Annotated in this window: 97 protein-coding genes and 1 pseudogene (1 of these 98 running past the window's edge); 57 read left to right on the forward strand and 41 right to left on the reverse strand. The window is 44.8% G+C overall.

What is annotated here, in order from left to right; translation table 11 throughout:
- Positions 1–203: 203 nt before the first annotated feature.
- The 5 genes from F0251_RS10550 to F0251_RS10570 form a co-directional block, all read right to left on the reverse strand.
- Positions 204–848, reverse strand: coding sequence for a glutathione S-transferase family protein (locus tag F0251_RS10550; RefSeq protein WP_171730940.1), 645 nt, complete (start codon positions 846–848; stop codon positions 204–206).
- Positions 849–1,223: 375 nt separating this feature from the next.
- Positions 1,224–1,664, reverse strand: a complete 441-nt coding sequence (locus F0251_RS10555; protein ID WP_171730941.1) for an N-acetyltransferase — start codon at positions 1,662–1,664, stop codon at positions 1,224–1,226.
- Between the two features lie 332 nt (positions 1,665–1,996).
- The gene (locus F0251_RS10560; RefSeq protein WP_239931147.1) at positions 1,997–2,788 is read right to left on the reverse strand and encodes an EamA family transporter; all 792 of its coding nucleotides are present in this window, start codon (positions 2,786–2,788) and stop codon (positions 1,997–1,999) included.
- A 103-nt stretch (positions 2,789–2,891) separates the two neighbouring features.
- Positions 2,892–3,452, reverse strand: a complete 561-nt coding sequence (locus F0251_RS10565) for a Crp/Fnr family transcriptional regulator (RefSeq protein WP_171730943.1) — start codon at positions 3,450–3,452, stop codon at positions 2,892–2,894.
- A gap of 124 nt (positions 3,453–3,576) precedes the next feature.
- Positions 3,577–3,921 (reverse strand): multidrug efflux SMR transporter, encoded by a 345-nt coding sequence (locus F0251_RS10570; protein WP_171730944.1) that lies wholly within the window; start codon positions 3,919–3,921, stop codon positions 3,577–3,579.
- A gap of 322 nt (positions 3,922–4,243) precedes the next feature.
- Between F0251_RS10570 and F0251_RS10575 the strand changes: the two are divergent.
- From F0251_RS10575 to F0251_RS10595, 5 genes and pseudogenes are all read left to right on the forward strand, one after another.
- A pseudogene (locus tag F0251_RS10575) lies at positions 4,244–5,306 on the forward strand (S-(hydroxymethyl)glutathione dehydrogenase/class III alcohol dehydrogenase).
- A gap of 166 nt (positions 5,307–5,472) precedes the next feature.
- Complete coding sequence (gene fghA / locus F0251_RS10580; RefSeq protein WP_061033058.1) at positions 5,473–6,312, forward strand: S-formylglutathione hydrolase; 840 nt, start codon at positions 5,473–5,475, stop codon at positions 6,310–6,312.
- Positions 6,313–6,460: 148 nt separating this feature from the next.
- Positions 6,461–6,793: a multidrug efflux SMR transporter gene (locus F0251_RS10585; RefSeq protein ID WP_008218062.1), complete on the forward strand. Its 333-nt coding sequence runs from the start codon at positions 6,461–6,463 to the stop codon at positions 6,791–6,793.
- 186 nt (positions 6,794–6,979) lie between these two features.
- Positions 6,980–7,381: a hypothetical protein gene (locus tag F0251_RS10590; RefSeq protein WP_057622999.1), complete on the forward strand. Its 402-nt coding sequence runs from the start codon at positions 6,980–6,982 to the stop codon at positions 7,379–7,381.
- A 187-nt stretch (positions 7,382–7,568) separates the two neighbouring features.
- Complete coding sequence (locus tag F0251_RS10595; RefSeq protein ID WP_171730945.1) at positions 7,569–8,306, forward strand: NUDIX domain-containing protein; 738 nt, start codon at positions 7,569–7,571, stop codon at positions 8,304–8,306.
- Positions 8,307–8,454: 148 nt separating this feature from the next.
- Here F0251_RS10595 and F0251_RS10600 read toward each other — a convergent pair whose 3' ends face one another.
- Positions 8,455–9,975 carry an aldehyde dehydrogenase family protein gene (locus tag F0251_RS10600; protein ID WP_171730946.1) on the reverse strand — a complete coding sequence of 507 codons (1,521 nt, stop codon included), beginning with the start codon at positions 9,973–9,975 and terminating at the stop codon, positions 8,455–8,457.
- A 327-nt stretch (positions 9,976–10,302) separates the two neighbouring features.
- Between F0251_RS10600 and F0251_RS10605 the strand changes: the two genes are divergently transcribed.
- The 3 genes from F0251_RS10605 to F0251_RS10615 all read left to right on the forward strand — a co-directional run bounded on the left by F0251_RS10605 (position 10,303) and on the right by F0251_RS10615 (position 16,189).
- On the forward strand, positions 10,303–12,090 hold the full coding sequence (locus F0251_RS10605; protein ID WP_171730947.1) for a sigma-54-dependent Fis family transcriptional regulator: 1,788 nt from the start codon (positions 10,303–10,305) through the stop codon (positions 12,088–12,090).
- Between the two features lie 112 nt (positions 12,091–12,202).
- On the forward strand, positions 12,203–13,696 hold the full coding sequence (locus tag F0251_RS10610; RefSeq protein ID WP_171730948.1) for a cryptochrome/deoxyribodipyrimidine photo-lyase family protein: 1,494 nt from the start codon (positions 12,203–12,205) through the stop codon (positions 13,694–13,696).
- Between the two features lie 378 nt (positions 13,697–14,074).
- Positions 14,075–16,189 (forward strand): methyl-accepting chemotaxis protein, encoded by a 2,115-nt coding sequence (locus F0251_RS10615; RefSeq protein WP_171730949.1) that lies wholly within the window; start codon positions 14,075–14,077, stop codon positions 16,187–16,189.
- A 101-nt stretch (positions 16,190–16,290) separates the two neighbouring features.
- Here the strand turns inward: F0251_RS10615 and F0251_RS10620 are convergent, their stop codons facing one another.
- Positions 16,291–17,142 carry a LysR family transcriptional regulator gene (locus F0251_RS10620; RefSeq protein ID WP_105058793.1) on the reverse strand — a complete coding sequence of 284 codons (852 nt, stop codon included), beginning with the start codon at positions 17,140–17,142 and terminating at the stop codon, positions 16,291–16,293.
- Between the two features lie 98 nt (positions 17,143–17,240).
- Between F0251_RS10620 and F0251_RS10625 the strand changes: the two genes are divergently transcribed.
- A complete protein-coding gene (locus tag F0251_RS10625; RefSeq protein ID WP_105058792.1) occupies positions 17,241–17,888 on the forward strand; it encodes a glutathione S-transferase family protein in 648 nt (215 codons plus the stop codon).
- 71 nt (positions 17,889–17,959) lie between these two features.
- Here F0251_RS10625 and F0251_RS10630 read toward each other — a convergent pair whose 3' ends face one another.
- The 5 genes from F0251_RS10630 to F0251_RS10650 all read right to left on the reverse strand — a co-directional run bounded on the left by F0251_RS10630 (position 17,960) and on the right by F0251_RS10650 (position 23,030).
- Positions 17,960–18,193, reverse strand: a complete 234-nt coding sequence (locus tag F0251_RS10630; protein WP_102425503.1) for a helix-turn-helix transcriptional regulator — start codon at positions 18,191–18,193, stop codon at positions 17,960–17,962.
- Positions 18,194–18,203: 10 nt separating this feature from the next.
- Entirely contained in the window at positions 18,204–18,752 is a 549-nt protein-coding gene (locus F0251_RS10635; protein WP_102425502.1) for a DUF2975 domain-containing protein, read from the reverse strand.
- A gap of 130 nt (positions 18,753–18,882) precedes the next feature.
- On the reverse strand, positions 18,883–19,821 hold the full coding sequence (locus tag F0251_RS10640; protein ID WP_105058791.1) for a LysR family transcriptional regulator: 939 nt from the start codon (positions 19,819–19,821) through the stop codon (positions 18,883–18,885).
- 120 nt (positions 19,822–19,941) lie between these two features.
- On the reverse strand, positions 19,942–21,435 hold the full coding sequence (locus F0251_RS10645; protein ID WP_171730950.1) for a DUF1254 domain-containing protein: 1,494 nt from the start codon (positions 21,433–21,435) through the stop codon (positions 19,942–19,944).
- A gap of 116 nt (positions 21,436–21,551) precedes the next feature.
- Complete coding sequence (locus tag F0251_RS10650; RefSeq protein WP_171730951.1) at positions 21,552–23,030, reverse strand: DUF1214 domain-containing protein; 1,479 nt, start codon at positions 23,028–23,030, stop codon at positions 21,552–21,554.
- Positions 23,031–23,307: 277 nt separating this feature from the next.
- Here F0251_RS10650 and F0251_RS10655 point away from each other — a divergent pair, with 277 nt between their 5' ends.
- Positions 23,308–24,750, forward strand: coding sequence for an N-acylglucosamine 2-epimerase (locus tag F0251_RS10655; RefSeq protein WP_171730952.1), 1,443 nt, complete (start codon positions 23,308–23,310; stop codon positions 24,748–24,750).
- A 68-nt stretch (positions 24,751–24,818) separates the two neighbouring features.
- Here F0251_RS10655 and F0251_RS10660 read toward each other — a convergent pair whose 3' ends face one another.
- The gene (locus tag F0251_RS10660) at positions 24,819–25,226 is read right to left on the reverse strand and encodes a hypothetical protein (RefSeq protein ID WP_102425500.1); all 408 of its coding nucleotides are present in this window, start codon (positions 25,224–25,226) and stop codon (positions 24,819–24,821) included.
- Positions 25,227–25,612: 386 nt separating this feature from the next.
- Between F0251_RS10660 and F0251_RS10665 the strand changes: the two genes are divergently transcribed.
- From F0251_RS10665 to F0251_RS10675, 3 genes are all read left to right on the forward strand, one after another.
- Positions 25,613–27,454, forward strand: coding sequence for a carotenoid oxygenase family protein (locus F0251_RS10665; protein WP_171730953.1), 1,842 nt, complete (start codon positions 25,613–25,615; stop codon positions 27,452–27,454).
- Positions 27,455–27,516: 62 nt separating this feature from the next.
- Positions 27,517–29,130 (forward strand): FAD-binding protein, encoded by a 1,614-nt coding sequence (locus tag F0251_RS10670; protein WP_171730954.1) that lies wholly within the window; start codon positions 27,517–27,519, stop codon positions 29,128–29,130.
- An 80-nt stretch (positions 29,131–29,210) separates the two neighbouring features.
- Positions 29,211–30,281 (forward strand): hypothetical protein, encoded by a 1,071-nt coding sequence (locus F0251_RS10675; protein WP_171730955.1) that lies wholly within the window; start codon positions 29,211–29,213, stop codon positions 30,279–30,281.
- A gap of 99 nt (positions 30,282–30,380) precedes the next feature.
- Here the strand turns inward: F0251_RS10675 and F0251_RS10680 are convergent, their stop codons facing one another.
- Positions 30,381–31,712, reverse strand: coding sequence for a ferric reductase-like transmembrane domain-containing protein (locus F0251_RS10680; protein WP_061033033.1), 1,332 nt, complete (start codon positions 31,710–31,712; stop codon positions 30,381–30,383).
- A gap of 261 nt (positions 31,713–31,973) precedes the next feature.
- Between F0251_RS10680 and F0251_RS10685 the strand changes: the two genes are divergently transcribed.
- The 3 genes from F0251_RS10685 to F0251_RS10695 all read left to right on the forward strand — a co-directional run bounded on the left by F0251_RS10685 (position 31,974) and on the right by F0251_RS10695 (position 33,994).
- A complete protein-coding gene (locus F0251_RS10685; RefSeq protein ID WP_171730956.1) occupies positions 31,974–32,639 on the forward strand; it encodes a flavin reductase family protein in 666 nt (221 codons plus the stop codon).
- A 135-nt stretch (positions 32,640–32,774) separates the two neighbouring features.
- Positions 32,775–33,566, forward strand: coding sequence for a CLCA_X family protein (locus tag F0251_RS10690; RefSeq protein ID WP_061033031.1), 792 nt, complete (start codon positions 32,775–32,777; stop codon positions 33,564–33,566).
- 104 nt (positions 33,567–33,670) lie between these two features.
- Entirely contained in the window at positions 33,671–33,994 is a 324-nt protein-coding gene (locus F0251_RS10695; RefSeq protein ID WP_061033030.1) for a DUF4144 domain-containing protein, read from the forward strand.
- Between the two features lie 91 nt (positions 33,995–34,085).
- Here the strand turns inward: F0251_RS10695 and F0251_RS10700 are convergent, their stop codons facing one another.
- Entirely contained in the window at positions 34,086–35,414 is a 1,329-nt protein-coding gene (locus F0251_RS10700; RefSeq protein ID WP_171730957.1) for an anaerobic C4-dicarboxylate transporter, read from the reverse strand.
- 412 nt (positions 35,415–35,826) lie between these two features.
- On the opposite strand from F0251_RS10700, the gene F0251_RS10705 reads away from it, so the two are divergent.
- From F0251_RS10705 to guaD, 9 genes are all read left to right on the forward strand, one after another.
- Complete coding sequence (locus F0251_RS10705; protein ID WP_008221043.1) at positions 35,827–36,486, forward strand: HAD family phosphatase; 660 nt, start codon at positions 35,827–35,829, stop codon at positions 36,484–36,486.
- Between the two features lie 196 nt (positions 36,487–36,682).
- Positions 36,683–37,309, forward strand: coding sequence for an HD domain-containing protein (locus F0251_RS10710; protein WP_171730958.1), 627 nt, complete (start codon positions 36,683–36,685; stop codon positions 37,307–37,309).
- Positions 37,310–37,363: 54 nt separating this feature from the next.
- Entirely contained in the window at positions 37,364–37,879 is a 516-nt protein-coding gene (locus tag F0251_RS10715) for an N-acetyltransferase (RefSeq protein ID WP_171730959.1), read from the forward strand.
- A gap of 125 nt (positions 37,880–38,004) precedes the next feature.
- The gene (locus tag F0251_RS10720) at positions 38,005–38,691 is read left to right on the forward strand and encodes a DNA-3-methyladenine glycosylase I (protein WP_171730960.1); all 687 of its coding nucleotides are present in this window, start codon (positions 38,005–38,007) and stop codon (positions 38,689–38,691) included.
- Between the two features lie 193 nt (positions 38,692–38,884).
- The gene (locus F0251_RS10725; protein ID WP_017630710.1) at positions 38,885–39,619 is read left to right on the forward strand and encodes a GntR family transcriptional regulator; all 735 of its coding nucleotides are present in this window, start codon (positions 38,885–38,887) and stop codon (positions 39,617–39,619) included.
- A 460-nt stretch (positions 39,620–40,079) separates the two neighbouring features.
- Positions 40,080–41,525, forward strand: a complete 1,446-nt coding sequence (xdhA, locus tag F0251_RS10730) for a xanthine dehydrogenase small subunit (RefSeq protein WP_171730961.1) — start codon at positions 40,080–40,082, stop codon at positions 41,523–41,525.
- Positions 41,518–43,908 carry a xanthine dehydrogenase molybdopterin binding subunit gene (gene xdhB, locus F0251_RS10735; RefSeq protein ID WP_116871008.1) on the forward strand — a complete coding sequence of 797 codons (2,391 nt, stop codon included), beginning with the start codon at positions 41,518–41,520 and terminating at the stop codon, positions 43,906–43,908. Before xdhA ends, xdhB begins: the two co-directional genes overlap by 8 nt.
- Before the next feature lie 67 nt (positions 43,909–43,975).
- Positions 43,976–44,857 (forward strand): xanthine dehydrogenase accessory protein XdhC, encoded by an 882-nt coding sequence (gene xdhC / locus F0251_RS10740; RefSeq protein ID WP_116871009.1) that lies wholly within the window; start codon positions 43,976–43,978, stop codon positions 44,855–44,857.
- A 59-nt stretch (positions 44,858–44,916) separates the two neighbouring features.
- On the forward strand, positions 44,917–46,251 hold the full coding sequence (gene guaD, locus F0251_RS10745) for a guanine deaminase (protein WP_171730962.1): 1,335 nt from the start codon (positions 44,917–44,919) through the stop codon (positions 46,249–46,251).
- Between the two features lie 50 nt (positions 46,252–46,301).
- On the opposite strand, the gene F0251_RS10750 is transcribed toward guaD, so the two are convergent.
- Together F0251_RS10750 and F0251_RS10755 are read right to left on the reverse strand one after the other, a co-directional pair.
- Positions 46,302–47,132, reverse strand: coding sequence for a DUF3037 domain-containing protein (locus F0251_RS10750; RefSeq protein WP_171730963.1), 831 nt, complete (start codon positions 47,130–47,132; stop codon positions 46,302–46,304).
- Entirely contained in the window at positions 47,132–47,920 is a 789-nt protein-coding gene (locus F0251_RS10755) for a hypothetical protein (protein WP_171730964.1), read from the reverse strand. Before F0251_RS10755 ends, F0251_RS10750 begins: the two co-directional genes overlap by 1 nt.
- Positions 47,921–48,203: 283 nt before the next feature.
- Between F0251_RS10755 and F0251_RS10760 the strand changes: the two genes are divergently transcribed.
- The 4 genes from F0251_RS10760 (at position 48,204) to F0251_RS10775 (ending at position 52,135) form a co-directional block, all read left to right on the forward strand.
- A complete protein-coding gene (locus F0251_RS10760; RefSeq protein ID WP_171730965.1) occupies positions 48,204–49,085 on the forward strand; it encodes an AEC family transporter in 882 nt (293 codons plus the stop codon).
- 242 nt (positions 49,086–49,327) lie between these two features.
- Entirely contained in the window at positions 49,328–49,855 is a 528-nt protein-coding gene (locus F0251_RS10765; RefSeq protein WP_171730966.1) for a hypothetical protein, read from the forward strand.
- Between the two features lie 159 nt (positions 49,856–50,014).
- Positions 50,015–51,394 (forward strand): amidohydrolase family protein, encoded by a 1,380-nt coding sequence (locus F0251_RS10770; protein ID WP_116871014.1) that lies wholly within the window; start codon positions 50,015–50,017, stop codon positions 51,392–51,394.
- Positions 51,395–51,502: 108 nt separating this feature from the next.
- Positions 51,503–52,135 (forward strand): DUF3299 domain-containing protein, encoded by a 633-nt coding sequence (locus tag F0251_RS10775; protein ID WP_171730967.1) that lies wholly within the window; start codon positions 51,503–51,505, stop codon positions 52,133–52,135.
- A gap of 153 nt (positions 52,136–52,288) precedes the next feature.
- On the opposite strand, the gene F0251_RS10780 is transcribed toward F0251_RS10775, so the two are convergent.
- From F0251_RS10780 to F0251_RS10815, 8 genes are all read right to left on the reverse strand, one after another.
- Positions 52,289–52,723 carry an META domain-containing protein gene (locus F0251_RS10780; protein WP_171730968.1) on the reverse strand — a complete coding sequence of 145 codons (435 nt, stop codon included), beginning with the start codon at positions 52,721–52,723 and terminating at the stop codon, positions 52,289–52,291.
- A gap of 21 nt (positions 52,724–52,744) precedes the next feature.
- Entirely contained in the window at positions 52,745–53,497 is a 753-nt protein-coding gene (locus F0251_RS10785; RefSeq protein WP_171730969.1) for a hypothetical protein, read from the reverse strand.
- A 361-nt stretch (positions 53,498–53,858) separates the two neighbouring features.
- Positions 53,859–54,512, reverse strand: coding sequence for a hypothetical protein (locus F0251_RS10790; RefSeq protein ID WP_102425831.1), 654 nt, complete (start codon positions 54,510–54,512; stop codon positions 53,859–53,861).
- Positions 54,513–54,667: 155 nt separating this feature from the next.
- Entirely contained in the window at positions 54,668–55,141 is a 474-nt protein-coding gene (locus F0251_RS10795) for a GNAT family N-acetyltransferase (RefSeq protein ID WP_061033017.1), read from the reverse strand.
- A gap of 48 nt (positions 55,142–55,189) precedes the next feature.
- Positions 55,190–56,425, reverse strand: a complete 1,236-nt coding sequence (locus tag F0251_RS10800) for an MFS transporter (protein ID WP_171730970.1) — start codon at positions 56,423–56,425, stop codon at positions 55,190–55,192.
- Positions 56,426–56,465: 40 nt separating this feature from the next.
- Positions 56,466–56,969 carry an RDD family protein gene (locus F0251_RS10805; RefSeq protein ID WP_105058773.1) on the reverse strand — a complete coding sequence of 168 codons (504 nt, stop codon included), beginning with the start codon at positions 56,967–56,969 and terminating at the stop codon, positions 56,466–56,468.
- Between the two features lie 346 nt (positions 56,970–57,315).
- Entirely contained in the window at positions 57,316–57,789 is a 474-nt protein-coding gene (locus tag F0251_RS10810) for a GrpB family protein (protein ID WP_105058772.1), read from the reverse strand.
- Positions 57,790–57,820: 31 nt separating this feature from the next.
- Entirely contained in the window at positions 57,821–58,060 is a 240-nt protein-coding gene (locus tag F0251_RS10815) for a hypothetical protein (protein ID WP_105058771.1), read from the reverse strand.
- A gap of 338 nt (positions 58,061–58,398) precedes the next feature.
- On the opposite strand from F0251_RS10815, the gene F0251_RS10820 reads away from it, so the two are divergent.
- Positions 58,399–59,463: an acyltransferase gene (locus F0251_RS10820; RefSeq protein ID WP_171730971.1), complete on the forward strand. Its 1,065-nt coding sequence runs from the start codon at positions 58,399–58,401 to the stop codon at positions 59,461–59,463.
- 201 nt (positions 59,464–59,664) lie between these two features.
- Here the strand turns inward: F0251_RS10820 and F0251_RS10825 are convergent, their stop codons facing one another.
- From F0251_RS10825 to puuE, 5 genes are all read right to left on the reverse strand, one after another.
- The gene (locus tag F0251_RS10825) at positions 59,665–60,981 is read right to left on the reverse strand and encodes a urate hydroxylase PuuD (RefSeq protein WP_061033012.1); all 1,317 of its coding nucleotides are present in this window, start codon (positions 60,979–60,981) and stop codon (positions 59,665–59,667) included.
- A 14-nt stretch (positions 60,982–60,995) separates the two neighbouring features.
- Entirely contained in the window at positions 60,996–61,556 is a 561-nt protein-coding gene (locus F0251_RS10830) for an ureidoglycolate lyase (protein WP_061033011.1), read from the reverse strand.
- A gap of 14 nt (positions 61,557–61,570) precedes the next feature.
- Positions 61,571–62,557 carry an allantoicase gene (gene alc, locus F0251_RS10835; protein ID WP_171730972.1) on the reverse strand — a complete coding sequence of 329 codons (987 nt, stop codon included), beginning with the start codon at positions 62,555–62,557 and terminating at the stop codon, positions 61,571–61,573.
- A 123-nt stretch (positions 62,558–62,680) separates the two neighbouring features.
- A complete protein-coding gene (uraD, locus tag F0251_RS10840; protein WP_171730973.1) occupies positions 62,681–63,196 on the reverse strand; it encodes a 2-oxo-4-hydroxy-4-carboxy-5-ureidoimidazoline decarboxylase in 516 nt (171 codons plus the stop codon).
- A 23-nt stretch (positions 63,197–63,219) separates the two neighbouring features.
- Positions 63,220–64,140: an allantoinase PuuE gene (gene puuE, locus F0251_RS10845; protein WP_004737477.1), complete on the reverse strand. Its 921-nt coding sequence runs from the start codon at positions 64,138–64,140 to the stop codon at positions 63,220–63,222.
- A gap of 411 nt (positions 64,141–64,551) precedes the next feature.
- Here puuE and uraH point away from each other — a divergent pair, with 411 nt between their 5' ends.
- The 6 genes from uraH (at position 64,552) to F0251_RS10875 (ending at position 74,453) form a co-directional block, all read left to right on the forward strand.
- Entirely contained in the window at positions 64,552–64,905 is a 354-nt protein-coding gene (gene uraH / locus F0251_RS10850; RefSeq protein ID WP_061033007.1) for a hydroxyisourate hydrolase, read from the forward strand.
- A gap of 510 nt (positions 64,906–65,415) precedes the next feature.
- Positions 65,416–66,759, forward strand: coding sequence for an NCS2 family permease (locus F0251_RS10855; RefSeq protein ID WP_116871020.1), 1,344 nt, complete (start codon positions 65,416–65,418; stop codon positions 66,757–66,759).
- 225 nt (positions 66,760–66,984) lie between these two features.
- On the forward strand, positions 66,985–68,436 hold the full coding sequence (locus tag F0251_RS10860; RefSeq protein WP_171730974.1) for a nucleobase:cation symporter-2 family protein: 1,452 nt from the start codon (positions 66,985–66,987) through the stop codon (positions 68,434–68,436).
- Between the two features lie 161 nt (positions 68,437–68,597).
- Positions 68,598–69,962: an 8-oxoguanine deaminase gene (locus tag F0251_RS10865; RefSeq protein WP_171730975.1), complete on the forward strand. Its 1,365-nt coding sequence runs from the start codon at positions 68,598–68,600 to the stop codon at positions 69,960–69,962.
- Positions 69,963–70,650: 688 nt separating this feature from the next.
- Positions 70,651–71,889 (forward strand): alpha-xenorhabdolysin family binary toxin subunit A, encoded by a 1,239-nt coding sequence (locus tag F0251_RS10870; protein WP_105058766.1) that lies wholly within the window; start codon positions 70,651–70,653, stop codon positions 71,887–71,889.
- Positions 71,890–72,056: 167 nt separating this feature from the next.
- Positions 72,057–74,453: a hypothetical protein gene (locus F0251_RS10875; RefSeq protein WP_171730976.1), complete on the forward strand. Its 2,397-nt coding sequence runs from the start codon at positions 72,057–72,059 to the stop codon at positions 74,451–74,453.
- A 95-nt stretch (positions 74,454–74,548) separates the two neighbouring features.
- Here F0251_RS10875 and F0251_RS10880 read toward each other — a convergent pair whose 3' ends face one another.
- From F0251_RS10880 to gcl, 6 genes are all read right to left on the reverse strand, one after another.
- Positions 74,549–75,985: an amidohydrolase gene (locus F0251_RS10880; protein ID WP_171730977.1), complete on the reverse strand. Its 1,437-nt coding sequence runs from the start codon at positions 75,983–75,985 to the stop codon at positions 74,549–74,551.
- A gap of 268 nt (positions 75,986–76,253) precedes the next feature.
- Positions 76,254–76,862 carry a TetR/AcrR family transcriptional regulator gene (locus tag F0251_RS10885; protein ID WP_116871025.1) on the reverse strand — a complete coding sequence of 203 codons (609 nt, stop codon included), beginning with the start codon at positions 76,860–76,862 and terminating at the stop codon, positions 76,254–76,256.
- 147 nt (positions 76,863–77,009) lie between these two features.
- Entirely contained in the window at positions 77,010–78,320 is a 1,311-nt protein-coding gene (locus tag F0251_RS10890) for a glycerate kinase (protein ID WP_171730978.1), read from the reverse strand.
- Positions 78,321–78,578: 258 nt separating this feature from the next.
- Positions 78,579–79,475: a 2-hydroxy-3-oxopropionate reductase gene (locus F0251_RS10895; RefSeq protein ID WP_171730979.1), complete on the reverse strand. Its 897-nt coding sequence runs from the start codon at positions 79,473–79,475 to the stop codon at positions 78,579–78,581.
- A gap of 37 nt (positions 79,476–79,512) precedes the next feature.
- Positions 79,513–80,289 carry a hydroxypyruvate isomerase gene (hyi, locus tag F0251_RS10900; protein WP_105058760.1) on the reverse strand — a complete coding sequence of 259 codons (777 nt, stop codon included), beginning with the start codon at positions 80,287–80,289 and terminating at the stop codon, positions 79,513–79,515.
- A gap of 114 nt (positions 80,290–80,403) precedes the next feature.
- Positions 80,404–82,176: a glyoxylate carboligase gene (gene gcl, locus F0251_RS10905; protein WP_061032996.1), complete on the reverse strand. Its 1,773-nt coding sequence runs from the start codon at positions 82,174–82,176 to the stop codon at positions 80,404–80,406.
- Positions 82,177–82,490: 314 nt separating this feature from the next.
- On the opposite strand from gcl, the gene aceB reads away from it, so the two are divergent.
- On the forward strand, positions 82,491–84,116 hold the full coding sequence (gene aceB / locus F0251_RS10910; RefSeq protein WP_171730980.1) for a malate synthase A: 1,626 nt from the start codon (positions 82,491–82,493) through the stop codon (positions 84,114–84,116).
- Positions 84,117–84,201: 85 nt separating this feature from the next.
- Positions 84,202–84,642: a heme-binding protein gene (locus F0251_RS10915; protein ID WP_017631066.1), complete on the forward strand. Its 441-nt coding sequence runs from the start codon at positions 84,202–84,204 to the stop codon at positions 84,640–84,642.
- Between the two features lie 83 nt (positions 84,643–84,725).
- Here F0251_RS10915 and F0251_RS10920 read toward each other — a convergent pair whose 3' ends face one another.
- On the reverse strand, positions 84,726–85,208 hold the full coding sequence (locus F0251_RS10920; RefSeq protein WP_004737459.1) for a MarR family winged helix-turn-helix transcriptional regulator: 483 nt from the start codon (positions 85,206–85,208) through the stop codon (positions 84,726–84,728).
- 123 nt (positions 85,209–85,331) lie between these two features.
- Here F0251_RS10920 and F0251_RS10925 point away from each other — a divergent pair, with 123 nt between their 5' ends.
- Both F0251_RS10925 and F0251_RS10930 read left to right on the forward strand, forming a co-directional pair.
- A complete protein-coding gene (locus tag F0251_RS10925; protein WP_004737458.1) occupies positions 85,332–86,225 on the forward strand; it encodes a DMT family transporter in 894 nt (297 codons plus the stop codon).
- A 216-nt stretch (positions 86,226–86,441) separates the two neighbouring features.
- Complete coding sequence (locus F0251_RS10930; protein WP_105058757.1) at positions 86,442–87,962, forward strand: DUF1254 domain-containing protein; 1,521 nt, start codon at positions 86,442–86,444, stop codon at positions 87,960–87,962.
- An 87-nt stretch (positions 87,963–88,049) separates the two neighbouring features.
- Here F0251_RS10930 and F0251_RS10935 read toward each other — a convergent pair whose 3' ends face one another.
- Together F0251_RS10935 and F0251_RS10940 are read right to left on the reverse strand one after the other, a co-directional pair.
- Positions 88,050–88,958 (reverse strand): LysR family transcriptional regulator, encoded by a 909-nt coding sequence (locus tag F0251_RS10935; RefSeq protein WP_105058756.1) that lies wholly within the window; start codon positions 88,956–88,958, stop codon positions 88,050–88,052.
- 120 nt (positions 88,959–89,078) lie between these two features.
- Positions 89,079–90,344, reverse strand: coding sequence for an MFS transporter (locus F0251_RS10940; RefSeq protein WP_171730981.1), 1,266 nt, complete (start codon positions 90,342–90,344; stop codon positions 89,079–89,081).
- A gap of 91 nt (positions 90,345–90,435) precedes the next feature.
- Between F0251_RS10940 and F0251_RS10945 the strand changes: the two genes are divergently transcribed.
- The 3 genes from F0251_RS10945 to F0251_RS10955 all read left to right on the forward strand — a co-directional run bounded on the left by F0251_RS10945 (position 90,436) and on the right by F0251_RS10955 (position 95,358).
- Positions 90,436–92,172: an SgrR family transcriptional regulator gene (locus F0251_RS10945; protein ID WP_116871033.1), complete on the forward strand. Its 1,737-nt coding sequence runs from the start codon at positions 90,436–90,438 to the stop codon at positions 92,170–92,172.
- Positions 92,173–92,405: 233 nt separating this feature from the next.
- A complete protein-coding gene (locus tag F0251_RS10950; protein WP_171730982.1) occupies positions 92,406–93,323 on the forward strand; it encodes a DMT family transporter in 918 nt (305 codons plus the stop codon).
- Between the two features lie 367 nt (positions 93,324–93,690).
- Positions 93,691–95,358, forward strand: a complete 1,668-nt coding sequence (locus F0251_RS10955; RefSeq protein WP_059018083.1) for a hypothetical protein — start codon at positions 93,691–93,693, stop codon at positions 95,356–95,358.
- An 826-nt stretch (positions 95,359–96,184) separates the two neighbouring features.
- On the opposite strand, the gene F0251_RS10960 is transcribed toward F0251_RS10955, so the two are convergent.
- Complete coding sequence (locus F0251_RS10960; protein ID WP_105058752.1) at positions 96,185–97,366, reverse strand: MFS transporter; 1,182 nt, start codon at positions 97,364–97,366, stop codon at positions 96,185–96,187.
- Positions 97,367–97,694: 328 nt separating this feature from the next.
- On the opposite strand from F0251_RS10960, the gene F0251_RS10965 reads away from it, so the two are divergent.
- Positions 97,695–98,909, forward strand: a complete 1,215-nt coding sequence (locus F0251_RS10965) for a multidrug effflux MFS transporter (protein ID WP_171730983.1) — start codon at positions 97,695–97,697, stop codon at positions 98,907–98,909.
- Between the two features lie 55 nt (positions 98,910–98,964).
- Here F0251_RS10965 and F0251_RS10970 read toward each other — a convergent pair whose 3' ends face one another.
- Positions 98,965–100,977, reverse strand: a complete 2,013-nt coding sequence (locus F0251_RS10970) for a hypothetical protein (protein ID WP_171730995.1) — start codon at positions 100,975–100,977, stop codon at positions 98,965–98,967.
- Between the two features lie 265 nt (positions 100,978–101,242).
- On the opposite strand from F0251_RS10970, the gene F0251_RS10975 reads away from it, so the two are divergent.
- The 13 genes from F0251_RS10975 to F0251_RS11035 all read left to right on the forward strand — a co-directional run.
- A complete protein-coding gene (locus F0251_RS10975; protein ID WP_171730996.1) occupies positions 101,243–106,075 on the forward strand; it encodes a DUF1566 domain-containing protein in 4,833 nt (1,610 codons plus the stop codon).
- Positions 106,076–106,144: 69 nt separating this feature from the next.
- On the forward strand, positions 106,145–106,327 hold the full coding sequence (locus F0251_RS10980; protein WP_060980966.1) for a Flp family type IVb pilin: 183 nt from the start codon (positions 106,145–106,147) through the stop codon (positions 106,325–106,327).
- 30 nt (positions 106,328–106,357) lie between these two features.
- Positions 106,358–107,239 carry a Flp pilus assembly protein CpaB gene (gene cpaB, locus F0251_RS10985; RefSeq protein ID WP_060980965.1) on the forward strand — a complete coding sequence of 294 codons (882 nt, stop codon included), beginning with the start codon at positions 106,358–106,360 and terminating at the stop codon, positions 107,237–107,239.
- A complete protein-coding gene (locus tag F0251_RS10990; RefSeq protein ID WP_171730984.1) occupies positions 107,232–108,626 on the forward strand; it encodes a type II and III secretion system protein family protein in 1,395 nt (464 codons plus the stop codon). Before cpaB ends, F0251_RS10990 begins: the two co-directional genes overlap by 8 nt.
- 7 nt (positions 108,627–108,633) lie before the next feature.
- The gene (locus F0251_RS10995; RefSeq protein ID WP_060980963.1) at positions 108,634–109,257 is read left to right on the forward strand and encodes a CpaD family pilus assembly lipoprotein; all 624 of its coding nucleotides are present in this window, start codon (positions 108,634–108,636) and stop codon (positions 109,255–109,257) included.
- Entirely contained in the window at positions 109,254–110,414 is a 1,161-nt protein-coding gene (locus F0251_RS11000; protein ID WP_060980962.1) for a P-loop NTPase, read from the forward strand. The genes F0251_RS10995 and F0251_RS11000 overlap by 4 nt, the downstream gene beginning before the upstream one ends.
- Positions 110,414–111,760: a CpaF family protein gene (locus tag F0251_RS11005; RefSeq protein WP_171730985.1), complete on the forward strand. Its 1,347-nt coding sequence runs from the start codon at positions 110,414–110,416 to the stop codon at positions 111,758–111,760. The genes F0251_RS11000 and F0251_RS11005 overlap by 1 nt, the downstream gene beginning before the upstream one ends.
- Entirely contained in the window at positions 111,757–112,671 is a 915-nt protein-coding gene (locus F0251_RS11010; protein WP_061032982.1) for a type II secretion system F family protein, read from the forward strand. Before F0251_RS11005 ends, F0251_RS11010 begins: the two co-directional genes overlap by 4 nt.
- On the forward strand, positions 112,668–113,519 hold the full coding sequence (locus tag F0251_RS11015; RefSeq protein WP_061032981.1) for a type II secretion system F family protein: 852 nt from the start codon (positions 112,668–112,670) through the stop codon (positions 113,517–113,519). Before F0251_RS11010 ends, F0251_RS11015 begins: the two co-directional genes overlap by 4 nt.
- On the forward strand, positions 113,516–114,256 hold the full coding sequence (locus F0251_RS11020) for a lipopolysaccharide assembly protein LapB (RefSeq protein ID WP_061032980.1): 741 nt from the start codon (positions 113,516–113,518) through the stop codon (positions 114,254–114,256). The genes F0251_RS11015 and F0251_RS11020 overlap by 4 nt, the downstream gene beginning before the upstream one ends.
- Positions 114,256–114,699: a TadE/TadG family type IV pilus assembly protein gene (locus F0251_RS11025; protein ID WP_171730986.1), complete on the forward strand. Its 444-nt coding sequence runs from the start codon at positions 114,256–114,258 to the stop codon at positions 114,697–114,699. Before F0251_RS11020 ends, F0251_RS11025 begins: the two co-directional genes overlap by 1 nt.
- Positions 114,689–115,249 (forward strand): tight adherence pilus pseudopilin TadF, encoded by a 561-nt coding sequence (tadF, locus tag F0251_RS11030; RefSeq protein ID WP_061032978.1) that lies wholly within the window; start codon positions 114,689–114,691, stop codon positions 115,247–115,249. The genes F0251_RS11025 and tadF overlap by 11 nt, the downstream gene beginning before the upstream one ends.
- Positions 115,242–115,343, forward strand: partial view of a VWA domain-containing protein gene (locus F0251_RS11035; RefSeq protein WP_171730987.1) — the start only. Its footprint extends 1,104 nt past the window's final position; the window shows 102 of its 1,206 coding nt (coding positions 1–102); the start codon lies at positions 115,242–115,244; the stop codon falls past the right edge of the window. The genes tadF and F0251_RS11035 overlap by 8 nt, the downstream gene beginning before the upstream one ends.

Raw genomic sequence — 115,343 nt, forward strand, 5'->3', positions numbered from 1 at the left:
GGTGATTAGGACTTCGTGTTCGACTTCCTCATCTTGGCCAAGGCAATAGCCGCTCAACAGGCCGTATATATGGAAGTTAACCTGCGCTTTTAATCATACTGCTGACTTGCAAAACTGGGGGAGACCATATATGTGAGCAGCGCTTGACTATACTTGAGCGAAGCAAAACTGCCAAGCGTCGCGAATCACTCTTAAATACCTTGTTATGAGTATGACTCAAAGGGGGTGAGATCAATCCCCTCAAAATCACATACTGATCTTATTACTGGATTGCGACAGAGACGTTTCAGATAATCCGATAAGTGCTGACAACTCTCCACATGCGCCTCTTCTGGTAGCCACCCTGCCAACATGAACAGAAAGTAGTCGCATGCAGTTAACTCATTTCCGATTAAGTATTCATGTTGCTTAAGTTGCTCATCAAGAATGGATAACACTTCCATAATGCGAGAGTTTTGAGCCGAGACTATATCTGAAGCCCCTAATTCACTAGTTGTGTGACGCTTTGGGTAATAGCGAATCATTAATTCTGACTGTAGCGTATTGTTAAGAAATGCTAACCATTGAAAGAATAAAGGACGCTTGGCATCACCCAATGCTGGCATTAACCCTGAGTCAGGGTGTAATTCACAAATATGAATACAGATCGCAACACTTTCAAAAACCGCCTGCCCATTGACAATCAGAGTTGGAATACGACCCGCAGGATTCAATCTGAGATAGTCTTTCTTTTTGTGGGATTGAGCATTCTTGTCTACCAACAACAATTCAAAGTCAGCTTTCACATGCTGCAATAGAAAGTGTGGAGCCAAACTCGCGTTATTTGGGTAGTAGTAAAGCTTGAACAAATTAGGCTCCTTGCCTGTAATTCTTGGGGTACTCATAACGCTTATTAGGCAACACATAGTCGTCTTTCATACTTCGATAGTGCAGTCTTTTTAATATCAACTCAACTGATAATCAATAAGTTATACCACATGAAGGGAAGTTAGACTGCAAGATGTCTCCTAATGACGAGAATGAACAATTATCAACTCCATCGAATAACTTTTAGTAGGGTAAACGCACGCCCCCTAAATGTGTAGAGTATTAGCTCTGAACGATTTTGGGCAATTTTGAGTTAGCCATCGTGGCCAACTCAAAAGTGGGCAAAAGTGAGTTAGGGTCGAAGCTCTAACTCATTCCGTGACCATTAGAAAAATATCTTGAGCTTTAAACGTTTGTTAGAGAATTTTTTCCATGAATAACAAGCTCCTACCTTCATAGAGCGCTTCTTTAAATTGCGTATAGCCCAGCTTTTGATAAATATGTATTCCTCTTGAGTTTGATTCGAATACATCTAACCAAACTTTTGAACAATTCAAGTGTTCCGCACAATACTGTTCCATCTCTTTAATTGCGAGTTGACCAAGCCCCTTTCCTTTGGAAGCAACAACAATTCTCCTAAACTCAACGGTATCTTGACTTTCTTGCGACAAAATTATGAAGCCAGACAACTCATTTTCGTCGTATAGAGACAAATAAACAACCTCATTACTCTCTATTAGACTTACATGCTTTTCTACTGAATAAGGAATAACAAAGCCTTTTGTATCAGAGGAACACTCCATTTCAACAAAAGCACTGGCTTCTGATATTACCGACTTTCTTAATTCTAACACCATATTTTCCTAAACTTTCTAACATCTTAATTTAGTAACAATACTTTTTATTATAACTAACGATGATTTCAGATCTACAGCTCTGAACCTACATCACTAAATACTGATTTTTCTGCATAACATGAATTGATACGCTAAATTTTACTAGCCCTCTGCAAAAATAAGTGTTGGACAATTTCCCAACAAGCTGTTGCTAAAATAGTTCTCATGATAACTTCATGCGGTCTAAGCACACTTTGGGGCAATTTTGAGTTAGGCGTTTCAAACATTAAGGATACATCTCAGAGGGATGATATCCGAAAGCTAGAACCAACTCCCTGATAGTTGTCATACGATTAACCGAAAAGTGTAATGGTTAAAGCTGACGCTATTAGCCCAAATATCGATATGCAGAGTCTCTTTGTTACAGTCTCATTGTACTTATACCAACCAATCAAAATTGAAAATACAGTCGAAAATCGTCTTAGTGAAGATACAAAAGCAACGTTTCCTAGCGAAGCAGCTTGATAAAATGTCAGTAAAGTTAGTAGGTGAGCCAGAGCGGGGACAATTAAAGAAGAAAAGTCACTTAAATTTATAATCGATACCCGTATTCTGAGCAGAAAAGGCAAATAATATAAGAACATGACTAAACATATGTGCGCCGTCCAATTAACAGCTCCAATCTGACCAGAACCATCTTTATGAATGATTGAGCTAAGTGACCAAAGCAGAACGACACATATCATGCTGTTTACTGCTTTATCTTTTATTATGCGTATTAGGTTTAAACTCTCACCATAAAATATAAAAAAGATCGCGGAAATTATTCCCATGAATCCAAGCAAGGAAGGGACTTCATTGTAGAAAACAAAGTTTAAAACTAGCTGAAATACAGGAACAAAGCATAAAAGAGGAATTACTTTGGCTAAGGAGCCATTGCGCAAAGCTAAGAGATAAAATGTCATAGCAGCAGCATCAAGCGTGGCAGCCGATAACATCATTATCACTAGATCAACGTCGTAGTTCACCTTTTCGAGAATGAATATGCAGGATAGACAAATAGGACAAAGAATGAGCAACATTACCGCTGTAGATTGTATTGCTGATAATCTAGATGTCGACTGTTTTAATGAGACATCCTTCATGGTTAAAAAAGCAGCGGATAAAAGAGAAAATAAAACCCACAAAATAGAGTTCTCTAAGTAAAGAATAGTGGTTCTATGTTCTATTGAAATTCAATGGTGTTAATTAACAATTGTTAATGCGGCTTTTTATTCTTGATAAACTAACAGGGCTTATCCCCATGTAATTAGCAATATCCACGCTTGTTAAGTGTTTGACCCAATGAGGAAAATCGTTAACTAGATGCTTATATCTTTCTTCGTGTGTATTGAGCAGAAAAAAACTTTCCTTTTTTTCTTTATAAAGCAGTTGCTGTTCTAGAAGCTGAATTTTTGTGTTAACCCATCCTTGAGAATTAAGCATACTCATTGGGATTTTAATGAATTCTACTTTAGTTAATGATTCAATTTGATAGCTAGACTCTCGATGCTCTATCCAACTCGAAAAAAGTATGCAAAGGCTTTGTGGAAAATAAAACTCCTTACATCGCTCTACTCCTGAATCGGAATAATGGCAGGCCTTCAAGATACCAGAGACCAAATAGAATGCATGGGTCTGCTCTTCGCCTTGACGTAGCAATACACAAGATTCATCGACTAATGAAGTTGAAAACGTAGAAAAATAACGTTCAGGATGAGCAATACCTAGCCCTTCAAAAAATGAGCATACGGATTCTATATTTTTCATATTACCTACAATATTCCCTTGAATGGTAGGCTTTGCATTACCCTACACATAAGCCCTTTCATATAGAAACGAAAGTTAACCACAATAATGTCTAACTTGTATAGGGGCAAAAGCGAGTTAGCCCCTAATGACTCACCGAACTCGAAAACAAGTTAATAATCACCACACCTGCCAGAATCAAAGCGATGCCGATGATCGCGAAAATATCGAGCTTTTGCCCGTAGACCAACCAAGACAGTGCTGCGACTAGCACGATCCCTGCCCCACACCAAATCGCATACGCCACACCCAAAGACATGGTTTGCACCGCTAGAGACAATAGATAGAAAGCACAACCGTAGCCAATTAATACTGCGGCAGTGGCGGGTAGAGAAGTAAACTGCTGCGTTTTAGGTAATAGAGAAGTGGCAACAACTTCAAGCACGATGGCGAGTGATAGCATTACAGGAGGTGGGAGAGAAAAAAGCATGTTCAAGCCTACAACTAGAAAAGAGGCGGCAAGCTTATGCTCTATTTATTTCCAATAAATGTCCCTTCTACTTAGTTACTGTTTAGAGTCTCGATAGATTCTCTTAGCAACACCTTTCCTTTCACTAGCCTTTCAAATCCCATTAATTATTACACATGGGTAATAATCATTTTCTATTTAAGGGGATTATCAAAACCTGTGACCGCACATATACTAGCACCAACAAAACGAGAGAGCGGAAACAATTAAGCTCGACTACTCTTAACGAGTTGAACTTAATTGCAAAGTTATCCGCTGTACTGACATATAAAGGAAGCATCCAATGACTATCGAAATCAAACCTGGTCAAACTCATATCCAATCTAAAGCTATGGTCGCTTGGAAAGCGGGTGAGCCTCTAAAACGTGAAACTGTTGACGTTGAACTGCCAAAAGCAGGTGAAGTTCTTGTTCGCATCGTTGCTACTGGTGTTTGTCACACTGACGCATTCACATTATCAGGTGACGATCCAGAAGGTATCTTCCCTTCTATTCTTGGTCACGAAGGTGCCGGTATCGTTGAAATGATCGGCGAAGGCGTTACAAGTGTTGAAGTTGGCGATCACGTTATCCCACTTTACACAGCAGAGTGTGGCGAATGTAAATTCTGTAAATCTGGTAAAACTAACCTATGCCAAGCGGTTCGTGAAACGCAAGGTAAAGGCCTAATGCCAGACGGTACAAGCCGCTTCTCTATCAATGGTGAGACAATCTTCCACTACATGGGTTGTTCGACTTTCTCTGAGTACACAGTACTTCCAGAAATCTCACTAGCGAAAGTAAGTAAAGAAGCACCACTTGAAGAAGTTTGTCTTCTAGGTTGTGGCGTTACAACGGGTATGGGCGCGGTACTAAACACAGCTAAAGTTGAAAAAGGCGACAACGTTGCTGTATTTGGCCTTGGTGGTATCGGTCTTTCTGCAATCATTGGTGCTCGCATGGCTGGTGCTGACCGCATCATCGGTGTTGACATCAACGAGAGCAAATTCGAGCTAGCGAAACAACTTGGCGCGACTGACTGCATCAACCCAATGAACTACGACAAGCCAATCCAAGACGTTATCGTTGAGATGACAGACGGTGGTGTTGAGTACTCTTTCGAATGTATTGGTAACGTAAACGTGATGCGTCAGGCGCTTGAATGTTGTCACAAAGGTTGGGGCGAATCTGTAATCATCGGTGTTGCTGGTGCAGGTCAAGAGATCTCAACTCGTCCGTTCCAACTAGTAACAGGTCGTGTATGGCGTGGTTCTGCTTTCGGTGGTGTTAAAGGCCGCTCTGAGCTTCCAGAAATCGTAAATGCACAAAGGCGAGTCTATCCGTACTGTTTTACACATGGACAGATAATTCTCCTTGGTCTCGGCACCTAGGTGTCGAGACCACAGTTCTGACTTAAAAATCAGAGCGAAACTGTCTTCACCACCTCCTGCCCGGTGGGTGGTGAAACCTCTAGCTTAAGCTATAGAAAACAAATACATAAATTCCGAAACCATCAACCTACGGAGCACAATAAATGACAATCGAAAACATTAGCCAAGCAAAGGTTGCTGGTGGTTGGCACAAACAATACACCCACTTTTCTGCAACGCTTGACTGCGATATGCGTTTCGCGATTTTCTTGCCACCCAATGCAAGCAAAGAAAACCCAGTTCCTGTTTTATATTGGTTATCAGGCCTAACCTGTACCGATGAAAACTTTATGCAAAAAGCCGGCGCATTTAAAGCTGCGGCTGAGCAAGGCATCGCTATTGTTGCACCAGATACAAGCCCACGTGGTGAGAACGTTGCTGACAATGAAAGCTACGACTTAGGCCAAGGTGCAGGCTTCTACGTGAATGCTACTCAAGCGCCATGGGACAGCCATTACCACATGTACGATTACGTGGTAACAGAGCTTCCTGCACTGATTGAGTCTTTCTTCCCTGTGACATCAGTGAAATCAATTTCTGGTCACAGCATGGGCGGACACGGTGCCCTTACGATTGGCATTAAGAACGAAGATAGCTACCGTTCTATCTCTGCGTTCAGCCCAATCAGTAACCCAATGCAATGTCCTTGGGGCCAAAAAGCATTTAACCAATATCTAGGCTTAGATATTGAAGAGTGGAAGCAGTACGACGCCTCTGAGCTTCTAAAAACCAAAGGCACTAAACTGCCAATGTTGGTTGACCAAGGCGAAGCGGATAACTTCCTAATTGAACAACTGAAACCTGAACAGTTAGTTGAAGCCGCTAAAGTAACCAATGCTGATTTAGAGCTACGTATGCAGCCTGGTTACGACCACAGCTACTACTTCATCTCTAGCTTTATTGATGAGCACATTGAGTTCCACGCGGCTTACCTAAACAAGTAGCAACACCTATTTAGCCCACACCTTGCAAAAGCGTGAGGTGTGGGCTTTTTTGTGCCTGCTGTTTGGCTGCAACTATCTTAAACAACGATTAACACTTTTAAACTCCAACGCTATACCAACACAACAATACAAAGATAAAGGTACGAATATGAGCTGGTTTTTCTTGATGATGGGCGTAATGGCTGAAGCACTTTCTCACGTTGCACTTAAAGCCACTGACGGGTTTAGTTTGTCTAAGCCAGTGCCCGCATTGCTGGTGATCTCAGGGCACTTGGCAGCGTTTCTATTTTTGAGCCAAGCGATGAAGGGGATGCCTGTTGGTGTGGTGCACTCTCTATGGGCTGGATTAGCCATTTTGACAGTGAGCTTAATCTCGACCTTCGTTTACAGCCAACACCTGGACACAAAAGTTTGGATTGGCATGGGGCTTGTTGCCGCAGGCGTCATGTTGATCAACCTATCACAAGGCCACGCTCATTAATTGAACTATGAGTTGTCGTAAGGGGCTTACCCGTTCAGATTTACAAGCCACAAATTATGAACAGTGAGTCAATTTGTTCAAATTTCCTAACAGAGTGGTGCCGCCTTCACTTATTCATACTCTTACAATCGACAAATCAAACCTGTTACCATAGCGCCTTCAACATCACCTATTTTGAAGGTTGCTATGAAAGCAATTAAGACTCTTTTCTTCCTAATGGTTTTATTGAGCGGTCTATTTACCGCTTGGCTATTTATTCCGATTCCAGCGACCATGGACAAGCAAACGCTCGACGTTCCATTAACGGAACCATTCAAGCTTGTGGCATATCGCAGCAATCCGAATGATGCGAGCAAGCCGCTGACTTACCACTACTATGTGATTTCAGATGTGGTTGGCGTAGATGACATGGATCCGTTTCTAATTACGACAGACCAGTTCGTAAAACTTGGTGAGTTCGATGAGAACACATTCAGCCTAACTGTTAACGGCAAGATCGAAAGCTACACTAACGATTTGTGGATCAAAAAATCGGACGGCAAGCTTCAGCACTGGTACGTGAGTATTAATGCAAACTATATTCGTTAGAGTCGAACTCAAATAACTCCAACTTTAAAACTGCGCTCTGGTTTCCAAGCGCAGTTTTTGTTTCTTACCTACCGCTTTCTCCAGCAATCTCCATGTCACCGCCTTTTCGGGTGTCATAACCTCTATATCTGTTATAAGCTCGCTCTATAAAAGGCTCTCAATAAATCAAAACAATAAAGGACCACCCGTGGAATTTACGCTCGACAAATTTAACGGCATCATCATCGACCCGCTGACAGCACCACACGGAGCCGACTCATTCCACGCTGAGCTCAGCGAAATCACCGAGTTTTCAAAGCAAAATAACAAAGGCATTATCTGGATCAGTTTACCTATTTCACTGTCGCATCTAATCCCAGTAGCAACTGAACTCGGCTTTGTGTTCCACAACTGTTTAGAAGACGAGATAACGCTGATCCACAAATCCGAAATCGTCGAATTTGTACCTTTCATCCCTACCCATACTTTGGGTGCTGGCGCATTGATTACCAACAAACACAATCAAGTGCTGATGATCAAAGAGCATGGTATGACAGGCTATAAACTACCTGGTGGCCACATTGAACTTGGCGAGGGTATTGAAGAGTCTGTGGTTCGAGAGACAATGGAAGAGACAGGCATAGAAGCCACGTTCGTTTCAGTGGTTGGCATGGCAACGCGCCACCCATATCAATTTGGTAAATCGAACCTCTACTTTGTTTGCCACCTTATAGCTCAAACTCAAGAGATTGAGATTCAAGACACTGATGAAATTGCAGAAGCCAAATGGATTGATGTTGAAGAGTATATTAACAACCCCGACAGCTACCCGTTCAACCGCCAGTTAGTCGGCTCTTTGATAGGCAAACAAGGATTAGAGCTGACTCAACTAGAAGGCAACTATGGCCCGAACCATAAGCCAGAGGTCTTCTTTTCGAAAAGCTAGAATACTTCAAACATAAAAACGCCCAACTCTAATGAATTGGGCGTTTTGGTTTTACTTTCACTTTTTATTTTTCTTGATCAAGCCGACTGCGTTGTTAGTTATTCTTTGTATCCATGATTCATTCTCATACTTTTAGAACGAACCTGTATTAGAAGAAGCCTAACGGATTAGTATCGTAGCTGATCAGCAGGTTCTTGGTGTTTTGGTAGTGATCGAGCATCATCTTATGTGTCTCACGGCCGATGCCCGACTTCTTGTAACCACCAAACGCCGCGTGTGCTGGGTAAGCGTGGTAGCAGTTCACCCAAATACGCCCCGCTTCAATGTTGCGTCCCATGCGGTACGCGAGGTTTGCATCACGAGTCCAAACGCCAGCGCCCAAGCCATATTCGGTATCGTTGGCAATTTCCAACGCTTCGGCTTCGTCTTTAAAGGTGGTTACTGCGATAACAGGGCCGAAGATCTCCTCTTGGAAGACACGCATCTTGTTGTTGCCTTCGAGCATAGTTGGTTGGATATAGTAACCATTACCCAGATCATCCGGTTGCTGCGCGATTTCCCCACCAGTTAGCACTTTCGCGCCTTCTTGGCGGCCAATCTCTAGGTAGCTTAGAATCTTATCGAACTGCTCTTGAGAGGCTTGTGCGCCAACCTGAGTGTCAGTATCTAATGGGTTACCTTGCTTGATGGTTTGAGCGCGCTCGACAACTTTGGTGATGAACTTGTCGTAGACCGATTCGTGGATCAACACACGCGATGGACAGGTACACACCTCACCTTGGTTAAAGAACGCCAGCAGCATGCCTTCTACACACTTATCTAGGTACTCATCTTCATAATCAAAAATGTCTGGGAAGTAGATGTTTGGAGACTTACCGCCAAGCTCAACGGTTGATGGAATCAAGCTTTCAGCCGCACATTTCAAAATATGGTGGCCGACTTCTGTTGAGCCAGTAAACGCCAATTTAGCCAAGCGGTCACTAGTTGCTAACGCTTGACCTGCTTCGCTACCAAAACCATTCACGATGTTGACCACACCTGCAGGCAGGAGATCCGCTATCTTCTCCATCATCACCAAAATCGATGTTGGTGTTTGCTCAGCTGGCTTCATCACCACACAACAGCCTGCTGCCAGTGCGGGGGCCAATTTCCAAGCCGCCATTAAAATCGGGAAATTCCAAGGAATGATCTGCCCTACTACGCCAATTGGCTCTGGGAAGTGGTAGCTTGCAGTGTTTGAATCGAGCTCGGCTGCGCTGCCTTCTTGCGCTCGAATACAACCCGCAAAGTAACGGAAGTGATCGACAACCAACGGAATGTCTGCCGCCAGAGTTTCACGAACTGGTTTGCCGTTTTCCCACGTTTCAGCGACTGCGATCTCTTCTAGGTTCGCTTCAATGCGGTCAGCAATTTTAAGTAGGATATTCGAACGCTCTGTCACACTGGTCGCAGCCCAACTCGCACGAGCTGCATGCGCCGCATCGAGTGCTAAGCTAATGTCCGCCTCGGTTGAGCGCGCCACTTGGCAATACACCTGACCATTCACGGGAGACGTATTATCAAAATACTCGCCGCTGACAGGCTTCACCCACTCGCCACCAATAAAATTATCGTATTGGGCTTTAAAGTTCACTACTGCGTTGTCACTACCCGGCTGTGCGTAAATCATAATTAGATCCTTCTTAGATGTGTTGTTCGTTATTGAGCGAGAGCTGTCTTATTTTTGTGGCTACTTCTCTTGAGAAAAGAACTCATGACAAGACGCCTATGTTTATGCTTTCTGTTTAAAACACTGATAATTCGTGTTTTCTTCACAACAAGAACAACGCAAATCACACGCCACAACCTTAAAACTTGTTGTTAATAAATTGTAAAACTATGATTGCCAAACATTTACAATCCAAAGTGAGTTGGCATTGAACGGCCGTATGGAAACCAATCCAGTGTTCAACTGTTCCAATTTGGTACACTCTCACTGTTACGACATGGAACAGTCATGCACCTTCAACAAGCAAACACCTCAGATTGGCTTTCGTCCTCTTGGCACCGCAGCACCGAAGCGGGGCTGAAACAGAGACGTCTTCCCGAAGATATTCGCCTGCCACAATCAATTCTCAAGCAGCGACGTCATCAATCATCGAGCTTGATTCAAATCGTCGAGCGCAATGCACTGCCTCTGTTTAACCAGATGTTTGCACGTACCGACAGTCGTTTGATCTTGACCGACATTGAAGGGGTGATTCTGGCTAGTTGGGGACAAGAGAGATTCAAGGAAAAGCTGACTTCGATTGCACTCAGCTCTGGAGCGTGTTGGCAGGAACAACTCAAAGGGACCAACGCCATTGGCACGGCGATCGTGGAAGCTAAACCTGTAACCATCATTGGTGAGCAGCACTTCATCCACCAGCATCGATTTATCAGTTGTTCAGCAAGCCCAGTGTTTGATCATCAAGGGCAAATGGTTGGCGTATTGGACATTACCAGTGAGCAGCAGCAACACGATAGTTCGGTGCAACTGCTCGTTCAAAACATGGTTCAGCTTGTTGAGAATCAGTTATTGAGCCATATACCACAAGGCACGACTCGCATTGATCTCGCATGTGAGAAATCGCTACTTCATAGTGGTTGGCAAGGGATTGTGATAGCCAATGAAGCAGGTGAGGTAGTCGCGCATAATCAGGTCGCTTCACAACTTTTAGATCAAACCTCGATCGTCGGTGAGAGTATCGACACCCTCTTCAACCGAACTTCAATAGATGCGCCCTTTGTGTTTGAAAAACAGCACCTAAAACGCCCAACAGCCAAGCGCACACGCTCTATTTCAGCGTCGTGTGATTTACACCATGGTGAACAACAGATAGAGCACGCTTGGCAACAGGCCAATAAGGTTCTCGATAAAGGCATTAGCCTATTAATCCTTGGTGAAACAGGTGTCGGAAAGGGCGAGTTTGTTAAGGCGTTACACAAGCAAAGCCAGCGTAAATCGTCGCCCTTAGTCGCAGTGAATTGTGGTGCACTACCGAAAGATCTTATCGAATCTGAACTGTTTGGCTACGCACCGGGGGCTTTTACTGGCGCGAGCCACAAAGGATTCCAAGGCAAGATCCGCCAAGCAGATAAGGGAATTCTGTTTCTAGATGAGATCGCCGACATGCCATTAGAGGCTCAATGTCGATTGCTGCATGTTCTGCAAGACAAATCCGTGGTGCCTGTAGGTTCCAATCAGAGCTATCAAGTCGATTGTCAGATCATCGCCGCAACACATAAAAACCTTGAGCAGCTAGTCGCAACTGGAGAGTTTCGACAAGATTTGTACTATCGCCTAAATGGCTTGGCGTTTACCTTACCAAGCCTGCAACAGAGACAAGATAAACACGCTTTAATCGAAAACATTCACCGTAAATACGCTGAAGATGAGCAAACAATCTGCCCGCATTTGATGGGGTTGCTATGCTCCTATTCATGGCCGGGTAATATCCGCGAGTTAGACAACCTACTTAAAGTCGCCACTTTACTGGCAAACGACGAACCACAACTCACACTCGAGCATGTGCCCAGCCATCTAGCTCAACACCTCACGTCGTTAGCGCATGATAATCACCACCAATCGACAACCTCTAATGCCATAAAAGGTACAGCGAGTAACGATTTAAGAAGCACCGTTGAAGAAACCTTGTTGCAAACTTATCAAGCCAACCAAGGCAACATCAGTAAGACGTCACGCATACTTGGTATCAGCCGTAATACGATTTATCGAAAACTAAAAAGCTTAGGCATTCTCTAATAATGAAAACAGGAGATCATAACCTGCCCTTTCATTATCGAAAATAAAACTCACTTCCAGTGAGACGTTTTGCCCTCTGATTCGTAATGCTTGAAAACGAAAGAGGGCTCAGATGCAAACAATCAACATAGTGTGGCTAAAGCGTGATTTAAGACTCACCGACCACGCACCTTTACAACACGCTTTATCAGGTCAACCCCCAACGATATTGCTCTACATTTTCGAACCTATGCTGCTAAACAATGCCCACTACTCTGAGCGACATTGGCGGTTTGTTTGGCAGTCGCTGCAATGCATGAACCAGTCATTGAAGGCGTATGGACATCAGGTCTCAATACTTCATGGGAGTGCGATGGACTGCTTCGAAGCGATTCAATCTCGTTACCACATAAAAAACGTCTTCTCTCATCAAGAGATAGGGTTAAATTGCACCTTTGAGCGCGACATACAACTCTCTGCTTGGTTTAAAGAACACGACATCCCATGGCAAGAGTTCGCACAAGGCGCTGTCGTGAGAGGATCGAAAGACAGAATCGATTGGGACAAGCATTGGAACAGTGTCATGCGCGCCTCCATAGAAGAAAGCCAGTTAACGACAGAATCACTGCATACCCTTGATCCTGAAGAGCTTGAACTCGCTATGGAACCTCCACAAGCATGGTTAACCAAAATTAACGGCATACAAACGGGCGGAAGTGCACTGGCATGGGCAACGTTACACGACTTCTTTGAGCGCCGTGGTCGCGATTACTATCGCAGCATCTCAAGCCCAGAAGCTTCACGACATGCCTGTACACGTCTATCCCCATATTTGGCTTGGGGCAATATATCGCTGCGTGAGGTTTATCAACACTTATTGGGGCACTGGCAAGTCGCGGGGTTTCGTCGCAGCTTAATCGCCCTCTCTTCAAGGCTTCATTGGCACTGTCATTTCATGCAGAAGTTTGAATCGGAATGCGCGATGGAATATCGCTGCATCAATCATGCCTACGAAGCACTCTTGCAAAAAGAGACGGTAAAAGATCCGACACATCTTCAGGCATGGAAGATGGGGATGACAGGTGTGCCATTGGTCGATGCCTGTATGCGCTGCCTACATCATACGGGGTACATTAATTTCCGCATGCGCTCAATGCTGGTGAGCTTTCTCACTCACCATATGAACATGGACTGGCGTGATGGTGTCACACACTTAGCGCAGCTGTTCCTCGATTTTGAACCCGGAATTCATTACCCACAGTTTCAAATGCAAGCCGGGGTAACAGGCATCAACACCATCCGAATTTACAACCCAACAAAGCAAGCCCAAGAGCATGACTCTGATGGGGACTTCATCCGTAAATGGGTTCCAGAGCTCTCAGATATCCCCACTCCACTTCTATTTGAGCCTTGGAAGATGACACCTATGGAAGTCATGATGCACGAGCTTGAACCAGATTCCCCTTACCTCAATCCAGTCGTCGATCTCGAAGTTAGCGCCAAAGAAGCGAGAGTGCGTTTATGGTCATGGAGAAAGCTGACGGAAGTGAAACAAGAACGAAGTCGTATTTTGTCACGCCACGTTAGGCCACCGAAGAAACAAAGCAAAACCACACGGGCAAGCTAATACAACGCATTCCCTCTTCAAATTACTTATAAAAAGAGTGGTAATTCATTGAGTTAAATAAAATTAATTGTGACCGCCGTCATATAATGAGTAATAGACTCGCGGTCACAAACTAGATAGGAAAAATCGCTGCCTTACTAAAACATCAAACTCTCCTAACTATCATTAAAACTAATAAATACAGAAAGTTAGCGATTGCTAAGTGATGATTTTCATCTTCCTCTAAGCCTTGCGATCAAAACCAAAACTGAGCACTATGCAATCTTGTTTATATTTTTGATCTCACTATTCTTTTTGTGTTCATTTTTTTGCATTTTCCGTTCACTTATCTTGTTTAAAATCTCTGCAAAACTACCACTATTTAGCTAGAGAGATCATATGTTTAACAGTATACGAACGCGAATTGCGGTAAGTGCAGGCGGGGCGATGGCTTTCACCCTGTTGATCGCAATGGGCATGACCACTAGCGCTTTTACTGATGTGAACAAACAAGTCACAGAGAAAGTAAAACTACAGTTAACCGATGCTACGACAACCGATTTACAAAATACGGCACTTCAACAAGGGTTGAACATTTCCAACCAACTTAACCCAGTACTAGCCAACTTAAAGCAAGCACGTTCAATCATTGAGTTGAGTTCAGAAACGGACGCTAGCGCAGACCTTATCGTTAAACAGTTTACTGCCGCGCTAGAAGCACAAAACAAAGCCGTATTTGCCGGCTACATGGTCTGGGAAAACAAGACTTGGCCACAACAAACCGATCTCAATGGCGAGCTCAGCTTGGACAGCGAATTAGGCTTTAATAGTCAGGGCTACCTTGCCCCTTTCTTCTCTCCCAATGACCAAAACAGCTTTGACGCAGTCGCAATGGAGAGCTTCAGCAATACTGAACTGAACAGCAATGGCGAACGCAAAGACGACTGGCACTTAATGCCTTACCAAACCGGTAAAACATTCGTAATGGAGCCGTACTTCTATCCGGTTCGTGGTAAGCAAGAACTCATTACGACAATCAGCCAGCCGATCAAACAGAACGGTAAGATCATTGGCTCACTTGGCTTCGATTTGTCACTTCATGAACTGCAAAGCCAGAGTGAAGGTCTTGCTCGTCACCTGTTCGATGGACAAGGTAGAATCCTCATCACTTCATGGAAAGGTATCACCCTAGCCAACAGCAGCGCTGGAAACATGGTGGGTAAGAAAGTCTCGCCAGAGCTAGAAAAAGAATGGTCGCGAGTTCAGTCTATCGCTAAACAGTCTGGGGCTGGGTTGGTTACATTTGGCGGAGAGGAATACGCCATAACTGCAATCGAAACTAGCGACGCACCGTGGGTAGTCATGGTGTCGGTTCCCAGTAGTCACCTTGCAAAAAGTGTCGACGAATACACCCAGTGGAGTGATGAACAGAATTCGAAAGCGCTTGAAAAAGGTGTGTGGGCGGGGATCGTCGCCGTTCTTCTAGGCATCATCTCTATGGCATTGATTGCCAACTCTCTGGGCAAAGTTCTCAATAACTTGGTCGAGCGCTTTAAAGATGCCGCACAAGGTGAAGGTGATTTAACCTATCGCATCGAAGTAAAAGGGAAAGATGAGACCGCGCAACTTGCTCACTGGTTCAATACCTTCCTATCTCGCATACAAGAGATGCTGCTTACTGTAATGGCGACAGCAGACCAAGTCGATAAAAACGCGACTGAGGGTCAAGCGCGTGCAGAGGTATCCCGTGACCAGTTGAACGCTCAAGTAAACGAAGTGAACTCACTCGCCACTGCAATCAATGAGATGAGTGCCACTGCACAAGAAGTAGCGAACTCAGCCGTTCAAGCCGCTGCGGCCGCTAGCCAGGTACAAAGTAATAGCCTTAACGGCATGACACGCATGGACAATGCCGCCAGCGCAGTTGATAGCTTAGCCATTCAAGTGAATGATGCGCAGCAACAAACGCAAAATTTGGTCGATTCGAGCACCGCTATTCAAGGTATTTTGAGCGAAATTGGGGGGATTGCAGAGCAAACGAACCTACTGGCTCTGAACGCTGCCATTGAGGCTGCTCGCGCGGGTTCAGCAGGGCGAGGATTTGCTGTGGTTGCCGATGAAGTGCGTAACCTAGCAAACCGTACTCAAGGTTCGACCGAAGAGATCCGTTCAATGCTAGCGCGCCTAGAACAAGAGACCCAATCTATCGTGGTATTGATGGAACAAAGTCAAAAGCAAGCGAATGATACCAAAGGCGAGACTCAAGCCGCTCATTTAGCGCTGTCTGAGATTAACCAAGCCATTGAAGTCATCAACGATATGAACAATCAAATCGCTTCTGCAGCTGAAGAGCAAAGTTCAGTATCTGAAGAGATTAACCGTAACGTAGTCATCATTAACGACACCGCTGTGGAAGTGATGGACACCATGACATCCTCGGTAGAAATCAGTAATGAGCTGACAGTAAAAGCCGGAGATTTACACGGAGAGTTGAGCAAATTTAAGCTCTCGTAATTCACCCTCTCTTCCATAAAAACAAGGCCGAGAAACGCAATGTTCTCGGCCTTTCTATTTATTGATCACTCGCAGCATCAATGCCTCTCACCGAGCAAAATCTAATTGGAATCTAATTCAATCAGCTGATTGAGCACCTCTTTGTCCAACACAGGGTGGTGCTTACTCGCGAGCAACAGTACGATATCCACCGCAGGTAACGGCGGCATATCATCGAGAATCTTCAAATCAGGTGTGACACTGAGCTTGCCCATCGCACCAATTGCCAACCCAGCTTTGACAATTGCACGCTGCGCTGAAGCCGTATTACTACACGCCAAAAGCTGATATGGCGTGTCTTGTTTGGTTAAACCATTCACCGCAGCAGCATGGTATTTACAGTCAGTCTGGAACAGAGCGAGTAGGACAGGTTTAGAATCATCAAACACAAAATCAGGGCTACTTATCCAAACGCCCACATCATTGGTTAACCAATACCCCTCTTCGCTATCGGGAGCACGGGTCACGATCGCAGCATCAAGCCTACCATCATCAAGCCACTCTCTAAGCGTAATGCTCGGCAAGCTAAATACTTGAATGGAACACGTAGGTTCTGCGTTTTGCAACAGCTTAATCACTTTCGGCAAGATGCTGTCGTTATAGTCTTCAGGGCAACCTAATCGTAGAGGCTGTTTGTCCTCATAACGTTTTACTTGTTTCAATGCCGTATTGTGGAGTGCTACGAGCTGCTCCGCATGAGAACGCAATGCCAAGCCCGCCTCAGTCAATACTAGGTTGCGTCCTTCCTTTTGAAACAGAGTAACGTTAAGTTCTTCCTCTAACTTACGCATCTGAGCGCTAAAGGCCGACTGGGTGCGATTAATCTGCTTTGCAGCACGTGTAAAACTGCTGGTCTCCACAAACGCAAGAAAGCCTCGCAACGCATCAATATCCATATTGAAATCACCACCCATCGTTTTTATTAATGTATTGCATCAAAATTATCCGTTAGTACGCCGTAATACAATCCCTTAAGCTCAAATGCATACCCACCAGACGCAAGGAAGCATTTATGCAGCTTTATATCGCTAATCAGAACTACTCAACTTGGTCACTACGCGCATGGCTAATATTCGATCACTACAACCTCGCCGCAGACGTCATCAAACTTAAGCTATTCACTCCAGATTTTTATGACACGTTAGCGAAAGTTACGCCCACCGCAAAAGTGCCGACTCTAGTTGATGGTGACGTTGCAGTGTGGGATTCACTCGCAATTCTCGAATACGTTAATGATGCCTACCTAAACGGCGCTGCCTGGCCAACATCCGTTGCAGAGCGCGCCTTAGCCCGAGCTATCTCGGCAGAAATGCATTCTGGTTTTTTCAACATCAGAAATGAATTACCAATGAATTGCCGAGCCAAAAGAAAACTGGTTTTGAGTGAAGGTGCACTAAAAGACATCGCTCGCATCGATGCCATTTGGTCAGAACAAATGGAGCAATACCCAGAGGGCTGGCTATTTGGTGAATGGTCGATTGCTGATGCTATGTTTGCACCAGTAGCACTACGCGCAGAAACCTACGGCATTCAGCTTTCGGAAAAAGCCCAACAGTATCAACAACGTGTGTTGAATAGTCCGTCGATAAAGAAATGGTTGGCAGAGGCGAGTTTAGAAAAAGATATCGTTGAAGAAGACGAGGCAGGAGAGCCTGTTTAACATGTAGCGAATGAGTCTCGAATAACTTCGAGACTCATTGTTTTCATAAGGGAATACGATTTACTGACTCGCTATTCAGCAGTAACGCTCTCTTGGTGAACGTTCGCTTCAAATTCCAATATGTCACCCGGTTGGCACTCTAACACTTCACACAACTTGTCTAGTGTCGATAGCCTTACCGCTTTGGCCTTGCCATTCTTTAACACCGACAAGTTGGCTTCGGTTATCCCAACCTCTTGTGCCAATGTCTTTAATCGCATTTTTCGCTTGGCCATCATAATGTCTAAATTAATGCGGATAGTCATGACAAGTCCTTTAAATCGTTTGGCTGTGCTCATCAGCCAGAATATAACCTTCTTTCATCACCCATGAGATGATCAAAATTATTATACCTAATATAAGTGTCAAAAAGTCCATCCCCACAAAACTAATCTCAAAGATACGCTCACCTGGTGGATTATTGAACGACAAAATCACTGACATCAATGAACCATAGATAACCGACCCCAAAACCCAATAAAACAAGCTATACCCGAGCTTCTGGTAAGACAGTGCATTTTCTAGAGAGAAGATTTCGCCTCGCTCATAGTTGCGGAATAAACGTATCAGAACGAGTAGTGCGTATATCAGGATGCTAGACATCGCTAAGCTTGTGAACGCAGCAACCATTCTTGTTGTCATAGTAAGTGGCAACATCGTGTAACTCCCGATGTCATAAGTGAGGTAAAAAATACCAGTCGAACTTATAAAGTCATAAGGAGTCTCAACGGTTAACCAGAAGTAGCACACCATGATAGGAGTAAGCACAAGAAAAGACTGCAATAGCATGCGGACACGTCGGCTTTGTTTTTGGATGTTAGACATAGTTAATGTTCCTGTTAAGTTGACAGGAGGATACTAAGATCAAAACAAATGATGATCAACAATAAATTATCGTTTTGCGATAACTTATTGTTGACTAGGATTATCAAAAGAAGCTGTTTATTATTTATATTCAGAGTGTGTTATTCAACAATTCACTAAATCTAGACGCTATCCACTGATGCGAAGCAGATGTAAATGTACGTTGATGCTGTAATAAATAGAGATCTACGTGATATTGTTTACTGTCTACAAAATCGTAAATGTCCACAAACCGACGGTCGAAATCCGGTAGTGAACTCAACGCATTCATACCAAAAATCACCGCATCTGAGCGAGATGCGATCTCCATTAACACATGAGTTTGAGTACTTCTAAGTTTTGGTCGCTTATCGCTCTCAAGCTCTAACAATATTTGCTGAAGAGGCGTGTTAAATGCTTGTTTGTGGTCTTCTTCTACATTCATAGCGAGCACCGGGTATCGCATGATTTCATCTAACGTAGTGTTACTTCCCACTAGAGGATGGTCTCTCCGAACAAAAAGCTTGGGGTAAATGGTTCCTAACTTTGTCGCTTGGTATTTTTGATCTAACGAGCTTGCATAATGAATAGCAAAGTCGAGTTTCCCTTTGTCTAATAAGTCATAAGGGTTACTTTTCGCAGCCATCTCTATCAAGTTCACATCCGGAGCTTCTTCAAATAAATCCAAGGCTAGATTGGGAAGAATGGTACTTCCTAGAAAAGTAGGCAATGAAATCGAAAACGTATCACTGCATTTTCGAGCATCAAATTGATTACGGTGAAACAACGCGCTTAACTGAGGAAGAATGTGTTGCAGTTCTTGACCTAATTCTAGTGACTTTGATGTAGGTGTCAGGCCGGTAGATGTTCGAATAAACAAGGGATCATCGAAGGTCTCTCTCAAACGTTTTAAACTGCGGCTCATCGCTGACTGTGAAACAAATAACGCTTTTGCAGCATTGGTTACGTTACGTTCTCTCAATAAGCAATCAAAAGCCACCAGCAGATTTAAGTCGACTCGATTCAATTGATATGAAATATCCTTTTGCATAAATCTCCTAGTAATATGGGCAATAACGTCGTTTAGATCGAGATAACCATAACACGAAAAGATACACCCTCTAAAAGGGTGTATCCTATCTTGATTATCTTCTATTTCACTTTGATAAAATCACTTGTTTACTTTAACAAAATCACTCGGTTTCCATGAATTATCAAACCATTTTTCTGTCGGTGAATACATACGGAAGATGATGTTAAAACCTTTACCTTCGGTCGTTTGAACCCAGTTATTTTCCATTCCTTTTGGTGCATTTGGAGAAAAGTGTATAGTGATTGAACCATCACTGTTTTTCTTAATTCCTTCGCTCAAACCATCGATACCCGCAGATTTTTGGTCGGTTTCTAACATCGAACGCGTCTGATTATCGTAGATCATAAACGACCAGAACTTCTCTACAGGCGCATTCGGCGGCAGTGTCACCGTATAGTGCTGACTACCATCTAACACTTCTTTATTGGCATCACGCGTCGCCAATAAATAATCTGACCCTTTACCTACGGTTTTCGTCACCATATCCGGGGTAATACCCGTAGCCATAAAGTGGAAAGTTGCTCGCATGTCAGAGTCAATCACGCCATTGGTGTCTTTAAACTCATGGCCTGAGACCAACGGAGTAAACCATTGCCTATCATCGTAGCGGAACATTTCCTCTTTAGGATGGAAGTAGGTTGAACGCGCTTCAGCCGTTGCTATTTTTGCCGCTTCCGACAGTATTCGTTGCATGCGTTTATTAGGAGAAAAATCCTGACCCTTTTCGATTCCGATATCTTTGGCTAGCGACAACCATTCAGCATCAAAAATAGCCGTAGGCTCATATTGAATGAGTGCATTCACCTCATCGTAAAATGTCGCATCCATGGCATGAATGGTGTTGTAGTCGACACCTGAAATATTCATGAACTCTGTTTTGTCTTTCTCTCCATACGGGTAAAGCTTAGTGGTCTCTTTCAGTGTCGCAATGCTCGCTTGCATTTCATCTGGCGAGCTTACAAGGCGCAGCAATAGCCAGTGCTGGTAACCTTCACTGACAACCTCAATGTATCCTTCAGGCACCTCTCCTTTCCACAAAGAGTGACGGATAAAGTACTTACCTGATTTTTCGACGTTGTCAGGGTGGGTAACACCAATTCGGTCTACATATTTAAACGCCGCATTGTCGAGTAAGCCAAGTACAGGAGTAGGTATTTCCAGAACAACCGGGCCATTTTTCACATCAATTTCAGAAGTGATATACGGCGTTGTTGTATTGGCGGTTAACCACAGGCTATTGGCATCTAAGTTGCCTTCAGAAACCGCAATGGTTTGGTTCGGCTTCATGCCAATACTTTCGTGCCCAAGCAATAACCCTTGTATCGAAGCAACAGGAATACCGGATAGAAAGACACGAACCGCATTGGAGACTTGCACAAAGTCTTGCACCTTAGCGTGCGTTTCTTCAGTAGGTGCGCCATCGGTATAGTTCAACTCACCTAGATAGGCTGACTCAACCTTATTTGGTGTAATGATGCTCTCTGGCACTTGCGCACTATATTGAGGCTCAGCAAAGGCGAAAGATGAACAGCCTAAAGTAATCAGTAACGTAGCAATAATCGATTTTTTCATGATAGTTTCTCTTGTCTAAAGTGACTCACATAACCTAGGCAGCACCAATGTTTTCTATATTGAGTGGGACGCACTAGGTTATTTATTTCCAGAGACGGTCGAGTCTCTATCGCTGGCTAGTCACTGATTTTCTCCATGTCTTCTAGCATCCAGTTCTTAAAGAATGTTTTCGAGGTTGGTCGGTAAAGTCGGAACAATAAGAAGTAATCTTCACCACCTGTAGGAACCCAGTTTTCCTCTTGCCCTTTTGGTGCTTCTGGGCCGAAGTACAGGTCGTAAGAGCCGTCTGGATTCTTTTTCATCGTGTCAGCGTTTCGAGAAGATAGTCCTACTCGGTCGACACCTTTAACGAAGTTCTTGGTTTCCATGTTGTAAACAATCGCAGACCAGAAATCTTCGACTGGAGTATCGGCGGGTACATTGAGCTTGTACGTCGCTTTGCCATCTAACATCTCACCTTCTGAGTCTCGTAGGCCCGTAAGGTAAAAAGTTGAACCACCCAACTGTTTCGGCAAGTAAGTTACGTAGAAGTAAGATGCAGCACGCTTATCCACCAATACCTCATCTTCATCAACGAAAGGGAAGCCAAGCTGAGCTTGAGGGCCAAAATTCCAGAAAGACCATTGTGAAAGTGGTTTGCCATTTTCATCTTTCCATAGTGCGCTAACCGTTTGATCAGGCTCTACGAATTTCGACTGCATGTGTGCATATGCCATTAGAACCCCTTCACGCATGGCTTTTTTCTGCTCTTCTGACGGGTCGAACTTTTTGCCTTTCTCGATACCAAGATCTTTTAGTAACGAAACCATCGCTTTGTCTTGCGTTCTTACCGGGTTCTCCTGAATGACATCATCGATGTCTTGGAAGAACGTCTCGTTGTAATATGGGAGGCTGTCATAAGCGACATCCGTTGCATCCAAGTAATCTGTCTTAGGTGGGTTTTCTGCATCGGCTAAGTTGTAAATTTTGATTTGCTTCGCGTAGTTACCCGCATCCAAATCTGTAGCCCCATTGGTTAACGACGGTCTGAATGAAAAGCCATACAGGTACGTATCCGTTTCAAATACAAGGTAACCCTTACTTTCGAGATCCTGCTTCGTACCTAATTTATTGTCGTAACCTGGTGGCAGGAATAGATACTTCCCTCCTTTGCCTTCGTCGGCACCTTTGTAACCCACATCTGTAATTGGAACTTCCCATTGGTTCACAACCGAGCCAAAGTAATTCACTTTGTCGGTCGCGGCAGGCACTTCAATAACGACAGGACCATTTTTAGAGGTTGTGGTCGCCCATGCATAAGCCGTGGTGTCGTTAGCAGTAAGGAAGCCTTTCTCTGAGCCAAAAGGTTCATTAACGTAAACCACATCATTGAAATCACCATTCAGGTCACGGCGAGTCGCTTTTAAGAAATCAATTTGAGTTACCGCAGGCATATAGTGAATCGCCGTTTGAGTAGCGCGCTGCACCATCATTTTGTATTCAAGATTTTCAATCTGTGATGCGCGGTTAAGGATGTCATCGGTATCATCAAATGATTGTGAATAGACAGGCACTGTGCTGATAGCGAGTAGCGAAGCTAATAGTAGTTTTTTCATGTTGAGCATATCTCTTCGTAAAGGTGAAACATTCAATTGTTTAAAAAACATCCTTTGTTTGAATCCAGTATACGAATGAGACCAAAATTCATCCAATGACTTATAGTCATTACTAATTATTCTAATTTTGGATAATGCTAAATGAAATTCGATTGACTCATGACCTTGAATCTTTCTCTCTAAACCGCTCTAATTTGATCGATTGTGATCGCCTAATCACAATGTGCAGACCTGATTGTTTATATTCAAGCAAATTCAATTCATTAAGATAAACATCATGTTACGAGCCTCTATCGCATTACTCAGTGTCACAAGCTTGGCTGTATCTGCCAATATATCCCTACCCTCAGGTGAGGAGTGGATTGTTCATGCCAGCGAAGGATTAGCGCCTTATTGGATGATGCCGAATGCTCAAGGAGAACCGATAGGCAACTTCCCGACTTTCCGTTGTGATGATGGGATATTGCTTGATGTGACCAACGTTTGTCCTGAATTAGATCGAGGCTGGATCACGCCGCACTTTGGCAAAGAGTTCACTCGGATGAAGTCACGCCAAACCTATGCTTATGGCGTGCTCTACCACCTGACTGGCGATAAGCAGGCATTAGCGCTCGCTAAGCAAGGGGCTTACTACCTCATTGAACACTTAGAAGATCAGCAAAATGGTGGTTTCATCAGCTTCACCAAAGACGACAAAGCAGGGCTTGAGTGGCAACAGCGAACGGCTCAAGATCAAGCGTATGCACTGGTTGGATTGGCAATGTACTACTACTTAACCCAAGACAAACAGGTAGAGGAAGCGCTCATTGCCCAACAAGCATTTATCTTTAATAAATATCGACTTAACGACAACGGCGGCCTAGCGTGGGTACTTGCCGACGGTGAAGATGGCAAAGTCACTCAGCGGGAATTAGTTGCACAGCTTGACCAGATTAACGGCTACATGCTGTTAATAGCTCCCCTACTGAAAGAGCCTACCAAGACAAAATGGCTTGATGATCTGAATTGGCTGACACAAACCATGATCGAGCACTACCACTACGAAGATGAACAACGCTTCTACGGTGCCATTCACAGCAAAGCAGCCATGATGCCGAACGCCAATCACAATGATTTTGGTCACACCATCAAAGCATATTGGATGACTTACCTTACCGGCCAAACTCTGGATAACTCCGAATGGAAAGAGTTCGGTATGCAAGGGATGAAGCACACTTTAGCCCAAGCGCAGTACCAGAAAGACTTCACCGATGTATCCCAATACTTTGGCGACAAGCTTCAAAAGGCATGGCAAGGACGAGAGATTACTGGCTGGCAAAGCAGACCAAACACACATTGGGCTTCGTCATGGGAATGGGCTGAGCTCGACCAAGCGGCAATGACGGTATCGCTTGTCGATGGTTCGATGAAAGAAACCCTACAATACACGTTGCCGACTTTTCACGATGTGTGGGTCGACCACAAATATGGTGGTGTAGGGCTTGAACCTAAGCGCACTAAGGCTTTTCATTGGGGCAACGGCTACCATCAATTTGAACATGCGTTGATTGGTTACTTATATGCCAGACAAGTGGAAGGCAAACCTGCAGTGCTTCACTACGCGAGACCAGCTAACAGCGAGATACCAATGGAACCGTATTACTATCAAGGCGATGTGGTTAAGTTGGAGATGCTTGAGGGGGGAATGCAGAAGGTCAGCTTCAATAACATCCGGCCTTAGCAGGTTTTCTTAAGCGCACAACGAAAATGAGCCCGTTCAAAGGGCTCATTTTGCTATCTTTTTTTTTACTATCTTCTTTTGTTCTGCTCTACCAGCTTTTCATTCCATGCGGTATTGCCATCACGCTTAGAGACATCGTACTCCGCACAGAACTGAGATATGGTCATATTGTTATCGCCAGTGGCAAGCTTGAGAGCCAACTGAACTTGTTGAAGCTTGCTTTGCAGTCGCAAGATTTGACCAGCATTTGGGCTTTTCTCTTTGGCGTATTTTAAAGCCGCATGCTTACGTTCTGCCGCGCCAGCTCTACGATCCGCTTCTGATAACAGATACTTTAACTGCGCAACACTCTTGCCCTTCTTAAAAGCAGGATCAAGCAGCTCAACGCACTCATCAAACGATGGGTTGATAACGTATGGGTCTACTTTATGTGCCTGTTGGCGCATCCACTCTAGTGCGAGTTTTTCATCTGACATAATCGAATCTTTTCCAAAGAAATAGCCCTATATGGTATCGCTCAATAGCGAATGGCTGCAATAGCAAATTAACTTATCTCACGCCTTTAAATACAACGCTACAGAAAGTATTGGTGCCACGCATCAAGAAGCACCCTCTCTTCAAATATTGGCGTTAGAAACGAAATAAAGAGCTAACCACACCGTTAAAACTCGCCAAACCAAACACAAGCAAAACGAAATTAAAAACATTTAAATCAATAGTTTATTGATATTAATCCGTGTAATTCACCCGTCAAATTACACGACTTCTTTGCACTCTTTCATAGTTTTGTACATTACTCATTCTAGCCAATAAAACTCACCTACTTTGTTTATATGCATATATAAACATATAAGTCAGAGCAATGAAAAGACGTACATTTTTGAAAAGCGTAGCTGGGGCTGCCTTTGTACCAACCCAACTTTTGGCTTCGCAAGGCAACAATCCTTCCTTATTTCCGGTCTCAATTATGCAGGCTGGGCGCAGCGCAACCTCGGGAGAATTACACCTTCTTAGTGGAGAATTGCCAGCTGATATCCATGGCCATGTGTTTTTTTCTGAAGGGATACCATTGGAGCCAGACCACCTGAGTCCGAACGGCCGCGGCGCTCTAACCCGTCTTGACTTTTCGCCAAGCAAAGTTTCTTTCTTGCGTAAGATGATTGATACCCCGTCAGCCATCATGCAACAGCATATCTCCTATGGCTATGACAGCTTTAAATTACTTGGTGGTATGGCTTATTACAGCCCGACGATGGGATTCGTCAATTATTGTAATACCGCGCCCAACTACCTGGGTGACAACCGATTCGCGCTCAGCTACGAAGGTGGGGTTCCCTACGAATTTGATGCGCTGAGCTTAGACCTGGTCACACCGATTGGTCACTATGATGAGTGGCAGAGCAGTCTTCCACCATGGATGAGCCCTTTTATTCCTGACAAATGGCTGTTTCCACAAGTACGCACCACAGGCCATCCGTATTTTGATCTCGAGTCGGATGAATGTTTCACCATTAACTACGGTGGAAACATTTCCAACACGGGTACTAAAAATGGATTTATACGGCTTCTGAAATGGGATAAGCACAGCCCTTTACAAGGCTGGAACATTATTGGCCGCAACGGTAAGCCCGCCTTTATCGCCGCAACCGCTCACTCGCTGGGTGTAACGCGCCACCACATCCTCGTATTTGAAACTGCAGCGCAAGTCGAGCCATTACGTATGCTCGGTATATCATCAGTTTATGCTCAGCAACATCGAACTCCAACTTGGATAATTCGCAAGAAAGATCTCAATCCCGGGCGCGATTATGTGGTTGCCGACTACCTAGAACTGGATTTCGATACCTCAGACATCATGTGTAACTACGATGACCATGAAAACGAAATCACCCTATATGGCCAATACCTAGGAGCGATGGACAAATCGGAGCCCCAATACACACGCGATAAGCGATTATTTGGTGGAAGAACTCCAAGCCAATTGGCAGGTTACCCAGCAGCACCCATTGATGTCGGCGGCTTAGTACGTGCAAGGATCCAAGTTCAGTCACAATCCATTCGACAGATAAATGAAGACTTCAGGCTAATACGAGACGACCAACTTTTTTGGGATATGAATGATCCCGCGTACCGTGGACACTTCCAGTTCCCAGAGCAATTTGAACATATTTATTGGGCTGCCGTTGGCTATCGCAAAGACCATGTCATTAAGCGTGTCGCAGACGCGTATGAGAACTACCCCAATAGAAGATTCACCAACGATTCATTACCTCAAACCGACCAACCGTCGGCTCTCGTGCACATGGACTGCCTTTCGATGAATCTCGCCGATGCGTATCAGTTTCCCTCAGATTGTGTGATGCGAACGCCTCAGTTTATGGCTCGCCCTAACAGCACCTCTCAAGACGACGGCTACATATTTACAGTCGTGGTTCGTAGTCACCCTACTCATGGCATTGGAAATGGCAAAGAGATCTGGATCTTTGATGCACAAAACTTAGCACAAGGCCCAATAGCGATCTTAGGACATCCACAGCTCAACTTTGCTACTACGAATCATGCGCTCTGGGTGGCAGAGATAGGCCCTAGACCTGCCGATGCCTATAAAGCCAACGTCGGAGACTTTTTCCGTTCACGTTTATCAAGTCATCGCAGCGCTGTTCAAGAAGTCATTCAACAACACATTCTGCCTCGATTTGGCTAATCCATTCGATAAAGAAAACCACCGTTAAAAATCAATCTCGACTAAACCACAAGGAAGTCTTAATGAAAATAAAAACCATGGTACTTGGTAACGCTTTGCTTGCTGCGGTAATGGGGACAGCTTTCTCTCTTCATTCCTATGAACCGGAAAGAGAGATTTCTAACTACCAAGGAACATACACCTGCCACCCTGAAGCGATTTACGACCCACGTTCTATTGATGAAGTGCAGAACATCGTCCAAGACGCTCTGATACGCGGTAAGAAAGTGATGACGGGAAATCGCAAGTTCGCCAGCCAAATCGATGCCGCCTGCGCCGGTGACGACCAAGTTCAAATCACTCTGAAGAATATGAATAAGATCGTTCACTTCGATGCAACAAATAAGACCGTCACTGTTGAAGCCGGTATGCGGTTCAACGATCTCAATGACTTCTTACGCGGGCAAGGTTACGCGATCAACATGGTGACTGAGTTAGCTATCTTTACCGTTGGTGGCATGCTGGGCAGTGGCACACACGGCTCTACGTTAGATAGACCAAGCAACATGCTCGCTGACTACGTTACCCAGCTAAAAATTGTTGATGGGCAAGGCGAGGTCAGAGTACTTGAGGGCGATTTACTGGACGCCGCAAGAGTGAACCTTGGTGTACTTGGCGTAGTGGTTGAAGCGACCTTAAAACTTGAAGATGCCTTTAAAGTGAAAGCAGAAGTCACCGGTTATCGAGATGATTCCGACCTTGAAGACGTGGTACTGGATATTGCACACAACAACTACTCTGCGAACATCGCATGGTTCCCCGGTCTAGGGCGTTACACCACCACACTTTACAACCCAGTACCAATCGAGACAGAAGGCCAAGCCTACAATGCACAAGCCGATGTCACAGATGCGGAAGAGTTTTTCTTCGGGCTACTGTTTAATGCCGCACACGAATTCCCGGGGACTGGTTTGCAATGTCTTGCTGCCGTCGCTCGTTACAATGGCCGAGCAAAGTCCTACTTCAGAGACAGTGTCACAGGTAAGACAGTTGATGAGCCTATCGGCTATTCAGACCAAATGCAGTACTTCGAATGCAAAGACCCGAACAAATGTATCTGGGATCGTCTGCCTATCGCGCTTCAAGAAGTTGCTATCGACATTGAGCGCCTACCAAACTGGATCAATGATGTCCGCCAGATCGTCGACGCACACCCACGTACTTGCTTCCCACTCAATGGTATTTACTTCCGATTTGGTAAAGCTTCTGACAGTTATTTAGGAATGAGCGCAGGACGAGATACCGCTTTCGTCGGCATTGAATACACACTGCGTAAAGAGGGTAAGAAAGAACCTAAAAACTACTTCGTGAACCTAGAAATAGAGCAAATGTCGCTGCGAAAATATGATGCGCGACCTCACTGGGGTAAAAACTCAGTCGCTATTTTTGAGGACATGCCCTCTCGCTTCCCGATGTGGCCTGAGTTCTTGCAAGCCAAAGCGGAGCTGGACCCTTTCGATACCTTCACCAACCCATTCTGGGAGCGTGTGAGTGGTGAAACGCCATTAGAAGATTATCTAAAACCAGGATGTAACGTGCGTGGCGAATGTTACTGTCAAGAAGATGCCCACTGTCAATCAGGGACGACTTGTCAATCAGGGCTCTACTTCACTGACGCTCGTATCTGCCGAAAATAAACGGCTCGTCAGGCATATAGCACTGCGCTCTATGCCTGATACTCGCTTTTCCAAAGGATCCCAAAAAGGACATCACTTCAATGAACCTCTGCCAACTACTGCGTTTAGGGCTAGCATGTTGCTGCCTGTTCGTAGCACAAGGATTTGCTACCACACTCGAGGATATACGCCCTCATACTCCATCATCTCAACAAACTTGGGCTGAACAATGGTTCTACAATATCGCCGTACCAGAGGTCGGCTACTTTAAAGTCAGCCTACAAACCTACATCGCTCCTGACTTTACTGACCCAACGCCTAAGTCATACGTGCACCTCGCGTTTACACCGGTAAACGGCAAGACAGTGAAATACGACATCTTTCGTGATGAGTTAATACTCCGTGGTTTTAACGACTCGGAACAGTTCCACTACGAAATACCGGGGATTGTCGTCGCCAATAAAGACACACTGAATGTAACTTTCGAAGACTTTCAATTCTCGATGCGTTGGGATGGCGAACATGCTCATTATTGGCGTGGCAGAAATCCGGGACAAACGCCTTTCGGTATTATTCCTGAACTACCGGGAGTCGGAGGTAAATGGTTTCTTTATACCGTCGGCACGCCGATTCAGTACAGTTTCTACGATGGTGAGCAATCTCTATTTGGAAGCGGATACGCTCAGCTTGATAAAGGGTGGTACGACAAAGAGTCTAGCGCAGGAATGATCTACACCATGGGACTTTCTGATGAACTCTACTACATGTTTACAGGTGCAAAAGTTGGAAATTCTAATATTGAACTGTGGGCTGGCCGCTATATCTCTCCTAATTATGACCTGATCTTCTACCCGGCGATTGGCAATATTTCACTGAAAAGAGAGGTAGATTCCTGCGCAGGGTACTTAAAACTCGAAATGAACAAAATTAAGTACAAGATGGTCATGGAAGTAAAATCCGAACTGGAAGGCTTTTACCCGTTGGCCTTCCCTTCTGTGATTATCTTTGGCGGAGAGCAGAAGTACATGAAATCGATGAAGGCTGCGGTTAATGTCTCTTTATATGAGCACAACGTTTTGGCGGAAACCATAGAGATGCCGCAAGCCTTATTGGAGTTTAGTGGCCCTTTCTATTGCGATGCCTTGGATGATATTCAAAATGCAGCACTTTAGATCGGTTTAAACATATCGTTACTGCTCCTAGAAACATAACAGCGGAGTAGCACTGTTATAGTGCTACTCCGCGCAATTATCACGAATCTATTTCAAGCTTTAGCGCATCACAAACAACTCTTCGTGATAGTGCTTTTCGATATCAAATTGATAAGCGTCTAACTCTTTCTTCAATGATGTTGAGAACAACTCAGGTCCACAAAAATAGAGTTCATAATCATTCAGGTCACCACATTGGTTTGCGATTAGTCCGGCGTTTAACCTTGGAGAATGCAAAGTATCAATAACGTTCAGCTTTACTCCCACCTCATGAGCTAAGCCTAGTAGCTCATCAACCAAATGCTCGTCGATACCACGAGTACAGTAAAACAACTCGATTCGAGGGTGATCTGGTTCACTCTTGAGCGCTTCAAGTGTGGCAAAGAACGAAGCAATCCCGACACCACCAGCAACCCAAATTTGTGGCTTGCTCAAATCAAATTCAAGACGGCCATAAGGCCCTTCAACTCTTACGGTATCACCCGCTTTGACTCGCTCGTACAAGCCATTAGTAAAATCACCCAACTCTTTGATCAAGAAACGTAACTCTGAATCTTCACTGCCAGAAACAATGGTAAACGGATGCGGGTCTTCATTACCGAAACGCAAGTAAGCAAACTGCCCGGCTTTGTGACCTTGCCAAGATGCATCCGGCTTTAACACCAGTTCCATCACTTCAGCCTGTGGAAAATAGCGAGTCGAAGCGATAGTTGCTGAGTGACGATTACGACGCCCAACCAAACCCAACAAGCTGTAAATCGCGGCGATAGATCCAACCAAAGCAAATGCCACCGTTAGGTAATAAATAGGCTCTCCCCAATACGCTCGTTTAAGCAGTATTACCGAGTGAAAAGCGATAAACAGATACGCGACCGACATCAGACGGTGCGACAATTTGAACGGTTTATACTTCACTGCCGCCCATAGTGATGCCACAAATAGAACAAGTAATAAGTAAAAACCCCATTCACCGATACTTTGAGCAATATCGCGCAGTTCGTTGACCCACATTTCCCAACCAGTCAAGACCGCTTGTGGCCCTGAACCATCATGTCGAACAGGCTTAGCCAAGATGCCAAAAGTCACCAGTGACTTAGGAATTTGGTACCACAACCAGTGTGTGACACCCAATGCCACACCACCGATACCAAGCCATTTATGGACTCGATACGCTTTATCCATACCTTTGAGCCAATTCTCGACTATAGGCAAACGCATTGCCAGAACCATGGTGATGGACATTAACATCAGAGACAAAATACCTGAGTACTGAATCATGGCTGAGCGCCATTCAAAGACATTGCTTGAAGCGAATAATTGCGGTTCCATCGCAAACCAAAAGGCTGACATTGTGGCAATCATTGCCCAAATGATATTGCGGACTGTTTTCATTTTTTAACACTCTTAAAGACGACACTCTTACTTTAGCTTGCGTCATGTAAAGCGACGTCAACATGCGTAAATCTATGCAAAGACGACTAACTACCATGTGCTAGCTGAACCACAGTTCCCGATTCGCGATTGAACTACATAACCGATCGCACCAAGTGGGCTCTCTGGGTTCGTGATTTCTTTGATCGATAAAAAGCCCATGTTCGTACATATAGGCTCATAAAAACACAGGTTCATTTAATCAAGTAGGAAGAGAAAGGTATGAAGGACATCACTCTGTCAAAGAACGATCTTCAAGCCATGGAGCAGCGAGGGCGCACTCGTCTAGTCAACTCATTATCAGGATTCAAGAGTGCGAATTTGATTGGTAGCTGTGACAGTCAAGGGGCAGCAAACTTGGCCGTGATAAGCTCGGTGGTACATTTAGGCTCTCACCCTCCACTATTTGGTTTTATTGTCCGCCCATGTAAAAGACGCCGCCACACCTTGGACAACATTCTCGAGACCAAACACTTCACCATCAACAGTATTGGCGCTGACTTTTTCAAGAAAGCTCACCAAACCTCTGCGCGATATCCTAAAGAAGTATCCGAGTTCGAGTCGGTCGGCCTGACACCTTATTATGACGATGACTTCTTCGCACCGTTTGTATTAGAAAGCGCTTTGAAAATTGGGTTGGAGTTGAAAGAACATATTCAGATAGAGAGCAATCACACCCAAATGCTGATTGGCGAAGTCGTCACGCTTCACGCCCCAAAAAGTGCCTTCATGCCCGATGGGTACTTGGATCTGGAGGCTTTAGACACAGTCACCATATCAGGCCTAGACAGCTATCACGTGACACAAAGGCTGCACCGACTAAGCTACGCTAAACCCGATGAACCATTGTTTCCGCTCACACGCGAAGGCGATCCCACCTCATGGTAGGTCCTTCAACCTAACTCAAAGTCATTTTGTTCAGAAATTGGATACGAAAAGTGGTAACTTCCTCGGCTTAGGTTTGTAAGGCACTGAGCCGTACCTGATAGTATTTACGTTATACACTCATTTCTAAGGACTCCTTTGAAGTTAACCCACTTTAAGTACAAAACCCGTAAAGGCCCTGACTACCGACACGGCGAGCAGGTGTCTTTCATGGATATTAAACAGACCTTCGGTATGGGAAGCATTCGTGTGGGCGCTTGGGTAACCAAAGAAGAAAAGGACTTAGCTGCGAACTTAATATTCGATTCATTAGCAGACCTGGCTTATATTTTGGCTCTGCCACCTGAAACGATAGGCCTTCGTGGCACACTTGGGTTGGCATTTGGCAGTGGTGGCAGAAAAGGCGTACAAGCACATTACGCGCCCAACCAGCGTGAATTGGCACTCGCGAAAAACGCAGGTGCAGGTGCGCTCGCTCACGAGTTTTGGCATGCATTTGACCACTACATCGCTGAAAAGGCGTTTGAGATTGGCGATACTTCAGGACCTCGCAAACACATCTTGTTTGCCAGCGATTGTTGGTTACACGATAGAAAGGTGCGACCTCATCCATTAAACGAGAGTCTGATGTCGCTGTTCGATGCCACGCTACTCAGCGAGAATAACTTGGATAAACACGATTACGTCGCCCGAAGTGTCATAGCCGACAAAGCGACATCTGCCCGTTACTTCTCATTACCAACAGAGATGATGGCTCGCGCTTTTGAGTCTGCCATTGAATCTTGCTCAGATATCGAAAACTCGTACCTAGTCGATGGCACAACAAAGCCGGATATGTTCCCCCTCTATCCAGACCTCGCGCATAGAAAGGAAATCTACAACGCGATACAAGGCTATTTTGCACCGCTAGGCCGCTCTTTGAGCAAGTAGCTCTTTAAGTAAGTAACGTTTTGGACAGCTAGATCAATAGATGATCCAAGGCTCAAAACTGTTTATAGTCGATACACTTCAACATATATGATTCAGAGGCTGTAATGATCCATTGGCCATCTTTAGTAAAACTCGACGGCGATGATGAGCTGATTTACGTCGCATCCGAAAGTGACTTTCAAGCAGAATGCTCAGACATGATCTTGGGCGAAGATGATTACCTCATTGATTCTGAAGGTAACAGCTATTCACTTCAATCCAGCTCAAACCAACTGAACCTAGCGAAACGACCGGAACAATATTCGGTTGAAAACGTGACCAAACTGATTCGCAATCATGAGTTCCAAAAAGCCGAAGTGTGCCTAATGAAAATTCACTTCCCAACTATTGAAGAAGCGATTCAGTCTTTGGCTTTTGAAGCCCGTTAATATCGACTCACAAAACCAGAGCTTCAAATCTCCCAAACAAAAACAGCGCCAATTCAGGCGCTGTTTTGCGTTTCTTACTTAGCTAATTACATTAAGCGATAAAAATCTGAGCCAGTGCGTAGCCTAAACAACATGCGCCGACGACACCGATTAAACCCACTGACATGAATGAGTGGTTGAAGTACCACTTACCAATCTTGGTGGTACCAGAGACATCGAAGTTCACCGTTGCGATGTCAGATGGGTAGTTCGGGATGAAGAAGTAGCCGTAAACCGCTGGCATCAAGCCGATTAGCAAGGCTGGGTCTAATCCTAACCCAAGGCCAACAGGTAGCATCATACGTGCCGTTGCTGCTTGCGAGTTAACCACAACCGATACGATGAATAGCGCTAGTGCGAACGTCCATGGGTAGTTGGTTACCATTTCCACGATGCCCGATTTGAACTGAGGCATTGCGTATTGGAAGTAAGTATCCGACATCCAAGCGATACCGAAGATAGCAATTGCTGCCACCATACCCGATTTAAATACCACACCATTTGGCACATCACGCGGGTCAGTTTTGGTTGCCAGCAAAATGATACCGCCGAAGCAGAGCATCATCATTTGGATGATGACCGACATCTTGATTGGCTTGTCGCCGTCTACAATGGTTCTGATTTCTGGCACCATCGCCACAATTACGATCACGACAATAGAAAGTAGGAAAATTAATACCGCGTTACGAGCCGAGCTAGGTAGCACTTCATCTAGAGATGTTGCTGTGGTGCTCTCAATGCGCTTTTTCCACTCAGGATCTTTCAAACGTTCTTGGTAATCAGGATCGTCGTTCAGTTCTTTACCGCGTTTCAAGCTGTACAGAGAAAGTAACAACGTACCGAACAAGGTTGCAGGCACCGTCACCAATAGAATCGAAAGCAAAGTGATAGAGTGTTGAATATCCGATAGCTGCGCTAAGTAATAAACGACGGCTGCCGAGATTGGCGATGCGGTAATCGCAAGTTGAGATGCAACAGAAGCTGCCGCCATTGGGCGCTCAGGGCGAATCCCGTTCTTCAATGCCACATCGCCAATGATAGGCATGATCGAATAAACCGCGTGGCCAGTACCCAACAGGAACGTCATAGAATAGGTAACAAATGGGGCTATTAGGGTGACACGTTTCGGGTTCTTTCTTAGCACCCTTTCCGCCACTTGCAGCATGTATTTTAAGCCACCAGCCGCTTCCAAGATCGAGGCACAGGTTACCACCGCGAAAATGATCAGCATTACGGTGACAGGTGGTGACGTTGGTGGCATCTTGAAGATAAAGACTTCAATTACCAAACCAATACCAGAAACAACCCCTAAACCAATACCGCCATACCGAGAACCGATATAGAGAACGACAAGTAAAAATAGAAACTCAAAATACAACATAAGCAACCCTGCTAAAAATGTGGACTAGGGTTATTTTGTCTTTATGTTCAATGCGTTACTTATTGGTAGATCACACAATCATTGAGCGTTTTAATGGATTGTTTTTTATAAGATTAGGGTCACGATAACAGGCGATTAAGTATCTAAAATGTAATTTTTCACTCAAGTGAAACTCTAGGATTGTTATGCATTCTGATGTTCATTGTTTCTTTTAGAACGCCTCAATCTATAAAATTTAAATATCATAACTAAACGTTATCACCCATTCAGAAACCCATAACGGACTCCCCCGATTCTCCTCAATTTTTGTAATACAATTCTTGCCATTTTGACTTAACTCTAACTCGCCTATCCCCATACACTGTGTCAAAATACCCGCCCTTACGATGACAATACAGAAAGAACCACGAATATGAATTTTCAAGCTGCTATTTTTGATATGGATGGACTGCTGCTCGACACCGAGCGACTTTGTATGCAGGTTTTTGAAGAAGCATGTCACGCGCAAGGTGTTCCGTTTTTGCAAGATGTTTACCTAGGCATCATTGGTTGTAACGCAAAAACCATCGAACAGATTTTTCGAAATGGCTACGGTGAAAACCTAGACTACCCAGCACTGAATAATGAATGGCGCACCCGCTATAGTGCGATAGTTAAAAACCAAGCCATCCCAGTAAAAGATGGCGTGATTGAGCTGCTTGAATGGCTAAAGTCGAATGACATTCCAATCGCGGTGGCAACCTCAACTCAGCTAGATATCGCAAAGAAGAAGCTCGAGCTAGCAGGCCTAGATTCTTACTTCACTTCACTAAGCACAGGCTGCGAAGTGACTCACGGTAAGCCTCACCCAGAGATCTACTTATTGGCGGCAGAACGCCTAGGTGTTGCGCCTGAAACTTGCTTGGCGTTTGAAGATTCAAACAACGGTATTCGCGCTTCTATGGCAGCCAACATGATCAGTTTCCAGATCCCTGATTTAGTAGAGCCATGTGACGAAGTAAAAGCGCTTGGACACACCATAAGCCCTTCTCTACATGATGTGCTAGCACAGCTTCAACAAGCTGCAGCTTAGGCTCTCACTGCCGTTGATAATGCTTTTATCAACGTAGACAAGCCTCTCTATTAAGCCGACTCACAGAGTCGGTTTTTTTGTTGGTATAGTTTTTATAAAAGATAAAAACTCGCGCTTGAAACTGTTAAAGTCGATTTGAGATAAATGCTAAGTAATCAGCAAGATTGCTAACGTCTAAATATGGAGACAGAGACGCGTGAAGGAAAAGTTTGAAGACCAACTGCTTGAGTTTGCACAGCAAGAAATGACACAAGATGCAGCACACGACATCAGCCATATTAAGCGTGTCGTCAAAACCGCAAAAGCTTTGTGCGATCAAGAACAAGCTAAGCTTGAAGTCGTGTTACCCGCAGCTTATCTTCATGATTGCTTCACCTTTCCTAAGAACCACCCAGACAGAGCCCAAAGCTCAACAATAGCAGCAGATAAGGCGATCTCTTTCCTCAAATCTATCGACTATCCCACGTCCTATCTTGATGAGATCCATCATGCCATTGTCACGCACAGCTACAGCGCCAACATCACACCTGAAACCTTAGAAGCTCAGATCGTCCAAGATGCCGATCGCCTTGATTCTCTCGGTGCAATTGGTATCGCTCGATGTTTGTACGTGGGTCAGAGCTTTAACGCTGAACTGTATAACCACGAAGACCCGTTCGCTGAACATCGTGACTTGGATGACAAGCATTACAGCGTCGACCACTTCTACGTGAAGCTATTTAAGCTCGCTGAAACCATGAATACAGAGTCCGCCAAGTTAGAAGCCAACAAGCGCACCGATTACATGCGTGGCTTTCTTGAGCAGTTGGGTGCGGAAGTTTAGCCGCTTAGAATTAGCAGCTTAGAAAAAGAGACACACGACAAGGAGAAAAAGGATATGGAAATAAACCGCTTTAAAGCATCCGACGCCGACGAGATCGTCACTTGGTTTACATCCCTCGAAGACTACGTACTGTGGGGAGGGCGAACCTTTGGTTGGCCGTTAGAGGCCTCTTCCATCATCGAACGTTCTCAAGAGTCCCATGTCGAGCTCTATACCTTCTCTGAATCTAGTGCTCTCTCTGAACTGAGTTCGAACGGCAATAACTCAGAACTGATCGGGTTTATGGAGTTTCAACGTATGTCAGACAGTGAACTTCGATTCTGCCGAGTGGCCATTCACCCAAGTCAGCGTGGTAAAGGGTTTGGGCAGTCCATGATAGAAAGTGCATTAGAAGCCGCAAAACAAATCCCTGATGTCACCACCATCAGCTTAGCTGTATTCCAACAGAATCACGGTGCGAAACGTTGCTACGACAAAGCGGGCTTTCAAGTGGTAGACAAAGAACCAAAATTCAAAGAATTCAATGGCAATACCTGGCCCTTGTATCAGATGGAATTAAAGCTCAGCTAGCGTGTTTTACTCGGCTTGATCGTTTTAATTAACAGACTTACTTTCGTTAACAGAATCGTTTTAATTGCCAGATTTGACCCCATATCATTAAGCATTGGCTACACAGATGTAATTTGGAACCTTCAATGACCCAAGAAAAATTCGACACCATTTACCAACGTGCCGCTCACCGTAAAGGTGGCGCAGCAGAGCTCGAAAAGATTGTTCGTGCGCCTCTTTCACAGACCGAGTTATCACAAATTACCGACGACCGTTGGCTAGCCGCTTTTACCGAGAAGGTATTCCAGTGTGGTATTTCGTGGAATGTGGTGAGAAAGAAATGGCCGCAATTTGAAGAAGTGTTCTTTGAATTCAATATCGAAAAAATGCTGATGCTGCCGAATGAGATGTGGGAACAAAAAGCGCAAGATCCACGCATTATTCGCCACCTCACCAAGGTGATGACCATCCCTGCCAACGCAATGATGATCCACAATGCCAAGCGTGAAGCGGATTCGTTCTCACAAATGGTTGCCGACTGGCCATCAGAACAAATTACAGAACTTTGGGATTATCTGAAGAAACACGGCAAGCGATTAGGTGGTAACACAGGTGCTTACACCTTGCGCCAAATGGGAAAAGACACGTTTATCTTATCTTCTGACGTTGAAGCGCACCTGCGCAGCACAGATGTGATTGATAGCGGTCGTAACACCAAACGAGCACAAGTCGCGGCAAGTAAGGCTTTCAACGAGTGGCAGCAGCAATCAGGTCGTACCCTGAGTGAAATAAGCCAGATCGTCGCCTACAGCTGTGGCGATAATCGCGTCTAGTTCAATAAGAATGGCTTAAAGCTTTAGATTGCACACAGTTCCCTGCAAACTAAATGTTATAAGTCATTAACAAATAAGCGTGCATCGCACTTTCATCCGGTGGCATTGTATAGATAAATGTATACAATATAGAGTAACACTCATGAATTATTCTCGACCAACCCAACTCGACTAAACAAGGGCCCTTATCTCTATGACAGCTCTCAAAAATTCTGTCTCCAAAGGTGTAAAAACAAAAGTAACAGGCCAGACTCAAGACGATGTTGTTTACTGCCATATCTTCGACGCGATACTAGAACAAAGGCTGCCACCAGCCACCAAATTAAGCGAAGAAGCGTTAGCAGAAATCTTTGGCGTTAGCCGCACTATCATTCGCCGTGCCTTGTTACGTCTCTCTTTAGAACAGGTTGTGGTGATCCGTCCAAACCGAGGAGCCATGATTGCAGCACCAACGGTAGACGAAGCCAAACAGATATTTAAAGCACGTGAAGTGATGGAGCTTGCAATCACAGAGCTTGCCGTAAAAAACGCAACCAAAGCTCAAATCGAAGAGTGCAGAAAGTTGGTAGCGAAAGAGAACTGTGCCTTTGACCAAGGTGACTACGGTTCTGGCTTACGTTTATCTGGTGAGTTCCACATCAAACTGGCTGAAATGGCAGAAAATGCACCCCTGCTCGCTTTCCAACGCAGCCTAGTATCACAAACCTCACTGCTTATCGCTCAATACGAGACAGGTAATCACTCGAACTGTTCTTTGGATGAGCATGAAGGATTACTTGATGCCATTGAGTCTGGTGATGAAGAACAAGCCGTCGAATTGATGAAAGAGCATTTGAGCCACATTCGTTCTAAGCTCAACCTAGACAGCAGCACCGCATCGAGCGACCTGCATGTTGTGTTCTCAGATTTACTTAAGAACAAATCATAACGAGCTAACTATTCCAATCTAGCTCTAACAACTTTTTGTTAATAACTTTTTATTAACAAGACGGGAGAGAAGTAATCCTCTGTGTTTACTTCTCTTTTTTTATGCCTTTCCCATAATGACAGACGCGAAGATCGACTCATTTCACCTCAAACACTCTCTATCCTGCCCTAAATAGCGCTCTTAGCTTCTACAGTATTTGATCCATCAATGCCAAAAACCTTGTCTTTATTTTGTATACATAGCTATTAATTCATTCACACCACAAAACTCAGCACTTCCAATTTAAAGCCAAATAAAACAAACAACTACAGACAAAAACAAATTGTATACAATCCAACAATGCGCAATGTTGTTGCATTTTTGTAAATAAATAGTTGACCACAGGGTCAGGATGGATAATTATTGACCTAGAAGTCAAAAAGAATACACATGGAACAATGTCGATTTACAAGGAGGTCTCTTGATTACTTTTTTGCTCAATCAGGAAATAAGACGTGAAGACAATCTGTCGCCGAATATGACAGTGCTCAATTACCTTCGTACCAAGGTTAATAAAACCGGTACCAAAGAAGGTTGTGGGTCAGGTGACTGTGGCGCATGTACCGTCGTTCTCGGTGAAGTAGTTGATGGACAACTGCAATACCGTTCGGTGAACTCTTGCCTTACATTTGTGTCAGCGTTACACGGTAAGCAGCTGATCACAGTAGAAGATCTGCAAAACCGAGATCGCTCATTGCACCCAGTGCAGAAGGCGGTGGTTGATTTTCACGGTTCACAATGTGGTTACTGCACGCCGGGTTTCATCATGTCGATGTTTGCGCTTGGTAAAAATAAACCCGATGCGAGTAAAGAAGACGTCATGGAATCATTGGCTGGTAACCTATGTCGTTGTACTGGCTACCGCCCTATTGTTGATGCAGCAATGTCACTTTCAACAGACCAACCTTTGATTGACCAATTTACTGAACTCGAGCGCAAAACCATCGAGAAACTAGAAGATATTCAAGACACCGAAGCCAACTTACGCCTTGGTCACCTCACCGCTTTTTCCCCGAAAAGCACCGATGAGTTGGCCAAGCTTTTTCAAGCGCACCCGAACGCTAAGCTGGTTGCTGGCGGTACGGATTTAGCACTGGAAGTGACACAATTCCATCGCGAGATAGAAACGCTGATCAGCGTCAACCTTGTTGAAGACATGAAGGTATGTGAAGAGACAGACACCGACTTAATCATTGGTGCTAACCTTCCAATCAGTGACTCTTACTCACTACTGAAAAAACACTACCCAGATTTTGGCGAACTGTTACACCGCTTTGCTTCGCTGCAAGTACGTAATCAAGGCACCATCGGCGGTAATGTAGCCAATGCTTCGCCTATCGGTGATACGCCTCCCTTGCTGATTGCGCTTAATGCGAAGATCAAACTACGCTGTGGTGATGAGTCTCGCATTATGCCGATCGAAGATTACTTCATCAGCTACAAAGTGACGGCGCAGAAAGAGAGTGAGTTCATTGAACAAATCATCATTCCTAAACCAACCAACGACAGCTTCCGCGCTTACAAACTATCTAAACGTTTAGACGATGACATCTCTGCAGTATGTGGTGCGTTCGATATTCAAGTCGAAGAAGGCAAGGTAACACACGCTCGTATCGCCTTTGGTGGTATGGCTGCAACGCCTAAGCGCGCAACCCGTTGTGAAAATACGTTATTAGGCAAACCATGGACAGACGCTAATATTAAGTTAGCGATGCAAGAACTGTATAACGACTTTGAACCGCTATCTGATTTCCGTGCAAGCCAAGAATACCGTTCATTGTCGGCGGCCAACATGCTGCGTCGCTACTTCATTGAACAACAGAATAAAAACAACCAAATCGAAACAAGGGTAACGTCTTATGTCTAAATCACACGAGCATGCGATGACCCACGAAGAGATGGTTACCATTGCAAAACAAGACCTAAAAACTGGCGTGGGTAAGAGCGTTAAACACGACAGTGCAGCCAAACAAGTAACGGGCGAAGCGGTATACATTGATGACCGCCTAGAGTTTCCCAACCAACTGCACGTGTACGCACGCCTGAGTACTCAAGCACATGCGAAGATCACTAAGGTCGACGTTTCACCGTGTTACGAATTCGAAGGCGTGGCAATTGCCATTCAAGCGAAAGACGTACCGGGTGAATTGGATATTGGTGCAATCTTACCGGGCGATCCACTGCTTGCTGACGGCAAAGTAGAATATTACGGCCAACCCGTGATTGCTGTAGCAGCGAACGATCTAGAAACGGCACGCAAAGCCGCACACGCAGCGATTATTGAATACGAAGAGCTACCTGCCATTCTTGATGTCAAAGAAGCGCTAGAGAAAGAACACTTCGTAACAGAAAGCCACACTCAACAGCGTGGTGACTCGAAAGCAGCACTGAAAAAAGCGAAACACGTGATCTCTGGTGACCTAGAGATCGGCGGTCAAGAGCACTTCTACCTAGAAACTCAAATCAGTAGTGTGATGCCAACCGAAGATGGCGGCATGATCGTCTACACCTCAACACAAAACCCGACCGAAGTTCAAAAGCTGGTCGCAGAAGTGATTGGCGTACCGATGCACAAAGTCGTGATCGATATGCGTCGTATGGGTGGTGGTTTCGGTGGCAAAGAGACTCAAGCAGCCTCTCCTGCCTGTATGGCAGCGGTGATTGCCCACCTTACAGGTCGACCGACCAAAATGCGCCTGCTGCGTAACGAAGACATGCAACAAACCGGTAAACGACACCCGTTTTACAACCAATACACCGTCGGTTTTGACGACAATGGTGTGATTCAAGGTGCTGATATTACGGTTGCAGGTAACTGTGGTTACTCACCAGACTTATCAAGCTCTATCGTCGACCGTGCAATGTTCCACTCAGACAACGCTTACTACCTAGGCGATGCAACTGTGGTTGGTCATCGATGCAAAACCAACACAGCGTCGAACACCGCTTACCGTGGCTTTGGTGGCCCGCAAGGCATGATGACCATTGAACACATCATGGACGAGATTGCGCGTTACCTGAAAAAAGATCCTTTGGAAGTACGCAAGGCGAACTACTACGGCGAAGAAGGCCGTAACGTAACCCATTACTACCAAACCGTTGAAGACAACTTTTTACCTGAGATAACCGAACAGCTTGAACGCAGCAGTGACTATCACGCACGTCGTAAAGAAATCGCTGAGTTCAACAAGCAGAGCCCTATCTTGAAGAAAGGTCTTGCTATCACACCGGTGAAATTCGGCATCTCGTTTACTGCGACTTTCTTGAACCAAGCAGGTGCGCTTATCCATATCTACACCGATGGCAGTATTCATTTGAATCACGGTGGTACGGAAATGGGGCAAGGCTTGAACATCAAAGTGGCACAAATCGTTGCACAGGAGTTCCAAGTCGATGTCGAACGTATACAGATCACCGCTACAAACACAGACAAAGTTCCGAACACATCACCAACCGCAGCCTCATCGGGCGCCGACCTCAACGGTAAGGCCGCGCAAAACGCCGCAATAACCATTAAGCAACGCCTGATAGACTTCGCTTCTTCGCACTTCAAAGTGTCCCCAGAAGAAGTGGTGTTCAAGAACGGCATGGTGCAGATCCGCGATGAGATCATGACCTTCAACTCATTTGTTGAACTGGCTTGGTTTAATCAAATTTCACTATCGAGCACTGGCTTCTATCGCACTCCGAAGATCTATTATGATCACGAGAAGGCACGCGGTCGTCCGTTCTACTACTACGCCTATGGTGCTTCTTGTTCAGAAGTCATCATCGATACCCTAACCGGTGAAAACAAGATTCTGCGTGTTGATATTCTGCATGACGTGGGCGCTTCATTGAACCCGGCGATTGATATCGGCCAAGTCGAAGGTGGCTTTGTGCAAGGTGTCGGTTGGTTAACAACGGAAGAGTTGGTGTGGAACCAGCAAGGCCGCTTAATGACCAACGGCCCTGCAAGCTACAAAATCCCTGCGATTGCTGATATGCCAATTGATTTCAGAACGCACCTTTTGGAAAACCGCAGCAACCCAGAAGACACAGTATTCAACTCGAAAGCCGTGGGTGAGCCACCTTTCATGTTAGGTATGTCGGTATGGAGCGCACTAAAAGATGCGATTAGCTATGTCGCTGTCGATGGCGCGATTCCTAAGCTCAACACACCTGCAACGCCAGAGCGTATTCTGATGGCGATTCAGGAAGTCTCTGAAACAGCCCCGACCTCGGTCGATGCTCAATCAGAAACGGCTTAGAGCTGATAGGTACGGCTTAGGACGTAATAAACAGCTTAGGAAGCATAGAAGGGATTTAGGAGGACATATGTTTAAGGATAATTGGATTCACGAACTGGCAAAACTGGAAGAGAACTACGAACCATGTGTCATGGTGACAGTGCTTGAAGACAGAGGCTCAGTGCCACGTGATGCGGGTACCAAGATGCTTGTCACTCGTGACCGAATCATCGCTACGATTGGTGGTGGTCACCTTGAACATGTGGCCACTAAAATGGCGCGCGAAATGCTGATTGCCAGTGAAAAATCGCTCAAAGTAGAACGCTTCAATCTAGGTGCTCGTTTAGGCCAATGTTGTGGCGGAATGGCAACATTAAGCTTTGAACCGATTGGTACTCAACAGAACCATCTCGTGCTGTTTGGCGCTGGCCATGTGGCCAAGGCGCTGCTGCACATTGTCGCGACCCTACCCTTCCGTGTGACCTGGATTGATGAACGTGAAGAAGTGTTCCCTGACACACTTCCTCACAGTGTCAAAAAGCTAGTCACCGACGATCCGGTTGGCGAAGTGAAACACATGCCACCGAACAGCTACTACCTAGTAATGACCCACAACCACCAGCTTGATTTCGATTTAACGAAAGCCATTATCGACCGTGAAGACAGCCGTTACTTCGGCATGATCGGCTCGCTGACCAAGCGTAAGAAGTTTGACTTCCGCCTAGAGCAGCGTGGCTATAGCCAAGAGCAAATTGAAACTATGATTTGCCCGATTGGCATCAGCGCTGTGAATGGCAAACATCCCGCTGAAATCGCGGTATCGGTTGCGGGTGAACTGATCGCACACTATCAAGGCCAAGCGCTTGAACAAAAGCGCCCGACCAAACAATATCGAAATCAGGATTTGACCGAGCAACACAGTCAACCAAGCGATGTAGGCGAACCACCTTTGGAAGAGAAGATCGCCTAGTACAAGTCGCAAAGCTTCGGTAGCCATAACGTTACTGAAGTCATTAAAAGGAAGTAAACATGACAACGCAACGCAAAGCTTATCGCGCCAGTATTTTACACAGCGTAGCCGACCCAAAAGACGTCGGTATCGATGAGTCTTACGACTATTTTGAAGACGGTGTTTTAGTGGTTGAAAACGGCCACATCGTCGACTTAGGCCATGCCGATGACGTATTGGCGCGTCAACCTAAAACACTCGAAGTAAAAGAATACAAAGACAAATTGATCACCTCTGGTTTTATTGATACGCACATCCACTACCCTCAAACGGGGATGATCGCGTCTTACGGTGAGCAGCTTCTTGATTGGTTAGAGAACTACACCTTCCCAGAAGAAAAACGTTTCAAAAACCCAGTCTACGCACACAAAGTGGCAAAGCTATTTCTAGACGAACTGGCGAGCAACGGTACCACAACAGCTCTTGTATTCGGCACCGTACACAAAGAGTCAGTGAACGTGTTCTTTGAAGAAGCTGAGAAACGTAACCTACGTATGATCGCAGGTAAGGTTTTAATGGATCGCAATGCACCCGATTACCTCACCGACACTCCAGAATCTGGCTATGAAGATTCAAAAGAACTCATCGAGAAATGGCATAACCGAGGTCGCCTACACTACGCAGTAACACCACGTTTTGCACCAACCAGTACGCCAGAACAGTTGGCGACGGTTGGGAAATTACTCGAAGAGTATCCAGACGTATACATGCACACCCACCTTTCTGAAAACAAGAAAGAGATCGACTGGGTTCTAGAATTGTTCCCAGAACGCGACAGCTATTTAGATGTGTATGACCACTATGGTTTGCTGCATAAACGATCTGTATTCGCACACGGTATTCACCTATCAGACTGCGAATGCAAACGCCTAGCGGATACCGATTCTGCAATCGCCTTCTGCCCTACTTCCAACCTGTTTTTAGGCTCTGGCTTATTCAAGCTACCAAAAATGGAAGAGCACGGTATTCGTGTTGGTATGGGTACCGATGTGGGCGCAGGTACTAGCTTCTCTATTCTGCAGACCATGAGTGAAGCCTATAAGATCATGCAGCTTCAACATAAGAAATTGCACCCAGCTAAGTCGCTATTCTTAGCAACTTTAGGTGGCGCACGTTCTCTGCATTTAGAAGATAAAATCGGTAACTTAGAAGTAGGCAAAGAAGCGGATTTCGTGATACTCGACTTACACGCGACCCAACTGATGCGCTTTAGAATGGAACAAGCGACCAAGCTTGAAGAAAAACTGTTTGTACTGATGAGCTTGGGTGACGACAGAACTGTCAGCGAGACTTACATCTACGGTGAGAAAGCCTACGACGTGAATTTCAAAGATTACAAAAAACTCGTTAGCTAGACGTAACTAAAAAATAAATAAGCGCTCTAATCATGTTAGAGCGCTTTTGTTTATTGACGAAGATTCAAACTATCGTGATTCGTTAACTGCAACATCAGGTCGTAATAAGAGCTAGAATCTTCATCACTATTCATGTTAAACATCCTATGACAGTTACCGTCAACCAAAGCTAGGTGACCTGATATTTGAGATTCTGTATTAATATCTGCTGCGTAAACAAAATATTTTTGAATATTATCAGATATATTTTTCTCACCTTCATGGAAACTTAATACTTTAAGAGCAGTTTCCTTAAACTTGTTCGCTGTATCTGACACATTAAAGTCGACAACACTACTCATATGATAGCGACCATTTTTGAGCATAAAATCAGCAGTTATTCCTGACTTTTCATTTAATACAAAAGAAGGTATAACCTTGTGATGGTATAGATCATCAGCATTATTTGAGATCAAACTCTGTCGATTTAGCCTTCTCTTAATATCAGAAACTAATCTACAAGATGCTCTCTTTTTTCGAGGCTCTAGCGCAGAGAATGGTTTAATTAAATCATCATAAAGCTGTTGAATTTTTTGATTATATGTTTCATATGGTCTTAGCTGAAAAGTTGAAGATGTACTGATATTTATCCCGATCATACTCTCGTTAATAATTTCAATAGCATTGCTTTGATCAGAGATAAACAGGTCATTGAGACTATTAGACAGGCGATTTAGAGAGTTCTGATTAGACTCTCCATCCAGCATCCTAATCTTCGCGTAACTATCTAGAAGACGAATATCCCATCCATTAGGGCCATTAACAACCAGACCAATATTAATGACCTCTCCCCTTTTGAGGTTTGGAATATACTTTATAATTGAAAAATCATACCAATCCATTAAATCCCCTCCAGCTTAAGCTTTTCTACTCTTGCAAAGAAACTCTCACTTCCCCACCAACTTAGGAATGTAGCTTTGTTTCCATCAAGCATCCATTCTTCAGGCATCATATGCAAAATAGACCGAATAGTATCAACTTTGATATTTTTAATTTCTTCAAGCGTTGCGACAACTATTCCTTTTTTTAGTAACCTTTTATCATGGATATTCCACTTAGTTTCTTGCGTATTAGTTCCCCCCTGAAGAGCATCAAAGCAATCGTAACCGGTCTCATACCAAGACTTATCAAAGTCATACGCTACACCTATCTTGCCACTGAATACCTTACGCACAAAGAAGTTCCCACGATGTCTATCAATATTATTGACAAAAATATCTAAGGCATACACTTTGCTAAAGAATTCAGCTCCGTTTTTAATTGCATCTTTACCCGATAGTATTCGTAGGAAATCAGTCATATTTTCTAGATAACCAGCGTTGGCGTCCCATTCAGAGCCAAAAGCATAAGATCCATCTTTCATACGAATAATTTGGTACTCGGGTACATTAACTTTTATAGCTCTCGCAAGTTCATAGCAAAACAACTCACATGCCGGTATGTAGCCTTTTTGACTGTTGATAACTTCTTTAACAGCGTAATCACGGTGATTATCTGCACTTACGATTCGCCTCAAGTTGCAAGATGTAACCAAGTCACCCGATAGTTCGTGTATCTCTATAGCCTCTAAAGGTACGATCGATTGCTGGTAGGAAAACGTTTGATTTTGTATAGCCTCTAACACTGACATTTATAAACTACTAATTTAAATGGAATTTCTCGGTGCATCTTACTATAAAGAGCTTGTGAGCAACAAAATAAATATACATATCCTTAAGGCTGTAGTTTATACGGTAGATTGAAACTGCACTAACAAATCCCCCCTGCTTTTCCTCTGTTTAATTCAAAGAAATACAAATTATTACTCGTGGTGTGCTCAACACCCATGACGCAGCCAAGTTATGTTGGTACGTTAGACGGTGGTAGACCAAATATTGTCCGTTTAAAATAACACACGCTTAGAAAGGAATTCTATGTTCGAACAGGTCTTTAGCATTCTGTTTCCCGTTTTTGCACTCGCTAGTGCTGGCTTTGCAGTTGGTCGTTGGCTTAAGCCCGATTTCAAGCCAATCAATCGCATTAACATGGATGTCTGCATTCCTGCTTTGGTGTTTGCATCGCTGACTACCATGCCACTCGACACCGAACAACTGCCGCTGATTTCTGCCTCTTTGGTTGCGGTGTTAGTGCCCGCACTATTGATGGTTCCGATCTGTAAGCTCTTTAAGCTCAATTTCAAAGCTTGGGCTCCGCCGCACATGTTCCGCAATAGTGGCAACCTGGCGATTCCCCTATTCACCTATACCTTTGGTGAAAGTGCATTAGCCCCAGCGGTACTGCTGTTTGTGGTATCGGCGTGTGTTCATATCAGTGTAGGCTTAGCGTTATTAAGCGAAGGTAACCCGATTAAGCAGATCTTCAAGATGCCAATATTCTTGGCTGCTTTATTAGCAATGACACTAAATTTGTCCGGCATTGCAGTGTGGAATCCAATCTACGAAGCCACATCGCTGCTTGGGCAAGCTGCTGTTCCTATCATGCTGTTATCACTGGGCTCACAAATGGTCAACTTGCGGCTGAGCGGTCTGAAAGTCGGCTTGTTATGTACAGCGCAATCTCTGTTCACTGGCGCCATCGCTTTTACGATCATCTACATCTTCATTCCTCTACCCACTCTACACTTGCAGATGATGGTGCTGTTCACCATGCTGCCACCTGCAGTAATGAATTACCTGTTTGCAGAAAGGTTCAACGTAGAGCCACCCAAGGTCGCCTCTATGGTGCTATTCGGCAACTTCTTAAGTGTGGTAACGCTGCCAATATTACTGTCTTTTGCCCTATCGATATCAAGTTGAAATCCAGGATTTATCTTACGATCAAAGCAAAAAAGTGGGAGCACGCCTCTCTAAAAGTGGATGACAAAAATCGAACTCTACCGTTCAGTTTTCCATTCAAGGCCTTACTCCCCTGAACAAAGCAGCGAAAGTGTGCAACGAAAAAATATTCTTACTTTGACTTTATTCCCATCGAACTTCATCTTCCTGAGATAACAATATATCTACGCATCACTCCACTGCTCTTAGTCTTTATAAGTCATATGAAAATTAAAAATTTAATACCTCTACTGCTATGTACCTTCTCTCACCAAGCATTGTCTGCTGCAAATTTCACTACCGATTTTGTAGAGCTTGGGATTCAAACAAAGCCAAATGGTATTAGTTTGGAAGGGGGGAGAGATATCAATGACAGCCTTGCGCTTCTGGGTGGGGTAAGCTCAAATGCCGATCTCGATGAAGACAACTATGACGTTTATATCGGGCCTCAAGTTTACGGGCCTATCAACCAAGCCATCGATCTCAATACTCAACTATTGCTTCACTACAACAAAGGATCTTACGCTCCAGGGAAAAGCAAAACCTTTATTGAATTCAACGCTGGGCTTCGAGCCTGGATTACCCAACGAGTAGAGGCAAATGTCATGGTAGGTGCAAATGGAGAGCATTCGATCTTTACGTTTGGCGCGAGATTCCATGCAACGGATAAAGCCGCATTCTCGATATCTTCTAAGAGTAACGGGATTTATGGGCCTCAATTACAACTTGGTGTTAGATACAACTTTAATTAAGTAGCTGTAAGCAAGGGTTCTTAAAAGCAAAGTGACCATTTGATGACACATCTCGTAATCAACATATTTATCACAGCAAAATCCCAATACACATCCTATATTTAACAGTGGCTTAAATTCAATAAGTACCGTTCTACGTTAATTATAAGGATATAAAAAATGAAGAAGACTTTGCTTGCCTCTTCACTCGCATTGGTAGCGTCGTTTGCCTATGCCGAACAAGAGGCTCAACTACCACAAACGTTATTTCAAAATGTCGATGTCTTCAACGGCACTGAAAACAAGTTGTACGAAGACCATTTTGTACTGGTCGAAGGCAACATCATTACCTCCATTTCAGCGAAGGCAATTGATGTTCGCGACGATGCCGTTGTAATAGACGGTACAGGCAAAACCTTAACCCCAGGCTTTATCGAAAACCATGCGCACTTGATGCTAATGGGCCCAAGCTTGCCAACGATGGAATCGAACACCACATGGGAAGATTTCGCCATACACGGAACGCGTATGGCGGAGATGTACCTGATGCAAGGTTTCACCACAGTTCGTGACGCCGGTGGTGCCAACGGCGGCCTAAGAAGAGCCATCGATGCAGGGCAAATTATTGGTCCTCGTTATTACCCATCCGGTGCATTTTTAAGTACTCGCGGCGGACACGCTGACTTTGCTAACTACACCGCTCCTGTCGGTGAAGAAACCAACTTTAGCCGTTTGAATATGGCACAAGAAGTCGATAGCGTTGCCGAAGTGAAGAAGTACGCTCGTAACAACTTCCGCATGGGTGCAACTCAGTTGAAATACATGCAATCCGGTGGTGTGGTATCTGCCTTTGACCCGTGGCAATTACTGGCAGGTTCACCAGAAGAAGTCGGTGCAGCGGTTGAGGTAGCCGATACTTACGGCAGCTACGTAATGGCGCACTCCTATCGTAAAGAGGCGATCATTGGTGCACTAAACGCAGGCGTTAAATCGATCGAGCACGGCTTTATGTTCGACTGTGAGATTTCGGAGCTCATGGAAGAAAAAGGAGCGTACATCACCACTAACCTTACCGCGTTCGACCCTAACCTTCTTGAGATTCCTGCAGTTAAAAACGTTGCATCAAGTTTAGCCAAAGCCAAATCGGCTTCTGCAGCGTTTAAAGACTACATCCCGAATATGAAGAAGTGTCCAGCACCTCGTGGCTTCCAAACTGACTGTGTAGGCTCTGTTGATGCTTGTAACATTCAAATCGCTTACGAGAAAAAGCTAAACAACGACTTCTTTGGTCCTTACGAATCATTGAAAACTCTTACGTCTGTCGGTGGTGAAATTGCCACACTATCAGGTGACTTCATGAACCCATATCCGGATGCGAAACTGGGTGTGATTGAGAAAGGCGCATACGCAGATATTCTGCTGCTTGATGGTAACCCATTCGAAGACTTTTCTGTGGTAGGTACCGGTGACCAATGGTTTGGTGCCGATAAGCGACCAGACTCACCAGAAAGCATTAAGCTCATTATGAAAGATGGCGTTGTCTACAAAAACACACTTTAGACATCAAGTTTCAAAGTCATAGCTCATAGATAGAGCATGGTTCATCGGCTTTTACCGGCCGATGAATCACTTGAAACGACCTAACACCAACCAATAGCGAGCCAAACATTGAATAGATTTATCACCCTATTTGTATCCATAGTTTCGTTTGGTAGCCTAGCAAGTGAACCAACAGAACTCGATTGGAAAGACCTGAGACCAGTACATGCACAGAACCAAATCGTGTTGCCTGAGATCAGCTATCAACAAAAACTGACACTTCAAAAAATATTCACCTTAAGCCAGTACAACGATCCAAAGACTAATGATGAGTTAGTCACCCTCAAAGAAACATTGAAATCGGAAGGGCTAGACGCCGATGAATTACTGAAACTGCGTTCAGAGTACATCGCGAATCAACAGCGAGCATCAGAAACCGTGACTCAAGACTTTGACGGTAAGAAGGTGCGTATACCTGGATTCCTGGTTCCAATTGCTTTCTCAGCGCCCCTCGTTGCTACCGAATTCTTGTTAGTTCCTACTGCTGGAGCGTGTATACACATGCCACCACCACCAGCGAACCAAATTGTCAGAGTCTCTTACCCTGAAGGCTACAAAGTAGAAACCGTTCAGTATCCAGTTTGGGTCGAAGGTGTGATTTCATCAAAACTGACCACAGACAATGTGTATCTTGTCGATGGCGATACCGATGTGACCATGGGGTACGATATGAATGCTTCGTTGGTTGTGAATTACCACTAACTAAAACGGCGTAAACCACGAAGTGCCAATGCGAGCTTTGGTTTGACCGACAACTCATAACCTACAACAAAAGAGCCTCATCGAGGCTCTTTTTAACATCCAATCAATTCCAAACCACACTGTGGTTCTCCGCCAAATTAGACACAATCCAAACTAGCTTGATGGTTCGAAGACCAACGTATTGTCATGTCCGATGATCGTCAACTGTTCACCCGCATCGTCGTAAGCCACAGTAACGCTCTCTTCGAACGTATCAAAAATCAGATTCTCTTGAATCGCTTGAGTTCCACTACAGCCCATTCTTGTGCTGGCAATTGGTGTGAACGCCAAATAGCCTTGTTCAAATGTCGTCACTTGGGTAACGAAGTGGTTACAGCCCGTACGACCATAAATATTGTCTCGTGCTATTTGTATTGATGCTTGGTGCGTCGGTTGCTCACCATTAACACGAATAAGATTCCAAGGCCCCATAACAGCCTGATGCATGGACGATAACTCACGAGATGTTTCTATTTCTTGCGCTTGAACGACTGTTCCTAACACTCCAGAAAATAACAACACACCAAGCGATAAAATTACTTTTTTCATTATTCTTTCCATTACTTATAATTACCAACGCGTGAATTTAATTGAGACTGCTTCACCCATTCCTAGCCCTAGTCCGCCAGCTTTAAGGTCAAAAATCTCGCCAGCTTCTCGGTCCCAAATTTTCACCTCATGGTAAAACAAGCCGCTGAAGTAGTGCCCCTTATTATCGAGTAATTCGATCTGTTCTCCCTTCTCAAGCTTATCGAAGAATCGCTCATCAATATAAGATGAACCAGAGAAAACAGGGATTGTTGTAATACCAGCGAAGCGCATCACTAGCTCACCATAATCACCAACAGCACAGGCAATCACAATACCTGCACCGCCACAGGTCGTGACACGATATTGCCAGCCAGAATCGGTAGTAAAAGCACGCTTGATCGTTCCTCGCCCTAATACACCATCTATTTGAATATGCACTTCTTCCGGCAATGTCGTGCCTTTAATTTCAAACATATGAGGTTGAGAGTTACGGAAGTAAGGTATCGACATACCTTGACTAACAAATCGCTTAGTTGGTGTGATAACTTTGATTCTTAACCTATCACCATCAGTGTAACCAATGAGATTAGACAGGGAGCTCGGGTCATTCATATCAAGCTGTTCAATATCAATCCAAGCACCTTTATTAATTGAATAAAAGGCTTTCATCTCTTCGCTGCCACTTTCTCCAGACATGTCCAAGCTATTCTTGATAAATAGCGTTGAACTTAGCACCGAGTTAGAAAACAGCAAGGTTAATAATAGAAATGTAATTTTAATTTTCTCCAGCATATACTGACCTTAATATTTAATAAGTATTTTAGCTGGCAGAATATTATGTATAAAAAACAAACAAAACAACACATGATAAAATAATATATTAGAATCAAGTTGGGGCGCATACTTTTTTACGGTTTATAATAATATAACTATCATACTTTAGAACTAGAAATATAACATTTAACAAGTTCAGTAAGAAAAAAACCAATGAACACAAAAGTCTATAAATTAGGGGACGGTAATATTAGCCACATAATAATTTAAACTGAGTTACGTATGGTTATTTATCAAATAATAAAATGACTAACACGGAAAAGAAAACGAGAGGCTTCCTCGTCAAAGAAAGCCATACCCACTGAATCTAAACGGTAGTTTACCCAAGCTTGTCTAGTTTAAGCTCCGCCGTCACCTTAGTAAGGCGCAGGGCTATCGCAAAGCAAACTAAATAGGGGCTTACATACCAAAAGAGACTTTCTAGTGGCTGCTTCACCTGTGCCTCTCTGGTCTTAATATACTGGTTTTTCTGTTTTTCATACTGGTTCAGCATACCACTCACCCACACAGCATCACTTTCTACTAATGAAACACTAGGCGCAGGAACCGTAAAATCAGCCGCATTTGGCAATAGAGTGAAATCCACATCTTTAAACGTCATCGCGGTGTTCAAATACCACAAACACGCTTCATGGTGCTGCCCATAATTGTCTAATGATGGTTGTCCATTGCAGACATCACTTCTTAACTTATCCAAAGAAAACTGCTGTACCGACTCCAAAATCGCCACCGCTCTGGTTTGTTCTGTCTCGACCCAATCACCTGCGACTTTGGCACGAATTTCAGACACAGCACCGAGCATTCCAATACCCGCCAGTAGCGGCCACAAATAGTCCATCCGTTTCCATTTTCGTCGGCTCAAGTTGAACCCACACCAAAGAGGAAGGTGTAAAAGGAGCGTTAGCCCCAGTGATAGCAAAACGAAATTCAAAGAGCTAGAGAGCATGAGTTCGCTATCAAAGAAGTTCTTCATAATGAGTTACTTGCTGTTAAACAAGGAGTGATTTGATACTAAGAGTGATATTAGAAAAGAGTGTAAGAGGAAAGTAAAAACAGCACAGAGAATTGGAGTTAGTGCTGTTTATTTGAACATATCAGGCATTAGCAGCATATCTGAGGAATCAAGCTTTAGCTTTTAATTAAATGCTTTTCCATCGGGATACAGTCGAGGCTGATACCTCTAGGAGAATGATAAGTGGAAAGCTCATCACCAATAAAGCCACACGAACGATAAAACGCTGCTGCATTCAGAGTCGATTCTAGTTTCATTAGAGGCAAGTTGTGTTGATTCGCTAGCCCCTCTAAGAATTGCAACATCATTTTAGCTGCACCTTTACCGTAAAAATCAGGGTCTACGAAAATCGCATCAACCATACCCGTTTGGGTATTGATCTTACCGCTACCAATCACTTGGCCATCCACTTCGGAAACGTAAAAGGTTGCTCCCACGTCAGCAATAAATGCCTCTGACATCTCGCCCGGCGTCCATAGTGAAAGCTGTTCTTCCGAGTAATAAGCGGAACACTGGTCAAGGATGGCACGACTGCGAATATCAAAAATATCCTTGGCATCAGATATAGCTGCTTTCCTTATATTAATCATAATTAACCTCCAAAAATTAATAGATAGTGTTTGCTAACTGATAAAAAACTAGTCGATAGCTAATGTAGGAGAACGTTGCGCTTTAGCTGACATAAAATAGAAGCCAACCGCACTAGCAAGGGAAGTTAAAACCACACTTAGCCAAGTAAAGGTGTAACCATAATCATCAATAAAATAGCCAATGACAACAAAGCTCGGCATAACAAAAAGCATTCTTAATGTAATCAACACACCTTGAATACGCCCGCGATGGCTCGACGGTGAGTTGTTTGCTAGGTATACCCCTTCTTTTGTTAAAAGGAGAACCTCGCCTGCAGAAAGAAATAACCAAGCAAAGAAATGAACAGGAATGGTTGGATATAACATCACCAGCATGTAACCAAATGCAAACATCAAACCAGCATAAGCAAGGCTAACTGTCTCTAGTTTCTTTGAGGTTAACCTCATTAAAATGGGTGTGATCAGCACCACTAAAACACAAGCGTAAGTCATTAGTTGCCCAAAAATGACAGGACCTTGCTCTCCGAACACGTGGCTCAAGTACAGTGGGCTAGCCATTGTCATTTGATTCAATGAGTACCACAGCAATCCGCATAGAAAAGTGAATAGTAAAAGCCTTGGCCTTGATCGTAGAACGGACCAAACAGAGCCTGAGACCGGCTGTTCAAGCTCGCTATCGTTGTCCGATTCTAATCCAGGTTGCACTTTCACAAACGTAGCAACAATAACAACACAGCAAAGAGCAGCCAATCCGTTACCAAAGAATATCCACTCGGTATGATTCCAAAACAGGTAACCAGCCATGATAGGACCGAGAGCTGAACCAAAATTGTACGCTAAATAACTGAGCGAAATAACTGCATCACGATTTTTAGGTGTGGAAAGATCAGCAACTAAAGCATTGCTCGCGGGCAGAGCTAAACCACCAAAGAAATAGGCCGACAACAACAGCGTAGGTACGATGACAGGATCATCAGCGAAAAAACCACAAACAATCAACAAGACTGCAGACGTAAACTCACCAAAAACCATGATTCCTTTATGTCCCAACCTATCCGATAGCCTCCCACCTAAAAAGCTCCCGAAGAGGTATCCGCCCGTTCCCGCCATTGCTAAGGTGCCAGCTACCGTTGCAGAGTATCCCAACTTGTCAGTAAAAAGTAAGACAAGGAATGGCAGAATGAAGTTACCCATCCCTAAAATCATTCTAGCCACAGCTAAATAATAAATATTGTTTGGTAAGTTCCTGTACATTGCAGTGGCAGAGAATAGCTGATTGATCATAATATCCTTAAAGTAACATCAAGTTTTTGGTAACTGTGTTTTATTCGATGGTGCTGAAATCGAGGTTTCTAGGCACGGCAACACTCACCACCTGAGTGCCTGCAATTAAGTCATGCAAACAGCGTCTGTCTTTACGTAAAGCAAACAGGTAATCAAGAGTCGATATATACTGACCAACAACAGGAATATAGACAAAGATACTCATCGGTAAGATTCGTTTGATCACTATGTTGAATAAACCTAGTTGTTTGCCATCCATATCAACAATTGCAATTTCCATTACATTTTTACCGATCGTTTGTCCCTTATTTTGCAGTAAGTAGCCGTGACACAAGAGAAACATCACCCAGCCATAAACAAACACCATGATTTGTTCGTGTAGATCTATCGTTCCGTTAGAAGCAGCTCGATCGAACAAGTCGGTATACAAAACAACTGGAATCATAGCAGCCGCGTAAATGAGGCCATCAATAAAAAGCGCCCAAAAGCGAGACCATCGAGATGCGAGAACTACTGTGGGTGTATTTTCTATGACTTCAGACATGCCCTTTCCTAAGGTAGTGTTGATTATTGATGTAGAGAGTGCGATTTCAGATAACTAAAGCTTCATTTATTGATAAAAAACGTAGAAATAGGTATGAAAAACACTTTGTTTTCAATAAATAAAGCCGCTTTATAAAATCAAATGAAACATATCATGCACAAATGTCACAATAGGTATTCAATGCAGTTTATGTGAGTTTCATTGCATAAAATAAAGATAGAGATGTAATGATAAATTGGAAGGACGCTTACGAAGGTAAAACTTGGAAGTAAGAGGTGGAGACTTAACACGCTGTATAAATGCATTTTTCACTAAGTAGTGATACCAAAAATGAAGACTATCGCGTCTACTCTCGCCCCAACACAGACTCAATAAAAGCTGACTTCTTTTTACGATATTTGTCTTGTGGCCAACCTTCACAAGACATTTTGAGTGTATTGTATTTTTCGACTAAATCGGCGCTTGCCCTCAGCCTGTCGCGAAACGTTAGAAAGCACTCAAACTCAGAACCATTGGCGACCAGTTGCAATGCCACATCATCAGAGGATATGGATTCCAGCATGCACAGTTCTGTTGTTCTTAGCGTATCGAGCTTCTCTTTGAAGCCGAGTGCTGTGAGTCGCTCTGCGGCATCCTCAAGCTCGTTGAGCTCAACACCCACGAAGATATCTAAATCGCCCTTAGATAAAGCTAACGGAATGGATGATGCACCTACATGCTCTACTCTCGCGGTAGGGAGTAGCTTCTTGATATCACGCTCGTATCGTTCAAACATCTCACGGCAAGCAGCTTGGTATTGTTCTGCTGGGTAAAATTGCATGCATCCTCACTATTCAATTAGCACTAGTACATTAAAGGCTGTTAAACACACCAATTGCCAAAAGAAACAACAATAGAATGATAGCCCCGATATTGGACACTCGATCCCGCTCTTTTTCGTCAGGCGTAAACGAAGGAAAACGCCCTAAAGTGAACACCTTAGATACAACCCATCCCACGCCGAAGCATATGATGTCCATAATGAAGAACTGGAAAAGCATGCGAAAGAACGCACCAACGAACCTAAAGAATGTGAGTACTATATCTTCCATTTTCTTTCCTAACGAACGTCAATTTTGAATAAAAATGCCATGGGTATAGGTTCAGATCAAGTCGCTTATACGGAATTATCTACGAAATAGCGATTGAAAGAAGGCTTCATTCGACCTTCGATTGAGAAAGAGCGGTAAAAAGTTCAATCGGATATGAAGCCTAAAGTATTGTACCCACTTAAATTGACTCGCAATTTGAAAGTAAAAAATTGATTTAAAATATAAGTTCAATATAACAACAAGATAAGCTCAATAATAAATGGCACTCTCTTTGCAAACCATATTGTGATGACCGAAACACTCTGAGAAAAACAACGAGCAAAAAGGGGAAAAGTCACATGGAGAATAGAATTCCATCTCTCGATGGGTTGCGTGCTGCATCTATATTGCTAGTCTGTTTAGGGCACTTGTGCGGTACAGTTAACTTTCCCCAAATATTTATGCCACTCAATAGCTTGGGTAACTTCGGCGTAAAAGTATTTTTTGTTATATCAGGGTTCCTAATTACAACGCTATTGTTTAGTGAACTTAAGCTAACCAATAAGATAAATCTTCCCCAATTCTTCATCCGGCGCATGTTCCGTTTATTCCCTGCTTTTTATTTCTACATTCTTTGTATCGCAATCGCAGAATACGTTGGCATCATCTCTTTGCTACCGGGCGACCTATTCCACGCTGTCACCTACACAATGAATTATCACCACGAGCGCGAATGGTGGCTCAATCACACCTGGTCACTTGCGGTCGAAGAGCAATTCTACCTACTGTGGCCACTTTTACTCACGACATTGGGACGACAACACGCTAAGTCATTGCTCCTATTAGCGGTTTTATTTATCCCCTGTATTCGCTATTGGATGTGGTTTGAAGCCGGTAGTTCCCCCTCAGCGATGACCCGAGAGTTTCAGGCAATTGCAGATGCACTAGCCATGGGCTGTATTATTGCCTACATGAAAGAGGCTGGGTTCACACTCCCCAGTTGTTTTAGTTCTAGGTGGTTCATAGTCGTGCCTGTGGCGATGATTTTAGTTCCCAGCGCACTCTATAAATTGAGCCCAGCTTGGTTCTACGTACTTGGCCAAACATTAATCAACGTTTGTGCTGCACTTATGATTCTTCGCTATAGCCAGTTTAATCACGGCCTGAGCTTCACTATCCTAAATAGTAAACTTGCTGTGTGGCTAGGTGTATTAAGTTACTCGCTGTATCTGTGGCAAGAACCTTTCTTAAATTCTTGGACTCGTGAGTGGTATGCCACTTGGCCTATCAACATTGTTCTCGTATTCATATGCGCGCTCATTTCATACTTCTTGATTGAACGACCTGGACTTAAATTAAGGAAGAAACTCGCAGCAAGACGTAAGAAGGTGGAGACGGTAAACGGACGTAAATCCAAGGTGTAAGATCTAATCCCCTTCGCAACAACTATAGCTTCTCGAAGCGCCTGTCAGATATCCAAAATCAAAAAGCCCCGGTTATAGGTACCGGGGAAACAGGGTGGGATGAGTTTGGCGCGTGCCCGTAAGACCAAACTCTCCCCAAGCCTCACCTAAGACTCATGCTCTTAGGTAAAGGATTCTGAGTACTGTTATTGAAAAGTACGGTTATTGAATCGTAGCACCTTGTTCTACCCAAGTGCCGATGAGTGCTCGCTCTTCGTCGGTCATTTGAGTCATGTTACCAAGAGGCATCACCTGAGTTGTTACGGTTTGAGCAACGATCCTAGGTACATTAGCTTTGATCTCTTCTGGCGTATCAAGCATGACACCTGCTGGCGCGGCAGCAAAAGCGGCATGGCTAGGCGTTGCAGAGTGACACACTGAACAGCGCTCTTGAATGACCTTGTTGATGGTTTCAAAGCTGACACCTGCACTCGCAGGTTGCGTTGCGTGTGCTGGAGCTTGTTGAGCATCAGTCGTTGCAGAAGGCGTACTATTCACAGCAAGTTCTTCTGGAGACGATTCGGTCGTACTAACTTGCACTTCTTGTACCACTGGTGCTTGCACTACCGGGGTCATCTGTTTTTTCGCGTAAGGTGAGGTAACAAACGCGAGAGTAATCATACCCAATGCCGCTACTGGCACTGTCCATGCGAACTTCTGACTGCCATGACGGGTATTGAAGTAGTGACGTACCAATATACTGAAGATTGCCAGGCCAGCAAGGATCAACCAGTTGTATTCAGAGCCGTAAGTGCTTGGGAAGTGGTTACTGATCATGATGAACAGCACTGGCAGTGTCATGTAGTTATTGTGACGAGAGCGCAGTAGACCTTTCGCAGGTAGTGCCGGATCCGGTTCGCGTTTCTCTTCAATCGCTTTCACCAAGTTACGCTGCGCAGGCATGATAACGCGGAATACGTTACCCACCATGATGGTACCGATAATGGCACCCACGTGGATATAAGCACCACGGCCACTGAACACTTGGGTTAGGCCATAGGTCGCAGCAACGAGCAGCACAAACAGCACAACGCCAAGCAACACCGGGGTTTTTCCTAATGGCGAGTCACACAGTAAGTCGTAGATAAACCAGCCGGCAACGAATGAACCAATACCAATCGCGATTGCCGTTGTTGAATCAAGGCCAGAGCCCGGTGCAATCAGGTAGATTTCTGCGTTGAGGTAATAAACGACACCCAGTAGACACACGCCTGTGATCCATGTGAAGTAAGCTTCCCACTTGAACCAGTGTAGGTGCTCTGGCATTTCTGGTGGCGCAAGTTTGTACTTCTCTAGGTGATAAATACCACCGCCGTGAATCGCCCATAAGTCGCCTGAAAGGCCAGTTTTAGGGTTAACTCGGTTAAGGTTGTTCTCTAACCAAACAAAGTAAAATGATGCGCCTATCCACGCAACACCAACAATCATGTGAATCCAGCGAATCGCTAAATTCAACCACTCTGTAATATGCGGATCCATAATAAACTCCTGTATCACAACGCTTTAGCTAAGCGTTGCTCTTCCTTGTTGTCTTCCGTTGGCATATCTTCCAAATGCAATGCCACCAGGTCGTTCTCAAAATAAACTTCATCACAGTTATGTCCTTCTCCACCTCTATCGACGATCAAGAACTGGTCTTGATCCGTGAGTGCAAGAACAGGGTGATGCCACACCCCTTTGTGATAGTTCACTCCTTGACGGCCGTTGCTTAAGAAAGCTCGGCAATTGGCTAACGATGGGTTACCGCCTTTTGGGGCAACAACAATTAAATAGGGTTGACCAAGTAATGGAATGAATGCCTGAGAGCCAAGTGGATGACGCTCTAGCATTTTGATGGTCAGTGGGTAGCTCAACGGCGTAGCTTGGAAGATGCTGATGATCGCTTCTCCGCCCTGGTCTTGCACGTCCGTTGTCGCTAGCTTGTGGTAGCGACGTGTTGAGCCACTGTTGATCATGAAGAAATCACTATTATCAGACTCGATAACATCACCAAACTCAGTAAAAGCTTGCTTAGTTAACGGTTCGATAGTTAAACGACGTATTCCATTACTCATACTGATTTCCTTACCTATTTCGCTTTCGTACCAAATAGACGCAAACGGCTAATACCACCATCTGGGAATATGTTTGCACGTACATGGGTAATCGCACCAAGGTCGTTTACCTCAGAAATGAATTCGTGAATCTCGTGCGCTTGCAGCTTTTGTGCTGGCAAGAGTTCACGCCAGAATAGGCTTTGTGTTTCCACTTGATCGTCGGTACCGCCTTTCACATAAGCCGCTTGGATTGAGCAGCTGTCTGGGTAGTTACCTTTGAAGTGTGCCGTATCCACAACGATACGTTCGATATTACCTGGGTGGCCTAATGCCACGATTACCCAATCATTACCCGGCGTACGACGACGCGCTGTTTCCCAGCCATCACCCATGTTTTCACCGCGGCCTGGGCCTAAGATGTTGGCTTTATTACCGTAGTGCTCATCACTACATGCCAGTGCTCGGCCACCGTGCTCAACGGCTGCTAGGTCGACTTGTTGCTGAGAATCTATTGCGTCCCAATCAACGCTTGGTCGGCCGTAAACACGAAGGCGTGCAACACCACCGTCTGGATAGATGTTCAAACGCAGGTGCGTAAATACTTGGTCGCTTTCGATGTCTTCAAAATGATGATGATCACCCTGTAGTGCCATTGAAGGTAGAATTTCTTGCCACTCTGTTGAGTCTGTTGGCTCACCCTGTGGTGAATAGCATGCGTCGATTGATGCCGAAGGTGGGAAGTTACCTGTGAAGAATGAGGTATCAATATCAACGCCAGCGATAGTGCCAGCTAAGCCAAGGCGAACGACACAGTAGTCGTAACCTTCGCCGCGTTTACGTCTGCTTTCCCAGCCGTCCATCCACTTGCCGTTATCGTCGTATAAGTCGTCTTTCCACTCTGGTGCTGCGTGGCTGAGGAGACGGCTTTTATCGGCGAAAAAATCGTCTGTTGCGAAGATAGCTTCTGCGCCGAGTTTTTCGTCTGCAAGGTTTATGTACTGTTCAAATTTATGGGTCATGTCCGTGTAATCCTATGAAATTAATCAAGTAATAATAAAATGAGAACTTAGTGGCTTATCTTTTTACAAATCAAATCTTTAGCACACTAAGACTGGGCTGAGATAGCTGTTAACTCCGTTAACTTACATATCCCAGAGACGAAACATCGCGATCTTATTGATCTCTTGAATCGCCGTAGCAAACTCAGTTTCACTATCATTTCCTAATCGCATCTCGAACGACTCAAGAATTTGGTAACGATTGGCTCCCTTCACCGCCATGATAAAAGGGAAATTGAAGCGACTTTTGTAGCTGTTGTTATAAGAAGTGAATTTTTCAAATTCTTCGGCGCTGCATTGGTCAATGCCCGCCCCCGCTTGTTCTTTGGTCGACGACTCGGTGAGTTCGCCGTTTACTGCTGCTCTGCCCGCTAAATCTGGGTGAGCGTTGATCAAAGCCAACTGTTTGCCTTGGTCGGCATTCAACAAGGTCGATGCCATTTTTAGATGAAGATTCTCAATGTAGTCGTCTTCGGCATTCAAACCTTGGTCATATACCGCCTCAGCAACCCATGGGCTGTGCTCGTAAACATCAGCAAAGTGCGCGACAAAAGTGTCACGGTCCATGGTTGTTGGTTGGCAAGATCGAAATTCAGTCACGTTAAGCCTCCTTGCTGTTCGTTCTAATTTTGTTGTCCGTTGTATGGATGATGTTTGTGCCAGTGGTTGGCAATATCGATTCGACGACATAGCCACACGCTGTCATGCTGTTTTACGTAATCTAAGAAGCGTCTCAATGCAGCAATACGACCGGGACGACCAATAAGACGACAATGCAGTCCTACCGACATCATTTTCGGTGCGGTTTCGCCTTCCATATAAAGGGTGTCAAAAGTGTCTTTTAAATATTGGAAGAACTGCTCACCCGAGTTGAATCCTTGCGCCGTTGAAAAACGCATATCGTTCACATCAAGTGTGTAAGGGATCACCAGTTGTGGATGACCGGTTTCGGTGTGCCAATAAGGCAGGTCATCGTCGTAGGCATCTGAGTCGTAAAGGAAGCCACCTTCTTCTGCAACTAAACGACGAGTATTCGGCCCTGTGCGACCGGTATACCAACCTTGCGGGCGTTGACCCGTTACCTGTTGGATGATCTCAATCGCTTTGGTCATGTGGTCGCGCTCTTCTGACTCATCAATGTATTGATAGTCTATCCAGCGATAACCGTGGCTACAGATTTCGTGACCTGCTTCTACCATGGCTTCAGCTACGTCTGGGTGACGCTCAATTGCCATAGCGACCGCAAATACAGTCAGTGGAATTTCATATTCATCGAACAAGCGAAGAACACGCCACACACCCGCTCGGCTACCATACTCATAGATGGACTCCATGCTGATGTGACGCTCGCCTTTGATCGGCTGTGCTGACGGGATCTCTGAAAGAAAGGCTTCAGACTCGTCGTCTCCATGTAACAAACAACGCTCACCGCCCTCTTCATAGTTCAATACAAAAGAAACCGCGACGCGCGCATTACCTGGCCATTGAGGGTTGGGAGGATTAGCTCCGTAACCGATCAAATTTCTTGAATAATCCTTATTCATCCAAGTACTCCTAACATAAGTGGTTGGTTTAGCCGCTCTTCAACTGACCCATCGAAATGATTCAGCTATTGGTTATTTCAAAACCGAGCAACCTTACCCCTGTACATTTATTGTATACAATTATTTATCTCAATGTAAAGATTTTGTTATTCAAGTTAAATTTGAACTATTTACCGACTTTAAAACAACAACTTAACAAAACTCAACCTCACCAAAAAACGATAATAAAGATCTATAAAGTCAGAAAAAAAGATACAATGGTTAACATTTTTCCAACAATTCGCTTTACTAATTGTGTACAGTTCGTACATAGTTAGTGATAACAAAGTGACCAGCTGAACTCTTTTGCAAGGTCGAAATGGATACATAAACCACGGAACAGAGGAGCGCCAAAAGCGCTATTAAAGGACTATGGGAAGATTAACAACACACGTATTAGACACCACACACGGCTTGCCTGGCGCAGAGATCAAGGTAGAGCTTTATAAGGTAAACGAAGACTCAACAGAAAAGCTGGCGACCGTGCTCACCAACTCCGATGGCCGTACCGATGCGCCGATTCTGGCAGGAAATGATTTCCGCCCGGGGAAATATCAATTGGTGTTCTATGTAGCCGATTACTACAAAAGCAAAGGTGTCGAATTAGATGGCGTGCCTTTCCTAGACGATGTGGTTATTCGTTTCGGCTTGGATGATCCCGATGCGCACTACCACGTTCCGCTTTTAGTCTCGCCATACAGTTTCTCGACTTATCGGGGCAGTTAGTCCCGATGCTTAGAATCCCGATCTAGGCTCAATCAACCAGTAATAAACAGATTCATGCGTGCATCTAAAAAGATGCATGCTCAGTAGGGTCTGTTGACCTTTCGAGCTGATTTTTGCAGCGCTTTGTGGAAAATTTCTACAAAGCAGAGGCTTTGATGTGTAGCTAGCCTACATGAGAAGCCGATAACGCAGTAGAAATGAACCACAAAGGCAGCCCGAAGGGTTCGGTTAGAATCGTTTTATGCTTTGTTAAGAAGTATTTACTTAGAGTGACTAGGCTACATACTCCTTGCCGCGCCTAAAACGATTCTATCTCGAACAAAATTTAACCGCGAAAGGTCAACAGACCCTCAACACGCTCACATAAAAATACTAACAACGTTAACAGTTAGAAAATGAGTCGCGAGAAACTCGTCAATAGAGACTTAGCGCTAGGAAAAACCTTAAAACTTCATATTGAAATTTCGCTGTATTCAATAAATGGATCACAACATAAAAGGACTTGCAGACATGAGTGAGAGTAAAACAGAAATACTCAACCAAGATGCGAATAACGGAATTTTAGAGAAATTCTTTAAAATTAAGGCCCACGGAAGCAGTGTGAAAAATGAGTTAGTCGGCGGTGTCACTACCTTCGCGACGATGGCTTACATTATCTTCGTTAACCCCCAAATCATGGCCGCTTCAGGTATGGATGCTGGCGCAGTATTCGTTGCAACCTGTATCGGTGCCGCTATCGGTTGTTTGTTAATGGGCTTATTTGCGAACTGGCCTGTTGGCCTAGCACCGGGCATGGGTCTGAATGCGTTCTTCTCCTTTACGGTTGTGAGTGAGATGGGCTATAGCTGGGAAGTCGCACTGGGTGCGGTGTTTATCTCTGGTATCTTGTTTGTCGGGATGAGTTTCTACAAAGTCCGTCAATGGATCATCGAGAGTATTCCTGAGAGCTTACGCTATTCCATGACTGCGGGTGTTGGTCTGTTCTTAGGTCTAATTGGCTTAAAAACAGCAGGCATCGTCGTCGAAAACCCAGCAACTTTGGTTTCACTGGGTGACTTTACCAAACCAGAAGCTCTGCTTGCTGCGATTGCATTCTTGATCATTGCAGTTCTAAGTGAGCGTAAAGTATTTGGCGCGGTACTTATCGGTATTTTGAGTGTAACGCTAGTCGGCATGATGCTTGGCCTAGTTCACTACGATGGCTTCTTCGCTGCACCACCAAGCCTAGCTCCTACCTTTATGGCAATGGATATCGCAGGCGCACTGAACGTATCGATGATCAGCGTTATCTTGGCTTTCCTTTTTGTAAACATGTTCGATACCGCAGGCACATTAATGGGCGTGGCTGAGCGTGCAAATCTGACCAATCCTGAAACGGGCAAAATTGAAGGCCTGAGCAAAGCACTGAAAGCCGACAGTATTTCAAGCGTGGCAGGTGCGTGTGTGGGTTGTCCGCCAGTAACCAGTTATGTCGAAAGTGCAGCCGGTGTTGCTGCAGGCGCACGAACAGGTCTTTCTGCAATAGTGGTTGGTGTATTGTTCTTAGCGGCAATTTTCCTATCACCGTTAGCCGGTATGATCCCCGCTTACGCAACGTCTGGTGCTCTTATTTACGTCGCATTCGTGATGATGAGCAGTATGCAGCACGTCGATTGGAAAGACTTCACTAACGGCGCACCTGCTGCAATCACAGCACTGATGATGCCACTGACCTTCTCTATCGCGAACGGTATCGCACTGGGTTTCATTACCTACACAGTGCTTAAACTGGCGACAGGTAAAACCAAAGATGTGTCTATCTCGATGTACTTCCTAGCGGCTATCTTCATCGCCAAGCTAGTGTTCATCGGTTAACCCTATAGCTCCTGAGCAGTTGTTTCTTGATTGCTCACAACGTTGCTTGGCTCGTTCGCAAGCCAAGCAACAACATGATTTTTAAGAAAGCTAATTGCATTGATGACGAGAGAGCAGAAACCCTACCGATTCAGTGCACCTTTTTTATGACCCTACGCAGTTTGTAGAAGTCATTATTTGACCGCCAATCGCCTGTAAACGGAAACGCAGGCAGAGGAATATCAAATGAAACTTCTGTACACCCTTAATGAAAGACCGCCTCATGGGCTAACCCTTCTACTTGCTTTACAGCATATGCTCGCCTCGATTGGTGGCATCGTCGCTGTCCCTCTTATTGTCGGTGCCTCTATCGGCCTACCTAACACAGAGATCGTCTCACTGATCAATGCGGCGCTATTAGCGTCTGGTATTGTGACTGTCGCGCAATGTCTCGGCTTTGGCCCTGTTGGAATTCGATTGCCCGTTGTTATGGGTTCGAGCTTTGCCTTTTTAGGTGTCGCTATTTCCATCGGTAACGAAGGTGGTGTCGCCGCCATCATGGGCTCGGCGCTGATCGGCTCGTTTGTGGTTATTGGTGCCAGCTTCTATATGGACAAGGTTCGCAAGCTGTTCCCAACCGTGGTAAGTGGTGTTGTGGTTACCTTAATCGGCTTAACCATTTTACCGGTTGCCATGAACTGGGTTGGCGACTCTCCTGCCAACACGGAACAATTCGCCACGCTACCTAAACTGTTTCTCGCACTGGTCTCTTTGGGGATCGTGATTGGCGTATCGGTTTACTGTAAAGGCGCGGTTGCAGCCTCCGCTATCGTGATTGGCCTAGCAGGCGGTTACATTGTGGCGCTATCACTCGGGATGGTCGATCTTGAGCAGATCAGCTCTGCTGCTTGGGTCGGTGGCCCAGAACCATTCAAGTATGGCTTTACATTTTCTGCTAGTGCCATCATCAGCATGAGCTTGGTGTACATCGTGGTTATCGCTGAAGCAACCGGTGACTTCATGGCGCTTGGCAACAACTGCCAAACCCAAGTTAGCGGCAAAGATCTAAAACGTGGGCTGCTAGGCGATGGCCTTGGTAGTACCTTATCTTCGATTTTAACAGCGATGCCACTAGCATCATTCAGTCAAAATGTCGGTATTGTAGGTATCACAGGCGTAGCAAGTCGCTATGTAGTGGCTGCAACAGGTGGCTTGCTGATTTTAGGTGGTTTATTCCCGAAATTAGCCGCAATTGCCGTCACGATTCCTAAACCCGTTTTAGGTGGTGTAGGTTTTGTGATGTTCGGAATGATTGCCTACGCGGGTATCCGTATGTTGATCAAAGCAGCAGACACCAAGCGAAATGCCTTGGTAATCTGTGTAGGTTTGGCATCTGGTTTGGCCGTTACCTTCGAACCAAGATTGCTGCAACACTTGCCACACGATTTGGCGAACTTTCTGCACTCTGGCATTACGACTGGCACCATCATGACGGTTGTTCTTAACCTTGTATTGCCTAAATCTTCACGCGCAGAAGAACAAGAAGCGTTAGCCGAAAGCCAAGCGCAAGTTGAGCTAGAAATGAAAGAACAAGCTGAAGAAGAACTACACTCAAACGAGCAGCTAGAGATTCAACAAGCAACAACAGAAACTGACGTTCAAACGGCATCAGAAACCCCTGAGCCAAAAACGAACTAGATGAATCGCTAACGAGCGTAAAACCGATTTCCGTAGAATCACGGGCGTAATGGGAACAATGAATATTTCATCGCCCTTGATTCGAATTTATCTTTCAACAACAAATACCAAATAAAGACCCTCTTCCCTGAAAAGGCTGAGATGGCTAAGGACTACTATGAATGGAAACCATCTGGATTAAGAATCCTCTCGCAATCTACACTGGCTCGCTGGCTGATGCAGAAGGCGGCATTGTCATAAAAGGTAATAAAATCATTGAACTGGTTGGCAAACACAAAGAGCCGACCTCCCCCGTAGATTACAGCGTCGACGCCTCTCGTCATGTTGTGACTCCTGGGCTTATCAATGCGCACCACCACTTCTATCAAACCCTAACGCGAGCCTACCCCGGCGCACTCAATAAAGAACTCTTCCATTGGCTACAAAGCCTCTACCCGGTTTGGGCGAACCTCGATTCTGAGATGATGAGCCTTGCTACTGAGCTGGCGCTTGTCGAGTTAATGATGTCGGGCTGTACTACAGCGTCGGACCATCATTACTTGCTGCCAAACGGGCTTGAACACGCCATTGATTTACAAGTCGAGGCGGCAGAGGAATTGGGCGTAAGGGCGATATTCACTCGCGGTTCCATGAGCCTTGGGGAAGATGAAGGTGGACTACCTCCACGACACACCATTCAAACCGAACAAACCATCATTGATGACAGCCAACGCTTGATTCGTGATTACCACCAGCGTGATGAAGGGGCGATGATTCAAATCGCACTCGCGCCTTGTTCGCCATTCTCGGTCACCACAGATCTGATGAAAGAGACCGCCAAGATCAGTGAGCGTGAGAACGTAATGATGCACACCCACCTGTGCGAAACCTTAGACGAAGAAGACTTCTGTATTGAGAAGTTTGGCCTGCGCCCTGTCGATTACCTAGAAGATGTCGGCTGGCTCAATGAACGCACTTGGCTTGCTCATGGTATTCACTTCAACCCAGAAGAGATTAAGCGTTTGGGTAAAGCAGGAATAGGTATCAGCCACTGCCCAACTTCCAACATGATGTTGGCTTCCGGTATTTGTAAGAATAATGACCTCGAGGCCGCGGGTGTAAAGGTCGGGCTGGGTGTGGACGGTTCTGCTTCAAACGACGGCTCCAATATGATTGCCGAAGTTCGCATGGCGATGTATCTACAACGTCTGCAATATGGCTCAGCAAACGTATCTCACTTCGACGCACTGCGCTGGGCAACATCAGGCTCTGCTGCGGCAATGGGCAGAACCGACATTGGTACGCTAGAGGTCGGCAAACAAGCCGACATCGCGATGTTCAAGCTTGATGACATTCGTTTCTCTGGCAGCCACGATCCACTTGCAGCACTACTACTCTGCGGCGCTCAACAAGCAGATAAAGTGATGGTTGCAGGTAAGTGGCGAGTTAACGATGGCGCTGTGATTGGGGTAGACATGGAGCAGCTAATGCACCGTCACCACACCGCTGCGATGAAACTCGGAAAACTGGCAATGAATAATAACTAACGCCAATGCTTGTCCATCAAACAGTGTGTACCTCACTATGATGGGCAAGCTTCCTTACTACTAATAAAAATTCAATTCTGACTGTTAAATACGCCATCCTATTGGTTGTTCTCCCCCTAAATATTCAACCAAAATCCACTCTATAATTAACATATCTAATTTAATAATTACTAATTTAAATTCAGCTAATTTAATTAAAGCTAAATATTAAACCTATTATTTATTTGGCACAGGTCAAATTTAAAACGCTCGTTCTAATTATATAAACATCAATTCAATCAACAGATTTAGTAATAATCACAACAATTATGATAATTACATTTCTATCACTTAACTCATTGGTGAATAGAATAAAAACCTCCGACGCCTTTCTAGATATAGCCTGAAGAAAGAATAGAAACTAATGATTTAAATATCACTAAATTCAATAGATCAACAATCAAACAATATGGATTCAAATATGTGATCTAAATAGAACTTTTCATTATAAATTTGCTATAGATTGACCAAATCTTATAAAAACAAAAAACATATTAATGGAGAGTATATTTAAAACCCACAAAATAATTACAAGAATAGCAATATAAACAATTCAATAAACCCGCATAAATATATAGGAATACCATTTCATGGTAGGGGATTTTATTGTCTCTAGAAAAGCTAATAACAAATCTAACAGGGATAAAACATGAAAAAAATCACACGAACGCTGGTATTATCTTCGATCTCGATTGGACTGCTTTCCTCTTTTGCTTTCACTTCTCAAGCAGCGCCAATTCAAGTCAATCAAGCGTCAGCCGAACAGAACATACCTCAAATCACCTACGATACGATCACCGGTGAAAATGGCGTTTTTATCGATCTAGAAACCGACAATTTCATCCTCAAACAGCAAGAGTGGTATCAGATTCAAGCGTATGTCGAGGGAGCACTGGCACTGCCCGTCACAGAAGCCAGCATGAAATCGGCTTTTAGCATTCCTAACGACATCCCTTTTTCTAACTTCCAAGCTTTAGTTCAGCAATATTCCAATATCCATGACACCGCTTTCTACTGGAAAAAGGACCTGTATCCAAGCATCGTGAACCTCTCATTGAGCCTAGCGAACTACGTACAAATCAAAGACTACATGCTCAACCCTTTGAGCGACGCCCTTAATGAGATGTTGGCAAAAGCATTTTCACCCTTACCGGAAGATATCGAGGCTGTTGAACGCAACCGAAAAATGGCGATTGCTTATCTGAAAAGCCTGCAAAACTTTTCATTGAGATACCAGCAAGAGGTGTCCGATGTGGGTGACAACTTGTTGGACTTTTCTGCGCAACTAGACACGCAAAAGCTACAACTTGAAGTGTTGGAAGGGACCCATAACGGGTATCTAACGGATGATGGCAGCGTACTTCAACAGCAAGTGAACGATATCAATGCCCGAATCGCACAACTCAACAAAGACTACACGCACTATGTCACGGTTGCCTCTACTGCCGTCACCTACGCGTGGTTCCCTTTAGTAGCCGTACCAATTATGGGTGTCTACGGAGATAAAGCAGAGAAAGCGCGTAAGCTTCGCAACGAACTGCAAAATGAAGTTAAAGATTTAGAAGAACAATTGTCTTACACACAAAAGGTATATAACTCTTACCATCGCTCTTCAGAAAGCATTGATCTTATATCTCAGCAAATTGAAGATGCTATCCCACATATTAATAAGCTGAAGTTAAATTGGCAGAAAATGAATACCGACTTCACATCACTGCTTGCAGCATTGGATGAAGCTCAAAACAATGCCGATATCATGAAAGACGACGCAATGCTTGGTGCTATCGGTGCATTAGCCAATACATCGGTTGCAGAAATGAACTGGAATAACATCAGCGAGAAAGCCAAGGCATTTGCAAATAATGCTTATATTCAAGAAATGGAGTAGTCCATACCCATCGACAAATAGCTCGGCAAAGCGACGCCTCGCTATAAGTTAAACCAGCAAGACCAATAAAAACAAAATAACAACAGAACACCACGCCTTATGAAAAATAAGGTGTTGGTTTCTGCTACCCAAAATTTGGCTAATACTCATTTCGACAGGACATTAATATGAGAATTCTACCGATTATTATTTCTCTTTCATTATCTCCACAAGCTTTTGCTAGTGACTGGTTAGAACTTAATAACTTGCCTAATTCCACCGAATACCCAACTTGGGTTCAATCTGCCTATTCAGATGTCGATGTTCTCTCTCGCTCTACATCTGATCTCCACATCAACCTCAGTGACTGGATTGCGGAGCAGAACCTTTACGTGACTAAACCCTCAAAAATCGTCGTTTTTGCCGATACCATCGAGGTTCCAGAAAACTTCAACTTGGTGGTGAATAACCAAAACATTCTCATTTTTGCCCGTAAAATTGTCGGACAAGGCGCCCCAACTTTCGTTCTCGGGCAACAAGGTGCTGCGGCATCAGTGACTGTGATTGCAGGAGAGATCGACACTCCGATTAATGTCCTCGCTTTCCAAAACGATGGCAGCATTACACGAGATGCCCTTTCAGCAGAAGATGGCGATGGAACCTCTGTGGTATTAGCAGGAGAACACTACCGCAGAACCACCATCGACTCGAACATTACTGGGCAAATGAAACTGGCGACCACACCTTTTACCGACATTGTTAACCGCTCTTTTGATATGGCAGCCAGCTTATTCGACACCAACCCAGAACTTAGTCTCGAACTGATTAATTGGATTGAGCAGAGTTTGCGTCACGCAGGCTCAGTGGTGGAAGATGACCCTATCCTTTCAGACCTGTACCTCCAAACCGTTGCTTTTAAACAGTTCATTAGTTTCAGCACTAAAGAGAGCAACTATGTGCCTTATCTCGACAAGGTGCTCTACCAAGGCAAATACGAAGCGTACCTGAACGCAATGATCGCGTATCAAGCGCAGTGGGATGTCATTCAAGACAGAAGTACGGTGATCGAAGACAAGATTGAAGCTGCGAAGTTAGCACTCGCTAACGTTGAAGACGTTCTTAGAGCGCAAAACTCGATCATCACTCAAACTCAATCCAATATAGACAAAATAGGCGACAGCCTGACCGAAATCGACAGCCAATACAAAGCTCAGGAGCTTGTGACACTGAGTGCAAGAACCACTTACTTGGTCGGCGTGGAAAACTGGAAAACTCAGCAAGAGCTCAATGCAGCCTTGGCTATCTTCAAAGCCATCGCAGAGATTGGCAGTGCCGTCAGTGGTGTGTTCACAGGGAATCTCTCTGGTGTGAACGACCTCACCGAGCAGTTGGCTAAAACGCCAGAAGCACTGGATAAAGCGAAAAACTTAGTCACCAATATCAAATCAGTCACGGGGATCATTGATAGCGTTACCAAGACCATTTCGGGCATCGCACAGCTCACCGCCGATGTGAAATCGACCATCAAACTTCATAAAATCTCCGAAGCGATGGATGGCTTTGACTTTAATATTCCGACTTTGAATGAGAGCAATCTAGCTTGGGATCTGATGATCACCGAGATCCGCAGTAATTTAAGGCTTGCTGATAGCTTGGGAATTAAAGGCGCAAGACAATATCTAGTCGAACTCGAAAAACAGGTGCTGTTAGGCAAAGCCATTAACACCACTCAACTTAACTTTGCGCAAGAGCAAGCTAAACTCGTCGACCTATTATTGACCAAAAACGTCACCGCTAATCAACAGCAAAGATTGAGTGATGCCATTGAGGGTTATCAGGTAGACAGTGGAAGTTTCGACTCCATCGAGCGTGAGCTTTCGCGAGTGCTAATGCACTTCAAACGTCCAATGTATGTGGCTTTGTCTAACTATGTTCAGGCATACGAATACTGGGCGTTAAAACCAAGTGAGATCACGCCTTCACTGAATAAAAGTTACTTGGACTACCAGTTTGACCTCGCGTCCATCGAAAGTGAGTATGTGAATGCGCTCTCTTCATTCCAGCCAGCACCACAAGATTTCACTATCGACAACTACACCATCTCTAGCCCAGAGCAACTCGATAGCTTCGCAACCACTGGTGAGTTGAACTTCACTATTCCATTGGAACAGGCACAACTATGTTCATTCGACCGAGTCAGACTCTCTACAGTACGCGTGTTCTTAGAGGGGGAAAACTTACCTTTTGGCAAGCAGCTCAACCTGAGAGTATCTAGCTCAGGTAACTATGCTGACCGATACCAGAATCAAGATTACCAATTCAGTTCTAACCCAGTCTCACGTGCGTTTTACTACCGCTTGGATGATCCTACCACCAATGACGTTAGCATCATCACCGATGGTGCAGTGGCGAATAAGTTCGAATACGCTTACTTCCAACCAACTCCATTCTCGTCGTGGAATGTCACCCTCAACAACTTCGATGAGGCAGACCAAGCCAACAACCAATATCTAAAAGATATCGAACAAATTAGGGTTGAGTTCTTAGGCAGTGGTATCCCGAATGGCAACAGTTGTTCTAACTGAAGTGAGAAATAACCAAGCTATCTAATAGCCATAAAAAGGCCGACATCTTGTCGGCCTTTTTGGTTTTATTCGATTAACTACTTAGCGTTTGGAGTCTAATCCATCAAACTCTTAGACTTAATCGCCTTCTTAGACAGTTCTTTGGCAAACTCGGTAATGTCGGCTTCAAACTCATCGACACTTTGGCGAATCTCATCCAGTTGAACAGTTTGCATCACGCGGTTTTCCATCACGATTTGGCCGTTCACAATCGTCGTGTCGATGTTGCTCGGGTTCGCTTGATAAACCAAGGTTGCGTATGGGTCGTAGCTTGGCATCATGTTCGCTGATTGTGTTTCGACAATCACGATGTCCGCTTTCTTACCGACTTCCAGAGAACCAATTTGGTCTTCCATGTGTAAGGCTTTAGCGCCACCTAAAGTCGCCATCTCGATCACTTGCTCAGGAATCATGATGGTGCGATCTGAGTGCTTCAAACGTTGCATGTTCGCTGCGTAGCTTAGGGTACGCATAATATCGACTTGGTTTGAGCTCATAGGGCCGTCTGTTCCCAAACCGATTCGCATGTCAGCATGGTACATATCCCATGCTGGTGCGATGCCAGTTGCGCCTTTAGCGTTCGCCATTGGGTTGTATGAGATCCCTGCGTCAGCTTGCTTGAGAAGCTTTTGATCGTTCTCTGAAAGGTGGATACCGTGAGCAATGACTACACGCTCATCCAGCACACCAATTTCATCCATGTATTCGACTGGCGACGTGGCCTTAGTTTCATCTTTGATGCGCTTTTCTTCATTTGGGAATTCAGCAACGTGAATTAATACCGGCACATCGTATTGAGCAGACAGTTTGTTGATTTCTTGAAGCTTGTCTTTGCTCACTGTGTAGACCGCATGTGGTGCATAAGCAGGTGTAATCAGCTCGTCGTTTTGGTACTGCTCAATAAAGCCTTTGGCATAATCAATACCGCCATAAGGTTCTTTAGCGTCTACCACAGGGAACTTAATCACGGTTTCGCCGAGTACCGCACGCAGGCCAACTTCTTTAGTCGCTTTTGCCATTTCATCCATGTGGTAATACATATCGGCGTAAGTCGTGACACCACTCTGTGCCAGCTCGATACTGCCCAGCTTGGTCGCGTTATAAATCAGTTCACGGCTTAGCTTTTCGGCTTCAAGCGGAAAGAAGTAAGCGAATAATCGGTTGGAAATCCCCTCTTCACCTAAACCGCGAAACGCAATCATAGGAAGGTGGTTATGAGCATTGACCATGCCAGGCATAACAATGCCATCTTGAGCATCAATCACCTTTTCAGCTCGGTATTGAGTCATCAAGTTCTCATTACCCACCGCGATGATCTGGTCGTTTTTCACAACAACAACGCCATCTTCAATCACATCCATTTCAGAGTTGATCGTCAGGACTTGTCCATTAGTGATAATCAGATCGGCGTTGTATGTTTGAGTTGCCACTGTCGAACCACAGCCAGCCAGTAAAACGGCGCTGATGGTACATGCCAAGCTTTTAAGCGTCATTGCTAAACCTATATGTTGTGCGTGTAATATTGTTAGAAGCTTCACTTTGTTGTTCTTAGCTATTCGTGCTTGAGAACAACAATGCCGCAAATTTTCGCGACACTATACCCTTATCTTTAAATAAAATGGCATACCAAATCGAGCCAAACTCAAGAGAAATAAGTAATTGCACAACAGGTCACAAAAAGTGGCTTTACACTAGTCGTCACTCCTGTACAAAAACAAAAAAGGCCCGCAATCACAGACCTAAATAAACCTTCAAATACCGTTAGCTTTTCACACCGCAACCTTTAATCACTAACTGGGTGATAAACTCAGCGGCTTCTTCGTAGTCTTTATCATCGAGCTTATCTTTCTGCATAACGCTGCAAATCTGCCAACCAAAGTCGGCATAGGTTTGCGTCGCCGCCCAAATGGTAAACATCAGGTGATGCGCAGGTACGTCGTCCATCAGCCCTTTTGCCGACCAAGTTGAGAACTTATCGAGGATCATCTGCGATTGGTTATACAGCTCATCGCCGATCTCTTTCGGAAGCACTTTAGCGCCCGACATCACTTCATTGGCAAACACTTTAGAAGCGTGTGGATGGTCGCGTGAGATGATTAACTTAGTTTGAATATATTGAGATAAAGCTTCAACGGGATCGTTCAGCTCTTCAATAGGGCGAGAGGCTTCAAGTAAAGGCTGCGTGACGGTTTCTAGAACGGCATTGTAGAGCTTGTCTTTCGAGCTGAAGTAATAGAATACGTTGGGTTTGGGAATGTCGGCCGCCTTCGCGATATCCGCCATTTTGGTTGCGGCATAACCATGAGTAGCGAATTGTTCACACGCCACTTCGATGATTAAATCTTGATTCTTTTGTCTGATCCTAGACATATGACTTCCTTTACAGCTCATTACTTAAACCATAGTAATCAACGTGCTTCATTAGTCCAGAAGATAATTCAAGAACTCAAGGTCACCGCATTGATAACAAAAAATGGTCGCCCCAATGCACTGAGGAGCGACCCTTTTATCCGGCTGCTAAAGAATCAATATTGCACGGAAGTCATTGACGTTAGTCAGCGTAGGCCCTGTCGTCAGCAGAACGCCCGTTTGCTTGAAAAAGTCATAACTATTATTCGCCTCTAGATAATCATCGGCTTTGAGTGTTAAGCGAGTACCTTCTTGCCAAGTTTCTGGTGTTATCCATGCCCCAGCATTGTCTTCCACACCGTCAATACCATCCGTATCAGCGGCCAACGCGAATATGTTGCCCTGCCCTTTCAGTTCGTTGTACAAACTTAAAAGGAACTCACAATTGCGCCCACCACGACCGTTTCCTTTAACCGTTACTGTTGTTTCACCACCTGAAAGCAATACACAAGGAGTCTCGAATGGGTGCTTATTATTAGCGACTTGTTTAGCTAATGCTGCGTGCACCTTCGCTACTTCTCTCGCCTCTCCCTCGATACAATCACTCAACACATACGCAGGAATACCCAAACCTTCAGCCTCTGCCGCCGCAGACTCAAGTGCAGACATTGGAGTCGCGATAATATGGTGCTCGGCGTTCTTCCAACAAATGTCATCTGGCTTGACGGTTTCAGATTGTGGGTTATTCAGCCACTCAAATGCCGAGCCTGGTATTTCTATTTGGTAGCGTTCCAATATGGCGAGCGCATCGAAACGCGTGGTGGTGTCCGGTACGGTTGGTCCAGACGCAATCACACTGATGTCATCACCCGGCACATCTGAAATCGCCAATGACACCACTCTTGCTGGATACGCTGCTTTGGCTAATCGCCCGCCCTTTATCGAAGATAGATGCTTACGAACACAGTTCATCTCATCAATGGCTGCACCAGATTTAAGCAGTGCTTTGTTGATTTGTTGCTTCTCTGCCAAGCTAATATCGCCACCAGGCAGACTCAGTAATGCGGAGCCACCTCCCGACAAGAGACATATCACTGTATCGTCTTCGCTGAGGTCGCTCACCAACTCCAACATCCGGTGACTGACTTCAAGACCCATCGCATCCGGAACGGGGTGCGCCGCTTCGATCACCTCAATGTGCTCACAAGACGCGAGGTGTTCATAGCGAGTCACCACCAAGCCTTCTAAATCACGTAGTGCAAGGTCTTGATGTTTCTTGGCTTGCCATACGGCTTCCAATTCAGCGGCCATCGATGCTGCCGCTTTCCCTGCCCCGATAACGACAGTTCGCCCAGCTTGATTTGCCGAGCGATAAAATATGTCTTGAGGAAGAAAAGGTTCGATGTGATTTTTGGGTAGTGCCTGGTTTACAGCACTCGAGAAAAGGGTTTGCAGAAACTGCTTAGCATCAATGTCCATCAGCCACTCCTTAGTTGACGGAGGAAAAAAGAACCCCAATACAAGGCGAAAGGGTGCCTGCTAAGATTAAGTTGGAAAGGAACAACTTCAACCTTTGCCTCGTATCGGGAACGCGTATAAAAGGAGACGAAACTACGCGATTTATAAACAAACTGTTTGAAACTGGGGGCTAACTTATCGAAGCTAGCCCGGATTCATTGGTTTTCATTTCAGTAGAAACGACAAAACCAATTATTTAGACGGATTACTCGTTAAGGATTAGCGAATTGAGTGATCAGAACGCTTCTCTATCGCTTGAATCAGCGCAGAGTGATCCCAGCCTTCACCGCCCATTTCAGCACATTCGCCAAATAGCTCTTGCGCGATAGCTGTGTTTGGCAGCGCAACGCCTAACTCTTGAGCGCCAGTGAGCGCAAGGTTTAGATCTTTCTGGTGAAGCGAAATTCTAAAGCCAGGGTCAAATGTGCCTTCCACCATTCGTTCACCATGAACTTCAAGGATCTTAGAATTAGCAAAGCCGCCCAGTAGCGCCTGACGAACTCGTGCTGGGTCAGCGCCGGCTTTTGATGCAAACACTAGCGCTTCAGAGACCGCTTCAATGTTCAATGCAACGATGATCTGGTTGGCAACCTTACAAGTTTGCCCAGCACCGTTATCCCCCACCAGCGTGATGTTTTTGCCCATCACTTCAAATAGAGGTCGAGCTTTATCAAAAGAGTCTTGCTCACCACCCACCATAATAGTCAGTGCAGCATTGATCGCGCCTACTTCACCACCAGAAACCGGGGCATCTAGGTATGACGCACCACCTTCGTTGATACGCGCTGCAATGGCTTTCGTCGCGATAGGTGAGATAGAACTCATATCGATGACTAACTTGCCCGTCGCACCACCAGCAGTAAGACCTTGCTCGACACCGTTATCACCAAACAGCACCTCTTCTACTTGAGGGGTGTTCGGCACCATAAGAATAATGACATCTGCCTGTTCCGCGGCTTCGGCTGGGGAATGACAAACCGTTGCGCCTGCTGCAACCAACTCGGCAGGAGCAGCGTTGAAATGATCCGACAGAATCAAATCGTGACCCGCTTTTTGAAGGTTACTCGCCATAGGTTTACCCATGATGCCAGTTCCGATAAATGCAATTTTAGACATGTTGTTCTCCTTAACGTTTGAGGGTTACCAGGCGCAATTAACGGTACTGGTTCAGCCAACCAAGGCCTTCTGTCGTTGTCGTTTTCGGTTTATATTCGCAGCCAACCCAGCCCTGATAGCCAAGCTCATCAAGGTAGTTAAGTACGAATGGATAATTGATTTCTCCGGTACCCGGCTCGTGTCGACCAGGGTTATCAGCCAGCTGCACGTGAGCGATTTGACCAATATTCTGCTGCATGGTCGGCGTAAGATCGCCTTCCATAATCTGCATGTGATAAATATCGTATTGGATAGAAAGATTATCGCTCGCCACCTCTTTAATGATGGCCTTCGCTTGCTCTGTGGTGTTCAGGAAAAAGCCCGGAATATCGCGCGTGTTAATCGCTTCAATCACTAGGCTAATGCCTTCGGCAGCCAGAGCATTTGCGGCATAGTGAAGGTTAATCACAAAAGTTGCCTGAGCGTCTTGCGCAGTCACTCCCTGTGGGACAATGCCCGCCAAGCAGTTCACCTGTTTACAGCCCAGTTTCTTCGCATAAGCTATCGCTTTAGGCACGCCTGCTTGAAACTCTTCAATGCGCGTAGGGTCAACTGCAATACCACGATCGCCTGCATCCCAATCACCAGCAGGCAAGTTAAATAGCACTTGCTCTAGATTATTAGCATCAAGCTTTTGTTTAATCTCATCCGCATCAAAGGCATATGGGAAAAGGTATTCGACGCCTTGAAAACCGGCCTCTGCGGCGGCTTCAAAACGGTCCATAAAATCAACTTCCGTGAATAACATTGACAAGTTTGCTGCAAATTTTGCCATGATTCTGTCCTTACTCTTTGTTTGATGAAGTTAATGTGGTTTGGAGAAGCCTCGCTTTATTGGAGGCTTTCCGTAGAGCTCAATCTCGCTCTACGGACACACATTACTTCGTGATTACTTGTACGCTAGCGCGGTTGGTGCATCGCTGCTGCTTTCTGCAAGCGGTTCAAATTCGTTGATGGCGTTGATCTCTACGCCCATAGAAATATTGGTCACGCGCTCCAAAATCAGCTCAACAACCACAGGCACTTTGTGCTTGTTCATTAGCTCTTTAGCTTGCTCAAACGCAGCTGCAATTTGGTCTGGTTCACGAACTCGAATCGCCTTACAACCAAGGCCTTCAACAACAGCAACATGGTCAACACCGTAGCCCTCAAGCTCTGGCGCATTCTGGTTATCAAATGCCAGTTGCACACAGTAATCGATATCAAACTGACGCTGCGCTTGACGAATCAAGCCTAGGTAAGAGTTGTTCACCAGTACATGGATGTATGGCAGATTGAATTGAGCACCTACCGCCAGCTCTTCAATCATGAATTGGAAGTCGTAGTCACCGGAGATAGCGACGATATCGCGATCCGGGTCCGCAGCTCGAACGCCCAGTGCAGCAGGTGTTGTCCAACCAAGCGGGCCAGCCTGACCACAGTTGATCCAATGTCGAGGCTTGTACACATGAAGGAACTGCGCTGCGGCAATCTGCGACAAGCCGATAGTGCTGACGTAGCAAGTATCACGACCAAATGCTTTGTTCATCTCTTCATAAACGCGCATCGGTTTCATCGGTGCTTCATCGAAATTGGTTTTACGTAGCATGGTCGACTTGCGCTCCTGACACTCGCCAACCCAGCCACTTCGGTTTGGTAATTTACCTGCATCGCGCCACTCTTTAGCGACCTCAACCATGAGCTCAAGTGCCGATTTTGCATCTGAAACAATGCCTAAATCAGGGCAGAACACACGACCAATTTGGGTGGGTTCAATATCGACATGAACAAACTTGCGACCTTCCGTGTAAACATCAACAGAGCCGGTATGGCGGTTAGCCCAACGGTTACCAACGCCAAATACAAAATCAGAGTTCAGCATGGTTTCATTACCGTAACGGTGAGAGGTTTGTAGACCCACCATGCCCGCCATTAACTCGTGGTCATCTGGGATAGAACCCCACCCCATCAAGGTTGGGATCACTGGTACACCTGTGATCTCAGCAAATTGCTGCAGCAACTCAGATGCGCCTGCATTGATAACACCACCACCTGAGACAATCAGAGGTTTTTCAGCTTGTGCCATCATGGTGAGTGCTTTCTCAACCTGTTCGCGAGTCGCTTTTGGTTTGTATGGTTCAAGCGGCTCGTAGGTATCAATATCGAACTCAATTTCGGCTAACTGTACATCTAGAGGTAGGTCAATCAGTACAGGGCCAGGACGTCCTGAACGCATCAAATGAAAGGCTTTTTGAAAAGCGCGTGGCACTTGCGCGGGCTCCAGTACCGTGGTTGCCCACTTAGTAACAGGCTTGGCAATGGATTCGATGTCGACCGCTTGAAAGTCTTCTTTATGAAGGCGAGCACGTGGAGCCTGACCAGTAATACATAGGATAGGGATCGAGTCAGCCGATGCCGAATAAAGGCCTGTGATCATATCCGTCCCTGCTGGACCTGAAGTACCAATACACACACCAATATTATCTTGATTCGTACGTGTGTAGCCTTCAGCCATGTGTGAGGCACCCTCTACATGTCGAGCTAAGACGTGATCGATCCCTCCGAGTTTTTTCATTGCTGCGTACATTGGGTTTATTGCTGCGCCGGGAACACCAAATGCGATGTCTACTCCTTCACGTTTAAGCACTTCAACCGCCGCTTCAATCGCTTTCATAATTGCCATTCGAACCTCCAGTTCAGATTGTATACAATTAAATTAACTTTTGTGTACTATGAATCATCCTCAGCATTTATCAAGTCCAATTTGAAACAATTTTGTTACATCAAGCTATCCTATTGAACAGCAATTAAGCCTGAAAAGCTTACAATTCATTGCTTTACATAAAATATCTTTACGTAAAAATAAATTCCAAAAAGATCAAATGATAAATAAATGTTAAATAGCATTTGCTTGTTTACAATTTCTACAATATAAATACCGTTAAAAAGAACATTTTGTATACAAAATGACATCGTATTGTGTAAAGGAGACAAGCAATGATGAATGACGTGAAAGAAAGAGAAGAAACACTGTGTATGCAGGTGCTTGGGAATATGGACAACCCCGAGTACAAAGAGATCTTGTCTAAAGATGCATTGAAGTTCTTAGAAGCTATCGTTAACAAGTTTGGAGATCGCCGTCATGCCCTGCTAAATGATCGCGACATAAAACAAGCGCAATATGATGACGGTGAGCTACCTAATTTTAGAAAAGACACTATATCTATTCGTCAGAATAAAGAGTGGAAAGTCGCAACACCGCCACCAGAGTTACTGGATCGTCGCGTAGAGATCACAGGCCCTGTCGAGAGAAAGATGGTGATTAACGCATTAAACTCAGGTGCGAAGGTCTTCATGTGCTGTTTTGAGGATGCGTCTTCCCCAACTTGGGTCAACATGGTCGAAGGGCAAATTAACTTAAGAGATGCCAATTTAGGCACCATCAGCTATTTCGATGAGAAGAAACAAAAGAACTACCAGCTAAACAGCGACCCTGCGTTGTTAATCGCTCGCCCTCGTGGAATCCATCTCCCTGAACAATCGATTCAATTCAACAATCAGCCTATCGCGGGTTGTCTGATGGACTTTGCGTTGTACTTTTTCCACAACTATCAATCACGTGCACAGCAAGGCTTGGGCGTTTACTACTACATACCAAAGCTTGAGAGCATGGAAGAAGCACAATGGTGGGACGACATTTTCAGTTTCACCGAGAATTACTTCAACGTAGCAAAAGGCACCATCCGTGCGACCGTATTGATTGAAACGCTGCCGGCCGTTTTCCAAATGGAAGAGATCTTGTACGCCATGCGCGATCACATCGTTGCGATGAACTGCGGCCGTTGGGATTACATCTTCAGCTACATAAAAACACTGAAAAATCATAAAGATCGTATCTTGCCAGACCGTCACGGGATCGGAATGGATCAAGAATTCCTGAACGCTTACAGCCAACTGTTGGTGCGTACTTGTCACGCTCGTGGGGCACTGGCGATGGGGGGCATGTCAGCCTTCATTCCAGCAAAAGATCCGCAAGAGATGGAGCGTGTTACCGCTAAGGTTATTGAAGACAAACAAAGAGAATCGCAAAACGGCCACGATGGCACATGGGTCGCGCACCCTGCCTTAGTTGATTTAGCGATGTCGATCTTCGACAAGCACCTTGATGGCAAAGTCAATCAAATGGATTTCCAAAGCCCTGAACACACCATCAATGCCGACACCTTACTTAAACCATGTGAAGGCAGCCGCGACGAAGCCGGTGTGCGCAAGAATATCCGTATTGCGCTGTATTACATCGAGGCTTGGATCCAAGGCTACGGCTGTGTACCTATCTACGGACTAATGGAAGATGCCGCCACCGCGGAGATCTCAAGAGCCAACATTTGGCAATGGATCCATCATGGCGTCACACTAGATGACGGCCAAACCTTTACCAAACAACTGTTCCACTCTTGGCTTTACCAAGAGTTAAACACAATAAAACACGAAGTCGGTGACTCGCGCTACGCAGCAGGTCGATTTGAAGAGACAGCCGATCTTTTCTATCAACTTTCTACAGCCGAAGAGTTCGCTGCCTTCCTAACTTTACCCAGCTATGGGCTTTTGCAAGAATCCAGCTAGGCGTCTTGCGGCGATTCAAACAGACCACTAGCACTGATTAGTGCTCTGTTTGAAATAGCCAAGCCCCTGAAAATTAGGAGATAACATGGGAAGTTTGACTCTACAACAAGCGTTAACCATCATAGATGGCACCTTTAAAGCAGGCAAAAAGATTCACACAGAGCCCCTCACTGTTGCTGTGTTAGACAGCGGTGGCAAACTGATTTCTCTGCAACGTCAAGATGGCTCCAGCATGATGCGACCTGACATCGCCATTGCTAAAGCCTGGGGTGCACTCGCACTAGGGTGTTCCTCAAGAAAACTCGCCCAAGATGCTGACAACAGGCCAGCATTTATCTCCGCCGTGAACGTACTCGCACACGGAAACATGGTACCAGTACCAGGGGGCTTACTGATTCGAGACAAAGATAAAACGGTACTCGGTGCCATTGGTGTCAGCGGCGACATATCAGACATCGATGAAAGCTGCGCCATCAACGGAATTGGCTGCGCAGAACTGTTTAGCGACGAGATGCTTCAAGCTTAATTCAGAAATAGAGATAACTTAAAAAAGAAAACCGAAGCATAAGGCTTCGGTTTTTTAATGAATCTAAAAAGAGATAAGTGAACCTACTCGTAGGCACTCAACCAAGTTTTTAAAAGTTGGTTAGTGTTTTTCTTCTGGCTAGCCGATAAAGACTTAACGAGCTTTTTCTGCATTTCGACATGCTCAGTCATCATCTCATCAATCAGAACTAAACCATCTTTGGTCAATTTCACGCTGACGCTGCGTCGATCTTCTTTACTGTGCTCACGGCTGATTAACCCTTTAGCTTCCAGTTTATCAAGACGATTAGTCATCGCACCTGATGTCAGCATCATTGACCCAATAAGCTCAGAAGGCGTTAGTCGGTATGGCTTTCCAGAGCGTCGCAAGGTCGCCAATACATCAAACTCACCCAATTTCATGTCGTATTTTTTATGAAGGTCGGCAACTTGCGTCTCCATATACTTGGCAATACGCATAATCCGGCCCATCATTGCCATAGGCTCAGTTTCTAATTCGGGCTTTTCCTTTGCCCATTGCTCTACAACGCGGTCGATAGCATCCATTTGCAATCTAGCTCCGTTATTAGTCTGATTACTTTAAACTAGTTTAACATAAAGATACTTTACAACCACTAGTTCTCAGTATACAGTTCACACAATAGTTATCTTAACGTAAAGATATTTTAGATGAACATATTATTAGCAATGATTCCCGCATTCTTTTGGGGAACAACTTATGCAGTGACGCAATTTACGCTACAGGAGTGGCCACCACTATTACTAGGTGCTTTGCGTGCATTACCTGCTGGTTTGTTATTGCTAGCGGTAAAACCGACACTGCCGAAAAAAGGCGAGTGGCAAATCATTTTCACTCTAGGCCTGATCAACATCGCGACCTTCTTTGGTTTGATCTTCGTGATGGCACTGACGCTGCCTTCAGCGATTTCGGGCGTAGGTATGATCTCTGTGCCTGTGTTCGCAATGATCTTCCATTGGGTAGTGAAAAAGCAGCGCCCACATTTGATTCAAGCTTTGTCAGGTATCGGACTGGTCACCTTGGCGTGGATTCTATTCAACCCAAGCCAAATCGCATTGAACCCTATCGGTTTAGGTGCCATGTTTGCCGCGATCATGTGTATCGTTATTGGCAGCAGCATTACCAAATCACTGGGTAATCGTATGCACTGGTGGAAGGTACTGACATGGCAGCTGATCTTGGGCGGTGCAATCTTGTCTGTCGCGTCTGGCGTTCATGCCTTCATCGACCCGCAGCCTTATGTGAATGCTGTAACTCATTTCGATACTCGCAACGCAATGGGCTTGGTTTGGGTGATTGGGCTAAACACAGCGCTGGGTTACGGCATGTATGTTTGGCTACTACAACGTATGACTGTGGTTGATTTTACCTTTGGTGGTATCGCCAACCCAGTAGCGGGCATCGTGACAGGTATGGTGTTAATGGGCGAATCCTTTACTGCGGTACAATACTCACTCATGACAGGCATGATCATCATGTCACTGCTACCACAACTGATTCTTGCAATCCGACAGTCCAAGACAGTCAAACCCGTTACTCAGTAAAAATCTAGATTACGACTCATAAGCCCGCCAAGTGCGGGCTTTGTTTTGTCTATAGAACTGTTTATTACAGCGTATTCACACCGTTCTGCGAACGTCTTCTAACCCTTGCACATTACCCCTCACTTTAAAGCTCATTTTTGAGCCTATCGCGTATCAGATATGTTTTGTCGACTCGCTTAAAGTAAGTGCATCGAAACGAAACTGAAAGGTGACATCATGATTAAGTCGAAGCTAAAAGCACTTGTATTGGCGAGCAGTATCTTTATCTCACATCAAGTACTGGCGACGGAAAACTACAATACCGATATCCCGCCGAGCATTATGACGGCAGATACAGTACAAACCAGCATCGGTGAGCTGAACTTTAAAGATGGTGCACCAACGGCTGAAACTGCACAAAAGCTGTATGACAACTTAGATACACTTCGCTCAACAGAAGTGTTCCTCAATGCAATTCCAATGGCTTCGGTTGAAGCACTGCGTGTAGGCCATGCCGAGATTGGTTCAACATCGTCAAACCAAGTGGTGGTATTCGATAACCTGATGGATTCGAATCCGCTATTTCTAACCGGTAACACCGACACGGTTTACGCTTCTGTTTTCCTAGACTTGGAGAAAGATGGCCCAACCGTCATTGAAGTACCTGAGGGTATGGGGCCAACTACGGTGAACGATGCGTTCTTCCGCTTTGTGACTGACCTAGGCATCGTAGGACCAGATAAAGGCAAAGGCGGTAAATACCTGATTTTACCTCCAGGTTATGAAGGCGAAGTGCCTGAAGGTTATTTTGTTTCACAATCCACCAGCTATACCAACTGGTTTATCGCTCGCGGATTTCTGAAAGATGGTAAAACCGATGCTGCAGTGAAGGCATATAAAGAGAAACTAAAAATCTACCCATTAGCGAAGAAAGATGACCAGCCAGAAATGGAGTTCATCTCGGGGAGTGGCAAATCGTTCAACACCATTCATGCGAACGATGAGCACTTCTACTCAGAAATTAAAACCGTGTTAGACAAAGAACCGGTGTCATTCATCGACCCTGAACTGCGTGGGCTAATGTCGAGCATTGGTATTCAAAAGAACAAACCTTTTGCACCCGATGAGCGCATGCAGAAGCTGATGAAAGACGGCGTCGCGATTGGTAACGCAACGGCAAGATCTCTGTACTTCCAGCCAAGAGACAAGAAGGCTTACATTTATGAAGATCGTTTATGGAAGACTGCATTTATTGGTGACGATTACCAATGGCTTGTTGACCAAGGTGAAGGCGGACGCAACCTAGATGCTCGTTCTTACTTCTTCTATGTTGCAACGGTGAATACCCCAGCAATGTCGCTCAAGCTGATAGAAAAAGGCTCTAAATACGCATTACTTGATCAAGCAAAAGACGGTGAATATTTTGATGGCGGTAAGCACTATAAATTGAATATCCCAGCGAATGTTCCGGCTAAGAACTTCTGGTCTATTGTAGCTTACGACACACAAACGCGTTCAGAGCTACAAACCAGTCAGCCGCTGCCAAGCAAGAACAACCAGCGTGATGATTTTATTGAAAATGAAGATGGCTCGGTTGATTTGTACTTTGGCCCAACAGCGCCAAAAGGCAAAGAAGCGAACTGGATTGAGACGGTTCCGGGCAAAGGCTGGTTCACGATTCTAAGACTCTACGGCCCTCAAGAAGCTTGGTATGACCAAACATGGAAGCCAAGTGACATTGAAGAAGTTGAGCTGTAACGCTCTGTAGTGTTCAATTAGACACCTGCAGACAGTAACTAAAACGCGCCTTAATCGGCGCGTTTTTTGTTGTTGTCATCCATAAAATCAATAGCTTTCTAAGCTCTCACTTAAGATCTGTTCAATACGCTTCACTATAGGGTGCTGATAACAAGCGCGGTGATACTGAATACCTACATCAAAAGTCACCGCTTCTCCATTGAATAAAACAGGTCGTTTGCTCAGTCCACTTGGGATTGAAGCCAAATCCATATCAAAGCCAACGTAGACATACTGGCTGACTTGAACACATTCCAATGCGGAGGATACCGATGCAACAGTCAGTTTCTGTTGCAATACCAAGCCGGTGCGTTTTTTTAGGCGTTCGTAGTAGGAGTTAGCATCCAATGACCCCATCGAAACGCGCACTGTATCAAAGCTCTCTAGTTGGTTAAGGTCAATGGCTTCGTTTTTTGCTAAAGGGTGGGTATCCGCCACATAAGCAAACAATTCCAACGAACCCACTTTACGCTCAACAATGCGGTCATTGAGTTCATTAGGATAACCCGACACACCAATCGCTAACGTGCCTGCTTTAGGGAATTCAACGCCATCTAAAGACCAATCCATCATCGATATCTTGGGCTTTGACTGCTCATTAGTCAGCCCTTGTAACAAAGGGACCGTAAACAGTGTGCTCAGCGGGTTGGCTGCGTGAAAAACATATTCGATGTTCGAATCGTTACCGATAAACGACTGCGATATTTGCTGCGCTTGCTCTAGCTTTTCCAGCGGTTCTTTTACCACTAGCATCAATTGCGTAGTGAACAAAGTCGGCGTATAAACACCTTTGGTTGCAATGAACAACTCATTAGCAAACAAGTCTCGACAATCGGAAAGATGACGATTAAACGTTGCGCGGCTGATATCCAGAATATGGCATACCTTCGCCTGAGATTGTTGCTCATAAAGCAGGTCCAAAAATCGATACAGATTTAAGTCGATTGTGTTTTTCAAATGCCCTACCTCATTTCCATACTATGTCGGTCTTTATTCAGTATGAACGTGAACCAAATAAATTTTAAACACTTAATACGATAACTTTGCTGCTGATAACGGTTTACCCAGAATGAAGCGTTAAGGAATCTTGCGAACCTTGGTCATCATCAACCCAAGGGCAGCCAACACTTGAGCCACGAAACAGCTGACAAAGAGTACCGGCAAACCAAACATTGTCACCAAGTATCCAGAAGCAGCCAGACCAAATGGCATCAAGAGTTTAAACAAAGACCCTGTAATTCCAGCAACACGACCAAGGTGCTTTTCCTCGAACGCTTCTTGACGATAGCTCCAAATACAAATGCTGCTGTAGACGCCAATCGCACTCACCCATAAGAACGACATCATCAATACGCCTTTTTCAATGACAACCATGTGCGCTGAAGTCATACCTTGCAGTAAATAGCTTTGACTCAGCAATGCAGGGAACAAGAATCCAAACGCCTCTAATACAATAGACAAAATAAGTAGCACGCCAAGCCCAATACGCTTTCGAACCTTATCCGCGGTAAAAGAACCTAATAAACCACCGACACCGGACGCCGCGATCAAGTAACCCACCTCGATATGACTGAGCGCTAATTCAGCTTTGGCAAAATAGATAGCTTGAATCCAGAAAATTGCACCCGTGGTATTGATCACCATCACGACCAAGGTGATGTGCCACATGTTTTTGTTCGCATATAAGATCAACCATCCCTCTTTAAGCGCGCTCAGCACCGACTGCGGAGCGACGGGGGCTGATGGTTTGAATTCCAGTTTATTGAGCTGCCAAAACGCTAGCACATACATCCCCGCAATAAGCAAAAACACGTTATGTAACGCAGACAATAAAAGCAGCCCCCCAGACAAAACCGGGCCAACAGTTTCTAACAAACTGTATAAAGAACTCATTCTCGCGGTGGCGGTATTTTGCATGTGCTGAGGTAAAACATTTTTCATCATCCCAATACGCGCATTGTGGTAACCATAGTTAAACGCCATCATCAGGAATGCGCACGGAAACAGTGCGTACAAAGGGTTCGGCAACCATCTCACTGCAATATAAGAGACGACCAATACTGCTGCTTGCCCGATCAACATGCATTGTGACCACTGCTTTTTATTAAACCTATCAACCCAAACACCGATGAACAGAGCTAATAGTAGGTTGGGTAAAAACTCGACGGCTCTCATCCAACCCATCATCTCTGAAGACTCTGTCAACTCGTAAACCAACAAGGGCAAAGCAAGGTCATAAATCTTGGTACCAAAGGCAACAAAGAACGCTGTTGAGAACAAAACAATAAAGCTTGAGCTTTTCCAAATAGAGGGGGATACCTCTGCACCTTTTATACTTTCCATTTCTCATTCCTTTTAAAAACAATCGAATAACTCTATTATCGAGATTAAAAGATGAAGAAAAATAGAAAGATTAAACAAGGATTTCACCTTTATGCATTACTGGAAGGCTCTAGCATTTTTACGTTCTCGGGTACTCGTTAACCAACCGACTTCACTCTCTTTAACTGAAGTAACCAATGCGCTAGGTTGTACCAAACGTAACGCTCAATTGGTGATCAAAAAGCTAGTCAGCGAAGGTTGGGTTGACTGGAAGTCGGGAGTTGGCAGAGGCAACCTACCCACACTCACACTATTAAAAAGCTTGGACAGTGAGCTTGAGGTACGAATAGATGAATTGCTCTCTGAGAATAAAGTTGACCAAGCATTGGATCTGGTTGATGAATCACAACGGGATCAGTTTCTACTGGGTTATATCAGCCGCTATCAAAGCTTGCCTACTGAACTAGATATTCTGCAAATCCCTTTTTATCGAGGGACACACAGTCTGGACCCGATTGAAGTCACACGACGCACTGAAGCTCACATCACTAGCTACCTTTTTAGTAACTTACTACGTTTCAACAAGTCAACTCACTCGTTTGATGGTGATCTTGCCATTGATTGGTATCAAACAGAGCACCGTTGGCACTTCACGTTACGCAAAGGCTTAGTCTTTCATGACGGTTCACCGATTCTAGCGCAAGACGTCAAAGCACACTTTCAACGTCTGATAGGCAGCAGTCACCACAATAGTCAGCAATTTAAATGCATCTCCGCTATTACTGTTATCGATCCGCTCCACCTCTGTTTCGATATCAATGCCAACACAGGCTACCTTCCATCACTGCTATCGTGCTCCGCTGCGGGTGTTGCCAAAGAAGTAGGAGGGAAAATCATTGGTAGCGGCAGCTTTAAATTGGTAGAACAGTCCGAATGGCTAACCAGACTCGAGGTTTTCAGCTCCTACCATGGGCACCGACCTTGGGTAGACGGTATAGAAATTTGGAATGTTGGTGATAAAGCCAAAGACTATGAAATGCACTGCGATATTGTTCACTCACACCCACATTACCAACACTCATCCATCTCAAACGAGCTTGCCGAGATAGAACAGTGGGAAAAGGGGTGCGAGTACGCTGTGATAAACCCACATCGACACACTTGGCTATCAAACCCACAACACCTTAAATCACTGAGTGAATTACTACGTTTGCTAGGGATCGCGAAAGACATACCTCTGGACACCGTCGGCTACGCCGAGGGGATGCTATCGACGTCCAATCAATCAACACAGCCAAAGATAGAAACGGCAAATAACCAAAGCCCATTACAAATGGCTCGACAATTCGCTGACCAGCATAGCAAGCCTAAACAACCGCTAAAGATCCTAACCTATCAGCTTTTTGACCACATAAAAATGGCTCGCCACTATTGTGATCGGTTAAATGAACTTGGTTTTATCTGCGAATATCAAGTGCTCGAGTTCCCTGAATTTTGTCAGCCAGATAACCTAAAAGATGCAGACATATTAATTAGCGGCGAAGTGTTTTCAGATAACCTCGATAGCAGTTGGATGGGGTGGCTACAAAGTTCTATCGCGTTAGAAGTGTGCCTCACTGATGAGCAAAAACAGTGGCGAGATGAAAGCCTTGAACGGCTTTGGAAAATTACCGATTACCAGCAACGACAACCTGTCTTCCTACACATAGAAGCGCAATTGATCACATTCGGAATCTATCGACCAATTTTCCACGTTAAACAGCAGCTCAATTATGCCAAAACCGTGAACCCTGTGGAGCAGTTGGCGAACGGTTGGATTGATTTTAACCAAATCACTATGCGCCGCTAAATAGCTTAATTCTCAACCTAAATTAAACCTCATAAAGAACAATGTCTTTATGTGACAATCAATTGATAAAAATATTTACTTTTCAATGGTTATATTAGAGATTTAATTTCTACATCTCATGCCAATTAGAGACAAAAAGACAATTTTTTTCTCCGACGACCTCCTTATACTGTGCCACGTCATTAAGGCGCTACAAGCCTATGATTTAAAATAATTATTAATGAGTAGTCACCATGAATTCGAAGTCGCTAACTATCTTGCTTTTTGTCTCTGTTTGCTTAATTTGGGGAACCACTTGGTTCGCTATGGAAGTGGCATTGCATTCTATCCCACCAATTTTTGCTACTGGACTGCGCTTTTTACTTGCAGCCCCTTTGCTTGCAGTATTAGCAAAAGCCTTCAATCAACCTTTGCTGTTCCCTAAAGGCAAGCGTCAATGGCTGCTTATTGTGGCACTGATGTATTTCGCGATTCCGTTCACTTTGATGATCTATGGTGAGCAATACATCTCTTCTGGTTTGGCTTCGATCATCTTCGCTAACATGCCTGTTGCTGTGATGCTGATGTCGGGTTTGTTCCTTGGTCTACGCTTAGCGAAGCATCAAATATTCGGCCTAGTTACTGCAGTTATCAGCCTGTGCTTAATTCTTGGTAACGAAATGCAAATGGGTGGTGATGACTACTTTATTGGTACGGTTTGCCTGGGGCTTGCGGTTGCGATTCACGCGGTGATGTACGTGTTAGTTCAAAAACACTGTAAAGGCATCGAGGTACTGACTTACAACGCTGTACCAAGTTTCATTGCTGCGATTTTCTTGTTTGCAGTATCGGCTGTTGGCGAGAACGTGAACGTAGAATCTTTCACTTGGGATTCTATCTCAGCGGTCGTGTATCTAGGTTTTGTAGCGAGTGTTGGCGGCATTGTGGCTTACTTTAAATTAGGACAGGTTTCGACGCCGTTCCAAGCGTCTATCTGCTTCTTAATCTTCCCAGTGGTTGCGCTACTGATCTCTTGCTATATCAATGGTGAGGTTCTATCTGAACAATCTCTGCTTATGATGATCCCTCTACTTTGTGGCATCTTGCTGACCAAGGCACCTAAGGGAATCTTCAAGCTACGCTCTTCTTTGAAAACAGTAAGTAGCAACTAGGCTAAGCTAGACTAATAATCTGTATATATAACCCTAGGGCTCACAATGAGTCTCTAGGGTTTTATTTAGTTACCACTCCGACTTAAACCTCTCTCTCACTTCCAGCCGCATATAAACTCTGTTTACTCTACTTTCCGAAATTACGTGCATTAAAGCTAGCGTAACTGATTCGATTGTAGGTTGAATAATTAGAAAACTAAAGCCTTTGTAAAGTGCTAAACATCACGTTTATTGAAAAGTAATGTTGACAATTTAAATTTAGAATTAACGGGGATTAGTAATTATCCTACGGCTCAACTAATCAATAAACAGAGTTTCAGGTACTCATCAACACTTCGAGTTAATTTTCTACTTATGGAGGGTCACAATGACCAAAAAGTACATTTTTCTTATATTCACCGCCTTAAACTTATCTGCATGTGGAAGTGGTTCATCTCCATCATCAGACACTCACCAAGACAACTCTTCTCTGACCGTATCCCAATCAATTCAAGCTAAAAGCATACTTTTGGAATGGAATAAAATTGAAGGCATTAAACATTATAAGTTGATACGTTATAGACCCTCGACTCAAGGTTTAATTAGCGAAGTAGTTGACCCCTCTATCACTGGTACTTCATATAAACTAAAGATCGACCTCGTCGATTTTGATGCCGCTTCTTCTGATTATGAACTGTTAGCCTGCAAAGATAATGATTATTGTCTTGTTCAATCCCCACAATTTCAATTAAAGAATCTAGAACAAACTGTCATCCGCGTTAAAACATATCTTGACCATTCTGAGTGGAACAACGTTCGATTTGGCGAAGCTATAACTTGGCAAAATGACCATTTAATTGTCAATTCAGGTAAAGATACAACTCGCGTAGTTGATATTTATACAAAGCAGAAAAGTGGCAATTATGGTTATGATGAATACATAGCTAATAGTACGAGCTATAACACTGACGGACAAAAAACAACGAATAGTCTGGTGGGCATAGGTAACACTTTCGAAGACATGATGCTTGCAACATCTACGTGTTCGACGAAAAAAGAAGCGCTAGTTCATATTAACAAAATGCACCACGATAATAATGGGCGTCCAAAACTTTCGCTTAAAAATTACAGCGATTCAAGTGGGCAAGCTTTAGCTAGTTCAGGTGAAAATGGCGGTATCATCATCATGGGAGACCCCGAAAAAAATGATGCAGGGGAAGTCTCATTCTTCATCAATAAAGACCTCAACTTTCCAGCAGCTCCTGAATCGGGCATAAAAACTTTACGTCACCCTAATGAGTTGAAACTAAAGCGCCCAGATGACCTAGCTGTAGATGCAAGGTTCGGTGCTAGTGTCGCTATTGCACAAGACAACGTTTTAGTTGTTGGTGCTCCTATGGATTCAATGCGAAAAGGGACAGGAAGCGAAGTCCAACACGGTGGTGCTGTCTATGTATACCGTCTTAATCCCTCTCCAAACGAATACAATGATATTTGGCACTTAGAAACCATACTGAAATTACCTATTCCAACTGAGAACAGTGGTTATGGGTCTTCAGTGACTATAAATAAAGACGCAGATCTCATTCTTGTTGGAGCTCCGGGGATCGATCAAGTTTTGAGTTATAGATACGATTCACAAAAAGGGTTTTGGTCAAACGTCGATACAATAGATCCAGTAAAAGCGTTTAAGGGGCAAAAGTTTGGTACTGGTATTTCGCTTAGTGACAATGGTTATCTAGCGGTATCCGCCCCGCTTGCCCCATGGCGTGGATTTGGTTTTCATCACAGCTCTGATACCTTAGAAGTTGGTGGCGACCCAGATGGTGCTGTTTATATTTACCACCTAACTAGCTATGGTGATCGAGACTATGCATGGGAAGGGGTTTTTACGGGTGATAGTGTCAGTGGTGTAAAAGAAGAGTTCGGAAAATCAATGATGTTTAAACCCGGCACTGACGAGCTTGCTATCGGAGCACCTGGACATCCTTCTGATCCTCTTCTCGATTGGAGTGACAATTCTTGGAAAGACGCTGGAGCCGTGTACATTTTCTAAATCAGTAAAGTAACTGTACATCAGCTGAAAAGGTATGAGGAACCAAACTACAACCCTCACTTGAGAAAAGTAATTAATGGAATCAATAACGTAGATATTCACATCTAGGGTTTTATTGTGATTTATTAATTAGTTTACGTTAGCGGATTATTTTACTGTTAATAAACTCGGTGACTTTACTTATACCCGTATCCATTGTTGATGGTATCAACCACTCTATAATTAATCAGAGCCAAGGTAAGTTATTATAAAGTTATATTTAAAATACTATTAGTCACTAAAAAGTAGGAACATTGGAATGAGATCAGGTTATGAAAGTGAACTATCACTTATTTTTGGTGGTGAAGATATAAAAATGGATCGTATATTATTTCTGTTGGAAAGAATTCATCAGTATGAGAGAAGTCTATATTGGATGAAAATGAAATTTATGGTCTTCGGAATGATAATTCCCACAATACTATCAATAGCTGCACTCTTTTTCTCAGTTATTAAATAAACCATTCACGTGTATTAACTTAGTCGTAAGGTCGAGTTTTCACTCGACCTATCACACTATACTCAATTCAAAAATCGTGATTCGAACCCAACATACGAGACTTGTCCATTTAGGCCGCTATACACATTCCTTTGAACAAGAGAACTGAAGCGAAAACTGCTTATTTTGTCTCGCGTTGATAAGGTATATCACACCTTACCTTACTGTTCGTAAATCCGAGTCTTCAAGTTCATCCGTTTAAAGCATATCGTTTCTCGACCATAAACTAGCACATAAAAAAAAGCTCCAATAGCGATATTGGAGCTTTTTATTTGTCTCTACCTAGCGTTAACGCCAGCTAAACATTCGCACTTCATTACCTTCTTCAGGTGTCTTAGGAATGTTTAAAGACAGCGCCAAAGAAACCGCCGCCATTGCTGCACCAATGTAGAACACAGTCGCAGGCGAAGAGAGCCAAATCACACCGAATACAACAGGAATAACAACTGCCGCAATATGATTGATAGTGAAAGACACACCCGCAGTGGAAGCCATATCAGCAGGGTCGGCAATTTTCTGGAAGTAGGTTTTGATTGCTAGAGCGAGAGCAAAGAATAGATGATCGATCACGTACAATGCTGCCGCCCATTCTGCACTTTGTACCAAGCCGTAACCGACAAACACACCAATCAAACCCACATACTCGAAGATAAGCGCTTTACGCTCACCCACTACACCAATGAACTTACCGATACGCTTAGCAAACAAGAAGTTAAACAGGTAATTAATTAAGAACAGTAGAGTAACGTCTGCCGCCGAGTAACCGAACTTCTCTACCATCAAAAAGCCTGCAAATACCGTGAATATCTGTCTTCTGGCACCACTCATAAATGTCAGCGCGTAGTAAAGCCAGTAACGCTTTCTCAGCACCAACTTCTTATTTTGCTGGGTCTTCGTTTGAAATTCAGGGAAGCCAAAAGTCATCACCAGTACCAGAACAAAACCTATGCCGCCAGTAATGCCATATACCCAAACGAAATCGAGCTTTAACTGCTCCAACATCACCCAGATAGAGCCGTAAGTAAGCAGAGATGCTAACGCACCAACCGAGATCATTTTACCTAGCATCTCTGGCGCTTCTTCTTTACTCAGCCATTGTAGGGATAAAGATTGCTTGAGGGTTTCAAAATAATGAAAGCCCGTCGACATCAAAATGGTGGTAAACAAAAGGCCAGTAAGTGAAGGGAACAAGCCAGTAATCGCCGTCCCGATAGTGAGCATAGCCAGCGATACCAACATGAAGCGCTGCTCGCGGATGAAAGCCAGCACAAACACCACAGTAAAAGCTAAAAAGCCCGGAATTTCACGAACACTTTGTAGTAAGCCGATATCGGCACCGTCAAAGTTCGCTTTCTCTATCACAAAGTTGTTCAACAGAGCCATCCAGCTCGAAAACGCGATAGGTACAACAATCGAAATCAATAATAAAAAGTTTTGCGGCGTTTTCCAGCTCGCCTTCGATGCACTCATAGCAGCCAAATCCTAAATAGTAATCCAGTATCATACTCCGGTTTTATGCCGAGTAACAAATGATTAACTTATTAGGATAAAAGCAACATTACATGACTTTCATCGTTTGCATAGGGGAGCCTGAAAACAGCAATCGACACCTTGAAATGATGAAACATTATGTTACATTTACATCCTACTTGATCACAACCAAGTGACGGGAATGACAACCCTGCGTAACACTCCTCTCTACTACGCGCATCCCAATATCAAAATTTCATTCTAAGCCTACCTGCACTTGCAGCGTCTGCGCTTCTGACTTTTATAATAATAACTCATTGGATTAACTATGTTTCCCATCTCTCATGAGGGGAAGTGGTTTCGATTTTTAATGGTATTCATATTCCTTGGTGCTGCCATGGAGACGGATATCTATCTACCCACATTTCCCGATATATTGAAGGACTTCAACACTGACGCGGTTATGGTGCAGCGCATTCTGAGCTATAACTTTATCGGCATCTGTATTGGTTCCTTACTCTATGGACCACTATCGGATCATTTTGGTCGCCGAAAGATACTAATGTTTGGTTTTAGTGTCTTCCTTGCTGCAAGTATCGGCTGCATTTTTGCTTTAAGTATCGAGCAATTATTAGCGTTTCGACTGCTCCAAGGCTTCGGTAGTTCAGCGTGCGTAATCGTTGGTACCGCAATGATCTTTGATCTGTTCGATGAAGAACCCGCCGCCAAACTGATTGCCGACCTCAACACGTTAGTGGTCAGCTTGATGGCTTTTGCACCTCTTATTGGCGGCTGGATAAGCCTCCATATGGGGTATAAAGCAAACTTTGTCTTTATCGCCATTTTAGTACTGCTGTCTGCGACCAAATGCTTCTTCTTCTTACCTGAATCTTTGAGTAGAGATAAACGGAAAAAGGTCGCGCCAAAGCGAATAGCAAGCGACTACAAAACCGTATTGTCTTCGTCTGCCTTTTGGTACAACACGCTAGTGACGAGCTTAATTCTTGCCGCCTATATGATTTATGTTTCCAACATGTCGTTATTGTATATAGAGCAATTAGACGTCAGCCCCGATCGCTTCCCGTTTTTCCAAATGGCAACACTGGGCACATTCGTCTTGGTGAGTCTGAACAACGCACGCTTAATCGACAGGTTTGGTATCGATAAGTTAAAAAGTACTGGGCTTGGCTTAATATTTACCACCACGCTCATCTTTTTCTTATTACCGTCTGAGCAACTCAACTCACCATTCATCCTAACAGGGACGATGTGCTTATTTTCAATAGGTGCAGGGTTATCGATTGGATTGTTCTTTGCTAAATCGATGCAAGTTTTTCCAGATCTAACAGGAATCACAGCATCACTGGTGACGGCTATTCGCCTATTTTTTGTTTCTGCAGCGATTGATTTAGGCAGTAATGCGTACGAAGGGACATCGGAGTCAGTCATACATGTGATGACCGCCGTCGTTATCTTTTTAGCGGCTATCTCCTCGCTCAATTACTGGCGTCAAAGCCGATTGAAACAGGCTGAGAATATGTAGCAAGTACCTGAGTAAAGAAGGGAGTTAGCCTCCCTTCTTTATTGATTAAATGCCTTTAAAGGGCTTTATAAAAGGTTAACCACTCGCCTCGTTCTAAGCCGCTAACGTTCACTCCTGTGATGCCACTCGAGGTTGTTGCGTTAGAAGGAGAGAATGAAAGGTTAACATTTTTGAATTTATCAGCGATGCTACTTTCCGTTCCTGTTTGAGAAAGAATGTAGCCCAAGTTAGTAGAGTTCCAGCTTGAGTTTCCACTGTCTTCCCATTTTTTGAGGAGTTCTTTTGTTACCAGTTGGCTACCAACTTTAAGAGCCGGACCACTAATATTTCGGAATTGATAGTAATCCACCCCTGAAGAAGTCAGCGCAATCACTTTTTCAGCCAATACATACAAAGAGTTGATTGCCGAACTGCTCAACACCTCTTTCACTACCAAGGTTCTATTCGTGTTATCAACGATATAGAGAATGTTCGCTGTAGCAACCGCACTTATTTTGCCATCCTTCGATGTTGCTATCTTACTGATGGTGGAATCGACATCCAACTCCCCAAGTACCGTTTGCTGAATCGAGTTTGAAACCCATTCAAGCTTGTTACTGTCTAGCCCCAACAAAATTTGCTGGTTCGCTACAATATTGGCTGTTTTCAGGTTCAACTTATCAATCGTCATCTTGGTGGATAAGTTAGTTGTGTTAATAACCTCAGCCGCTAAATTGGCGCTCGAAAAATAATTCTTATAAACAATCAAAGCTTCACTTTGGTCGTAAGATGGCATGATCTGAGGCGAAGAGGACTTGAGTGCGTGGCGCCAATTATTCATCGCTAACTTGTCAGCACTTAGTAATCTAACCTCTTGCTGCGAGTAAATCGAACTACCAGTATTTTTAACTGCCAATAACGAGCCGCTTTGCAGCAGTGGAATCACTTTTGTAAAGTTATCGTTGATACATGATTGACTAGAATCAGGAGTTTCAGCAGGTTTAGGTTTCGGCGTAGGAATTGGCGGCAGCGTTCCTCCGCTTCGGCTACTGTAGCTATCAATCTTAAACGCCTTTGCACCACTATTATTGGTACTCGTTAGACTCGATAAGAAGATGCCATTGGCACCTTTACTATTACAAATATCACTCTCCGTCGGTGAGGCGTAAGACGTAGGCTTATAAACTTTATAGGCTTGGCTACCATTCAATGTAGGTACTAACTGAATGATTTCATTAGACTCTACCGGTATCTCTACGCCACCAGTTCCGCCTCCATGGTGGTCATCATCGTCGTCATCGTCATCGTCATCGTCATCGTCATCGTCATCATCGTAATCGTCGTCATGAGAACGAATACTAATCAAGCCAGAATTAGCTTGGGACGCCAAACCATTATCAAGAGTCACTGGCTTATTACGTGAAGAGCTATCGATTTGCATCACGACATCATTCGCCGTTAGAAACACTATCTGACTACTCGCTGGATTCAGAGCGATAGATTTGGCACCAGAGAATTCTGGCACCGATTGAGAACCGCGAACAACCAGAGCATCCTCTATTTGCAAGTGCCTCGAAGCAGTTCCCGCGACATCGACGCCTGAAAGGTCCAACGTTTTATGCTCGATCATGAGGTCGAGAGCATGGGCAATATTTGTGTATGCAGCTTGCTTTCCGTCAGTTTGTGCCTTTTTCAGCGATTTTAGCAACACATTAGACTTATCTTTAGGTCCATACGTTGTGTCTAGTGAGGCAAAATTCACACCGACATGATCACCTAATTTACTTTGAAGCGATGCTTTAGCCTGTTCTATATCGTTGCTAATCGTTGGATTAAACATCATCTCGCTATGAATCAAAGTAGTGAAAGGCGTCACCAGCTCCATACCAGGAGAAGCGGTTAAAATTGCACCATCATATTGCCTCTGTTGTGCATACCCGGAAACGTCTGTAATGAGTTTTTCTTGCTCACTGCATACACCATTCAGATCTGCATCAGCACATACTAATGAACTTTGAAAAGCATGGCCTGAAGTGGTCGCTCCAACTGGATTCTCTCCATCAGAACTCCCCCCACACCCTGCGACCATTAGGGCACTAGATATAGCTAGTGATAATTTGCATACTAAAAATTTATTGCGCATTTTTTCGACCGATTCACCTAGTTTATTGCTGTATGAGTAGTATTTTATTTTGCTATTAAATCACTTAACCAAATAAAAGATCAAATGATATTGATAACTACTATCATTTAAATTAGTATTCTCAATCTTTCTAGCGGGTAATTTATAAATCTTTGGAGTTCAAGTGGTAAGGAATCCATACAAATTGGCGGGTGTTTCACTCGTTTCTACAATGCTTGTTGCTTGTGGTGGTGCAGACTCAGATCCCAAGCTTAGCCAGTCACAAACTCAGCCAAAATCCTCGAATATTTCTGGTATAGCGTTAGATGGTTATTTGCACAAAGCCAAGGTCTGTTTAGACAAAAATGGCAATGCGATGTGTGATTCTGCCGATGGAGACATTGCGACAACGGACGCCAAAGGACAATTCCAACTTGATGTCGACGATGATCTGGCTCAATACAAAGTGCTGGTTGAAGCCGTAGCAGGCATAACCGTAGATATGGACTCCCCCAACCAAGCAATTGAGTCTGGGTTTACCTTAGAAGTACCAAGCAACAACTCGGACGTCGTAAGCCCGGTTACCTCACTGATTGCCAGTGTGTCAAAGACCAGCGGTATCAGCTTCGATGATGCGACTGAGCTTGTTGCCAACGACCTAGGGATCGACAAAAGCCTAGCATTGGGTGATTACTCTTCTTCAAATTCAGCAAAAAGCCGTGAAGTGCATATGTTTGCGCGCGGTGTGACTCGCGTACTGCAAGAAGCCCAAAAAGCTTCGGTAGACGCAGGTGTCGACCAAGTTAACGCCCGTAAAGGTGCAATGTATAAACTTGCTGATCTTGATTTGGTCGAGTTCAAAGCCAAAACAGATCGACTTTCACATGGTGCGTCTGGGACAGACAGTGCTCTAGAGCAACTCGGCAAGGAGTACCGAGAGCAGCTCAAAGTCTCGCAAGAAGATATCGACGGCAGTGAAATCGTGGTTAAGCCACCAGCGCCCAAGCACGGTAAAGTCAATGATGCATCAGATACTTTCAACTGGCAGTTTGTGCGTGGATTCAACCAAAACACAGATTACGAATATTCCTTAGATTCCGGTAGCACCTGGTCGACTGTCATTCGCAAACCGATTGTGGTTGGAGAACAGGCATTCGATAAAGGCGCTATTCAGGTTCGAGTCGCAGCCTCTAGTGCACGTAATACCCCGGCAGGTAAACCGCTTCTTTCAAACAAAGCATTTACGCTTACGACAGTCCCAGCAGCACCCGCTTGGGTCACCGTGGACAATGCGGGCAACGAATTCGATTGGGCGCTGGTCGATTCTTTTAATGAATTATCTCTTTACGAGTACTCTCTAGATAACGGTGCTAACTGGGTAAAAGCAACCGAAAAACCTCAACGCATTCAAGACTTAGATATTCCAGTTGGGCATCTAAAAGTACGTATCGCGAAGGACGACTCCCTAGGTCACCCGACTGGTTTAAGTGCTATGTCAGACAAACCGATGACAGTAACCCCGGCGCAACCAGTAAAACCTGTACTGGACTTTGCAAACGACAGCACTAATCAGATCAACTGGCTTTGGGTCTCTGGATATGATGCGCCATCTTTCTACGAGATTAATCTAGGTAACGGTTGGAATACTGTCACTGAACTTCCCTATGTGGTTGGCAACGTTTCACTTCCGGCTAACAGCATCTCTATCCGTGTAAAATCCAATGTGCAAGATGCTCGCCCCGCAGGCAATCCACTAGTGATTGGTACGGCTTTCACTCGCTCAGAAAACCAGCCTGTTGCGCCAACCCTGCCGATTATTGATGATGCTGAAAACACGTTTGCGTGGACAGAAGTTACAGAGTTTGCAGGCAAAGACTTCTACGAATACTCACTAGACAGAGGTCTTACATTTAGCCCGGTAACTAGCAACCCACAAGCAATCCCAGATGAGACGTTTGCTAAGGGACAAGTCTGTGTGAGAGTGAAAGCAGGAACAGACCCTCAACATGATCCTGGTGAAACGCTGTGCTCAGATAAGCCATATTCGGTAACACCTGACAAGCCATCGGCACCAACATCTCCAATCACTCACGATGGGTTAGACACATTTGATTGGACATTCGTAACAGGCTTCTCAGAAGTTGCGGATTACGAGATCAATGTACTCAACACAGGTTGGGCAACGGTTACTCAGAAACCTTATCAATTAAACGATCAAGCTTACGCTATTGACTCAATTCAAGTGCGAGTCAAACGAGATCCAATTACCGGTCGTCCTAGTGGATCAGAGCTGACAAATGATGCTGCGTTTACCGTTCGTCCATCAGCACCCACTGCTCCAACGGGCCTAGTGGTGAACGATATAGACAACACGCTAGATTGGACATACTTTGGCGAATTCACACAACCAGAGCATTTCGAAATCACGCTCGACTCAGGTTCTACTTGGACTAAAGTCACCGCAAAACCGGTTGTGATCGGTAACGTCGACAAGAGTATCGGTGAGGTTCAATTGCGCGTCGCTCAAAACCCGACGAATGGCATGCCTCATGGCGTAGCAGCATTAACCACACAAGCCTTCACCAAAGTGTTTGAGATTCCAGCACCAACATCGCCTGAGATAACCAACACTTTTACTGGCTCAAACCCAATCAAGACCAATGGTTTTGAATGGGACTACTTAACGGCTAACGTTGATGGTCAATCTGTTCGCTTTGATGAAGCCGAATACTATGAATTCACCAACGACAAAGGCCTGACTTGGCAACCTGCTGTTTCAAACCCACAGTTCATTGGCCCTGAAGCATATGACAAGGCTAATGTCGGTATCCGACTAAAAGCACATGCGAAAGAAGGTGTCGCAAACTCGACCAGTGACACGCTTTGGGCAACAGCAGCAAGCAGTCGCTTTACCGCCCTAAAATTCGTACCAATGAAAACCCGTTCACAAGCTGCTGATTTTGGTTACGGTGGATCATGGAATACGTACTCGCTCAATTGTATTGCTGAATACGATGATAAAGGGCAAGGGGAGCCGACGTTTTGGGCGGAGCGATTCTCTTCAGAAACCGATACCGCCTTCGATAAAGTCGCTCGACTGATTGCTTGTGATATCACTGGTTGGACGCTTCCAGATACTAGTGAAGTGATCACGTTATCGCAGAGAGATCCTGCAACACTGCCATCAAATCTAAGAAGTGGTTACTTGGTATCGAATCAGTCAGTGAATGTGCTAGCGGATAAAAATGGCGTCGCTGTCACTATCAACAAAGGCCAAGAATCTGTTGAGCAGTATTACTCCAAATACGCATACGCTAAATGGCAATTGCCATCAGGTGCAGAGTTACTCACTGGTGTAGATAGCGCTACGACTGAAATAGCCGCCTTTCTGAGTACACAAGATACGAAGATTAACGCTACGGAGCTTTATTTAGAAACCTGGCTAACCGCCAACCAATCTAAGAGCAAAGGTTACGCTGCATTAGAAACGGAAGCTAAAGCTAAAGTAGCAGAACTGCAGGCTTTGACCCAACCATGGTCAGATGATCTTAAGAACACAAAGCTAAAGCTAAAAGCTCTTGAGTTTCAGGCCTCTGTTGCTCAAAGCCGAACTGATGCTGAGAGCCTTGAATTCATTAACAAGGTAAAAGCGTACAAGGAGCAAGTCGCTAAATTAGAGCAAAACACCGTTGTACTAAGCGCACTAGTCTCTGGTTCTGAGTTTGCTCAAAAATTAGCGTTCATGCAGCAAAAGTCCGTAAGTCTGTCCAGCTCGACCAACGCACTAAGCTCAGCGTCATTGGCTAAGGACATTCACCAGGCAAGTTTAGACCTGTACAAGACTATCTCAGACCTAGAGTATCAATATGGCATGGTTAATTCGTTCGCAAGTGAGCTGAATACATCAATAAAATCGCTGGGCTCGGAGTTTGCCACCCTAACTACATTGTTCCAGAAGTTTATCAGTGAGATGAACACGACGGCCAAAATCCACAACCTAGTACAATCAAAAGTGCTAGCAAAAGATGGACTGAAACAGGCGAAAGACAATGGCTTTAGCGTTTCTCAAGCTGACGCAATGGTAAGCAGCCGCTTCGCTAAATTGGACGAGTTAGGCAACTACCTACCAAAAAACACCACCTACCAACAAGGCTGGCGTTGTGTTGAAGACACTAACATCACAGGCAAACGCCGAGTGTGGACACTACTCAAAGACGGTCGACCAAAAGGTGCTGACGATCTTGCTTATGACGCTTCGGCCTCTGGTGTAGCGAGTGTATTAGGCAGTAACGGCCTGCTAGAAAGTACTAATGATGTGAACTTATGTGGCTTCAATGATTGGAAAGTACCAGCGCTGTCTCAGCTACTTTCACTACAAACTAAAGCAATCTCTAGCTCAAACTCGACCATCACAATCGATACCGATGCATTCCCTCATCACCGAGGGCTGGATCCTGAGTATGACAAATCTAGCTATTACGGTGGCGTGATTTTTTACTACTGGTCGAATCAAACAAAGGGCACCAAACAATACATCACAAACTACAGCTCTGAGCGCAACTACCAAGATGTCCGTCGTTCGGAAGTTGGTGGTACTGAAGATGCCGTCATCTTAGGACGTCTGGTTAGAGAAAAAGCGACAACATACCAGTACCTAGATATGCAAGGGAACGTAGTAGCCGATCGCCAAAATGCAATTTGCGCACAAGACACGGACAGTAAGCTCGTTTGGCAACTGTTTACCAACGGAGACAGCAGCCGTTTCAAGAAATACGTAGAGGTAACACCTTTAATTTCAACACGAAATACACAAAAGGTGTGTGGCAAAGCGAACTGGCGCTACCCATCGAAAGCAGAGCTGTATGGATTACTTCCTATCAATGCGAATGTCTTTAAGTTTAACGAAGTCACTGGTGGAGGTTATTCCAACCATAGTTCCTATATCACCAGCGATCCTGCTCCTTATGGTCGTGTCCTCGGATTGAATATGACAACCATGGATGAAAGCCAAGTTGGTACTCAAAGTTACGACGGCCGTTACCTATACCGACTCGTTGCCAAATAGGCACTCAAAATCTCTTATTAATTACTACAACAGCCTCTGCTGGGGCTGTTTTCATCTAGGAAATCAGAAATGTTGAACAAGAAAAAGCAACGCGGTGCAGCCGCAATCGAATACGCCATTCTCGCAGCAGCAATGGCAGTTGTACTACTCAATTTTGTTGGCGGTGAGAACGGTGAGCTAACAGAAGCTATCAGTGACGCCTACGGTACTGTAGTCGAAAAACTAAAAGACGCACAACAAGCCTCAGAGTAAGCCCGTTTATTGCAAATTAAAGGAATAGTTATGACTGCCAAGCGACTCATGTTGCTGTCGTTATTTTGCTCGGTGCTCGGAATATCCGTTTTACTGTTGAGCCAAACCAATAGCGAGTCTGCGACCACTTCTTCTAAACAAGCCGTTAAGCAAACGGTCAAAGTGTTGGTTCCAACTCGCACGATAGAGATAGGTCAAGCCTACACACCAAACTCGTTCCGATGGAAAGAGGTTCCACAACAAGAGTTGGAAAACTACATCGACCATGTGACACCAGAAGATATTTCTGCTGATCACTCTATGTCGGGGCTTGCGCGTACCAAGCTTGTCAAAGACTCGATATTGTCGAAAGCGGATATTACCGAGCCAGAAGGCGGCTACTCGCTTTCATTAAAGCTACAACCAGGTTATCGCGCTATCTCAGTGCCTGTTGATCAGGTGACATCAAATTCGGGCTTTATTGAGCCGGGCGACCGCGTAGATATTCTCCTGCTCGGTTCACAAGATGGTGAGCTGCTTCGTTATGGCAATTCATCGCAGGGTTTGTATGTCACAACGATCGCTCATGATGTGAGAGTCTTGGCATTTAATGACAAGCAAACGGCTGAATCTTATCAAAAGGCCCGCGAATCTAATCATTATGAAAACGGTATCCCTGACGACAGCAGTGTCTCTTTAGAGGTAACACCCGAGCAAGCAAACCAAGTTGTTTTGGCTAAGCAATTGGGCAAGTTAACGCTTGTCTTACGCGGACAAAACGAAGACCCAAATCAAACTCAGCACGCAAATTCAGCGACGCTGAAAGCCATCTCACCAGACACAACTCAGGTATTGCCTGACGTTGGTTTGGTGGAATTTAGAGCCGACAACAAAACGATCAACAATAAAACCGGAGCTGATAACAATGGCTAGTACCTGTCGTTGGTGGGGGATTCTCCTGCTATCAAGCCTGTGCCTCTCTTTTGCGTCAGCAGCATCTGCGCTTGATGTGACAATCAATGAGGCAAAAATGATTCGCTTACCAGAAAAAGCGAAGTCGATTTTCATCTCTAGCACCCATATTGCGGATTACCAGACCTTAACCAACACCAAGGTGATGGTATTTGGTAAGCGAGCTGGCACTGCCACTATCACTGTTTTGAACGAGCAAGAACGCGTCATCTATACCAATAAGATTCGCGTGACTCACAACAGCCGCGAGTTCAATGAACTGGTCAAAAACAAGTTCCCAGAAGCGTCCGTAAACGCGGAATCTCTGGGTGGCAAGCTATGGCTAAAAGGGCAAGTGCCTTCACCTATGATGGCGCATAATATCGTGTCTTTAGCGAAAGGCTACCTGTCTCCTATTTTTGACCAAACCCAGCAACAAGAAAGCTCAAACACTCAAAACGGTGCAGGTAGTAGCAATACGACCACTAAAGATCAGCCAATGCAATCCAATGAAGATGAGCTGATCAATCAATTGGTTGTCACCATGCCAAACCAGGTCAACATTCGAGTGAAAATCGCTGAAGTATCGAGAAATGTTTCGAACAAATTGGGGATCAAGTGGGGCTCTATCGCAGGTGGTGTTGGACAGTTTTCATTCTCTAAACTGCCGAATGTCAGCAGCTGGGGTAAACCAAGCATTACCGCACTGATTGATGCATTAGCGACAAACGGCATGATGTCTGTACTGGCTGAGCCTAACTTGACGGCGATGTCCGGCGAAGACGCTGAGTTTCTGGTGGGTGGTCAGGTTCCATTGCCTTTGATCACTGCTGATACGACTCAAATCGAGTACAAAGACTTCGGGGTAAAACTCAACTTTACGCCAACGGTGCTCAGCCAAAATCGCATCAGTCTAAAGGTGAACCCAGAGGTCAGTAACGTCTCTATCGAAAACCAACAAGTGGTAAACGGAACTAACTTCCCCTCTTTTACTACCCGTAGTGCAGCGACCACCATCGAATTAGCCAGTGGACAGAGCTTTGCCTTGGGCGGCTTATTGAAGTCAGAAGACATTGAACAACTGCAAAAAGTGCCGCTTATCGCGGAGATACCTGTACTAGGAAGTCTGTTCCGCTCAACTGAATTCACTCGCCGAGAAACAGAGTTGATCATCATTGTCACGGCTTACCTAGTGCAACCAACTCGTTCAGATTCAATGCAGCTACCAACCGACGGTCTCATTCCACTAAGCGATGTAGAACGCCTTCTAGCGTGGCCAAGAATTCAACGTAAAAGAACACACGACCAAGACACATACACCGACAACCACAAGCCTCGCTTGCTGGGTGACAACGGGTTCTATTACTGAGGACATCATGAATAAATTATCCTTATTGCTCCCTGCCCTATTTGTGTTTGCGGGATGCGCACCTACGCCAACCACTCAGCAACCATCGGTCGATGTGGTGTCTGTGACTAACAAATTCTCTCTGACGCTTGCCGGGAAAACGCTGTCGGCTCAGGAAAAGGCGGATATTTCTGACTTTATCGCTCGTCGAGGCAGCTCGAGTGGCTTGATGGTCAAAATCGAAAAAACGACTCAGAAAGGTGAACGTCAGCTAGAGAAAGTAAGGCTTCACCTTATCGAATCAGGCCTCTATCCATCACAAATTTGGGTATCAGGCGAAGCAACAGAAGGTAAAGGCGACATCACTATTTTAGTCGAATCTTACCGCGCTAAAGTCACAGCCTGTGACGCGGGTAAAACGCCAAGAACCACGCTCAACGCCTACCGCACTCAGCGCAATTTTGGGTGTGCAAATGCCAACGCGCTTGCACAAATGGTCGCCAACCCTAAAGACCTTATCGTCGGTCAACCGATCAGTGGCGCTCAAGGGCAGAAAGCTGTCTCTAGTATCGATAACTACTTTGCTCCACCAGCCCAAAACCAACAGCCAAATAATGGTTCTTCGACGACCACGCAAGGAGGTTCGCTATGAATCAAGTACACCAGTTAACGGTACTGATCGCAGCGTCTGAGCAACTCGATACCCTAGCGCTTACGCACACACTGAATGACTTTGGTATCCACAACATCACAGTCTCTTCAAATCAAGAAGACGACGTAGTGCGACACGTGTTGAAGCATGGTATTAAGACAGTATTTCTCGATGTGTTGAATTGTGAGCTGGCTGAGTCGAAACAAGCAGTACAGCGCTTAATTAAGCGTACAGGTTGTCAAGTTATCGCTATTGGCCACTCAGATGAAATTTTCATCTACCGTGGCATGCTGGCATCAGGCGCGAGTGATTACCTAGTGCCTCCTGTGACTCCACAAGATCTGGAACACGTTTCTTTCGCGGCTTTACAAAACAACAGCGAAAAACGAAATGAAAAAGTCATCTCGGTTGTCAGTGCGAAAGGCGGTTCAGGCAGCAGTACCATTACTGCAACTCTTGCTCAACAACTCGCAGAGCTCGATAAGAAAGTGGCTTGTCTAGACCTAGACTTTTCAATGGGCGATTTGGATCTGCTACTCAATGTTGAAGGGAACTCAGCATTGATCGAGCTTTTACAATACCCAGAGAGACTAGACCCGTTAGTATTCGAACGTAGTGGGATCAGCGTATCTGCAAAGCACACTCTCTTTACTGGCTATCTACCTTTAGATGCCACACCATTCTGGCCACAAAAGAGTGCTTTGGACCAATTTACTAAGTTTTGCCTACAAAACTCAGACTACCTATTAGTGGATATCCCAACTTACTCTTTGCGTGATCAAGTTGGCTTTGACGCACTGAAAAGTGCCGATATCCGAGTGATTGTCGTTGAGCCTACACTCGGCTCTATCCGCAATGCCGGCCAGATCATCAAACGACTTCAGAATCAAACCAACTCCCAAACGCTTGTTGTGCTCAATCATACCAAGTCCGATTCAGGCTCAATGATTTCAGTTAACGATGTGAAAAAGTCGTTAGGTGTACCGGTAGACGTTGTCATTCCATTCTCCCCGAACCACTTTTTAAGCAAGTCATCACTTGGTCAACCTGCCCACAAAGGCAACAGAAAAGTGAAAGTGGCGTTCAACGCTTTAGTTGAATTAATCACAGGTGAATCGCAGCAAAGCAGCCGCCGTTTTTGGAAGCGAGGTGCATAATGTTTGGTCAAAAATCAAACACGGTTGATCCTATTGAAGTCAGCCAAGCTCGGTTGCATGAAACGTTAACATCCGCTCCTTCGCTACGTGACCATTATCATGTGATTCATGAAGAGATCATCAAGGCAATCGATCCATCAGCGGTTGTGAGTTTAAGTGCGTCCGATCTTGAAGCTCGAATTTCAGAAATGGTATCGGAAATTGTGGTCTCTAAGCAGCTACCACTCGGCCATCAGGATGTAACTTATTCTGTAGAGCAGCTATTACATGAATTTTTAGGTTTGGGGCCACTTCAGCCTCTGATTGAAGACCAAACGGTCACTGACATCATGGTCAATGGTTACCGTGAAGTTTACGTCGAGCGTTCAGGCAAACTGCAAAAAACCACGGTCCAATTTCGTAATGAAGAGCAGCTTCTCAACTTAGCGCGACGCATCGTGAGCAAAGTAGGTCGACGAATCGATGAATCGAATCCATTAGTTGATGCAAGACTAGACGACGGCAGCCGTGTCAATGTCATGATCCCGCCGCTCGCCCTTGATGGAACTTACATCTCTATCCGTAAGTTCAATGAAAAGAAGCTGACACTGAGCCAATTGGCACAGTTTGGTGCGATGTCGAATTCGATGATTAAGCTTATTGATATTATCGTTCGCTCTCGTCTCAATGTTCTTGTCGCGGGTGGTACCGGTGCAGGTAAAACCACCCTGCTTAATGCGATGTCTTTCAGCATCTCGCCTCAAGAGCGAATCATCACCATTGAAGACACAGCTGAACTGCGCCTTCAACAACCCCATGTGGTGCGTGCAGAAACTCGCCCAGCCAATGCAGAAGGTTTAACGCCGATTACTCAAAGAGAGTTAGTACGAAATGCCCTACGTATGCGACCAGATCGCATCATTTTAGGCGAAGTTCGTGGCGATGAAGCCTTTGAGATGATGCAAGCAATGAACACTGGCCACGATGGTTCGCTGTGTACACTTCACGCCAACTCTGCAACGGATGCACTGGTGCGAATGGAGAACATGCTAATGATGAGCCAAGCGACGCTGCCTCTATTTTCACTACGTCGCCAAATCGCCGACACCATTGATGTAGTTATCCAAGTAGAGCGAATGCGTGATGGCAAAAGGCGCATTGTTTCAATAACCGAGGTACAAGGATTAGAGGGCGAGCAATACGTCACTCAAGAACTGTTCGCCTTTAAAACGCTATCGGAAGACCAGCAAGGCAACCTAATTGGTGAATATAAGAGTGCCAAGTGCGTACCAAGCTTCAACGAAAAAGCGAAATATCACCAGTTAGACGCTCAACTCAGGGTGGCAATGGAGCTTGAAGCCGGATGATTCTTGTTCTTACTATTTCTGCGCTGCTGGCTACGGTTTGGTTAATCAAGCTCAACTCAAAACAAGCCATTGTTAATAAGCGACTGTCCTTGGTATCTGGTTCATACAAAGCAAGCCCTGCAGACGTTTCTATCAAAAAGTCGAGCCATCAGCGCACCAACAAACTGCATGCGTTCTTCCTGCGAATCAATGCCTTGCTGCCTGTTTGGGATAAGTATTTCATCGCCTCAATGATTGTTGGCTTTCCAGTTGCTGGTTACCTGTTAGTACCAGAGCTTCCAGTACATCTTCGATTGATTGCAGCAGTTGGGCTGTGGCTCATATGTACCTGTGCCATAGTGTTTTATCGCAGAAAGAGACAAGTAGAAGAGTTTGAAAAAGACATCATCAACGTCCTTGGATTGATTTCTAGAGCGGTTTCAGCAGGGTTATCTATCCCACAAGCGATTGATCAAGTGGCACAAACGCAACCTGGTTTGTTAGGGCGCGAGTTCTCTTACCTTCGCGATAATCTCGCGCTTGGCCTTAGTCTTCGCCAGAGTCTCGATGATGCGTGCATTCGTCTTCCTTACAGCAGCTTTCGTTATTTCTCTGTTGCACTGATCCTTAACCAATCGAATGGTGGTCAACTGCGCGACATTCTTCATAGCTTAAGCCGAACCATGCATGACAACCGAGCGATGAGAAAGAAGGTGAAGAGCTTAACCTCAGAGCCTCGTATCACAGCGTTATTTCTCTCTGTCTTACCCATAGGGTTGCTAGGTGGCATCTATTTAATTGAGCCCTACATGATTAAGCAGCTGTTTAACACTGAACTGGGCCAACGAGTGCTGACCTATGCACTAATCAGCATCAGTATCGGCACCTTAATTTTGAATGCTCTGACTCGCAATAAGAGGTTCTCATCATGATGTATGTTGCCATGTTGCTGTTGGGATTCGCTCTGCTTCTCACGCTGATCGCACACCTATCTTCGTTCAAACGAGACGTGGTAGCTGAGCGACTGAATCACGTATCAAGCTATTCCTCAAAGTATAAAAACACGTCGAGTAAGTGGCGTTTCCAAGGTGAGAAATCTCGACGTCAAAAGCTAGTTCTGATTGGTTGGCTTAACCCAAATGCAGAGATGTACTTTTTAGGGCTTAGATTAATCACCATGACCGTAGGTGCTGTTACTTGGTACGCCACTCGCATTCCAGTGCTAACGATGAATTCGGCGGCAGAGTGTATTGCTATCGGCATCGTGGTCGGCATTCTATTCGATCGCATTCTTGAATGGCGAGTGAACCAAGTTCGAATGCAGATCAGCCGAGTAATACCCGATGCCGTCGACCTAATGGTGGTGTGTGTTGCATCTGGCTTAACACTCGAAGCGGTATTTCGCTGCGTTGGTGAAGAGATGCGTTCGATCTCCCCTGCCTTGTCACGAGAATGGCTGTTAACCGCAACTGAGATCTCTGTTCTCGATTCACCACAAACGGCACTCAACAACTTAGACAAACGTGTCCAACTGTCTGACATCAACAACGTTGTCACTACCATGAACCAAGCGCTGCAATACGGTACGCCTATCGCTGATGCCCTCAAACTGATCGCTTCAGATAGCCGTCAATACCACTTCTTAGAACTGGAAGAGTGGGTGGGGAAAATACCAGCCAAAATGTCATTCCCTTTGGTGGTTTTCATCATGCTACCTGTGGTGGGCATCATCGTCGTGCCAATCATGTTGTCTCTTACACAAACTCTGGGGGGCTTATGAGAACCATCCCGTTATTCTTTTTGTCGCTGATATTGTTCGGCTGTCAATCAACCAACCACGTTGAAAAAGATACCGCCGAAAACATGAAGGTGGCAGAAGTTGCGTTAATGAATGGTAAGCCAGAGAGCGCCATGGATCTCTACCGAAAAATGTTGGTATCGAAGCCCAATGACCCGCAGTTACTGCTGTTGATGGGCTCCGCAGCTAATCAAGCCAGTCGTTATGACGAAGCACTGCATTACTTAAAGCGTGGTATCGAGCTTAATCAATCCAATGCGATTTACCGTGAGTTAGGCCGTTCATGGTTAGCTTTAGGTGAGCTTGAACAAGCGACCTCGGCTCTTGAAGAGTCTGTTCGACTAGAAGCTTCCGATGACGTTGCTCAAAATAGCTTAGGAGTCAGTTACTCGCTCAATAAGCAGTATTCCAAAGCCAGAGAGTGTTACTCAAATGCGCTTAGCTTAATGCCTTCAAGCAACGAATACCGAAACAACCTCGCTATGGCTTGGATACTCGATGGTAAACCAGATCAAGGGATTCGTATTCTGCACCCGATCTTTGTCAGAGGTGAAGCTAGCGTAAAACTCCAGCTTAACCTTGCTTTGGCTTACGCACTTTCTGGTGACAGCGAGTCTGCAAAAGCAATCGCTCGTGAACACTTATCGCAACCGGAATACGCTAACAATAGCTTGTATTACCAAGCCCTAGCCGCTCACGCTGATCGAGGAGAACAATAATGCTCTCTCGTCAGAAAGGTGCGAATAGCGTTGAGTTTCTAATGATCACCCTACCGTTTCTATTGCTGATACTTGGGTTCTTTGAGATCTGCCGCTTGCTGCTAGTCAACATCATCTTCGATGTCGCCGTTCATGCAGGTGCTCGAGAAGTCAAAACTCAACCATTTGGTCCCATATCAAACCAAGTTTTCATCGACGCTATCGACAGTTTCCCACTGATCGAACGCAGCAAGATCAAGTTGTCTCAACCTTTGTACGTTGAAAACCTACCGGACTTAGTTAACAGAAAAGCGGCACCGATAAGCAAAGCAGTATTGGGGGAATACACGGTGTCTTACGCATTTTCATTCGCTCTACTGCCTAGCCTTTCAACTCGTTTTTTAGAACGTACCGGCCAAATGACAACCTTGGAAAGAAAGGTATTGGTGAGTTATGACGGTTAATAACACACACACCAAAAAACAAGCGGGATCAGCAGCCGTGGAATTCCCATTTGTCGTACTCGCGATGATGATCATTCTGTGGGGGTTCGTTGCTGTCTACCGCTTATTCAGCCTGCAGACTCAGTTAGACAATGTTACCTACAACCTAGTGAATGCGATTTCTTCAACTCAACTCAAACCTGAGCAAGGTAAGAATGGTTTACCCGAGACTCTAAAAGGTCCATTGATCGTACTCGCTGAAAATTACCTGCCGAGTAGCATTGTCCGTGGCGATATTGGACTTTTACTTGAAAGTCGTGTCTTTGATATTGCTACTTCAACGTGGGAATACAAACATCTGTATGCGGGAAGCGACTGCCAAAGTGATCGATCGATTGAACAGCTTACGGACATGCTCATTGTGGGCAGCGGCGATCCTGCGTTGGATGGAAGACCGTCCACCTTGGTTCAGCTGACCTTATGCGTGGAGACACCATTTAGCTACGAACGGCTCACTCTTCCAAAAAGCTTAAAAAGCTCATCAGTAGTTGTAGGTAAGCACTATGGTTAACTCAATGTTTATCGGCCTGCCCCGTCAGCAAAAAGGTTCGATCACCCTTTCCTTCTTGGCACTGCTGACCCCTGCACTATTTATCGCCGTCGGC

The sequence above is a fragment of the Vibrio sp. 070316B genome, from assembly GCF_013114115.1.
GTDB classification, from domain to species: Bacteria; Pseudomonadota; Gammaproteobacteria; order Enterobacterales; family Vibrionaceae; genus Vibrio; species Vibrio chagasii_B.

Excerpts from the sequence above, each read along its gene's own strand:
- F0251_RS10555 (WP_171730941.1), bottom strand. The coding sequence starts at position 1,664 with ATGGTGTTAGAATTAAGAAAGTCGGTAATATCAGAAGCCAGTGCTTTT.
- F0251_RS10560 (WP_239931147.1), bottom strand. The coding sequence starts at position 2,788 with ATGAAGGATGTCTCATTAAAACAGTCGACATCTAGATTATCAGCAATA.
- F0251_RS10565 (WP_171730943.1), bottom strand. The coding sequence starts at position 3,452 with ATGAAAAATATAGAATCCGTATGCTCATTTTTTGAAGGGCTAGGTATT.
- F0251_RS10570 (WP_171730944.1), bottom strand. The coding sequence starts at position 3,921 with ATGCTTTTTTCTCTCCCACCTCCTGTAATGCTATCACTCGCCATCGTG.
- fghA (WP_061033058.1), top strand. The coding sequence starts at position 5,473 with ATGACAATCGAAAACATTAGCCAAGCAAAGGTTGCTGGTGGTTGGCAC.
- F0251_RS10585 (WP_008218062.1), top strand. The coding sequence starts at position 6,461 with ATGAGCTGGTTTTTCTTGATGATGGGCGTAATGGCTGAAGCACTTTCT.
- F0251_RS10590 (WP_057622999.1), top strand. The coding sequence starts at position 6,980 with ATGAAAGCAATTAAGACTCTTTTCTTCCTAATGGTTTTATTGAGCGGT.
- F0251_RS10600 (WP_171730946.1), bottom strand. The coding sequence starts at position 9,975 with ATGATTTACGCACAGCCGGGTAGTGACAACGCAGTAGTGAACTTTAAA.
- F0251_RS10605 (WP_171730947.1), top strand. The coding sequence starts at position 10,303 with ATGCACCTTCAACAAGCAAACACCTCAGATTGGCTTTCGTCCTCTTGG.
- F0251_RS10610 (WP_171730948.1), top strand. The coding sequence starts at position 12,203 with ATGCAAACAATCAACATAGTGTGGCTAAAGCGTGATTTAAGACTCACC.
- F0251_RS10615 (WP_171730949.1), top strand. The coding sequence starts at position 14,075 with ATGTTTAACAGTATACGAACGCGAATTGCGGTAAGTGCAGGCGGGGCG.
- F0251_RS10620 (WP_105058793.1), bottom strand. The coding sequence starts at position 17,142 with ATGGGTGGTGATTTCAATATGGATATTGATGCGTTGCGAGGCTTTCTT.
- F0251_RS10625 (WP_105058792.1), top strand. The coding sequence starts at position 17,241 with ATGCAGCTTTATATCGCTAATCAGAACTACTCAACTTGGTCACTACGC.
- F0251_RS10630 (WP_102425503.1), bottom strand. The coding sequence starts at position 18,193 with ATGACTATCCGCATTAATTTAGACATTATGATGGCCAAGCGAAAAATG.
- F0251_RS10635 (WP_102425502.1), bottom strand. The coding sequence starts at position 18,752 with ATGTCTAACATCCAAAAACAAAGCCGACGTGTCCGCATGCTATTGCAG.
- F0251_RS10640 (WP_105058791.1), bottom strand. The coding sequence starts at position 19,821 with ATGCAAAAGGATATTTCATATCAATTGAATCGAGTCGACTTAAATCTG.
- F0251_RS10645 (WP_171730950.1), bottom strand. The coding sequence starts at position 21,435 with ATGAAAAAATCGATTATTGCTACGTTACTGATTACTTTAGGCTGTTCA.
- F0251_RS10650 (WP_171730951.1), bottom strand. The coding sequence starts at position 23,030 with ATGAAAAAACTACTATTAGCTTCGCTACTCGCTATCAGCACAGTGCCT.
- F0251_RS10655 (WP_171730952.1), top strand. The coding sequence starts at position 23,308 with ATGTTACGAGCCTCTATCGCATTACTCAGTGTCACAAGCTTGGCTGTA.
- F0251_RS10660 (WP_102425500.1), bottom strand. The coding sequence starts at position 25,226 with ATGTCAGATGAAAAACTCGCACTAGAGTGGATGCGCCAACAGGCACAT.
- F0251_RS10665 (WP_171730953.1), top strand. The coding sequence starts at position 25,613 with ATGAAAAGACGTACATTTTTGAAAAGCGTAGCTGGGGCTGCCTTTGTA.
- F0251_RS10670 (WP_171730954.1), top strand. The coding sequence starts at position 27,517 with ATGAAAATAAAAACCATGGTACTTGGTAACGCTTTGCTTGCTGCGGTA.
- F0251_RS10675 (WP_171730955.1), top strand. The coding sequence starts at position 29,211 with ATGAACCTCTGCCAACTACTGCGTTTAGGGCTAGCATGTTGCTGCCTG.
- F0251_RS10680 (WP_061033033.1), bottom strand. The coding sequence starts at position 31,712 with ATGAAAACAGTCCGCAATATCATTTGGGCAATGATTGCCACAATGTCA.
- F0251_RS10685 (WP_171730956.1), top strand. The coding sequence starts at position 31,974 with ATGAAGGACATCACTCTGTCAAAGAACGATCTTCAAGCCATGGAGCAG.
- F0251_RS10695 (WP_061033030.1), top strand. The coding sequence starts at position 33,671 with ATGATCCATTGGCCATCTTTAGTAAAACTCGACGGCGATGATGAGCTG.
- F0251_RS10700 (WP_171730957.1), bottom strand. The coding sequence starts at position 35,414 with ATGTTGTATTTTGAGTTTCTATTTTTACTTGTCGTTCTCTATATCGGT.
- F0251_RS10705 (WP_008221043.1), top strand. The coding sequence starts at position 35,827 with ATGAATTTTCAAGCTGCTATTTTTGATATGGATGGACTGCTGCTCGAC.
- F0251_RS10715 (WP_171730959.1), top strand. The coding sequence starts at position 37,364 with ATGGAAATAAACCGCTTTAAAGCATCCGACGCCGACGAGATCGTCACT.
- F0251_RS10720 (WP_171730960.1), top strand. The coding sequence starts at position 38,005 with ATGACCCAAGAAAAATTCGACACCATTTACCAACGTGCCGCTCACCGT.
- F0251_RS10725 (WP_017630710.1), top strand. The coding sequence starts at position 38,885 with ATGACAGCTCTCAAAAATTCTGTCTCCAAAGGTGTAAAAACAAAAGTA.
- xdhB (WP_116871008.1), top strand. The coding sequence starts at position 41,518 with ATGTCTAAATCACACGAGCATGCGATGACCCACGAAGAGATGGTTACC.
- xdhC (WP_116871009.1), top strand. The coding sequence starts at position 43,976 with ATGTTTAAGGATAATTGGATTCACGAACTGGCAAAACTGGAAGAGAAC.
- guaD (WP_171730962.1), top strand. The coding sequence starts at position 44,917 with ATGACAACGCAACGCAAAGCTTATCGCGCCAGTATTTTACACAGCGTA.
- F0251_RS10750 (WP_171730963.1), bottom strand. The coding sequence starts at position 47,132 with ATGGATTGGTATGATTTTTCAATTATAAAGTATATTCCAAACCTCAAA.
- F0251_RS10755 (WP_171730964.1), bottom strand. The coding sequence starts at position 47,920 with ATGTCAGTGTTAGAGGCTATACAAAATCAAACGTTTTCCTACCAGCAA.
- F0251_RS10760 (WP_171730965.1), top strand. The coding sequence starts at position 48,204 with ATGTTCGAACAGGTCTTTAGCATTCTGTTTCCCGTTTTTGCACTCGCT.
- F0251_RS10765 (WP_171730966.1), top strand. The coding sequence starts at position 49,328 with ATGAAAATTAAAAATTTAATACCTCTACTGCTATGTACCTTCTCTCAC.
- F0251_RS10770 (WP_116871014.1), top strand. The coding sequence starts at position 50,015 with ATGAAGAAGACTTTGCTTGCCTCTTCACTCGCATTGGTAGCGTCGTTT.
- F0251_RS10780 (WP_171730968.1), bottom strand. The coding sequence starts at position 52,723 with ATGAAAAAAGTAATTTTATCGCTTGGTGTGTTGTTATTTTCTGGAGTG.
- F0251_RS10785 (WP_171730969.1), bottom strand. The coding sequence starts at position 53,497 with ATGCTGGAGAAAATTAAAATTACATTTCTATTATTAACCTTGCTGTTT.
- F0251_RS10790 (WP_102425831.1), bottom strand. The coding sequence starts at position 54,512 with ATGAAGAACTTCTTTGATAGCGAACTCATGCTCTCTAGCTCTTTGAAT.
- F0251_RS10795 (WP_061033017.1), bottom strand. The coding sequence starts at position 55,141 with ATGATTAATATAAGGAAAGCAGCTATATCTGATGCCAAGGATATTTTT.
- F0251_RS10800 (WP_171730970.1), bottom strand. The coding sequence starts at position 56,425 with ATGATCAATCAGCTATTCTCTGCCACTGCAATGTACAGGAACTTACCA.
- F0251_RS10805 (WP_105058773.1), bottom strand. The coding sequence starts at position 56,969 with ATGTCTGAAGTCATAGAAAATACACCCACAGTAGTTCTCGCATCTCGA.
- F0251_RS10810 (WP_105058772.1), bottom strand. The coding sequence starts at position 57,789 with ATGCAATTTTACCCAGCAGAACAATACCAAGCTGCTTGCCGTGAGATG.
- F0251_RS10815 (WP_105058771.1), bottom strand. The coding sequence starts at position 58,060 with ATGGAAGATATAGTACTCACATTCTTTAGGTTCGTTGGTGCGTTCTTT.
- F0251_RS10820 (WP_171730971.1), top strand. The coding sequence starts at position 58,399 with ATGGAGAATAGAATTCCATCTCTCGATGGGTTGCGTGCTGCATCTATA.
- F0251_RS10825 (WP_061033012.1), bottom strand. The coding sequence starts at position 60,981 with ATGGATCCGCATATTACAGAGTGGTTGAATTTAGCGATTCGCTGGATT.
- F0251_RS10830 (WP_061033011.1), bottom strand. The coding sequence starts at position 61,556 with ATGAGTAATGGAATACGTCGTTTAACTATCGAACCGTTAACTAAGCAA.
- alc (WP_171730972.1), bottom strand. The coding sequence starts at position 62,557 with ATGACCCATAAATTTGAACAGTACATAAACCTTGCAGACGAAAAACTC.
- puuE (WP_004737477.1), bottom strand. The coding sequence starts at position 64,140 with ATGAATAAGGATTATTCAAGAAATTTGATCGGTTACGGAGCTAATCCT.
- uraH (WP_061033007.1), top strand. The coding sequence starts at position 64,552 with ATGGGAAGATTAACAACACACGTATTAGACACCACACACGGCTTGCCT.
- F0251_RS10855 (WP_116871020.1), top strand. The coding sequence starts at position 65,416 with ATGAGTGAGAGTAAAACAGAAATACTCAACCAAGATGCGAATAACGGA.
- F0251_RS10860 (WP_171730974.1), top strand. The coding sequence starts at position 66,985 with ATGAAACTTCTGTACACCCTTAATGAAAGACCGCCTCATGGGCTAACC.
- F0251_RS10865 (WP_171730975.1), top strand. The coding sequence starts at position 68,598 with ATGGAAACCATCTGGATTAAGAATCCTCTCGCAATCTACACTGGCTCG.
- F0251_RS10870 (WP_105058766.1), top strand. The coding sequence starts at position 70,651 with ATGAAAAAAATCACACGAACGCTGGTATTATCTTCGATCTCGATTGGA.
- F0251_RS10875 (WP_171730976.1), top strand. The coding sequence starts at position 72,057 with ATGAGAATTCTACCGATTATTATTTCTCTTTCATTATCTCCACAAGCT.
- F0251_RS10880 (WP_171730977.1), bottom strand. The coding sequence starts at position 75,985 with ATGACGCTTAAAAGCTTGGCATGTACCATCAGCGCCGTTTTACTGGCT.
- F0251_RS10885 (WP_116871025.1), bottom strand. The coding sequence starts at position 76,862 with ATGTCTAGGATCAGACAAAAGAATCAAGATTTAATCATCGAAGTGGCG.
- F0251_RS10890 (WP_171730978.1), bottom strand. The coding sequence starts at position 78,320 with ATGGACATTGATGCTAAGCAGTTTCTGCAAACCCTTTTCTCGAGTGCT.
- F0251_RS10895 (WP_171730979.1), bottom strand. The coding sequence starts at position 79,475 with ATGTCTAAAATTGCATTTATCGGAACTGGCATCATGGGTAAACCTATG.
- hyi (WP_105058760.1), bottom strand. The coding sequence starts at position 80,289 with ATGGCAAAATTTGCAGCAAACTTGTCAATGTTATTCACGGAAGTTGAT.
- gcl (WP_061032996.1), bottom strand. The coding sequence starts at position 82,176 with ATGGCAATTATGAAAGCGATTGAAGCGGCGGTTGAAGTGCTTAAACGT.
- aceB (WP_171730980.1), top strand. The coding sequence starts at position 82,491 with ATGATGAATGACGTGAAAGAAAGAGAAGAAACACTGTGTATGCAGGTG.
- F0251_RS10915 (WP_017631066.1), top strand. The coding sequence starts at position 84,202 with ATGGGAAGTTTGACTCTACAACAAGCGTTAACCATCATAGATGGCACC.
- F0251_RS10920 (WP_004737459.1), bottom strand. The coding sequence starts at position 85,208 with ATGGATGCTATCGACCGCGTTGTAGAGCAATGGGCAAAGGAAAAGCCC.
- F0251_RS10925 (WP_004737458.1), top strand. The coding sequence starts at position 85,332 with ATGAACATATTATTAGCAATGATTCCCGCATTCTTTTGGGGAACAACT.
- F0251_RS10930 (WP_105058757.1), top strand. The coding sequence starts at position 86,442 with ATGATTAAGTCGAAGCTAAAAGCACTTGTATTGGCGAGCAGTATCTTT.
- F0251_RS10940 (WP_171730981.1), bottom strand. The coding sequence starts at position 90,344 with ATGGAAAGTATAAAAGGTGCAGAGGTATCCCCCTCTATTTGGAAAAGC.
- F0251_RS10945 (WP_116871033.1), top strand. The coding sequence starts at position 90,436 with ATGCATTACTGGAAGGCTCTAGCATTTTTACGTTCTCGGGTACTCGTT.
- F0251_RS10950 (WP_171730982.1), top strand. The coding sequence starts at position 92,406 with ATGAATTCGAAGTCGCTAACTATCTTGCTTTTTGTCTCTGTTTGCTTA.
- F0251_RS10955 (WP_059018083.1), top strand. The coding sequence starts at position 93,691 with ATGACCAAAAAGTACATTTTTCTTATATTCACCGCCTTAAACTTATCT.
- F0251_RS10960 (WP_105058752.1), bottom strand. The coding sequence starts at position 97,366 with ATGAGTGCATCGAAGGCGAGCTGGAAAACGCCGCAAAACTTTTTATTA.
- F0251_RS10965 (WP_171730983.1), top strand. The coding sequence starts at position 97,695 with ATGTTTCCCATCTCTCATGAGGGGAAGTGGTTTCGATTTTTAATGGTA.
- F0251_RS10970 (WP_171730995.1), bottom strand. The coding sequence starts at position 100,977 with ATGGTCGCAGGGTGTGGGGGGAGTTCTGATGGAGAGAATCCAGTTGGA.
- F0251_RS10975 (WP_171730996.1), top strand. The coding sequence starts at position 101,243 with ATGCTTGTTGCTTGTGGTGGTGCAGACTCAGATCCCAAGCTTAGCCAG.
- F0251_RS10980 (WP_060980966.1), top strand. The coding sequence starts at position 106,145 with ATGTTGAACAAGAAAAAGCAACGCGGTGCAGCCGCAATCGAATACGCC.
- cpaB (WP_060980965.1), top strand. The coding sequence starts at position 106,358 with ATGACTGCCAAGCGACTCATGTTGCTGTCGTTATTTTGCTCGGTGCTC.
- F0251_RS10990 (WP_171730984.1), top strand. The coding sequence starts at position 107,232 with ATGGCTAGTACCTGTCGTTGGTGGGGGATTCTCCTGCTATCAAGCCTG.
- F0251_RS10995 (WP_060980963.1), top strand. The coding sequence starts at position 108,634 with ATGAATAAATTATCCTTATTGCTCCCTGCCCTATTTGTGTTTGCGGGA.
- F0251_RS11000 (WP_060980962.1), top strand. The coding sequence starts at position 109,254 with ATGAATCAAGTACACCAGTTAACGGTACTGATCGCAGCGTCTGAGCAA.
- F0251_RS11005 (WP_171730985.1), top strand. The coding sequence starts at position 110,414 with ATGTTTGGTCAAAAATCAAACACGGTTGATCCTATTGAAGTCAGCCAA.
- F0251_RS11010 (WP_061032982.1), top strand. The coding sequence starts at position 111,757 with ATGATTCTTGTTCTTACTATTTCTGCGCTGCTGGCTACGGTTTGGTTA.
- F0251_RS11015 (WP_061032981.1), top strand. The coding sequence starts at position 112,668 with ATGATGTATGTTGCCATGTTGCTGTTGGGATTCGCTCTGCTTCTCACG.
- F0251_RS11020 (WP_061032980.1), top strand. The coding sequence starts at position 113,516 with ATGAGAACCATCCCGTTATTCTTTTTGTCGCTGATATTGTTCGGCTGT.
- F0251_RS11025 (WP_171730986.1), top strand. The coding sequence starts at position 114,256 with ATGCTCTCTCGTCAGAAAGGTGCGAATAGCGTTGAGTTTCTAATGATC.
- tadF (WP_061032978.1), top strand. The coding sequence starts at position 114,689 with ATGACGGTTAATAACACACACACCAAAAAACAAGCGGGATCAGCAGCC.